Origin of the sequence: Bacillus sp. HSf4 (assembly GCF_029537375.1) — a bacterium.
GTDB classification, from domain to species: Bacteria; Bacillota; Bacilli; order Bacillales; family Bacillaceae; genus Bacillus; species Bacillus sonorensis_A.
The window spans coordinates 3,896,060-4,011,402 of record NZ_CP120679.1 but is presented as its reverse complement, the minus strand read 5'-3'; the positions used below and the strand labels follow the sequence as shown (position 1 = coordinate 4,011,402).

At 47.6% G+C, this 115,343-nt stretch carries 114 protein-coding genes (2 of these 114 running past the window's edge); 90 read left to right on the top strand and 24 right to left on the bottom strand.

Annotated features, from left to right (window positions below):
- From P3X63_RS20730 to lipL, 3 genes are all read left to right on the top strand, one after another.
- Window positions 1-1,048, top strand: partial view of an MFS transporter gene (locus P3X63_RS20730; RefSeq protein WP_026589138.1) — the 3' portion only. 323 nt of this gene lie to the left of the window's left edge; 1,048 of the gene's 1,371 nt are visible here — the last part of the coding sequence; the start codon falls outside the window, past its left edge; it ends in the stop codon at window positions 1,046-1,048.
- Between the two features lie 20 nt (window positions 1,049-1,068).
- The gene (locus tag P3X63_RS20725) at window positions 1,069-2,280 is read left to right on the top strand and encodes a 4-hydroxybenzoate 3-monooxygenase (RefSeq protein ID WP_026589137.1); all 1,212 of its coding nucleotides are present in this window, start codon (window positions 1,069-1,071) and stop codon (window positions 2,278-2,280) included.
- 92 nt (window positions 2,281-2,372) lie between these two features.
- Window positions 2,373-3,224 carry an octanoyl-[GcvH]:protein N-octanoyltransferase gene (gene lipL / locus P3X63_RS20720; protein WP_026589136.1) on the top strand — a complete coding sequence of 284 codons (852 nt, stop codon included), beginning with the start codon at window positions 2,373-2,375 and terminating at the stop codon, window positions 3,222-3,224.
- A 51-nt stretch (window positions 3,225-3,275) separates the two neighbouring features.
- Here the strand turns inward: lipL and P3X63_RS20715 are convergent, their stop codons facing one another.
- Together P3X63_RS20715 and P3X63_RS20710 are read right to left on the bottom strand one after the other, a co-directional pair.
- The gene (locus P3X63_RS20715) at window positions 3,276-3,605 is read right to left on the bottom strand and encodes a YjdJ family protein (RefSeq protein ID WP_277691855.1); all 330 of its coding nucleotides are present in this window, start codon (window positions 3,603-3,605) and stop codon (window positions 3,276-3,278) included.
- Window positions 3,606-3,713: 108 nt separating this feature from the next.
- Window positions 3,714-4,508, bottom strand: coding sequence for an RsfA family transcriptional regulator (locus P3X63_RS20710; RefSeq protein WP_142246071.1), 795 nt, complete (start codon window positions 4,506-4,508; stop codon window positions 3,714-3,716).
- Between the two features lie 215 nt (window positions 4,509-4,723).
- Between P3X63_RS20710 and P3X63_RS20705 the strand changes: the two genes are divergently transcribed.
- From P3X63_RS20705 to P3X63_RS20690, 4 genes are all read left to right on the top strand, one after another.
- Complete coding sequence (locus P3X63_RS20705) at window positions 4,724-4,948, top strand: YuzB family protein (protein WP_026589133.1); 225 nt, start codon at window positions 4,724-4,726, stop codon at window positions 4,946-4,948.
- 215 nt (window positions 4,949-5,163) lie between these two features.
- Window positions 5,164-6,462 carry an HD domain-containing protein gene (locus tag P3X63_RS20700; protein WP_077736145.1) on the top strand — a complete coding sequence of 433 codons (1,299 nt, stop codon included), beginning with the start codon at window positions 5,164-5,166 and terminating at the stop codon, window positions 6,460-6,462.
- A 30-nt stretch (window positions 6,463-6,492) separates the two neighbouring features.
- Window positions 6,493-6,993, top strand: coding sequence for a YwgA family protein (locus tag P3X63_RS20695; RefSeq protein ID WP_026589131.1), 501 nt, complete (start codon window positions 6,493-6,495; stop codon window positions 6,991-6,993).
- A gap of 185 nt (window positions 6,994-7,178) precedes the next feature.
- Window positions 7,179-7,967, top strand: a complete 789-nt coding sequence (locus P3X63_RS20690; protein ID WP_277691850.1) for a zinc-dependent metalloprotease — start codon at window positions 7,179-7,181, stop codon at window positions 7,965-7,967.
- A gap of 31 nt (window positions 7,968-7,998) precedes the next feature.
- Here the strand turns inward: P3X63_RS20690 and P3X63_RS20685 are convergent, their stop codons facing one another.
- Window positions 7,999-8,184 carry a 2-hydroxymuconate tautomerase gene (locus P3X63_RS20685; protein WP_026589130.1) on the bottom strand — a complete coding sequence of 62 codons (186 nt, stop codon included), beginning with the start codon at window positions 8,182-8,184 and terminating at the stop codon, window positions 7,999-8,001.
- A gap of 83 nt (window positions 8,185-8,267) precedes the next feature.
- Here P3X63_RS20685 and P3X63_RS20680 point away from each other — a divergent pair, with 83 nt between their 5' ends.
- Window positions 8,268-8,951: a site-2 protease family protein gene (locus P3X63_RS20680; RefSeq protein WP_035428675.1), complete on the top strand. Its 684-nt coding sequence runs from the start codon at window positions 8,268-8,270 to the stop codon at window positions 8,949-8,951.
- Window positions 8,952-8,963: 12 nt separating this feature from the next.
- Window positions 8,964-9,482 carry a YwhD family protein gene (locus P3X63_RS20675; protein WP_026589128.1) on the top strand — a complete coding sequence of 173 codons (519 nt, stop codon included), beginning with the start codon at window positions 8,964-8,966 and terminating at the stop codon, window positions 9,480-9,482.
- Window positions 9,483-9,753: 271 nt separating this feature from the next.
- On the opposite strand, the gene P3X63_RS20670 is transcribed toward P3X63_RS20675, so the two are convergent.
- Both P3X63_RS20670 and P3X63_RS20665 read right to left on the bottom strand, forming a co-directional pair.
- Entirely contained in the window at window positions 9,754-11,823 is a 2,070-nt protein-coding gene (locus tag P3X63_RS20670) for a transglycosylase domain-containing protein (protein WP_026589127.1), read from the bottom strand.
- A 132-nt stretch (window positions 11,824-11,955) separates the two neighbouring features.
- The gene (locus tag P3X63_RS20665; protein ID WP_256860286.1) at window positions 11,956-12,693 is read right to left on the bottom strand and encodes a hypothetical protein; all 738 of its coding nucleotides are present in this window, start codon (window positions 12,691-12,693) and stop codon (window positions 11,956-11,958) included.
- Window positions 12,694-12,939: 246 nt separating this feature from the next.
- Here P3X63_RS20665 and speE point away from each other — a divergent pair, with 246 nt between their 5' ends.
- From speE to argS, 4 genes are all read left to right on the top strand, one after another.
- The gene (gene speE / locus P3X63_RS20660) at window positions 12,940-13,770 is read left to right on the top strand and encodes a spermidine synthase (RefSeq protein WP_026589126.1); all 831 of its coding nucleotides are present in this window, start codon (window positions 12,940-12,942) and stop codon (window positions 13,768-13,770) included.
- A 54-nt stretch (window positions 13,771-13,824) separates the two neighbouring features.
- On the top strand, window positions 13,825-14,697 hold the full coding sequence (gene speB / locus P3X63_RS20655; protein WP_026589125.1) for an agmatinase: 873 nt from the start codon (window positions 13,825-13,827) through the stop codon (window positions 14,695-14,697).
- A 423-nt stretch (window positions 14,698-15,120) separates the two neighbouring features.
- Entirely contained in the window at window positions 15,121-15,549 is a 429-nt protein-coding gene (locus P3X63_RS20650) for a YwiB family protein (RefSeq protein ID WP_026589124.1), read from the top strand.
- Window positions 15,546-17,216 (top strand): arginine--tRNA ligase, encoded by a 1,671-nt coding sequence (gene argS, locus P3X63_RS20645; protein ID WP_277691842.1) that lies wholly within the window; start codon window positions 15,546-15,548, stop codon window positions 17,214-17,216. The genes P3X63_RS20650 and argS overlap by 4 nt, the downstream gene beginning before the upstream one ends.
- Window positions 17,217-17,277: 61 nt before the next feature.
- Here argS and P3X63_RS20640 read toward each other — a convergent pair whose 3' ends face one another.
- A complete protein-coding gene (locus tag P3X63_RS20640; RefSeq protein ID WP_026589122.1) occupies window positions 17,278-17,547 on the bottom strand; it encodes a hypothetical protein in 270 nt (89 codons plus the stop codon).
- A gap of 75 nt (window positions 17,548-17,622) precedes the next feature.
- Window positions 17,623-18,801 (bottom strand): cardiolipin synthase, encoded by a 1,179-nt coding sequence (gene cls / locus P3X63_RS20635; RefSeq protein ID WP_035428671.1) that lies wholly within the window; start codon window positions 18,799-18,801, stop codon window positions 17,623-17,625.
- A gap of 158 nt (window positions 18,802-18,959) precedes the next feature.
- Between cls (P3X63_RS20635) and P3X63_RS20630 the strand changes: the two genes are divergently transcribed.
- The 7 genes from P3X63_RS20630 (at window position 18,960) to P3X63_RS20600 (ending at window position 28,176) form a co-directional block, all read left to right on the top strand.
- Entirely contained in the window at window positions 18,960-21,074 is a 2,115-nt protein-coding gene (locus P3X63_RS20630) for a (Fe-S)-binding protein (RefSeq protein ID WP_077736027.1), read from the top strand.
- Between the two features lie 84 nt (window positions 21,075-21,158).
- Complete coding sequence (locus tag P3X63_RS20625) at window positions 21,159-22,337, top strand: acetyl-CoA C-acetyltransferase (protein WP_077736028.1); 1,179 nt, start codon at window positions 21,159-21,161, stop codon at window positions 22,335-22,337.
- 16 nt (window positions 22,338-22,353) lie between these two features.
- Window positions 22,354-23,211, top strand: a complete 858-nt coding sequence (locus P3X63_RS20620; RefSeq protein WP_026589118.1) for a 3-hydroxybutyryl-CoA dehydrogenase — start codon at window positions 22,354-22,356, stop codon at window positions 23,209-23,211.
- Window positions 23,212-23,225: 14 nt separating this feature from the next.
- Window positions 23,226-24,356, top strand: coding sequence for an acyl-CoA dehydrogenase family protein (locus tag P3X63_RS20615; protein WP_077736029.1), 1,131 nt, complete (start codon window positions 23,226-23,228; stop codon window positions 24,354-24,356).
- A 22-nt stretch (window positions 24,357-24,378) separates the two neighbouring features.
- Complete coding sequence (locus P3X63_RS20610; RefSeq protein ID WP_277691834.1) at window positions 24,379-25,518, top strand: acyl-CoA dehydrogenase; 1,140 nt, start codon at window positions 24,379-24,381, stop codon at window positions 25,516-25,518.
- A gap of 282 nt (window positions 25,519-25,800) precedes the next feature.
- The gene (rpoE, locus tag P3X63_RS20605; protein ID WP_026589115.1) at window positions 25,801-26,310 is read left to right on the top strand and encodes a DNA-directed RNA polymerase subunit delta; all 510 of its coding nucleotides are present in this window, start codon (window positions 25,801-25,803) and stop codon (window positions 26,308-26,310) included.
- A 258-nt stretch (window positions 26,311-26,568) separates the two neighbouring features.
- Window positions 26,569-28,176: a CTP synthase gene (locus P3X63_RS20600; RefSeq protein WP_026589114.1), complete on the top strand. Its 1,608-nt coding sequence runs from the start codon at window positions 26,569-26,571 to the stop codon at window positions 28,174-28,176.
- A gap of 127 nt (window positions 28,177-28,303) precedes the next feature.
- Here the strand turns inward: P3X63_RS20600 and P3X63_RS20595 are convergent, their stop codons facing one another.
- Window positions 28,304-28,834 carry a DUF2529 domain-containing protein gene (locus P3X63_RS20595; protein ID WP_026589113.1) on the bottom strand — a complete coding sequence of 177 codons (531 nt, stop codon included), beginning with the start codon at window positions 28,832-28,834 and terminating at the stop codon, window positions 28,304-28,306.
- Window positions 28,835-29,011: 177 nt separating this feature from the next.
- On the opposite strand from P3X63_RS20595, the gene P3X63_RS20590 reads away from it, so the two are divergent.
- From P3X63_RS20590 to P3X63_RS20545, 10 genes are all read left to right on the top strand, one after another.
- Window positions 29,012-29,386 (top strand): response regulator, encoded by a 375-nt coding sequence (locus tag P3X63_RS20590; protein WP_026589112.1) that lies wholly within the window; start codon window positions 29,012-29,014, stop codon window positions 29,384-29,386.
- A gap of 208 nt (window positions 29,387-29,594) precedes the next feature.
- A complete protein-coding gene (locus P3X63_RS20585) occupies window positions 29,595-30,452 on the top strand; it encodes a class II fructose-bisphosphate aldolase (protein ID WP_077736031.1) in 858 nt (285 codons plus the stop codon).
- 230 nt (window positions 30,453-30,682) lie between these two features.
- Window positions 30,683-31,318 carry a fructose-6-phosphate aldolase gene (gene fsa / locus P3X63_RS20580; RefSeq protein WP_026589109.1) on the top strand — a complete coding sequence of 212 codons (636 nt, stop codon included), beginning with the start codon at window positions 30,683-30,685 and terminating at the stop codon, window positions 31,316-31,318.
- A 244-nt stretch (window positions 31,319-31,562) separates the two neighbouring features.
- Window positions 31,563-32,852 carry a UDP-N-acetylglucosamine 1-carboxyvinyltransferase gene (locus tag P3X63_RS20575; protein ID WP_026589108.1) on the top strand — a complete coding sequence of 430 codons (1,290 nt, stop codon included), beginning with the start codon at window positions 31,563-31,565 and terminating at the stop codon, window positions 32,850-32,852.
- 66 nt (window positions 32,853-32,918) lie between these two features.
- Window positions 32,919-33,884, top strand: a complete 966-nt coding sequence (glpX, locus tag P3X63_RS20570) for a class II fructose-bisphosphatase (RefSeq protein ID WP_026589107.1) — start codon at window positions 32,919-32,921, stop codon at window positions 33,882-33,884.
- A 444-nt stretch (window positions 33,885-34,328) separates the two neighbouring features.
- Window positions 34,329-35,612 carry a transcription termination factor Rho gene (gene rho, locus P3X63_RS20565; RefSeq protein WP_026589106.1) on the top strand — a complete coding sequence of 428 codons (1,284 nt, stop codon included), beginning with the start codon at window positions 34,329-34,331 and terminating at the stop codon, window positions 35,610-35,612.
- Between the two features lie 125 nt (window positions 35,613-35,737).
- Window positions 35,738-35,938, top strand: a complete 201-nt coding sequence (rpmE, locus tag P3X63_RS20560; RefSeq protein WP_026589105.1) for a 50S ribosomal protein L31 — start codon at window positions 35,738-35,740, stop codon at window positions 35,936-35,938.
- A gap of 80 nt (window positions 35,939-36,018) precedes the next feature.
- Entirely contained in the window at window positions 36,019-36,603 is a 585-nt protein-coding gene (locus P3X63_RS20555; protein ID WP_026589104.1) for a thymidine kinase, read from the top strand.
- A 311-nt stretch (window positions 36,604-36,914) separates the two neighbouring features.
- The gene (gene malS, locus P3X63_RS20550) at window positions 36,915-38,618 is read left to right on the top strand and encodes an oxaloacetate-decarboxylating malate dehydrogenase (protein ID WP_277691827.1); all 1,704 of its coding nucleotides are present in this window, start codon (window positions 36,915-36,917) and stop codon (window positions 38,616-38,618) included.
- 159 nt (window positions 38,619-38,777) lie between these two features.
- On the top strand, window positions 38,778-39,734 hold the full coding sequence (locus P3X63_RS20545) for an AEC family transporter (RefSeq protein WP_026589102.1): 957 nt from the start codon (window positions 38,778-38,780) through the stop codon (window positions 39,732-39,734).
- Between the two features lie 49 nt (window positions 39,735-39,783).
- Here the strand turns inward: P3X63_RS20545 and racA are convergent, their stop codons facing one another.
- Window positions 39,784-40,335, bottom strand: a complete 552-nt coding sequence (gene racA / locus P3X63_RS20540; RefSeq protein WP_026589101.1) for a chromosome-anchoring protein RacA — start codon at window positions 40,333-40,335, stop codon at window positions 39,784-39,786.
- 124 nt (window positions 40,336-40,459) lie between these two features.
- Window positions 40,460-40,843, bottom strand: coding sequence for an SMU1112c/YaeR family gloxylase I-like metalloprotein (gene gloA2 / locus P3X63_RS20535; RefSeq protein ID WP_277691824.1), 384 nt, complete (start codon window positions 40,841-40,843; stop codon window positions 40,460-40,462).
- 122 nt (window positions 40,844-40,965) lie between these two features.
- On the opposite strand from gloA2, the gene prfA reads away from it, so the two are divergent.
- The 26 genes from prfA to P3X63_RS20405 all read left to right on the top strand — a co-directional run bounded on the left by prfA (window position 40,966) and on the right by P3X63_RS20405 (window position 63,695).
- Entirely contained in the window at window positions 40,966-42,036 is a 1,071-nt protein-coding gene (prfA, locus tag P3X63_RS20530; protein ID WP_026589099.1) for a peptide chain release factor 1, read from the top strand.
- Between the two features lies 1 nt (window position 42,037).
- Complete coding sequence (gene prmC, locus P3X63_RS20525; RefSeq protein ID WP_277691822.1) at window positions 42,038-42,907, top strand: peptide chain release factor N(5)-glutamine methyltransferase; 870 nt, start codon at window positions 42,038-42,040, stop codon at window positions 42,905-42,907.
- Between the two features lie 150 nt (window positions 42,908-43,057).
- On the top strand, window positions 43,058-43,705 hold the full coding sequence (spoIIR, locus tag P3X63_RS20520; RefSeq protein ID WP_026589097.1) for a stage II sporulation protein R: 648 nt from the start codon (window positions 43,058-43,060) through the stop codon (window positions 43,703-43,705).
- A 311-nt stretch (window positions 43,706-44,016) separates the two neighbouring features.
- Window positions 44,017-44,463, top strand: coding sequence for a GNAT family N-acetyltransferase (locus tag P3X63_RS20515; protein WP_026589096.1), 447 nt, complete (start codon window positions 44,017-44,019; stop codon window positions 44,461-44,463).
- Between the two features lie 154 nt (window positions 44,464-44,617).
- Window positions 44,618-45,661 (top strand): L-threonylcarbamoyladenylate synthase, encoded by a 1,044-nt coding sequence (locus tag P3X63_RS20510; protein ID WP_409444365.1) that lies wholly within the window; start codon window positions 44,618-44,620, stop codon window positions 45,659-45,661.
- A 79-nt stretch (window positions 45,662-45,740) separates the two neighbouring features.
- Window positions 45,741-46,301 carry a manganese efflux pump MntP gene (locus P3X63_RS20505; RefSeq protein WP_026589094.1) on the top strand — a complete coding sequence of 187 codons (561 nt, stop codon included), beginning with the start codon at window positions 45,741-45,743 and terminating at the stop codon, window positions 46,299-46,301.
- A 149-nt stretch (window positions 46,302-46,450) separates the two neighbouring features.
- A complete protein-coding gene (locus tag P3X63_RS20500) occupies window positions 46,451-46,903 on the top strand; it encodes a low molecular weight protein arginine phosphatase (RefSeq protein ID WP_026589093.1) in 453 nt (150 codons plus the stop codon).
- 122 nt (window positions 46,904-47,025) lie between these two features.
- Complete coding sequence (gene rpiB / locus P3X63_RS20495; RefSeq protein WP_026589092.1) at window positions 47,026-47,475, top strand: ribose 5-phosphate isomerase B; 450 nt, start codon at window positions 47,026-47,028, stop codon at window positions 47,473-47,475.
- Window positions 47,476-47,490: 15 nt separating this feature from the next.
- Complete coding sequence (locus tag P3X63_RS20490; protein WP_026589091.1) at window positions 47,491-48,033, top strand: TIGR01440 family protein; 543 nt, start codon at window positions 47,491-47,493, stop codon at window positions 48,031-48,033.
- Between the two features lie 215 nt (window positions 48,034-48,248).
- Window positions 48,249-49,496, top strand: coding sequence for a serine hydroxymethyltransferase (glyA, locus tag P3X63_RS20485; protein ID WP_026589090.1), 1,248 nt, complete (start codon window positions 48,249-48,251; stop codon window positions 49,494-49,496).
- A gap of 141 nt (window positions 49,497-49,637) precedes the next feature.
- Window positions 49,638-50,267, top strand: coding sequence for a uracil phosphoribosyltransferase (upp, locus tag P3X63_RS20480; RefSeq protein WP_026589089.1), 630 nt, complete (start codon window positions 49,638-49,640; stop codon window positions 50,265-50,267).
- A gap of 400 nt (window positions 50,268-50,667) precedes the next feature.
- Window positions 50,668-51,051, top strand: coding sequence for an ATP synthase subunit I (locus tag P3X63_RS20475; RefSeq protein WP_077736147.1), 384 nt, complete (start codon window positions 50,668-50,670; stop codon window positions 51,049-51,051).
- A gap of 7 nt (window positions 51,052-51,058) precedes the next feature.
- Window positions 51,059-51,793: a F0F1 ATP synthase subunit A gene (gene atpB / locus P3X63_RS20470; RefSeq protein ID WP_026589087.1), complete on the top strand. Its 735-nt coding sequence runs from the start codon at window positions 51,059-51,061 to the stop codon at window positions 51,791-51,793.
- A 46-nt stretch (window positions 51,794-51,839) separates the two neighbouring features.
- A complete protein-coding gene (gene atpE, locus P3X63_RS20465) occupies window positions 51,840-52,052 on the top strand; it encodes a F0F1 ATP synthase subunit C (RefSeq protein WP_003186014.1) in 213 nt (70 codons plus the stop codon).
- A gap of 169 nt (window positions 52,053-52,221) precedes the next feature.
- Window positions 52,222-52,740 (top strand): F0F1 ATP synthase subunit B, encoded by a 519-nt coding sequence (gene atpF / locus P3X63_RS20460; protein WP_026589086.1) that lies wholly within the window; start codon window positions 52,222-52,224, stop codon window positions 52,738-52,740.
- Window positions 52,737-53,291 carry a F0F1 ATP synthase subunit delta gene (locus P3X63_RS20455; protein ID WP_026589085.1) on the top strand — a complete coding sequence of 185 codons (555 nt, stop codon included), beginning with the start codon at window positions 52,737-52,739 and terminating at the stop codon, window positions 53,289-53,291. Before atpF ends, P3X63_RS20455 begins: the two co-directional genes overlap by 4 nt.
- 7 nt (window positions 53,292-53,298) lie before the next feature.
- Window positions 53,299-54,807, top strand: coding sequence for a F0F1 ATP synthase subunit alpha (gene atpA, locus P3X63_RS20450; RefSeq protein WP_026589084.1), 1,509 nt, complete (start codon window positions 53,299-53,301; stop codon window positions 54,805-54,807).
- Between the two features lie 88 nt (window positions 54,808-54,895).
- Window positions 54,896-55,750: an ATP synthase F1 subunit gamma gene (gene atpG / locus P3X63_RS20445; protein WP_026589083.1), complete on the top strand. Its 855-nt coding sequence runs from the start codon at window positions 54,896-54,898 to the stop codon at window positions 55,748-55,750.
- Window positions 55,751-55,775: 25 nt separating this feature from the next.
- The gene (gene atpD / locus P3X63_RS20440) at window positions 55,776-57,197 is read left to right on the top strand and encodes a F0F1 ATP synthase subunit beta (protein ID WP_026589082.1); all 1,422 of its coding nucleotides are present in this window, start codon (window positions 55,776-55,778) and stop codon (window positions 57,195-57,197) included.
- 23 nt (window positions 57,198-57,220) lie between these two features.
- Entirely contained in the window at window positions 57,221-57,616 is a 396-nt protein-coding gene (locus tag P3X63_RS20435; RefSeq protein ID WP_026589081.1) for a F0F1 ATP synthase subunit epsilon, read from the top strand.
- A 387-nt stretch (window positions 57,617-58,003) separates the two neighbouring features.
- Window positions 58,004-58,237: a DUF1146 family protein gene (locus P3X63_RS20430; RefSeq protein ID WP_026589080.1), complete on the top strand. Its 234-nt coding sequence runs from the start codon at window positions 58,004-58,006 to the stop codon at window positions 58,235-58,237.
- Between the two features lie 141 nt (window positions 58,238-58,378).
- Complete coding sequence (locus P3X63_RS20425) at window positions 58,379-59,119, top strand: YwmB family TATA-box binding protein (RefSeq protein WP_026589079.1); 741 nt, start codon at window positions 58,379-58,381, stop codon at window positions 59,117-59,119.
- A 32-nt stretch (window positions 59,120-59,151) separates the two neighbouring features.
- Window positions 59,152-60,462 carry a UDP-N-acetylglucosamine 1-carboxyvinyltransferase gene (gene murA, locus P3X63_RS20420; protein ID WP_277691803.1) on the top strand — a complete coding sequence of 437 codons (1,311 nt, stop codon included), beginning with the start codon at window positions 59,152-59,154 and terminating at the stop codon, window positions 60,460-60,462.
- Window positions 60,463-60,659: 197 nt separating this feature from the next.
- Window positions 60,660-61,676 (top strand): stage II sporulation protein D, encoded by a 1,017-nt coding sequence (spoIID, locus tag P3X63_RS20415; RefSeq protein WP_026589077.1) that lies wholly within the window; start codon window positions 60,660-60,662, stop codon window positions 61,674-61,676.
- A gap of 304 nt (window positions 61,677-61,980) precedes the next feature.
- On the top strand, window positions 61,981-62,661 hold the full coding sequence (locus P3X63_RS20410) for a VWA domain-containing protein (protein WP_026589076.1): 681 nt from the start codon (window positions 61,981-61,983) through the stop codon (window positions 62,659-62,661).
- Between the two features lie 341 nt (window positions 62,662-63,002).
- The gene (locus tag P3X63_RS20405; RefSeq protein WP_026589075.1) at window positions 63,003-63,695 is read left to right on the top strand and encodes a VWA domain-containing protein; all 693 of its coding nucleotides are present in this window, start codon (window positions 63,003-63,005) and stop codon (window positions 63,693-63,695) included.
- Window positions 63,696-63,744: 49 nt separating this feature from the next.
- Here the strand turns inward: P3X63_RS20405 and P3X63_RS20400 are convergent, their stop codons facing one another.
- Both P3X63_RS20400 and P3X63_RS20395 read right to left on the bottom strand, forming a co-directional pair.
- A complete protein-coding gene (locus P3X63_RS20400; protein ID WP_277691800.1) occupies window positions 63,745-66,096 on the bottom strand; it encodes an FdhF/YdeP family oxidoreductase in 2,352 nt (783 codons plus the stop codon).
- Window positions 66,097-66,130: 34 nt separating this feature from the next.
- Window positions 66,131-67,393, bottom strand: coding sequence for an L-lactate MFS transporter (locus tag P3X63_RS20395; protein ID WP_026589073.1), 1,263 nt, complete (start codon window positions 67,391-67,393; stop codon window positions 66,131-66,133).
- 243 nt (window positions 67,394-67,636) lie between these two features.
- On the opposite strand from P3X63_RS20395, the gene fdhD reads away from it, so the two are divergent.
- The 4 genes from fdhD to P3X63_RS20375 all read left to right on the top strand — a co-directional run bounded on the left by fdhD (window position 67,637) and on the right by P3X63_RS20375 (window position 71,912).
- Complete coding sequence (gene fdhD / locus P3X63_RS20390; protein WP_026589071.1) at window positions 67,637-68,428, top strand: formate dehydrogenase accessory sulfurtransferase FdhD; 792 nt, start codon at window positions 67,637-67,639, stop codon at window positions 68,426-68,428.
- A 15-nt stretch (window positions 68,429-68,443) separates the two neighbouring features.
- Window positions 68,444-69,469, top strand: coding sequence for a GTP 3',8-cyclase MoaA (gene moaA / locus P3X63_RS20385; protein WP_026589070.1), 1,026 nt, complete (start codon window positions 68,444-68,446; stop codon window positions 69,467-69,469).
- 403 nt (window positions 69,470-69,872) lie between these two features.
- Window positions 69,873-71,225 (top strand): IS1182 family transposase, encoded by a 1,353-nt coding sequence (locus P3X63_RS20380; RefSeq protein ID WP_179115646.1) that lies wholly within the window; start codon window positions 69,873-69,875, stop codon window positions 71,223-71,225.
- A gap of 207 nt (window positions 71,226-71,432) precedes the next feature.
- Entirely contained in the window at window positions 71,433-71,912 is a 480-nt protein-coding gene (locus P3X63_RS20375; RefSeq protein ID WP_026589069.1) for a hypothetical protein, read from the top strand.
- A 49-nt stretch (window positions 71,913-71,961) separates the two neighbouring features.
- Here P3X63_RS20375 and P3X63_RS20370 read toward each other — a convergent pair whose 3' ends face one another.
- Window positions 71,962-72,345: a GRAM domain-containing protein gene (locus tag P3X63_RS20370; protein ID WP_256860293.1), complete on the bottom strand. Its 384-nt coding sequence runs from the start codon at window positions 72,343-72,345 to the stop codon at window positions 71,962-71,964.
- Between the two features lie 153 nt (window positions 72,346-72,498).
- On the opposite strand from P3X63_RS20370, the gene P3X63_RS20365 reads away from it, so the two are divergent.
- Complete coding sequence (locus P3X63_RS20365) at window positions 72,499-72,900, top strand: Rrf2 family transcriptional regulator (RefSeq protein ID WP_026589067.1); 402 nt, start codon at window positions 72,499-72,501, stop codon at window positions 72,898-72,900.
- A 69-nt stretch (window positions 72,901-72,969) separates the two neighbouring features.
- On the top strand, window positions 72,970-73,611 hold the full coding sequence (locus P3X63_RS20360; protein WP_026589066.1) for an NAD(P)-dependent oxidoreductase: 642 nt from the start codon (window positions 72,970-72,972) through the stop codon (window positions 73,609-73,611).
- 30 nt (window positions 73,612-73,641) lie between these two features.
- Here P3X63_RS20360 and P3X63_RS20355 read toward each other — a convergent pair whose 3' ends face one another.
- Window positions 73,642-74,022 (bottom strand): DUF5362 family protein, encoded by a 381-nt coding sequence (locus P3X63_RS20355; RefSeq protein WP_026589065.1) that lies wholly within the window; start codon window positions 74,020-74,022, stop codon window positions 73,642-73,644.
- Between the two features lie 320 nt (window positions 74,023-74,342).
- On the opposite strand from P3X63_RS20355, the gene btr reads away from it, so the two are divergent.
- The 12 genes from btr to P3X63_RS20295 all read left to right on the top strand — a co-directional run bounded on the left by btr (window position 74,343) and on the right by P3X63_RS20295 (window position 93,549).
- Window positions 74,343-75,938, top strand: a complete 1,596-nt coding sequence (btr, locus tag P3X63_RS20350; RefSeq protein WP_026589064.1) for a bacillibactin transport transcriptional regulator Btr — start codon at window positions 74,343-74,345, stop codon at window positions 75,936-75,938.
- Window positions 75,939-76,029: 91 nt separating this feature from the next.
- Window positions 76,030-76,983 (top strand): ABC transporter substrate-binding protein, encoded by a 954-nt coding sequence (locus P3X63_RS20345; protein ID WP_277691791.1) that lies wholly within the window; start codon window positions 76,030-76,032, stop codon window positions 76,981-76,983.
- A 21-nt stretch (window positions 76,984-77,004) separates the two neighbouring features.
- Entirely contained in the window at window positions 77,005-78,012 is a 1,008-nt protein-coding gene (locus tag P3X63_RS20340; protein WP_277691789.1) for a FecCD family ABC transporter permease, read from the top strand.
- Window positions 78,005-79,024, top strand: a complete 1,020-nt coding sequence (locus tag P3X63_RS20335; protein WP_026589061.1) for a FecCD family ABC transporter permease — start codon at window positions 78,005-78,007, stop codon at window positions 79,022-79,024. The genes P3X63_RS20340 and P3X63_RS20335 overlap by 8 nt, the downstream gene beginning before the upstream one ends.
- 36 nt (window positions 79,025-79,060) lie before the next feature.
- Complete coding sequence (locus tag P3X63_RS20330) at window positions 79,061-79,909, top strand: alpha/beta hydrolase (protein WP_026589060.1); 849 nt, start codon at window positions 79,061-79,063, stop codon at window positions 79,907-79,909.
- A gap of 186 nt (window positions 79,910-80,095) precedes the next feature.
- On the top strand, window positions 80,096-80,875 hold the full coding sequence (locus P3X63_RS20325; RefSeq protein ID WP_035428669.1) for a 2,3-dihydro-2,3-dihydroxybenzoate dehydrogenase: 780 nt from the start codon (window positions 80,096-80,098) through the stop codon (window positions 80,873-80,875).
- 25 nt (window positions 80,876-80,900) lie between these two features.
- A complete protein-coding gene (gene dhbC / locus P3X63_RS20320) occupies window positions 80,901-82,100 on the top strand; it encodes an isochorismate synthase DhbC (RefSeq protein WP_026589058.1) in 1,200 nt (399 codons plus the stop codon).
- A gap of 16 nt (window positions 82,101-82,116) precedes the next feature.
- Entirely contained in the window at window positions 82,117-83,736 is a 1,620-nt protein-coding gene (locus P3X63_RS20315; protein ID WP_026589057.1) for a (2,3-dihydroxybenzoyl)adenylate synthase, read from the top strand.
- 24 nt (window positions 83,737-83,760) lie between these two features.
- The gene (locus P3X63_RS20310) at window positions 83,761-84,687 is read left to right on the top strand and encodes an isochorismatase family protein (RefSeq protein WP_277692953.1); all 927 of its coding nucleotides are present in this window, start codon (window positions 83,761-83,763) and stop codon (window positions 84,685-84,687) included.
- Between the two features lie 14 nt (window positions 84,688-84,701).
- Entirely contained in the window at window positions 84,702-91,862 is a 7,161-nt protein-coding gene (locus tag P3X63_RS20305) for an amino acid adenylation domain-containing protein (RefSeq protein WP_277691784.1), read from the top strand.
- 29 nt (window positions 91,863-91,891) lie between these two features.
- Entirely contained in the window at window positions 91,892-92,116 is a 225-nt protein-coding gene (locus tag P3X63_RS20300) for an MbtH family protein (protein WP_026589054.1), read from the top strand.
- A gap of 2 nt (window positions 92,117-92,118) precedes the next feature.
- A complete protein-coding gene (locus P3X63_RS20295; RefSeq protein ID WP_481748564.1) occupies window positions 92,119-93,549 on the top strand; it encodes a DHA2 family efflux MFS transporter permease subunit in 1,431 nt (476 codons plus the stop codon).
- A 54-nt stretch (window positions 93,550-93,603) separates the two neighbouring features.
- Here the strand turns inward: P3X63_RS20295 and cls (P3X63_RS20290) are convergent, their stop codons facing one another.
- Entirely contained in the window at window positions 93,604-95,052 is a 1,449-nt protein-coding gene (cls, locus tag P3X63_RS20290; RefSeq protein WP_026589052.1) for a cardiolipin synthase, read from the bottom strand.
- A gap of 246 nt (window positions 95,053-95,298) precedes the next feature.
- On the opposite strand from cls (P3X63_RS20290), the gene P3X63_RS20285 reads away from it, so the two are divergent.
- Window positions 95,299-95,742, top strand: coding sequence for a YwnF family protein (locus P3X63_RS20285; RefSeq protein ID WP_277691780.1), 444 nt, complete (start codon window positions 95,299-95,301; stop codon window positions 95,740-95,742).
- 41 nt (window positions 95,743-95,783) lie between these two features.
- On the opposite strand, the gene P3X63_RS20280 is transcribed toward P3X63_RS20285, so the two are convergent.
- Entirely contained in the window at window positions 95,784-96,281 is a 498-nt protein-coding gene (locus P3X63_RS20280; RefSeq protein WP_077736150.1) for a GNAT family N-acetyltransferase, read from the bottom strand.
- A gap of 202 nt (window positions 96,282-96,483) precedes the next feature.
- Here P3X63_RS20280 and spoIIQ point away from each other — a divergent pair, with 202 nt between their 5' ends.
- The 3 genes from spoIIQ (at window position 96,484) to P3X63_RS20265 (ending at window position 98,688) form a co-directional block, all read left to right on the top strand.
- Window positions 96,484-97,362, top strand: coding sequence for a stage II sporulation protein SpoIIQ (gene spoIIQ / locus P3X63_RS20275; RefSeq protein WP_026589049.1), 879 nt, complete (start codon window positions 96,484-96,486; stop codon window positions 97,360-97,362).
- A gap of 135 nt (window positions 97,363-97,497) precedes the next feature.
- Window positions 97,498-98,103 carry an RNA polymerase sigma factor gene (locus P3X63_RS20270; protein WP_026589048.1) on the top strand — a complete coding sequence of 202 codons (606 nt, stop codon included), beginning with the start codon at window positions 97,498-97,500 and terminating at the stop codon, window positions 98,101-98,103.
- A gap of 12 nt (window positions 98,104-98,115) precedes the next feature.
- Window positions 98,116-98,688 carry an ATP-dependent Clp protease proteolytic subunit gene (locus P3X63_RS20265; protein ID WP_026589047.1) on the top strand — a complete coding sequence of 191 codons (573 nt, stop codon included), beginning with the start codon at window positions 98,116-98,118 and terminating at the stop codon, window positions 98,686-98,688.
- Window positions 98,689-98,732: 44 nt separating this feature from the next.
- Here the strand turns inward: P3X63_RS20265 and P3X63_RS20260 are convergent, their stop codons facing one another.
- The 3 genes from P3X63_RS20260 to P3X63_RS20250 all read right to left on the bottom strand — a co-directional run bounded on the left by P3X63_RS20260 (window position 98,733) and on the right by P3X63_RS20250 (window position 101,762).
- Window positions 98,733-99,083 (bottom strand): P-II family nitrogen regulator, encoded by a 351-nt coding sequence (locus P3X63_RS20260; RefSeq protein WP_003185936.1) that lies wholly within the window; start codon window positions 99,081-99,083, stop codon window positions 98,733-98,735.
- 19 nt (window positions 99,084-99,102) lie between these two features.
- Complete coding sequence (locus tag P3X63_RS20255) at window positions 99,103-100,314, bottom strand: ammonium transporter (protein ID WP_026589046.1); 1,212 nt, start codon at window positions 100,312-100,314, stop codon at window positions 99,103-99,105.
- A 149-nt stretch (window positions 100,315-100,463) separates the two neighbouring features.
- Window positions 100,464-101,762 (bottom strand): hemolysin family protein, encoded by a 1,299-nt coding sequence (locus tag P3X63_RS20250; RefSeq protein ID WP_277691774.1) that lies wholly within the window; start codon window positions 101,760-101,762, stop codon window positions 100,464-100,466.
- Between the two features lie 165 nt (window positions 101,763-101,927).
- Here P3X63_RS20250 and P3X63_RS20245 point away from each other — a divergent pair, with 165 nt between their 5' ends.
- Both P3X63_RS20245 and P3X63_RS20240 read left to right on the top strand, forming a co-directional pair.
- Window positions 101,928-102,869 (top strand): magnesium transporter CorA family protein, encoded by a 942-nt coding sequence (locus P3X63_RS20245; RefSeq protein ID WP_026589044.1) that lies wholly within the window; start codon window positions 101,928-101,930, stop codon window positions 102,867-102,869.
- A gap of 65 nt (window positions 102,870-102,934) precedes the next feature.
- Window positions 102,935-103,345: a CBS domain-containing protein gene (locus tag P3X63_RS20240; RefSeq protein WP_277691772.1), complete on the top strand. Its 411-nt coding sequence runs from the start codon at window positions 102,935-102,937 to the stop codon at window positions 103,343-103,345.
- Between the two features lie 371 nt (window positions 103,346-103,716).
- Here the strand turns inward: P3X63_RS20240 and P3X63_RS20235 are convergent, their stop codons facing one another.
- The gene (locus P3X63_RS20235; protein WP_277691771.1) at window positions 103,717-104,442 is read right to left on the bottom strand and encodes a YqjF family protein; all 726 of its coding nucleotides are present in this window, start codon (window positions 104,440-104,442) and stop codon (window positions 103,717-103,719) included.
- A 135-nt stretch (window positions 104,443-104,577) separates the two neighbouring features.
- Between P3X63_RS20235 and P3X63_RS20230 the strand changes: the two genes are divergently transcribed.
- Window positions 104,578-105,399, top strand: coding sequence for a manganese catalase (locus P3X63_RS20230; RefSeq protein ID WP_077736047.1), 822 nt, complete (start codon window positions 104,578-104,580; stop codon window positions 105,397-105,399).
- Between the two features lie 132 nt (window positions 105,400-105,531).
- On the top strand, window positions 105,532-106,458 hold the full coding sequence (locus tag P3X63_RS20225) for a manganese-dependent inorganic pyrophosphatase (protein ID WP_277691767.1): 927 nt from the start codon (window positions 105,532-105,534) through the stop codon (window positions 106,456-106,458).
- A 60-nt stretch (window positions 106,459-106,518) separates the two neighbouring features.
- On the opposite strand, the gene P3X63_RS20220 is transcribed toward P3X63_RS20225, so the two are convergent.
- Window positions 106,519-107,091, bottom strand: a complete 573-nt coding sequence (locus P3X63_RS20220; RefSeq protein WP_277691765.1) for an undecaprenyl-diphosphatase — start codon at window positions 107,089-107,091, stop codon at window positions 106,519-106,521.
- 250 nt (window positions 107,092-107,341) lie between these two features.
- Here P3X63_RS20220 and P3X63_RS20215 point away from each other — a divergent pair, with 250 nt between their 5' ends.
- Window positions 107,342-107,878, top strand: a complete 537-nt coding sequence (locus tag P3X63_RS20215) for a GNAT family N-acetyltransferase (protein ID WP_026589038.1) — start codon at window positions 107,342-107,344, stop codon at window positions 107,876-107,878.
- A 50-nt stretch (window positions 107,879-107,928) separates the two neighbouring features.
- On the opposite strand, the gene P3X63_RS20210 is transcribed toward P3X63_RS20215, so the two are convergent.
- Entirely contained in the window at window positions 107,929-109,122 is a 1,194-nt protein-coding gene (locus tag P3X63_RS20210; RefSeq protein WP_026589037.1) for an MFS transporter, read from the bottom strand.
- Between the two features lie 3 nt (window positions 109,123-109,125).
- The gene (locus tag P3X63_RS20205; protein ID WP_026589036.1) at window positions 109,126-109,554 is read right to left on the bottom strand and encodes a MarR family winged helix-turn-helix transcriptional regulator; all 429 of its coding nucleotides are present in this window, start codon (window positions 109,552-109,554) and stop codon (window positions 109,126-109,128) included.
- A 337-nt stretch (window positions 109,555-109,891) separates the two neighbouring features.
- Here P3X63_RS20205 and spoIIID point away from each other — a divergent pair, with 337 nt between their 5' ends.
- The 6 genes from spoIIID (at window position 109,892) to mscL (ending at window position 114,375) form a co-directional block, all read left to right on the top strand.
- The gene (spoIIID, locus tag P3X63_RS20200) at window positions 109,892-110,167 is read left to right on the top strand and encodes a sporulation transcriptional regulator SpoIIID (RefSeq protein WP_006639358.1); all 276 of its coding nucleotides are present in this window, start codon (window positions 109,892-109,894) and stop codon (window positions 110,165-110,167) included.
- 185 nt (window positions 110,168-110,352) lie between these two features.
- A complete protein-coding gene (gene mbl, locus P3X63_RS20195) occupies window positions 110,353-111,354 on the top strand; it encodes a cell shape-determining protein Mbl (RefSeq protein WP_006639357.1) in 1,002 nt (333 codons plus the stop codon).
- 205 nt (window positions 111,355-111,559) lie between these two features.
- Window positions 111,560-112,399, top strand: coding sequence for a flagellar hook-basal body protein (locus P3X63_RS20190; protein ID WP_026589035.1), 840 nt, complete (start codon window positions 111,560-111,562; stop codon window positions 112,397-112,399).
- A 48-nt stretch (window positions 112,400-112,447) separates the two neighbouring features.
- Window positions 112,448-113,275 carry a flagellar hook-basal body protein gene (locus P3X63_RS20185; protein ID WP_277691759.1) on the top strand — a complete coding sequence of 276 codons (828 nt, stop codon included), beginning with the start codon at window positions 112,448-112,450 and terminating at the stop codon, window positions 113,273-113,275.
- A 212-nt stretch (window positions 113,276-113,487) separates the two neighbouring features.
- Window positions 113,488-113,922, top strand: coding sequence for a 3-hydroxyacyl-ACP dehydratase FabZ (gene fabZ, locus P3X63_RS20180; protein ID WP_026589033.1), 435 nt, complete (start codon window positions 113,488-113,490; stop codon window positions 113,920-113,922).
- Window positions 113,923-113,991: 69 nt separating this feature from the next.
- On the top strand, window positions 113,992-114,375 hold the full coding sequence (gene mscL, locus P3X63_RS20175) for a large conductance mechanosensitive channel protein MscL (protein ID WP_026589032.1): 384 nt from the start codon (window positions 113,992-113,994) through the stop codon (window positions 114,373-114,375).
- 43 nt (window positions 114,376-114,418) lie between these two features.
- Here the strand turns inward: mscL and P3X63_RS20170 are convergent, their stop codons facing one another.
- Window positions 114,419-114,832, bottom strand: coding sequence for a YwpF-like family protein (locus tag P3X63_RS20170; protein WP_026589031.1), 414 nt, complete (start codon window positions 114,830-114,832; stop codon window positions 114,419-114,421).
- 163 nt (window positions 114,833-114,995) lie between these two features.
- Here P3X63_RS20170 and P3X63_RS20165 point away from each other — a divergent pair, with 163 nt between their 5' ends.
- Window positions 114,996-115,343, top strand: partial view of a hypothetical protein gene (locus P3X63_RS20165; protein WP_077736055.1) — the 5' portion only. Its footprint extends 24 nt past the window's final position; 348 of the gene's 372 nt are visible here — the first part of the coding sequence; the start codon lies at window positions 114,996-114,998; the stop codon falls past the right edge of the window.

Below are 115,343 nucleotides of genomic sequence, written 5' to 3'. Positions count from 1 at the left end.
TGATGACCCCCTGCCGTTTGCAGTCATGCGTTTCATTGCGGCGCTCGGCATGGGGGGATTGATGCCCAATGCCATATCGCTGATGACCGAGTATTCACCGAAAAAAAACAGAGCGATGATTGTCGCAGCCATGTATTGCGGCTATTCCGCCGGCGGAGTGCTGGCTTCCCTCGTCGGCATGCTTGCGGTTCCGGGAGCGGGCTGGAGAGTGCTGTATTGGCTCGGCGCCATTCCTTTGATTGCGCTGCCTTTCTTTTTCAGGCAATGTCCCGAATCGCTATCATTTTACATGTTAAAAAAACAACCGAAAAAACTGGCCGGGATTCTCAACAAGGTGCATCCCGACGGACAATACAACGAACATGACGATTATCAGTTATCCGCTGCCGCAGAACAAACAAAGGGCTTTCCGGTCAAAAAATTGTTTGAACAAAAACGCGCCGCCAGCACATTTGCTTTTTGGCTGTCTGTATTCAGCTGTCTTTTAATGGTGTACGGGTTGAACACATGGCTGCCGAAAATGATGCAGGCTTCAGGTTACGGGTTGAAATCCAGCCTGTCCTTCAATCTCGCGCTGTGCATCGGACAAGCCGCCGGCGCTTTGATCGGCGGCAGCCTGGCCGATAGAGCCGGACATAAAAAAGTGCTCACCGGTATGTATGTCCTTGGAGCTGTCTGTTTTGCCGCCTTTGGACTAACAGTGAATCCGTATGTTTTGTACTTGCTGATTGCTTTGGGAGGGGCGTGCACCGTCGGTACGCAAAATATTGCGAACCCGTACATTTCCGAGTTTTATCCGAAAGAAATCAGAGCAACCGGCATCGGCTGGGCGCTTGGGATCGGCAGGATCGGCGCCATCATCGCTCCTTCCTTGTTCGGATTGATTCTCGCGGCCGGCATTGATCCGAAGCAGTCGTTTATCATCTTTGCCGTCCCAAGCCTTTTTGCCGCACTCGGCATCGTGCTCGTTCAGGAACACCATGCAAAATTTGACCTTGGATCGGCCGAAAAGCAACGGAATCAAGTGAGAAGCGAAATCAAAATCTAAACCAATGGGAGGAAAACGCATTGCGGACACAAGTGGGAATTATCGGTGCAGGTCCCGCGGGGCTTATGCTGGCACATCTGCTTCACCGCCAAGGGATCGAAGCGGCAGTCATCGAATGCCGTTCCCAGGAGGAGATCGAAAAGACCATCCGGGCGGGCGTCCTTGAACAGATGACCGTAGATTTGCTGAATGAAACAGGTGTCGGAGAAAGAATGATGAAAACGGGCATGTTTCATAAAGGAATTGAAATCCGCTTTCATGGCAAACGGCACAGAATTGATCTGCATCGCTTGACAGGCGGGAAATATATTACGATCTATCCCCAGCATGAAGTGATAAAAGATTTAATCACCGCCGGCATGAAAGCGGGCGGTGACATCCATTTTAATGTGTCTGATGTACGCCTATCCGATCTTGAGACATCCGCACCTGTCATTTCATATCGAAATGAAAACGGGGAGAGAAAAAAGCTGACCTGTGATTTTATTGCCGGATGCGACGGCTTTCACGGTCCAAGCAGACAAAGCATTCCGAAAGAGATCCGCAAAGAATATCAAAAAACATACCCTTACGGCTGGCTTGGCATTTTGGCTGAAGCGCCGCCGTCCGCTCCCGAGCTTGTCTATGCCCATCATGAAGATGGTTTTGCCCTTCTCAGCACCAGAACGCCGGATATACAGCGTCTTTATTTGCAGGTCGATCCGTCTGATTCGATCCGCGGCTGGACGGATGAGCGAATCTGGGAGAAGCTTCGTCTCAGGCTGTCGGCCGATGATGGCTGGCAGTTGATTGAAGGTAAGATTATTCAAAAAAACATTGTGTCGATGAGAAGCTTTATATGTGATCCGATGCAATACGGGCGGCTGTTTTTGGCGGGAGATGCCGCACATATCGTCCCGCCGACCGGAGCAAAGGGACTGAATCTCGCCATGGCGGATGTGCAGTTGCTTGCAAGGGCGCTGAAGGATTATTATGCCGCCGGCAATACAGAGCGGCTGACGCGATATTCAGCCGCATGTCTCCGCCGCGTTTGGAAAGCGGAGCGCTTTTCCTGGTATATGACTTCTCTGCTTCACCGCCGCCATGAAGACACGCCTTTTGATTACCAAATCCAGCTGGCGGAACTGGATCATGTGACGACATCAAAAGCGGCCGCACAAAGTCTGGCGGAAAATTATGTCGGACTGCCGCTGGAATTTGAAGAGCCGTCTAAAGGAACGCTTTTCGTATAAGAAGTTTTTGCGTGCGGAAAATGTCCGCATCGCTTTTCTCAAAATGGTATAATGGGTACTTGAGATGTATGACGAAAGGGTTTGCAATTAAAATGGCAAAGCAACTGATAGATCTACTGATCCAGCCGAAATGGAGAATCATTGACCAATCCAGTCTCGGCCCGTATTTTGACGCAAAACAATCATTTGCGATCGATGACACACTGTGCGCCTCTGTCGGAAAGGAAAAGTCTCCGGCGACGGCCCGTTCCTGGGTGCACCATGACACGATCGTGCTCGGAATTCAGGATACGAGGCTTCCGTATGTAGAGGAGGGCATTTCGTTTCTTGAGCAAGAGGGTTTCAAAGTCATCGTCCGCAATTCAGGCGGACTCGCCGTCGTTCTGGACAGCGGGGTATTAAATGTATCGCTGATTTTCCGGGACAAGAAAAACGGCATCGACATCGACCGCGGCTATGAGGCAATGTATGAGCTGATCAAAAGAATGCTGGCGCCTTACGATGCGGAAATCAAAGCCTATGAAATCGAAGGCTCCTATTGTCCGGGCAGCTATGATTTGAGCATAGGCGGAAGGAAATTCGCCGGCATTTCACAAAGGCGTTTGAGAGGCGGAGTGGCGGTGCAGATTTATCTGTGTGCCGATGGAAGCGGAAGCGAGCGCGCAGAGCTTATCAGACGCTTTTACAATATTGCTTTAAAAGAACAGCGCGGCCAGACGAAAGCCGTTTATCCGGATATCCGTCCGGAAACGATGGCGTCGCTCTCAGAGCTTCTCGCCCAAGAGGTCTCGGTACAGGACCTGATGCTTGCGCTTTTGACGGAGCTGAAAGAGCTCAGCGGAGATATTTTTCAGGCGCCGCTCTCCGCTGAAGAAGAGATCGAGTATGAGAAAAATCTGCTCCGCATGATCGAGCGGAATGAAAAGCTGGCACCGCGCTCTTAGCCGTTGAATAGAGCGGCAAGCGAACCGCTTCGGAGGGAATCCGAGGCGGTTTTATAGTGTGTGCAAAGACCTTTTTCGTTTGAAATATGTTTTGATGAGAAGATATGCTGCCAAGGCTGTGATATAAGCCAGGCTTACAGCCATTAAAATGATTGAGGCGGGCGCGTGTTTTGCCGCGTAAACGAAAAAATCAAGCTGTGAAATGTCGCTCGCGTCTTTGATCGAATCCGCTCCATGCAGCAGCTTTGTGAATCTTGCTGAATAATTCCATTCCCACCGGTCTCTTAAAAGCTCGCTGCCCTCATACCAGCTTGCCAATGCGGAAAATAAAAATAAAAGGGCTGCCGTTCCGAACTGGACGGCATATAAAACAAATCTCATCAGTCATACCGCCTTTAATGTTGGACTAGCTTTATTATGAAATTTTTCCCGGTTGAAATCAAGGTCTTAAAAAGGGAAAATCCCCCATTGAAAAGGGGGAGAATTCTGTTATTCAGCCATTTTTTCTAAATTCCCATTCCGGTCCATTTTGAATGCCGGAGCGGCGTGCTCGTCATCCTCGAATAAAACTAGTTTTCTTGCACGGTTCATGATTTTGACGAGCGTTTCGTAGTCTTCCTGGATGGTCGTTTGGTCTTTTTCCAGCTTTTTGACTTCCGCTTCAAGCTTTTCCACTTTTTTCGTCAATTCTTCATTTTCCCTTTTTAAACGCTCGTTTTCCATTTTTAATGCATCAGATTGTTCCTGGCTTCCCGTATATTGCTGCAAAAAGCGGATGACATCATCCATCGTCATCTTTGCGGGCGTTTCGGCAGGCTTGGCGGCCTGCGGCTGATTTGGCGATAGCAGGTGAGACAAACTAGCTAACTCTTCTTTAAAGCTTTCATCAACATATGGCAGATTTTCGCTTGAGATCGGAGCTTGTTCTTTGCTTGCTTCCTCCTCTTTCGGCTTCTCTTGAACAACAGCTGTTTCGGCAGCCTCAATCGCCTCTGTTTCGACAGGCGGTTTGTAGAGCAGGCGCTTCTTCGCCGGCTGGCCGTTTCCGAGGGCGCGCATTCTCTGCTTGCGCTGTTTTTTCGCCAGCTGCAAGGCTTTTTCATATTGGTGGCGGACAACCGCGTTCCATCTAAAACCGCAGGCGGCTGAAGTCCGGTTCAGTCTGTCTCCGACTTCTTCAAAGGCGTTCAGCTGTGTGCTCCCTTCTCTGACATGCCGCAAAACGGTTTCAGCCAGCAATAAATCATTTTCCTCAGACCAGGCGTCTTGTCTTTGTTTCATCACTTCTCAACTCCCAATGTAAGTATTGGTATTAGATTGTCCAATTTGGAAAATATTTATACAAGTTTGCTAAAAGAATAGGAAGTGATTTTTTTAGCGCGCTTCTTGCAGGAATGAAAGAATCCTTGTAAAATGAAGGATGGTGTCATTTTTAAAGCTCGGCAAAATTGAATGCCTTCCATAGAGACAGATGAACAAAACGAAAGGAAGCGTATGAAATGGCTAATGAATTTCGAGTGTGCGACGATTGTCAGGCCACGAATTTAAAGACGCTTTTGCCCCGCCTGAAGGAAATTGATCCGGATGCGAAAGTGGAAATCGGCTGTCAGTCTTATTGCGGGCCAGGACGGAAAAAATCGTTTGCATTTGTCAATAATCGTCCGCTGTCAGCTCCTACCGAAGATGAGCTGATCGAAAAAGTGAAAAAGAAAGTCAAAAAATAACCGCCTCCCGCATGGGTCAGGCGTTTTTGCATTTTGGAACAAATTCGCCGGCAAATTCAAGAATGTTTTCAAAAAACAGACCCGATATAATAGAAACAGACCTTAAAGAAAACAGAAGATCGGGCAATACTTCCAATATAGAGATGCAGTTTTCCGAAAAAGAGACGTATTGGCAGCAATCTGTTTGCCTCACGTTTAAAAAAAGAGGGACAAAAATGGCGTATCCAAACGGAAAATTATCAGAAGAAAAAGTGTTTAAAGACCCTGTTCACCGCTATGTCCATGTGCGGGACAAGCTGATATGGGATTTGATCGGAACCCGTGAATTTCAAAGGCTTCGCAGAATCAAGCAGCTGGGAACGACCTATTTGACATTTCACGGAGCCGAACACAGCCGCTTCAACCATTCACTCGGCGTCTATGAGATTGTCAGAAGAATGGTTGACGACGTTTTTAAAGGCAGGAAGGAGTGGGATGACAGCGAACGCGATTTGTGCCTGTGCGCTGCATTGCTGCACGATTTGGGACACGGTCCGTTTTCCCACTCGTTTGAGAAAGTGTTCCGGCTTGACCATGAAGATTTTACGAGAGCGATCATTCTAGGCGATACAGAGGTGAATAAGGTGCTGGGAAAAGTGGGCCCGGGATTTGCCAAGGACGTCGCAGAGGTCATCGCCAAAACCTATCCAAACAAACAGGTCGTCAGCCTTATTTCAAGTCAGATCGATGCTGACCGGATGGACTATCTCCAGCGCGATGCCTACTATACCGGCGTCAGCTACGGCCATTTTGATATGGAGCGGATTCTCCGCGTCATGCGTCCGCGCGAAGAGCAAATCGTCATCAAGCAGACCGGCATGCACGCTGTCGAAGATTATATTATGAGCCGCTACCAGATGTACTGGCAAGTCTACTTTCATCCGGTGACAAGAAGCGCGGAAGTCATTTTGACGAAGATCCTCCACCGCGCGAAACAGCTTCATCAGGAAGGCTATATTTTCGCGCACGCTCCTGTCCACTTCTATTCGATTTTTGAAGGAAGCGTCACACTGGAGGATTATTTGAGCCTTGATGAATCGATTATTCTCTATTACTTCCAGGCATGGGAGCATGAAGAGGATGAGATTTTGTCCGATTTGTGCCGCCGTTTTATCAACCGCAGATTGTTCCAGTATGCGGAATTTAATCCGAATGAGGAGATGGCGACCTATTTTGAACTCACCGCTTTGTTTCAAGAATCAGGAATCGATCCTGATTATTATCTTGTGGTGGATTCCTCTTCAGACCTACCGTATGACTTCTACAGGCCGGGAGAGGAAGAAGAGCGCCTCCCGATCCAATTGCTGACCCATAACGGCCAGATTAAGGAGCTGTCGCGGCAGTCCGACATTGTCGACGCGATTTCCGGCAAGCGGAGAACGGACCATAAATTGTATTTCCCGCTTGACCTGATTGAAGAGCTGCCGGACGGATTGAAAGCAAAAAGAATGAAAGAACTGCTCGGACTGACATAGATAGAAAAGGATGAAGGAGATGTCGGGGATTTGTTAAAAGAACACGCAAAACTGATGAAGGTCTTCTCAGATTCGGGAGAAATTATCGGGCGAAAAAAGCTGCAGAAAATCATTTATATTTTGAAGAAATTGGAGCTCCCCTTTTATGAGAAGTATGATTTTCATTTTTACGGGCCGTACTCAGAGGAACTGACGCTTCAGGTAGAAGAACTTTGCAATCTCGGATTTCTCCATGAAGTCAAAGAAAAAAAAGGCGGGTATTATCAATACCGTTATTCTCCAACTGAGGCGGGAAGTCAATTTCTTAAGCAATGCGAGCTGGACATGCGCGATATCAAACCGTATATAGAAGATGTCAACCGCCAATCTTCGCGGTTTCTGGAGCTGGTTTCCACCATTCTTTATTTTGAAGGATTGGACCAGAAAGAGATTAGGGAAAAAGTGTTTACGATCAAAAGCAAACAGCGGTATACAGACGAAGAATTTGATGAGGCTGTCGCCTACATAAAGAAACTTAGAGATCTTTGTTGAGAAGGCCTGTCCAAGGGACAGGTTTTTTGTTTTGCTTTTTTGTAAGAAAATTGGAATGGATAGGGGGATCGAAGGGCACGGGTAGAAAGAATATGTGTATTTTTTCCTTTTTTTGGATGAAATAAAGGGTTTTTTAGTTAACTAGAAGAATATTTATTTCGTTCATAAACAAGGAGGGGCTTCATATGAAAAAACGTTCTTTATTCTTAACTCTATTACTGTCTGCAAGTTTAATTCCCGGTGCGGCCGCCAGCGCTGTCGATAGCAGCGGCCATGAACACAGAGCAGCGGGAACGAAGGTCGAAGCATTGCCGAGAGCAAAAGGCTTCAAAGATCTAAAAGGAAGCGTTCAAATCGAAAGAACGACTAAAACTAAGATATTGGATGAAAAAGGAAATGTCACAGGGGCAAAAACCTTTAAAAAGAATACAAGTACATTTTCTACCCAAGCGAGCACAGGAACGCAAAAGATCAGCGTGCTTGCCGTGGCTGACAAGCAATACCGGAAAAAACATAAAGATTGGAAGACGAGAATCGTTCAAACCGTCGAGCAGGCCGATGTGATGTTCAATCGCGATCATCAAATTGATTTTGTTGTCGAAGCCGTCGGGCCGTGGACGTCATCAGGAAAAAACAGCGAACAGATTCTCGACAATTTGGCCGAGAAGTACAGTGATGCAGATTATCAATTCGTTGTCGGCTTTACGGACAATCAAAACTTTGAAGCCGGAGGCATCGCATTCCAATACGGCAGCAAGCCGGCTGGCCCCGCGTTCAGCGTGACCTTTGATATGGGAACCGAATATACCGCACAAGCGGCTACACACGAATTATCCCATAATTTCGGGCTGGAGCACGATCCGCAGGGGAGCGGGATCCGCTGCATTATGAACTATGATTTCGCATACACCGTCGATGTTTGGGATGAAGAGCATAATCAACAGATCGAGAGAAACAAAGCTTGGTATCAATAATTGAAAAAGGCGTCCCCAGACGCCTTTTTTATTACATGTCGCTGATTCGTTTGCCTGCGACGCCATAGTGTTCTTTTTTCATTTCTTCAATCATGACCGCGATTTTTTCCGCCGGTGCCCCTGTCGTCTCAGAGACGGCTTCCGTTACTTTTTTCACAAGGTTTCTTTTCTGCTCGTCGGTGCGGCCTTCCAGCATTTTTACGGTTACGTATGGCATGTTGGTTCCTCCTTTTAAAAAATACTTGCTCACTTTAGGATCGGTTGCTCTTATAGTATACTGAAGTTAGTAAATCTTTGTATATGAGAAAGAGGGAAATTCCAATTTTAGAACGGTTTCTAATTTATCCGCTGGACATGATTCCATATGTTGTGTTGACGCTTGCCGCTGCGTTTACGGTGCATGAGGTCGCCCATGCGTATGTGGCGTACAAATTCGGTGATGAGACGGCCAAACGCCAGGGACGGCTGACTTTGAATCCTCTCAAACACCTTGATCCGTTTGGGACGATTTTAATTTTTTTGATGGGATTTGGCTGGGCGAAGCCTGTCCCCGTCAACCGCTTTTATTTTAAAAAGCCGAGGCTTGCCGGGTTTCTCGTTTCGATAGCCGGCCCGATCAGCAACCTGATTCTTGCTTTGCTCGGTTTTATTTTGTTACTGTTATCTGCAAAGCTGTCATCAGTGCTGCCCTTGAGTTTTTATACGGGGCTGCTTCAATTCTTTACGCTTTGGGTCAATTTAAATCTGCTTTTATTTCTTTTTAATCTGATGCCGTTTCCGCCGCTTGACGGATTTCGGATCATCCAGGACGTTGTCGCGCCTGATGTCCGGGCGAAGCTGACGAAGTATGAAGCTTACGGTGCGCTCGTTTTTCTGATTATCGTCATCACGCCGCTCGGTCAATACGTATTCTGGCCTTTTCTGAATGAGGGGCGGGAATTCATCATATTGATATTCAACAGCGTTTTCCGGCCGCTGATGTAGGAGGTATTTTTGATGGAACAAGGGAAAAAGAAGAAAACAATCGGTTTCAACATCATTAAAAAAACCGATCCGACGGACGGACACGGGGGATTTGGCGCAGGGGCTTTGAGCCTTGACAACATCTCTCCGGTCATCGTCGATGTTGAGGAGAAAGAAGCATTCGTCGATATCGGTGCCATGCACGCCCGCAGCACCGTGGAAAAAGGGATTAAATTTCTCCCGAATAAAGACGAAGTGCCAAACGGAAAGCCTTACTGGCTCGTCTGGGTGACGATCGACCGCAGGGAAGAAGGCCCTTATTATGCGGGTGTGACGGCTTGTGAAATGACCGTTGACAGAAGCATCCGCCGCGGTTATAAATCGCTTCCGGAGCATGTCAATTTAATGGATAAGTCGATGAAGCGGAAGATTATCGTCGAGCATATGGATGATGGCTCAAAGCGGGTCCTGGCCGACTTTCTGAAACATCATGATCAAGCGCTGTGGGAGCGTTCCTCAGAAGAACTGAAAAAAGGATTGCTGCAGGAATAGAAGAAATCCCCCGGACATATCGGTCCGGGGGATTTCAGCGTGTCGACAAACCCTCGCATTCGTTGTCAGGCCTGCTAAGTCGGTGCTCATGCAGAAAGTAAGACGGTGGCTAACTGCTCAGGCGTCCTGCCTGAACGCCGCCGTCATCACATCCTGTGAAAGTCCGCTCCGATGCTCGGCCTTCCTAGACTGCAAGGGTTGAGGGTCACGCTGAAAAGATGACAAAATCCCAAAACTAAAAGCTGTTTTGGGATTTTTGCTTCCGCCGTCTTTATTCTACTTTTTTAAGCCACTTTTCCCACCATTTCATCCGCTTGTGGGGTTTGGCCGGCTTTTCCGGTTCTTTCTTGTCTTGATAGGTTTCCTTTCCATAGCATACCTGGTCAGGCTCGGTTCCGTCGACAAAATAAGCGACATGTTTGGCCGGACAGCCGGGAGCGGCGGCATAGCCTGTAGCCGGGTCAATATTTATGGCTGTCACACCTTCAGGCGGCATCAGCGCCGCGTGAGGCTGGCCTTCAAGCGCTTTTTCCATAAATTTGGCCCAGATTTGTTTGGCGTAGTTTTTTTCGGCCACGGCGTCAATGGTCCGCGCTTTATCGTATCCGGTCCAAACACCTGAAGCAAGGCCCGGATAAAAGCCGATCATCCAGCTGTCTGTGCTGGTCGTCCCTGATTTTCCGGCATATGTGCGCGTCAGTTGATCGGCGATCGTCCGGCCGGTAACCGATGTATAGCCGTTAAGCGACTTGTCAAACATGCCGGTCATCATGTCTGCCGTAATAAAAGCGGCTTTTGGATCGAGCGCCTGCTTGTGCCGCTTCGGTTTTTCATAAAGCACTTTGCCGCTTGGGTCCGTGATTTTCGTAATGAAAGACGGTTCGATTTTTTTCCCGCCGTTGGCAAACATCGCGTATCCGTTCACCATTTCAATCGGTTTGACGGGAGACGTTCCGAGAGCGAGTGACGGCACTTTTTGCAGCGGGCTTTTGATGCCGAACTGTTTTGCCGCATCAATTAGTTTGTCCATGCCGAGAAAGAGGTGTGTTTTCACCGCGTAAATATTGTCGGACAGGGCCAAGGCCTGCAAAAGGGTAATGGGGCCGTCAGCGTAATAGCCGTGGTAATTGCCCGGGGAATAGGCGTTTCCCTGTCCAAGCTCAAATGTCGTTTCCGCGCTCCTCAGCCGTGTTGCCGGTGTAAAGCCGTTTTGTATGGCCGAATAGTAAAGGAAAGGCTTCATCGTTGAACCCGGCTGCCGCCTTGCTTGTGTGACGCGGTTGAATGGGCTTTTTTGATAGTCGCGTCCGCCTACAAGGGCAAGAACGCTGCCGTCATAAGGGTCGACCGCGGCAAACCCGATCTGTATGCCTGACTTTGAGTCGATCGTTTTCTTGATTGTGTTTTCGGCGATTTTTTGCAGGCGGGGGTTGAGCGTCGTGTAGACCTTGAAGCCGCCGGTTTCCGCCTCCTCCGGTGTCAGGTGCAGCAGCCGAGCCATTTCTTTTACGGCTTCGTCATAAAAGTATGGGGCTTTCTTTTCCGCTTCCTGCTCCGCTTGTTTTCGATATGTCAAAGGCTCCTTTTTCAAAGTTTCCGCCTGCTTTTTCGTCAGCTTTTGTTCTTTGGCCATCATCGTCAGGATCATTTCCTGCCGCTCTTTTGCTTTTTTTTCATTCACTAAAGGAGAATAAACAGACGGCCCCTTGGGGATGCCGGCGAGCATGGCGGCTTCCGCCGTGTTTAAATCTTTGGCCCGCTTGCCGAAATACAAGCGGGAAGCGGCCTCAATCCCGTAAGCTCCGTGTCCGTAATAAATGGTATTTAAATAGCCTTCCAGGATTTCTTTTTTTGAATAGTTTTGCTCGAGGCGTATCGTATAAAAAGCTTCATTCCACTTTCTTTTCCACGTTTTATCATGGCCGAGATAAAGGTTTCTTGCGTACTGCTGGGTAATGGTGCTCGCTCCCTGAACCTTGGACATCGCTTTCAGATCGGCGATGACGGCTCCGGCCATTCGCACAAAGTCAAAACCGTGATGTCGGAAGAAATTCCGGTCTTCAACAGTAAGCGTCGCATCAATGACTGCTGGATTTATATTGTCGAGTGAAACCCAATACCGTTTTTGCCCATAATGGGTTTCGCCCATCTGTTTTCCATTTCCGTCGTAAAGCACAGTGGATCTTGGCACCTGAACGGAAGGAGCCCCTTGCCATTTAGCGGCCAGTACCACCGTCATGACGATGATTGAAAGGAAGATCAGCAACAATGCTCCCATGAACAAAAAAGCCCGTATCGTCTTGATGGTTAAACGGACCCGCTTGTCCGTCATCATGTCCATGCCTAAATCTCCTCCCGGAAAAATAAAATGTTCTTATCATTATGAGGAAAAAGAGGAGGATTTAAACAAACGAAAAAAGAAAAAACGCATGAAATACATGCGTCTCAGCGTTCCCAGGCAGAAACTACGGTTTTAGTGCACGGCCGTCCTGTTTCCGCGCGCAATGACCGCGTATAATAGGCACCACAAGATCAAAACCGCGCCTTCATTTACTGACGTGATCAAGAAAGGCGAAGCCCCGTTTGCATGGACGGACAGCAGCATGCCTTCCGCAGGCAGCAGCCCTTTGAAGGAGATGTTGAATGTAGACAGGACGATTAAGCCGATCGTCCAGATCAGCGGCAGCCATACAAAGGCTCGGCTTTTTTTGACGGCCGCTGCCGCCGCCAGTCCCAGAAAGATCAGAAAACAAAGCGACCACCAGTCAATAAACAAGCGCGCAGCAACAAATAAAGAAGGAGAGTCTGCCAGTTCAAAAAAGGGATGAATATGTTCCGGACCATATCCGTTAAATTTAAACCAGCCGATGATCACGCTCCACAGCAAGATGCTGACCATAACAAAAGCGGCGACGGCCGTTCCGAGGATGATATAAGCAAAAAAGACGCCGCGCTCAGGAAGCGCAAACCCGGATGTCGACAGCCATTGGATGGCGCCAAAACATAAAAACATCGCAGCTGAAACGGCAATCACATGGTTCAAAAAGAGAGAGCCGCTGACTTCCAGCAGCCAATCGGGCAATGACGGGGCAGCTGAATCCCGGATATAGACCGGGCGAAAAAAACAAATGCTTGCGCCGATCAGCAGAAAGGCGATGAAAAACCTTTTGCGCCGGCCGGCTATGTACTGGGTTAACATTCGATTGATCATGAAAGCAATACCTCCAAGGCGCACGCGAATATAAGCTTAGCCATTATAATAGAAATGCCGACCTATGGGAATATTTTTATCTCAGAAACGGCACTTTTAAAATGGATCGATCTGTCTTTACAATTACCCTCAATTCCTCTATACTTTTTCCTTAGGCAAAAGCCGATTTTAACGGGCAGAATAATCGTCGCAACAGGCGAGAAAAATAGATGGGAATACAGCTCATAATGAAAGGAAGATGACGCTTTGAGCGGACTTTGGTATACAGAGAAGCAAACGAAAAATTTCGGCATTACAATGAAAATCAATAAGACTTTACATACAGAGCAGACAGATTTCCAAAAACTAGAAATGGCGGAAACCGAAGAATTCGGCAACATGCTGTTTTTGGACGGCATGGTGATGACATCTGAAAAAGATGAATTCGTTTACCACGAAATGGTGGCGCACGTGCCCCTGTTTACACATCCGAATCCTGAGCGGGTGCTCGTTGTCGGCGGCGGTGACGGCGGCGTCATCAGAGAAATTTTAAAACATCCAAGCGTAAAAAAGGCGACGCTTGTCGATATCGACGGCAAGGTCATTGAATACTCCAAAAAGTATTTGCCTTCCATTGCCGGCAAGCTTGACGATCCGCGCGTCGAAGTGAAGGTTGATGACGGCTTCATGCACATCGCCAAATCGGAAAACGAATACGATGTGATCATGGTTGATTCAACAGAGCCGGTAGGGCCTGCTGTTAACCTGTTTACAAAAGGATTTTACGCGGGGATTGCAAAAGCGCTGAAAGAAGACGGCATTTTCGTCGCTCAGACGGACAACCCTTGGTTTACACCGGAGCTGATCACAAACGTTCAGCGCGATGTAAAGGAAATCTTCCCGATCACCAAGCTGTATTTGGCCAACATTCCGACATACCCAAGCGGACTGTGGACGTTTACGATCGGTTCGAAAAAATACGATCCTCTCGAAGTGGAGGAGAGCCGTTTCTTTGATATCGAGACGAAATACTATACAAAAGAGATTCATAAAGCGGCATTTGTCCTTCCGAAATTCGTCAGCGATTTAATCAAATAAAACAGTTTGGCGCAGGATGAGATTCTGCGCTTTTTTTCAGGGAGGTTTTTGAAGATGAGATTTGATGAAGCATATTCCGGAAAAGTATTTATTGCAAGCCGTCCCGACTGGGAAAAGGCGGACGCCATTCTTTACGGCATGCCGATGGATTGGACGGTCAGCTACCGCCCCGGCTCCCGCTTCGGTCCGGCAAGAATCCGCGAGGTATCCATCGGACTTGAAGAATACAGTCCATATTTGGACAGGGAACTTGACGAGGTTCATTTCTTTGACGCAGGCGACATTCCCCTGCCTTTTGGAAATCCGCAGAAGAGCCTCGATATGATTGAACAATATGTGGACGGCATTTTGGAAAAAGGAAAATTTCCGCTCGGTATGGGTGGAGAGCACCTTGTTTCCTGGCCGGTCATAAAAGCGATGTACAAAAAATATCCGGACCTGGCCATCATCCATATGGATGCGCACACAGATCTGCGCGTCGAATACGAAGGTGAGCCGCTTTCCCATTCAACTCCGATTCGCAAGGCGGCGGAATTGATCGGGCCGGAAAATGTGTTTTCATTCGGAATCCGCTCCGGGATGAAAGAGGAATTTGAATGGGCAAAAGAAAACGGCATGCACATTTCCAAGTTCGAAGTGCTTGAGCCGCTCAAAACAATCCTTCCAAAGCTCGCCGGACGTCCGGTCTATGTAACGATTGACATCGATGTGTTGGATCCGGCCCATGCGCCTGGAACGGGAACGGTGGACGCCGGAGGCATCACTTCCAAAGAGCTGCTTGCTTCGATTCACGAAATCGCCCGTTCGGATGTTAAGGTCGCCGGCGCGGACCTGGTGGAAGTGGCGCCGATCTATGACCATTCGGAGCAAACGGCCAATACGGCAAGCAAGCTGATCCGCGAAATGCTGCTCGGCTGGGTAAAATAAGGCAGGCCCAGCGCGTCGACAAACCCTCGCATTCGTTATCAGGCCTCACCAAAGGCGGAGCTTGCGAATAGAAAAAGGAACGGCGGCTAATGGCTCAGGCGTCCTGCCTGAACGCACGCCTATCACATGGAACGACGGTTAAACGCGACCGGACGTCCTGTCCGAACACCGTCGTCATCACATCCTGTGAAAGTCCGCTGCTCGGCCTTCCCAGACTGCAAGGGGGTTCGGGTCTGCTAAAGGCTGACAAAAAACTTTGTCAACAATCTGAGCTGTCCCATAATGGGACGGCTTTTTTCTTAGAAAAATTGTTTATCTTCCGTGCCGTTCTGTTAAGATGGTATAAAGGGGCTGCGGTTGAACTTTTTTCTTTGAATGATTATACTAATCAAGTCAAATCGGATCAAAAAAGGAAGTGTCGGAATGGATCAGGAGACACCCGTAGACATTCATGTGAAATCTGTAATCCGCGAAGGATCGGAAACCGAAACGATTGAATTCCGGACAACGGGATTTTATTATACGAAAAAAGATAAAATCTATCTTTCCTATCATGAAGAGCATGAGGCGGGAAAGGTGAAAACGATTGTCAAAGCAAGCGACAGCGAAGTTCTGGTCATGCGTTCCGGCGCCATTGAAATGAAGCAGCGCTTCAGGCCGGGCAGACGAACCGTCACCCATTATAAAATGCCTTTCGGAGAGCTCGAGCTGGGTGTTGACACAAAGGATATATCAGTCAATCACGAGTCCCGGGAAGGAAAGATCAGCATAGAGTACGATATGATTGTAAGAGATGATCAAAAGCATTTACATAAGATGTCGATTTCGTATAGAGGAGGACAAGAGTCATGAACATAGTCGAACAGATGAAAGATGTGCTGAAGCAGGAAATCAAAGAGGCCGTCATCAAAGCAGGGCTCGCTGAGGAAAAGGATGTTCCTGAAGTCGTTTTGGAACTGCCGAAAGATAAAGCTCACGGGGACTATTCCACTAACATGGCGATGCAGCTGGCGCGAATCGCGAAAAAGGCGCCGCGCATGATTGCCGAGGATATTGTCTCATCATTCGATAAAGGAAAAGCATCGATTGATAAACTTGATATTGCGGGCCCTGGCTTCATCAATTTTTATATGGATAATCAATATTTAACAAAGCTGATTCCCGCTGTCATTAAAGCGGGGGAGGCTTATGGCGAAACGAATACCGGCGGCGGAGAACGCGTTCAGGTCGAATTCGTCTCTGCAAACCCGACGGGGAACCTCCATCTCGGTCACGCCCGCGGTGCGGCGGTCGGCGACTCGCTTTGCAATGTGCTTGAAAAAGCCGGCTATGAAGTAAGCCGCGAATATTACATTAATGATGCCGGCAATCAAATCAACAACCTTGCCTTATCTGTCGAAGCCCGCTATTTTGAAGCGCTCGGTCAGGAAAAGCCGATGCCTGAAGATGGATACCGCGGCGAGGATATTAAAGAAATCGGCAAAAAGCTCGCCGAAGAGTACGGCGACCGTTTTATCCATGATGAAGAGAGCGAACGCCTTGCATTTTTCCGTGAGTATGGTTTGAAATACGAGCTGGGGAAACTCCGCGAGGATCTGGAAAACTTCCGTGTACCGTTTGATGTATGGTATTCGGAGACATCGCTTTATCAAAACGGCAAAATCGATCAGGCGCTTGAAACCCTCCGAGAAAAAGGGCACATCTATGAAGAGGACGGTGCGACATGGTTCCGTTCGACTGCATTCGGCGATGACAAAGACCGCGTGCTGATCAAAAAAGACGGATCATATACCTATCTTCTGCCTGATATCGCCTATCACAAAGACAAGCTTGACCGCGGCTTTGATAAATTGATCAACGTGTGGGGAGCCGATCACCACGGCTATATCCCGCGGATGAAAGCGGCCATTGAAGCGCTCGGCTATGACAAGGAAACGCTTGAGGTCGAGATCATCCAGCTCGTCCATCTTTATAAAAACGGCGAAAAAATGAAGATGAGCAAACGTACCGGAAAAGCCGTCACCATGCGCGATCTCATTGATGAGGTCGGCCTTGACGCGGTTCGCTATTTCTTTGCGATGCGCAGCGCCGACACACACATGGACTTTGACCTTGACCTTGCCGTTTCGACATCAAATGAAAACCCGGTTTACTACGCGCAATACGCCCATGCGAGAATTTGCAGCATGCTCCGCCAAGGCGAAGAAAAAGGCATGTCATTTGAAGGCAGCCTTGATCTGACGAAAATCGGATCTGAGAAAGAGTATGACCTGCTGAAAGTGATCGGCGCGTTCCCTGAAGCTGTCGCCGATGCTGCGGAGAAGCGGATTCCGCACCGCATCACAAACTATATCTTCGAGCTGGCATCCGTGCTCCACAGCTTTTACAATGCTGAGAAAGTTCTCGACCCGGCGGATGAAGAAAAAAGCCGCGCGCGTTTATCATTGATGAAGGCAACACAAATTACGCTAAATAACGCGCTGAAGCTGATCGGTGTTTCCGCCCCTGAAAAAATGTAAAAAGCAAAATCCCTCATCCAAGATGGGGGATTTTTGTTTTTTTCGGGGGAGACTGAATGGCTTATGGTTGGATATGAGTCTCCGAGAGAATCGACTTTGCTTTCTTGATCAGCGCTTGCGCTTCTTTTCCCTCGATGACAACAAGGCATTCTTTTTCTCTGTTGGCCATTCTGAACATTTCCAGTTCGATCAAATCTTTCATTGTGCACATCGTTTTTTTCGTGCAGATATAAAGCTGATGTCTTGCTGAGCGGCAGAGGCGGTACAGTTCAATCAGGTTTTTCAAGGTTAAGGACTGCGCGCTCAGTTTGATGGATTCTGCTTGATTCATATGGCATCCCCTCCGATATGTAAATATTCATTTTGATGAATTGTTACCCCAGATGTTGATCCAGTAAACGCGAATTCACAAAAAATAGGCGACCGATTTTGCCAGCCATTCCAAGGGGCGCTGGATCACAGGCCGCTTCGCGTACCGTTCCTTCGTCAGCAGCTCTGACTGTTCAATGCTTTCTTGAACAACGGAGAGAAACTGTTTGGACCATTCTTTATCATGGATGACGACACTGACTTCATCATTGAAAAACAAGCTGCGAAAATCAAAATTTGCTGTCCCGATCATGACGTGCTTGTTATCCACAATCACTGCTTTGGCATGGTAAAACCCCTTGTAATATCTGTAAATGAAGCAGCCGGCCTCCAAAAGCGCGGAAAAATGCACAAAGGCGGCTTCTTTGACCAGCGGGTGATCGGCTTTCATCGGGATGAGAATCGAAACGATCACGCCCCGTTTTCTTGCTGAGAGCACAGCCTGCTCTAAAGCGGGGCTCGGGATGTAATAAGGTGTGCAGATCATGATTCGTTCTTTTGCCTGGTCAATCAGTGACACGTAGCGTTTTTCGAGCGAAAATCCCTTGGTAGCGTGCATCGTATGGGTGACGGCTCCTTTGTGCAGGGCGGGAAATGGATTGCTTTTCAGTTTTATCAAAGGCGCATTTCTTTTTAAGTCTGTTAAAAAAATGTGCTGCAGATCAGCAACGCCTTCTCCCGTCATTCGCAAATGATAATCTTTCCACGGACCGAATTTTTCTTCCTTCCCGAGGTATTCCATTCCGATATTAAAGCCGCCCACATAACCGATTTTTCCGTCAATGATCGTGATTTTCCGGTGATTTCTCGCATTCAGCCGATAAAGGAAAAAAGGAAAAGCCGGGAGATTTGTAAAATGGACATGCGCCCCGCTTTCCTCCAGCATTCGCATCGTTTTTCTCTTCACTTTCATGGAGCCGATCCGGTCGATCAGTAAATATACGGGAACTCCTGCTTCCGCTTTATCCTTCAGCAGCCGGAAAAATTCGAGGCTGATAGCGTCGTGCTTCATCATATAAAACATGACATGGACCGATGATGCAGCTTGCCGTATATCGTGCATCAGCCGCTCGCACAGGTCTTCTCCGTTGTGAATCAGTTCAATGTCGCTTCTTTTCTCCGAAAATACAGGTTCATAAGCCCTTTTTTTCAATGCTTTTCGGCCGAAATAAAAGTCGAACACCGCCAGCAGAATGAGCAGAAACAAAATCATCATGAACGGAATCACGAAAGAGGACACTCCTTTAAGACATGTAGAGAATTAGTGTACCCTTATTTTCCGGATTTATGAAAAAACATTGACTGAACACTCATTCATTATTTAAGATAAAGGTAGTTCGGAAGGGGATTGGGACATGAAAGGGGGAGCTGCAGTTGAATGATTTGTTATGGTTGAATTTCCTTGCATTTTTAGGTGTAACCGCTTACGCCGTTTATCTGTTCATTTATCTGGTTAAAACGAGAGTCAGCTACATCAGGCTCGGGCAAAAAGAGGTTTTTGATAAAAGGATAAAGGAACGGCTTCAAAAGATATGGGTGAATGTGTTCGGCCAAAAAAAACTGCTCAAGGATAAAAAAAGCGGCATCATTCATGTGATGTTTTTTTACGGATTTATTCTCGTCCAGTTTGGCGCGATTGATTTTATTGTGAAAGGGCTTTTGCCGGACAGGGGGCTGCCGCTCGGCAAAGCGTACCCGGCGTTTACTTTCTTTCAGGAAATTGTGACGCTGTTGATTTTGATCGCGGTCGTCTGGGCTTTTTACAGACGGTATATCGAAAAGCTCGTCAGGCTGAAGCGGAATGTAAAGTCCGGGATCGTGCTCATCTTGATCGGCGGTTTAATGTTTACCGTATTGCTCGGAAACGGGATGAACATCATCTGGCACGGTCATTCGCCGTCATGGCATGAACCGATGGCGTCTGCCGCAGCCTTCATTTTCGGCTTTATCGGTGAAACCGCGGCCGCCGTTGTGTTCTATGCTGCCTGGTGGGCCCACCTTTTGATTTTGCTGACGTTTTTGGTCTATGTTCCGCAGTCCAAGCATGCCCACTTGCTGGCCGGTCCGGCGAACGTGTTTTTCAGCCGTCTGACAAATCCGGGCAAGCTTGAAAAAATCGATTTTGAAGATGAATCAAAAGAAACGTTTGGGGTCGGGCGCATTGAGGAATTCAGACAGTCCCAGCTGATCGATCTTTATGCATGTGTGGAATGCGGCCGCTGTACGAATATGTGTCCGGCGACAGGGACCGGGAAAATGCTGTCGCCGATGGATTTGATTTTGCGTCTCAGAGACCATTTGACAGAGAAGGGCGCCGCTGTCACTTCAAAAACCCCGTGGGTTCCCGCGGCGTTTTTTAAACATACAAAGGGCAATCAGCTTGCCATGGCCGCCGGCGGTGAAGGATCGCGGGAAGCCGCTGCAGCAGAGCTTTACAATCCAAGTCTGATCGGCGACATCATCACCGAAGAAGAAATCTGGGCCTGCACAACATGCCGGAACTGTGAAGACCAATGTCCGGTCATGAATGAACATGTCGACAAAATCATCGATCTCCGCCGTTATCTCGTGCTCACAGAAGGCAAGATGGATGCCGATGCCCAGCGGGCCATGACCAGTATTGAAAGGCAGGGCAACCCTTGGGGGCTGAACAGGAAAGAACGGGAAAACTGGCGCGATGCGAGAGAAGACGTTGAGATTCCGACAGTCAAGGAAATGAAGAAAAAAGGAGAGGCGTTTGAATACCTGTTTTGGGTCGGATCGATGGGGTCGTATGACAGGAGAAGCCAAAAGATCGCGCTGGCTTTCGCGCGCCTCCTCAACCAAGCGGGTGTTTCCTTTGCGATATTAGGCAATAAAGAAAAGAATTCCGGCGATACGCCGAGACGGCTCGGCAACGAGTTTTTATTTCAGGAGCTGGCCGTTAAGAATATCGAGGAATTTGCGAAAAACAATGTTCAAAAAATTGTAACCATCGACCCTCATGCATACAATGTTTTTAAAAATGAGTATCCTGATTTCGGCTTGGAAGCAAAGGTTTATCATCATACAGAATTACTCGCCACACTCATTAAGGAAGGCAGGCTCAAGCCGGAGTTCCCGGTCCATGAAACGGTCACCTTCCATGATTCCTGCTATTTGGGCCGTTACAACGAAGTATATGACCCGCCGCGGGAGATTCTGCGCTCGATCTCAGGAATCCGCCTGGTGGAAATGGAACGCAGCCGTGAAAACGGGATGTGCTGCGGAGCCGGGGGCGGCCTCATGTGGATGGAGGAGGAGACGGGCGCGAGAATCAATGTGGCCAGAACAGAGCAGGCTCTCAGCACCTCACCTTCGGTCATCAGTTCGGGATGCCCGTATTGCTTAACAATGCTCGGCGACGGGACGAAGGCAAAGGAAATCGAGGATCAAGTCGGCACATATGATGTTTGTGAGCTGCTCGAACGCGCTGTATTTGGATCAGAAGAGAAAGAACATGCTTCCTAGAAAGGTTGAATAAAAGAAGGTGTGAGCTTTATCTCCGCCTTCTTTTATCGTCAATATTCAAAAGACAAAGCGGGGGGAGTATAAATGGTCAGAACGGTTATTGCAGGCGGTGCGCGGACGCCATTTGGAAAGCTGGGGGGCGCGCTTCAGACAAAAACGGCCGCCGAACTCGGAGGTATTGCCATCAAAGAAGCGTTACAGCGGTCCGGGGTAAGACCGGAGGATATTGATGAAGTCATCATGGGGTCCGTTCTGCAGGGAGGGCAGGGACAGCTGCCGTCAAGGCAGGCGGCCCGGCATGCAGGACTTCCGTGGGAGGTTAAAACAGAAACGGTCAATAAAGTATGCGCATCCGGTTTACGAAGCGTCACCATGGCCGATCAAATCATCCGTGCCGGCGATGCGGAAGTCATTGCCGCCGGCGGGATGGAATCGATGTCAAACGCACCCTATATGCTGGACAAAGCGAGATGGGGCCTGCGGATGGGAAATGGAACTGTTCGGGATTCAATGATCACAGACGGCTTGACATGTTCATTTACGGGTGTGCACATGGGCACATACGGGAATGCCGCGGCAAAAGAATTAGAGATTACAAGGGAAGAACAGGATCGGTGGGCGCTGCGAAGCCATATGCGGGCTGTACGGGCGGCCTCATCAGGTATCTTTGGAGAAGAGATCGTTCCGGTCAGGATTCAAGAAAAGCGGGGAAGGGAAATAACGGTTGACCAGGATGAAGCTCCCCGGGCTGATACATCGCTGGAACGTCTCGGGAAGCTGTCGCCCGTCTTTGATATGGACGGCACGATCACAGCGGGCAATGCGCCAGGTGTAAATGACGGGGCCTGTTCTTTCGTCATGATGAGCGAAGAAAAAGCGAAAGCCTTGAAGCTGTCGCCCGCCGCCGTCATAACTGCGCATACATCGATTGCTGTCGAAGCCAAAGACTTTCCAAAAACGCCGGGCCTTGTCATTCAGGAGCTCTTGAAAAAAACGGGGGCTGAGCTTGCCGACATCAGCCTGTTTGAAATCAATGAGGCCTTTGCCGCGGTCGCTTTGGCCAGCGCACGGATCGCCCGCCTTGATACGGAAAAAATCAATGTCAACGGCGGCGCCATTGCCCTCGGCCATCCGATCGGTGCAAGCGGAGCCAGAATCATTTTGACGCTGATGTACGAATTAAAACGGCGCGGCGGCGGTACGGGCATTGCGGCGATTTGCAGCGGAGGCGGCCAGGGAGATGCCGTTATGATTGAAGTTTAAAAAGGGGGATTTTGATATGAGAAATGACACGGTCATGGTCATCGGCGCAGGTCAGATGGGGTCCGGAATCGCCCAGGTGTGCGCCCAGGCCGGCTACAATGTTGATATGCATGACGTATCAGAAGAACAAATTCAAAAAGGAATGAAGCGAATTTCCGACCAGCTTGTCAAACAGGCGGAAAAGGGGAAAATGCCGCACCGAGATGTGAAACAAATCTATCAGCGTTTATCCCCCGCAGCGTCGCTTGAAGATGCCGCGGACGCTTTCCTTGTCATCGAAGCCGCCGTCGAGCAAATGGACATCAAAAAAGAGATTTTCAAGCGCTTGGACGATATAACCGGAGATTCAGCGATATTGGCCAGCAATACATCGTCCCTGTCGATTACAGAGCTTGCGTCGGTCACGCAAAAACCGCAGAATGTCATCGGCATGCATTTTATGAATCCCGTGCCGATCATGCAGCTCATCGAGGTGATCAGAGGCTTGGAGACGAGTGATGAGACCTATCAAACCGTTGTCACATGCGCAAAGAAGCTGAACAAAGTGCCAATTGAAGTCCATGATTTTCCGGGGTTTATCTCCAACCGGATTTTAATGCCGATGATCAATGAAGCGGTGTTTGCCCTTTATGAGGGAATCGCGGAAAAGGAAAGCATTGACGGAATCATGAAGCTCGGCATGAACCATCCAATGGGGCCGCTGGCCCTTGCCGACCTGATCGGGCTCGACACTTGCCTATATATTATGGAGACGCTGCACAAAGGCTTCGGAGATGATAAATACAGGCCGTGCCCCCTCCTAAAGCAATATGTCAGTGCCGGACGCCTTGGCAAGAAAACGGGCAAAGGCTTTTATACGTACAGAGAAGCCTAAAGGAGGGACGGATATTGAACCTTCGTTTTACAGAGGAACAAAGCCGCATGCAGACATTCATCAGGCAGTTTGTCCAACAGGAGGTCGCTCCCTTTGTGCCGGAAATGGAAAAGGGCCGTTTCCCCGGAGAGATTTTAAGAAAAATGGCGGAACGCGGCTTGATGGGGCTTCCGGTTCCGGAAAAGTACAACGGAGCGGGCAAAGACTTTGTTTCGTACATCATGACGATTCATGAACTGTCAAAGGTAAGCGCCGTTTTGGGCGCGGTTTTATCTGTCCATACATCGATTGTCACGATTCCCATTCTTTTATACGGCACTGATGAGCAAAAAGGGCAATACGTCAAAAAGCTCGCTTCCGGGCAATATTTGGGGGCATTTTGTTTAACAGAGCCAAGCGCCGGATCTGATGCCGGAAGTTTAAAAACAAGGGCGGAAAAGCGCGGAGACACCTATGTGCTGAACGGATCAAAGGTGTTTATTACCAACGGCGGCCGGGCGGATGTGTACCTCGTATTTGCCTCAACAAATCCGGAGGCGAAAACAAAGGGTATTTCCGCCTTTATCGTAGAAAAAGGCACACCTGGCTTTCAGATCGGAAAAAATGAAGACAAAATGGGCCTGCACGGGTCGCAAACCGTCACTTTGAATTTTGATAACGCTGTCATCCCGGCCCGTCAGCTGCTTGGCGAGGAAGGCAAAGGGTTTAAAATGGCCTTGGCAAATCTGGACACCGGCAGGATCGGCATCGCCGCGCAGGCTCTTGGGATTGCCGAAGGAGCGCTTGCTTATGCCATTGACTTTTTGAAAAAGCGCTATCCGAAAGGAGAGATGCATCAAAAGCGGCAGGGAGCGGCTTTTAAGCTGGCCGATATGGCGACGAGGACGGAGGCCGCGAAGCTTCTCGTTTACCGGGCCGCTTGGCTGAAGGAACAAGGGATGAAAACCGGGCAGGCGGCGTCAATGGCCAAACTGTTCGCCTCAGAAACGGCGCTGTATGTCGCTGATGAAGCGGTGCATCTGCTCGGCGATTATGGCTATACAAAGGATTTCGACGCTGAACGGTATTTCAGAGATGCAAAAGTATGCGAAATCTACGAGGGAACGAGCGAGATTCAGAGAATCGTCATCAGCAAGCATTTATAAGGTGACAGAGGAGGAAAGAGCGATGATCTTTACGCTGTCAGAAGAGCATCAAATGATACAGAAAATGGTGCGTGACTTTGCAAAGCATGAGGTGGAGCCGACAGCAAAGGAGCGGGATGAGGAAGAAAGGTTTGACAGAGGGCTGTTTCAAAAGATGGCAGAACTGGGGCTGACAGGCATTCCGTGGCCTGAGGAATACGGGGGAATCGGCAGTGATTATTTGGCATATGTTATGGCGGTTGAAGAGCTTTCCAAAGTCTGTGCATCAACCGGCGTCACTTTGTCCGCTCATACGTCGCTTGCCGGCTGGCCTATCTATGCTTTTGGAACGGAAGAGCAAAAGCAGGCGTACTTAAAACCGATGGCGCGCGGCGAAAAGATCGGGGCATATGGATTGACGGAGCCCGGTTCAGGATCCGATGCCGGCGCGATGAAAACGACCGCCTTCAAAAACGGTGATGAATACATTTTAAACGGGACGAAGATTTTTATCACCAACGGGGGAATCGCCGACTGCTACATTGTGTTTGCTGCGCTGGATCCGGAAGCTAAGCACAAAGGGACCACCGCTTTTATCGTTGAAAAGGATTTTCCGGGTTTTTCTGTCGGGAAAAAAGAAAAGAAGCTTGGGATTCGTTCCTCTCCGACAACGGAAATTATCTTTGAGGACTGCCGCGTTCCTTTAAAAAACCGCCTCGGTGAAGAGGGAGAAGGCTTTAAAATTGCGATGATGACGCTTGACGGAGGCAGAAATGGAATCGCGGCCCAGGCCGTCGGCATTGCACAAGGTGCGTTAGAGGCGGCTAAAGCGTATGCGAAGGAACGAAAGCAGTTTGGCCGGCCGATTGCCGAACAGCAGGGCATCGCCTTTAAGCTCGCTGATATGGCGACGGCGATCGAGGCTTCGAGGCTCCTAACCTATCAGGCGGCCTGGCTGGAATCGGAAGGACTTCCTTACGGGAAAGCATCCGCGATGTCAAAGCTTTTTGCCGGGGATACGGCGATGAAAGCGGCGACGGAGGCCGTGCAGATTTTCGGCGGGTACGGATACACAAAGGATTATCCGGTTGAACGCTATATGCGGGATGCGAAAATCACGCAAATTTATGAAGGGACGCAGGAAATTCAGAGAATCGTGATTTCGAGGATGCTGATGAAATGAATCCTCTCTAAACCGTGCCGGCGGACATGCTGCCGGCATGGTTTTTTCAACGAGCTTTCGCGCTCTCGCGGCCGCCCTGTTTCCAGGCTTCGTCTCCCCGGTCTTCCTTTTCCCGCCCGTACGGTAAAAATTAATGAATTAACGGGAATAAAGGTGGCATAAAGTGTTTTCTTTTGTTTATAATGAGAGGTATGGTTTGTCGTAAAGACAGAAATTACATGCTTATTTTCTATGACAAAGATAGTAGATACATACATGAAGCTAGAAAGGGAGTGTCCTGCGATGAGTTTGAAACAATACTCAGAAGAGCAGCTAAAGGAAATGGCTTTAGTTGAAATCGCATACGAAATTTTCTCTGAACAAAAGAAACCAATGACTTTCCAGGAGCTTACAGACCAAGTGGTTTCATTGCTTGGATTGGGGAAAGAAGAACTGGAAAACCGCATTGCCCAGTTTTACACGGATTTAAATATTGACGGCCGCTTTTTGGCGCTGTCAGACCAAACGTGGGGTCTGCGCAGCTGGTATCCGTATGATCAGCTCGATGAAGAAACACAGCCGACCGTAAAAGCGAAGAAGAAAAAAGCGAAAAAAGCTGTTGAAGAGGACCTCGCTCTTGATGAATTCGAAGAAATTGACGAGGATGATATCATCCTTGACGATGTTGAAGAAGATCTTGACCTTGACGACGAGGAATACGACGATATCGATGAGGCGGATGATGACGAGCTTGATGATCTTGAAGACGAGATCTTGGATGACGATTATGATGACGAGGATGACGAAGATTAATGATATGTCTTAAACGGCATATACATTTTTAAATCGATCTTGACTTTCACAGGCGAACTATGTAGTATGTATTTTGGGCTCTTCAAAAAGAAGAGATTCAAGTGATACGAACTAACAGCTCCCTTTCAAGAAATTGAAAGGGAGCTTTCTTGTTTTTCCGCCTCCTAATCATTTAAATCATTTAGAAAAGATCTAAATGATTTTCCATAAACGGAGCATTTTAAGGAATAAGCGTTAATTGAAGAGAGGGGTACAGAAATGACAAAATATATCTTTGTAACCGGAGGAGTTGTATCCTCGCTTGGAAAAGGAATCACAGCATCTTCACTCGGGCGCCTTCTGAAAAACAGAGGCTTGAACGTCACCATTCAAAAGTTTGATCCGTATATCAACGTGGATCCCGGCACGATGAGTCCGTATCAGCACGGAGAAGTATTTGTAACCGATGACGGTGCGGAAACCGACCTTGACCTGGGACACTATGAGCGCTTCATCGACATCAATTTAAATAAATACAGCAATGTGACAACGGGAAAAATCTATTCCACAGTGCTGAAAAAGGAACGCAGAGGAGACTACCTGGGCGGCACCGTTCAGGTCATTCCCCATATCACAAATGAAATCAAGGACCGCGTGTTCCGCGCAGGGAAAGAAACGAACGCTGACGTCGTGATTACAGAAATCGGCGGCACCGTCGGGGATATCGAGTCACTCCCGTTTCTCGAAGCGATCCGCCAAATCAAGAGCGATGTCGGCCGCGATAATGTGATGTACATTCACTGTACGCTTGTTCCATATCTGAAAGCGGCGGGAGAAATGAAAACAAAACCGACACAGCACAGTGTAAAAGAACTGCGCAGCCTCGGCATTCAGCCAAACGTGATCGTCGTCAGAACGGAAATGCCGATTTCTCAAGATATGAAAGATAAAATTGCGCTGTTTTGCGACATCGATCCTAAAGCGGTGATTGAAGCCGGGGATGCCGAAACATTGTATTCCATTCCGCTTGATCTGCAAAATCAAGGGCTTGACGACCTTGTCTGCAGCCATTTGAAGCTGGAATGCAAAGAAGCTGATATGGAAGAATGGAAAGAGCTTGTCAATAGAGTGCAAAACCTTTCTAAATCGGCGACAATCGCTTTAGTCGGCAAATACGTCGAGCTGCCGGACGCCTACATTTCAGTCGTTGAATCGCTTCGCCACGCTGGATATGCGTTCGACTCCGACATTCAGATTAAATGGATCAACGCCGAAGAAGTAACGGAAGAAAACGTGGCCGGACTGGTCCATGATGTAGACGGAATTCTTGTTCCGGGCGGATTCGGGGACCGCGGTGTCGAAGGGAAAATCGCCGCCGTCAAATACGCGCGCGAGCAAAAGATTCCGTTCTTGGGAATTTGCCTCGGCATGCAAGTGGCATCGATCGAATATGCAAGAAACGTTCTCGGCCTTGAAGGTGCGCATTCGGCTGAAATTGATCCTTCTACACCACATCCGATCATCGATCTGCTTCCTGAACAAAAGGATATTGAAGATCTCGGCGGAACACTTCGCCTCGGCCTTTATCCGTGTAAGCTCCAGGAAGGTTCAAAAGCTTATGAGGCTTATCGGAATGAAGTGGTTTACGAACGCCACCGCCATCGCTACGAATTTAACAATGAGTACAGACAGCAGATGGAAGAAGCCGGATTTGTCTTCTCAGGGACAAGCCCTGACGGCCGCCTCGTAGAGATTGTCGAGCTGAAAGACCATCCGTGGTTTGTCGCGTCACAGTTCCATCCGGAATTCACTTCAAGACCGACAAGACCGCAAGCATTGTTCAGAGACTTCGTTCAAGCTTCATTAAAAGCGTCAGAAAAGCTGTAAACATCATAAAAAGCCTGTCAGCGGTTCAACTGCTGGCAGGCTTTTTTTCCTTGCGGCGAGGCCGGACCGGTATGAAATTCATAAGGCGGGCCTCATCCGCAACTTATTTCCTTCAGGCAAGCTTTTTTTATTGGTATTCCTGAAGAATTTCCTTTAATGTAAAGGACAGGGCATGATAAATATAGAGGCTGACCATAAGCGACGGAAAGCCGAATCTCGTCCCGTCATCATCGGGAAGAAGCGGCATTTTAAGCTTTGAATCAATGTGTACATCGGCCGATGCTGCAATCGGGGCGCCTTCCTTGCCGACAGGGGACACGACAACGAGATCGATTCCTTTTTCTTTCAGATTTTCCGCCATTTTCAGCTCTTCATCGTCTGAGGAATGCGCGCAGAACATCAGCACTTTGTCCGCCGGTTGAAAATCCGGCCAGTCTTCCTCATACCGCGGCAGCGGTTTGGCGGAAGGAAACGGCTCAGAACTATAGAGCGCTTCTTTCAGAATGCCCTCCAATTCATTTTTTCCATATACATAAACCGAGTGATCGCTGATAACCGCCTGGGCCAACAGACGGGCGCCGTCTTCGATCGGCTCGGATTCACCGTCCTGAATCCGGTTGAAGATTCCCGACAATTGTGTGGTAAAGATTTTAAGCAAGCTGACTCCTCCTTTTTTACTGACTATCATTATATAACAAAAGAGAATCTTGGGAAAAATCCTCTAAATATGTCGCAAACTTAAATATTTTAATTAAAGGAAAAGAGAAAATCAAAACAGAATAGATAAACTACTGCTTAATTTTGGCGAAAATTATAATTATAGAGGTGTAGAAAAATGAATGAGAAGATTTTAATCGTAGATGATCAGTACGGTATCCGGGTTTTGCTGAATGAAGTTTTCAATAAAGAAGGGTACAAAACCTTCCAGGCCGCCAACGGCATTCAAGCGCTCGACATTGTCAAAAAGGAACGGCCCGACCTTGTTTTGCTTGATATGAAAATCCCTGGAATGGATGGAATCGAAATTTTAAAAAGGATGAAAGTCATAGATGAGGAGATCCGCGTCATTATCATGACCGCCTACGGCGAACTGGACATGATCCAGGAGTCGAAGGAGCTTGGCGCCCTGACTCACTTTGCCAAGCCTTTTGATATCGATGAAATCCGCGAGGCGGTCAAAACATACCTCCCGATCAAGTCAAACGGTTAGCGGATCCAAAAAGTTTTTGATGTTGTCACAAGCGATGATGTTGCCGATTTGTCGATAAATTGTTATTCTATATAAGTAGAGAAAAGCTATCTAAAGTTTAATAAACAAAACATTTTACATATGGCAGGTTTTTCTGGTCATGCTAGGTAGGTGTGGAGAGCTTTTTTCGCAAAAGAGCAAATCAGGCTACATAAGGAGGACTTTCGACATGCCTTTAGTATCAATGACGGAAATGTTGAATAACGCAAAAGAAAACGGATATGCTGTCGGACAATTTAACTTAAACAACCTTGAGTTTACTCAAGCGATTTTACAGGCTGCTGAAGAAGAAAAATCTCCAGTGATCCTCGGTGTTTCTGAAGGTGCGGGACGCTACATGGGCGGCTTCAAAACAGTCGTTGCCATGGTAAAAGCACTGATGGAAGAATACAATGTGACAGTTCCTGTCGCCATTCACTTAGATCACGGTTCAAGCTTCGAATCTTGCGCGAAAGCGATTCATGCAGGCTTCACATCTGTGATGATCGACGCTTCCCACCATCCATTTGAAGAAAACGTCGCAACAACTTCCAAAGTTGTTGAGCTCGCTCACTTCCATGGAGTATCAGTAGAAGCAGAGCTTGGAACAGTCGGCGGACAGGAAGACGATGTTATCGCTGAAGGCGTCATCTACGCTGACCCTAAAGAGTGTCAGGAGCTTGTTGAGCGCACAGGCATCGATTGCCTTGCACCAGCACTAGGTTCTGTTCACGGCCCTTACAAAGGGGAACCAAATCTTGGCTTCAAAGAGATGGAGGAAATCGGAAAAACAACCGGTCTTCCGCTTGTTCTTCACGGCGGTACTGGTATCCCGACTGCTGACATCCAAAAAGCGATCTCTCTTGGAACAGCTAAAATCAATGTTAACACTGAAAACCAGATTTCATCTGCGAAAGCTGTTCGTGAAACATTGGCAGCCAAGCCTGATGAATACGATCCTCGTAAATACCTCGGACCTGCTCGCGAAGCGATCAAAGCAACAGTTATCGGCAAAATGCGCGAATTCGGTTCTTCAAACAAAGCTTAATGACGGTTGGAAAAACACGCCTGTTTCCCTTTCGGGGGAAATAGGATGTTTTTTCCGGCGTTTTTGGGAAGCGCTGTTCACACATGCTGTATTGGCATGAGGCTCTTTTGCTTCCCGTTCAGTCAAAAAAGCCGCCTGATAGAAGACAGGCGGTTTTATCCATATCATCTCGGAAAGCGCAAACAAGTTCCATAGTTCAGACATTTTTCATGACAGGAGGTTTTATCAATATGTTGTTTTTTATTGATACTGCAAATATAGACGAGATTAAAGAGGCTCATTCTCTGGGGGTTCTTGCGGGAGTAACGACAAATCCCAGCTTAGTTGCAAAAGAAAACATTTCGTTTCATGATCGTCTGCGCGAGATTACAGAGGTGGTTTCAGGGTCTGTCAGCGCCGAGGTTATTTCTCTAAAGGCGGAAGAGATGATTGAAGAAGGAAAAGAGCTTGCGAAAATCGCGCCAAACATCACCGTGAAAATTCCGATGACCTCTGACGGTCTGAAAGCTGTTAAAGCGCTGACTGATCTCGGTATCAAGACGAATGTCACGCTCATCTTCAACGCAAACCAGGCGCTTTTGGCAGCGAGAGCCGGAGCGACATATGTTTCCCCGTTCTTGGGACGCCTGGATGATATCGGCCATAACGGCCTGGAATTGATCAGCGAAGTGAGGCAGATTTTTGATGTTCATGGTTTGGATACGCAAATCATCGCCGCATCAATCCGCCATCCGCAGCATGTCACAGAAGCTGCTCTGAGAGGGGCTCATATCGGTACAATGCCGCTGAAAGTCATTCACCAGCTGACGAAGCACCCGCTGACTGATAAAGGCATTGAACAGTTTTTAGCAGACTGGAACAAATAAGGCGAAAAGGCTAATTGTGAGTGGCAAGTGGAGGCGCCCCCTCTGTTTGTCACCATTTTGTCTTGTGAAGAGAAATGAATGTTTTGGAAATGCCGCAGACAGCTTCGCTATTTTCTTCCTGATAAATTTTGAAATGTGTTGTATTCTTTCTCTTTTAATTGGATAGATTTTGATATGAACCGTTTATTTTGAGTTCTCTTTTTTTACGCTCCATTAGCTATCTTCTTTAAGGAAGGAGACGATCATGGAAAAGTTAAATATAGCTGGCGGCGATCCTCTCAACGGGACAGTACATATAAGCGGAGCTAAAAACAGTGCTGTCGCTTTGATACCTGCAACGATTTTGGCTGAATCGACGGTTACTCTTGAAGGTCTTCCCGATATTTCGGACATTTTGACGCTGCGCGACCTGCTGAGGGAGATCGGCGGAAATGTTCATTTTGAAAATGGAGAAATGGTCGTTGATCCTGCGCCGATGATCAGCATGCCTTTGCCGAATGGAAAAGTGAAGCAGCTCCGGGCTTCTTACTATTTAATGGGAGCCATGCTCGGCCGCTTTAAAAAAGCGGTTATTGGACTTCCAGGCGGCTGCCACCTCGGTCCGAGACCGATTGACCAGCATATCAAAGGTTTTGAAGCGCTGGGAGCCGAAGTGACAAATGAACAGGGTGCGATTTATCTGCGTGCAGAGGAATTAAAAGGGGCACGCATTTATCTTGATGTCGTCAGTGTTGGAGCAACGATCAACATTATGCTTGCCGCCGTACTCGCAAAAGGCAGAACCGTAATTGAAAACGCTGCGAAGGAACCGGAAATCATCGATGTCGCCACACTTTTAACGAGCATGGGTGCGAAAATCAAAGGCGCGGGCACTGACGTCATCCGCATCGAAGGCGTTGAGTCCCTGCACGGCTGCAGACACTCGATTATTCCAGACCGGATTGAAGCCGGAACCTTCATGATCGCAGCGGCCTCCATGGGTCAGGAAGTCCTGATCGACAACGTGATACCGACACACTTAGAATCGCTGATAGCCAAGCTGCGCGAGATGGGAATTCGGATCGAAGAAAGCAGCGACCAAATTTTGATGATCGGCGGACAGAAGGAGCTGAAGCCGGTCGACCTCAAGACGCTTGTATATCCGGGTTTTCCAACTGATCTGCAGCAGCCGATGACCTCGCTTCTCACAAAGGCAAACGGGACGAGCGTTGTCACGGACACGATCTATTCCGCCCGCTTTAAACATATCGATGAGCTGCGGCGCATGGGTGCATCGATGAAAGTCGAAGGGAGATCGGCAATCATCACCGGACCTGTTCAACTTCAAGGCGCCAAAGTGAAAGCGAGCGATTTGAGAGCGGGAGCCTGCCTCGTTGTTGCCGGGCTCATGGCGGAAGGAGTTACGGAAATTACCGGTCTTGAACATCTTGACAGAGGATACAGCAAGCTTGAAGACAAGCTCACAAACCTCGGCGCCACCGTCTGGCGTGAAAAATTGACAGACCAGGAAATGGAACAGCTGCAAAATTCCTAGTGAACAAGCTTTTCAATATCAATCATAAAACCGATTTGCAAATGGGGAGAGGAGATTAGGATAGGAATGGAAAGAAGTTTATCAATGGAACTCGTACGTGTGACAGAGGCGGCTGCGCTTAAGTCGGCACGCTGGATGGGAAGAGGAAAAAAAGACGAAGCGGATGACGCGGCGACAAGCGCTATGCGGGATGTGTTCGACACCATACCGATGAAGGGAACAGTTGTGATCGGGGAAGGTGAGATGGATGAAGCTCCGATGCTCTATATCGGAGAAAAGCTTGGAAACGGTTATGGTCCGCGGGTAGATGTGGCAGTCGATCCTCTTGAAGGTACAAACATCGTCGCAAGCGGCGGCTGGAATGCACTTGCCGTTATCGCTGTGGCGGATCACGGAAACCTGCTGAATGCGCCTGACATGTATATGGATAAAATCGCCGTCGGTCCGGAAGCTGTCGGATGCATCGATATTGAGGCGCCTGTGATCGACAACTTGAAAGCCGTGGCCAAAGCAAAAAATAAAGATGTCGAAGATGTCGTCGCAACCGTTTTGAACCGTTCCAGACATGAGCGCATCATCCACGAACTCCGGGAAGCGGGCGCAAGGATCAAGCTGATCAATGATGGTGATGTAGCCGGAGCAATCAATACAGCCTTCGACCACACAGGAGTCGATATTTTATTCGGATCAGGCGGAGCCCCGGAGGGTGTTTTGTCCGCTGTGGCGCTGAAAGCGCTTGGGGGGGAAATTCATGGCAAGCTGCTTCCGCAGAGCGAAGAAGAGTTGAAGCGCTGTGAAAAAATGGGTCTTGATACCGGGAAAGTGCTGCGGATGGAAGACCTCGTCAAAGGGGACGACGCGATTTTCGCCGCCACCGGTGTGACGGACGGAGAACTGCTTCGCGGCGTTCAATTTAAAGGTTCTGTCGGGACAACACACAGTATTGTCATGAGGGCGAAGTCCGGTACGGTCCGATTTGTTGACGGAAGACACAGCCTTAAGAAAAAACCAAACTTAGTGATTCGGCCTTAAAGGAAAGAAAAAGCGGGGATGACCCGCTTTTCCCCTGTATGTAACAGCCTTATGAATTGAACAGATGGCATGACTCTGGTACAATTGCAGACGGCTTGCTTCTCCATGACATGCTCCAGGCGCGCTTTTCAAAACAAAGTCATCTCTATCAATTTTATGTCAAATCACAAATGAAGTTGAATATGAATGTCAAATGAGGTAAAAATAAAGAGTGCTGCGAAATTTTTCAGCTCAATCCCGGTTTCTTAAAGGAGAGCCTGAATTCCTGCCGCATCCATCAGATATGCGATTATCTTCTCTTGTTAAGTCCTCGCTTCTTTCTCGACTTGCTTATAATCCTTTTCAATACGTCGATATATATTGGGTGGAAGCGTAGCCGATAAAAGCTGAATCGGCGGTACCAATCCGTTTACATTATTTGATTAGAAAAGAGTGGTGTTCTTAGTGAAAGATGTATCCATTTCATCTTTGGAAAATATGAAATTAAAAGAGCTGTATGAGCTTGCACGTCACTATAAAGTCTCGTATTACAGCAAACTGACAAAAAAGGAACTGATCTTTGCCATTCTGAAAGCGAATGCCGAACAAGAGGATCTTCTCTTTATGGAAGGTGTTTTGGAAATCATCCAGTCCGAAGGATTCGGCTTTCTTAGACCGATTAACTATTCCCCAAGTTCAGAGGATATCTATATTTCTGCTTCCCAAATCCGCCGTTTTGATTTGAGAAACGGTGATAAAGTTTCCGGAAAGGTCCGGCCTCCAAAGGAAAACGAACGGTATTACGGTCTGCTTCATGTGGAAGCAGTGAACGGAGATGACCCGGAATCGGCAAAAGAACGTGTGCACTTTCCGGCTTTAACGCCTCTTTATCCAGACCGCCAAATGGTGCTTGAAACGAAGCCAAATTACTTGTCGACACGGATCATGGACATGATGGCGCCGGTTGGCTTTGGACAGCGCGGTTTGATTGTCGCCCCTCCAAAAGCAGGTAAAACGATGCTTCTCAAAGAGATCGCCAACAGCATTACAGCCAATCACCCGGAAGCGGAGCTGATCGTCCTTCTGATCGATGAGCGTCCTGAAGAAGTGACGGACATCGAACGATCTGTAGCTGGAGACGTCGTCAGCTCGACTTTTGATGAAGTGCCTGAGAACCATATAAAAGTGGCCGAGCTTGTGCTGGAGCGGGCGATGAGGCTCGTCGAGCATAAAAAAGACGTCATCATTTTAATGGACAGCATCACAAGGCTGGCCCGCGCCTATAACCTGGTCATTCCGCCAAGCGGCAGAACATTGTCCGGAGGGATCGATCCCGGCGCATTCCACCGTCCGAAACGGTTCTTTGGAGCGGCCCGAAACATTGAAGAGGGCGGAAGTTTGACGATATTGGCAACCGCTCTTGTCGATACGGGGTCCCGCATGGACGATGTAATCTATGAAGAGTTTAAAGGAACCGGCAACATGGAGCTGCATCTTGACCGTTCTCTTGCGGAAAGAAGAATTTTTCCTGCCATTGATATTCGCCGTTCGGGTACGAGAAAAGAAGAGCTCCTTGTTCCGAAAGAACATCTTGACCGCCTCTGGTCCATCCGCAAAACAATGTCCGACACACCGGATTTTGTTGAGAAATTTATGAGAAAGATGAAGAAGACGAAAACAAATCAGGAATTCTTCGATATGTTGATCCAGGAATGGAAGCAGTCCAACGTGTCGGCTGCGAGACGGTAATTTAACTTTGGTTTGCAAAACGTCCGGATCACTGTTATAATTCTATCATGTGCGTTCCGGAGGTTTTGTCCCGGAATAATAACTCTGTTTCCGAAACGGATTCAGGGCGGAAGGAGATGACAGACATGAAAACAGGAATTCATCCTGAGTTCAAAAAAGCAACAGTCAAATGCGCTTGTGGAAACGAATTTGAAACAGGCTCAGTCAAAGAAGAGGTACGCGTTGAGATTTGCTCTGAATGCCATCCGTTCTACACTGGACGCCAAAAATTCGCTTCTGCTGATGGTCGTGTTGATCGCTTTAACAAAAAATACGGTCTTAAGTAATAATAGATATGATAAACAGGCAGGAATCGTTCTTGCCTGTTTTTTACATGCAATCAATTGCTGGAGAGGGGTTATAGATGATGTACGTCATGAAGCAAAGCGGCTGGCTTGAACTCATATGCGGGAGCATGTTTTCGGGAAAATCGGAAGAGCTGATCCGCCGGGTGAAAAGGGCGACATTCGCCAAACAGGAAGTCAAAGTGTTTAAGCCGGCCATAGATAATCGTTACAGCAATGATTCTGTCGTATCCCATAATGGGACATCCATTGTGTGCCATGCGATCACATCTCCGGCTGAAATTTATCAGTACATAAGCGTTAACACGGATGTGATCGGCGTTGATGAAGTGCAGTTTTTTGACGAAACGATCGTCCGCACGCTAACCGCTCTGGCTGATCAGGGATATCGGGTCATTGCCGCAGGGCTTGACCAGGATTTTCGCGGGGAACCGTTCGGCGTCGTTCCGGATCTGATGGCTTTAGCGGAAACGGTGACCAAGCTGCAAGCGGTATGTTCTGTCTGCGGTTCCCCGGCCAGCCGGACGCAGAGGCTGATCAACGGAAAACCGGCCTCATATGATGATCCGGTCATTTTGGTAGGCGCATCAGAAACGTATGAAGCACGCTGCCGTCATCACCATGAGGTGCCTGGAAAACCTGAATAAAATGAAGCAAAAACACTTGGTAAAAACAAGTGTTTTTTTTATTGGATTCTTTTTGTAGAAATAATTGTAATTAAAAAACTTAATTAAGGATACGAAAAAATTATCTAATTTTCATTGCTTGAATTTTGGCAAGAGCAGGCATAAAATGACTTACTGTAGTCAGAAAAAATGTAAATAGGTTTTGGGTATTGTTCAGATTTTTGTCAAAAACGCGCGTACATATTTGACAAAGTTAAAAGAAAGAAAACAATGTTTCATCATTAATCGTAATTATTTCACCTTATTAACATTTTAGAAAGAAGGTAATTAGTGTGAATAACATGAAAAAAACGAAGGAAGGATATCTGGAAACTTCTTTAAGAGGAAAAGATGTTTTATCGATTCCTGCTTTAAATAAAGGGGTGGCATTTTCTCTTGAAGAGAGAAAGAATCTCGGACTTGAAGGGCTTCTGCCGCCGACCGTTTTAAGCCTCGATCAGCAGGCAGAACGTGCATATGAACAATTTTCCGCCCAGCCTGACCGTCTTCGTCAAAACGTATATTTAAACGATCTGCAAAACAGAAACGAAGTGCTTTTTTATAAATTGCTGCAAAATCATCTTCGTGAAATGCTTCCTGTTGTTTACACGCCGACTGTCGGTGAAGCGATTCAGGAATACAGCCACGAGTACCGCAGACCGCATGGGATCTACTTATCTATTGATGATATCGCGGGAATCGAAACAGCGTTTCAAAATCTCCAGGCATCAGCAGACGACATTGATCTGATCGTTGCTACCGATTCCGAAAGCATTCTGGGAATCGGTGACTGGGGTGTCGGGGGCATCAACATCGCGATTGGAAAGCTGGCAGTTTATACGGCCGCAGCAGGCATTGACCCAAGCCGCGTGATTCCGGTTGTCCTGGATGTCGGAACAAACAATGAAAAGCTTCTGAATGATCCGCTTTACATCGGAAACCGTCATCCTCGTGTTCAAGGCGAGCGCTATGATGCATTCATCGACGCTTATGTTGAGACGGCATTGAAATATTTCCCTAAAGCGCTTCTTCACTGGGAGGATTTTGGGAATAAAAACGCCCGTAACATTATGGGTAAATATAACCATAAAATTGCAACGTTTAATGATGATATCCAAGGAACAGGAGCGATCACGCTTGCGGCGATTTTAGCAGCTGTTAAAAAGACAGGAACATCGTTAAAAGATCACCGCGTCGTTATCTTCGGCCCTGGTTCAGCGGGAATTGGCATCGCCGATCAAATCCGCGACACGATGGTTCTTGAAGGGCTGTCTGAAGAAGAAGCAAACAAAGCGTTCTGGACAGTCGATTACAGAGGTTTGCTGATGGAAGGCATGGACAATATTCTCGATTTCCAAACACCTTATCTGCGCGGTACAGAAGAAGTGAAAGACTGGAACCGCAATGAAAAAGGGGAGATTTCTTTCGAAGAAGTCGTCCGCCAAGTGAAACCTTCTATTTTAATCGGAACATCAGGTGTCTCCGGCGCCTTTACAGAAGAAATCGTCAAAGAGATGGCGGCTCACACGGAACGCCCGGTTATTTTACCGATGTCCAACCCGACTACATTAGCTGAAGCCGTCCCTGAAGACTTGTTTAAATGGACGGATGGAAAAGCCTTAGTCGCGACGGGAAGTCCGTTCGAACCTGTTGTCTACAATGGAGTAGAGCATGAAATCGGACAATCCAACAACGCTTTCGTCTTCCCGGGATTGGGACTTGGCACAATCGTTTCACAAGCAAAAGTGATCACAAACGGAATGTTTGCTGCCTCTGCAAACGCGGTTGCCGATATGGTTGACCATGATCAGCCGGGTGCAGGGCTCCTTCCGAAAATCGATGATCTTCAAGCCGTGTCTGTACAAGTCGCAATTGATGTAGTCAAAGCAGCGATTAAAGACGGTGTCGCCCGCGTTCAGCCGGATAATGTCGAAAAAGCGGTGCGTGAAGCGATGTGGCGTCCGGAATACCAAACCGTTGTCGCAAAACGCGACTAATCTTGAAGACTGGGAAAATAATAAAAAAACGTCTGTGGCCGCACTCAGAGGCGGCCGTCACTAACCGGAATTTTGGGATCGGCGGCTTGATTTGAACGATCCGTCAAAGCCGCCGTTATTATGTCCTGAAAATAGGACGACATAGAGGAGGAAACAGCTTTGAGCTTTTTAAATATTTTAATCCTCCTTGCGCCAATATTTTTTGTTATTGCGCTGGGATGGTTTGCAGGTCATTTTGGTAGTTATGATGCTAAATCAGCAAAAGGGGTAAGCACACTCGTTACAAAATACGCGCTTCCGGCTCACTTTGTGTCCAGCATCTTGTCAACACCCAAGGATAAGTTTTATAGTCAAATTCCGCTAATGGTATCGTTGATTCTCGGAATTGTAGGGTTTTACGTTATTATTTTACTTCTTTTAAGATTTTTATTTAAATACGATCTAACAAATGCATCCATGTTTTCATTAAACTCTGCACAGCCGACTTTTGCGTTTATGGGGATTCCGGTGCTCGGAAGCTTGTTCGGTGCCCAGGAAATTGCGATTCCGATTGCGATTACAGGAATCGTCGTCAATGCGATGCTCGATCCTTTGGCCATCATTGTAGGTACTGTCGGCCGCTCATCTAAAAAGGAATCCGAAAACAGCGACAGCCTGTGGAAAGTAACGGGAAAATCCATTTTACACGGCTTGTCTGAGCCGCTTGCTTTTGCGCCGCTCGCAAGTATTATCCTTGTGCTATTCGGTTTGCAAATCCCTGAACTTCCGCAGAAAATGCTTGATATGATTGGTAACACGACATCTGGAATCGCTCTTTTCGCGGTCGGGGTGACCGTCGGAATCCGCCAAATCAAATTCAGCATGCCGGCTTTAAGCATCGCCCTTCTCAAGGTTGCGGCACAGCCAGCATTAATGTTTGTGATCGCCATGGCGGTCGGCCTGTCTTCTGCCGACTTGACAATAGCGGTTCTGCTTGTTGCCTTCCCAGGCTCTGCAGTGGCGGCCATGATCGCTACGAACTTTGAAAGCCAGGAAGCGGAAACGGCGTCTGCGTTTGTCATCAGTGCGGTGCTGTCCATCGTGACACTGCCGATATTAATTGCCATCACCGCATAGAAAAAAAGCTTGCAAGTGCTCATTCGTGCACCTTGCAAGCTTTTTTCATTTAAAAAGAAAAGATCGATTTAAATTTTCTTTTCGGTTTTTCTTCCCTTCTGACCGTTGACTCTGTGTCGCTTTTTCTGCTTTCCAACTCGCTGATTTTTTGCTCAAGGTGTTTAATTTGCTGCCGTTCTTCTTCCAGTTCGCGTCTTTGCTGAAGGAGCTGGTAGGAGACGACTTCGTCCGCTTTTTGTTCGAGCTTCCTTTCCAGATCGGCAATTTTTTTCTGAAGCAGCTCGCGTTCCAGCTGTTCATGGTGCAGCAGCTGCTGCACTCTTTTCTCAATCCATGCGTTCAAATGGTCCGGCGCTTTCGGTTGAACCGTTTCGTTTTTCTTGATCACATAGGCTTTTTTCTGCCGTTCAACCGTGACCTCTTTTATAGGTGTTCCGTTTTGCAGCTGTTCCTTGACTTCTTTTAAAATGGCGAAGTCGTCATCTGTGAAAAAGTAGTGGCCGAGTTCGTTCCGGGAAGCGGGCAATTGCAGCTGCTTCACCCAGCGCTGCACCGTTTTAGTGGAGACGCCGAGCTTGTTTGCTGCATCAGTTGTATTCATTTTAGCTACCTCCTTTTAACGATTATCAGATCATGTAAAAGGGATATTCGACCCGGATCAAAAGCTTCCTTCCTGTTAGACAAAAGAAGAAGGGATTCGCCAAAGAAAGCGATATTTCTCCAGGCTATCCTTCATACAGCTCCAAAGGCAGGCCGTCGGGATCAAAGAAAAAGGTAAAGCGTTTTCCGGTGCCGGGATCGATGCGAACCGGCTCCAGCCGGATGCCTTTTTCCTGAAGCTTGCCGACGGTTTGCTCCAGGTTGTTAACTTTAAAAGCCAAATGGCGGAGGCCGGCTGCTTCCGGCCTTGTGACGCGCTTCAGCGGGTTTGGGAACGAAAACAGCTCAATGACGTAGCGGCCGTGAAGCGAGAGATCGAGTTTATACGAATCCCGGTCTTCCCTGTAGGTTTCGGAGATGATCTCAAGGCCGAGCTTGTCGACATAGAATGTTTTGGATGCTTTATAATCTGAACAGATGATCGCAATGTGGTGGATCGCTTCAAGCATGGCGGCAGACTCCTTTTTTCTTAAAAGTATACCAAAAATCGCCATCTCTCAAGTTGTTTTGACTGGGAACAGTCCCTATACTATAATTAGAATGTTACGCACAGCAAACAGAGGTGAAGACCGTGTTAGACCGTTTAAAATCGATAGAAGATCGGTACGAAAAATTAAATGAGCTTTTAAGTGATCCTGAGGTGGTCAACGATCCGAAAAAGCTCAGAGAATATTCCAAAGAGCAATCTGATATACAGGAAACAGTTGAAGTATATAGACGTTACCGGAGCGCTTCGGAGCAGTTGAATGATGCAAAGGCGATGCTGGATGAAAAGCTTGATGCCGATATGCGCGAAATGGTCAAAGAGGAGATTTCTGAACTGCAGGAAGAAATCGAGTCGCTGACAGAGCAGCTGAAGATCTTGCTGATACCAAAAGATCCGAACGACGATAAAAACGTCATTATGGAAATCCGCGGGGCTGCCGGCGGTGAAGAGGCGGCTTTGTTCGCCGGAAACCTTTACCGGATGTACAGCCGCTATGCTGAGCTGCAGGGCTGGAAAACAGAAGTGATGGAAGCCAGTACAACGGGTACGGGCGGCTATAAAGAGATCATTTTTATGATCACTGGAAACGGTGCATATTCAAGGATGAAATACGAGAACGGTGCGCACCGCGTGCAGCGCGTGCCTGAGACGGAATCAGGCGGGCGCATCCATACGTCGACGGCGACGGTCGCCTGTCTTCCTGAAGCCGAAGAAGTCGAAATCGACATCCATGAGAAAGATATTCGCGTCGATACGTTCGCCTCAAGCGGTCCGGGGGGGCAAAGCGTCAACACGACGATGTCCGCCGTACGTCTGACTCACCTTCCGACAGGTGTTGTCGTGTCATGCCAGGATGAGAAATCGCAGATTAAAAACAAAGAAAAAGCCATGAAGGTTTTGCGGGCGAGGATTTATGATAAGTTTCAGCAGGAAGCACAGGCTGAATATGATCAAAACCGGAAATCAGCCGTCGGTACAGGTGACCGCTCTGAACGAATCCGGACGTATAACTTTCCGCAAAACCGCGTGACAGATCACCGGATCGGCTTAACGATCCAAAAGCTCGACCAAATACTTGAGGGCAAGCTTGACGAGGTCATTGACGCGCTGATTGTCGAAGATCAGGCAAGCAAGCTTCAGCAGGCGGAGAGCTAAAATGAAAACGATTTTCGAAGCCCTTCACTGGGCTTCTTCTTATTTAGCCGAAGCGGGAAGAGACCGAAACGCCGCTGAAATCTTGCTGATGAACCAGCTTAAAATCGAACGGAGCAAGCTGTTGGCAAGCTTCCATGATCCGATGTCCGACACCGATTTTCAAGCATTTAAAAACTCTGTTGAGCGGCATCATTCCGGTGTTCCTGTTCAATATATCACAGGAAAAGAATGGTTTTACGGACGGGAATTTTCGGTTAATGAACATGTGCTGATTCCGCGCCCTGAAACCGAAGAAGTCGTGGAAACCGTCCTGGTCATGGCGAATGACGTCTTTCCCGGAAAGAACAGCCTTGAAGCGGTCGATGTCGGTACGGGGAGCGGAGCGATCGCCGTCACCCTTGCGCTTGAGAGTGAGCGGTTTTCCGTTACGGCCACAGATATTTCTGAACAAGCGTTGAAAACAGCGGCGAATAATGCAGACAAGCTTGGAGCGAAAGTGGATTTCATCAGCGGTGATTTGCTGAAACCGCTGATTGCGCAAAACAAAAAAGCCGATGTTATTGTTTCGAATCCTCCTTATATATCAGAAGAAGAAATGCGGACGCTGTCTGAAGTTGTCCGGCTAAACGAGCCTGTCGGCGCCTTGACGGACGGAGCTGACGGCTTGCGGTTTTATCATCGTTTTATGAAGGAGCTGCCAGAGGTGATGGCGGATAAAGCGCTGATTGTGTTCGAAATCGGCTGGTCTCAAGGGAACGCCGTCCTGGATATGTTTCATCAGTTTTTTCCGCAAGCGGAGGTTCAGGTCAAGAAGGATCTGAATGGAAAAGACCGCATCGTCTCCGCAGTTGTCGAATATGGCGGCCGGTAAGAACAGCCTTGGTTTCAGGCTGTTCTTTTTGTTTATCCGTTTAGATTAAAAGCTTAATAGATTTTTTTGCATGAATCCGTTTAAACCGTTTCGTCTTTGACCATAATGTGGCTAGAAAAGGATGAAGAACGGAGAGGAACGGTGGGAAAAATGAAGAAATCATCTATGGCTTGTTTATATATATTTCTGTTAATGATAGGCGCGATTGCCAACCTGACGACAGAGGAGACGGCTAAATCGTCCAACGGTGAGCCGGCGGTTATTCCGGATGAAGCAATTCGCTTGCGGATCTTGGCGAACAGCGACAGCGAGAGCGACCAAAACCTCAAACGGCAAATCAGAGACGAGGTCAATCAAGAAATCACAAACTGGGTGGAAGATCTGACTTCAATTCAGCAAGCGAGACAAGTGATTCGATCAAAACTCCCTGAAATTAAAGACATCGCAAACGATGTCATGAAACGGGAGAATGCCGAACAGTCCGTAGCCGTCCGTTTTGACAAAGTCTCCTTCCCGACAAAGCTTTACGGAAACATGGTGTATCCAGCTGGAGAATATGAGGCTGTGTTGATTACATTGGGAGATGGAGAGGGAGCCAATTGGTGGTGTGTTCTGTTTCCGCCGCTTTGCTTTTTGGACTTTTCGAACGGGGAAGCCGTTCAATCGCCTGAAGAAGACGAGCAGACAAAGGAAAAACCAGCTGAAACCGATGAAGTCGCTTCTTCAGACGAACAAAAAGAAGAAGACAAAGAAGTGAAATTCTTTCTCGTAGAATGGTTTACAGGACTGTTCTCATGAGCGGCCAAGCGGGTATTTGCAATGCTGCTCGTCATCCGATGTTTTAATAGGTTTGGCGGGTGGTTATTCATGTGTGTGCAATATGATATAATTTTCCAAAACGGCGGGTAGCACCATTTGTAAGACGCGACAGAAGCGTATGAACGAATGCTAGAAAAATATGAACAACAGCGGATATCTTGATGTGGATATTCCGATGGTTCTGCTAATCGAAATGGAAATAGGGGTAGCCGGGTTTCTTCCAAATCAAAAGGTATATTTTACTGTCGCCCTCATAGATTGAAGAGAGAAGCTAAAAACGGGGTGAAAAGATGTTCTACCAATTGAGGTTAGCGGAAGCAAAAGACATACATGCCATTGAAGCGTTTTTAAGAGAAGCTGGGACAAGCCATAAAGGAATTGACGAAAAGAAAAGTCAGTTTATTATGATGGAGAATCCTCCAAATAAAATCGTCGCCTGCCTTGGGATGGAGGAAATGGAAAATGAAAAAGGGCTTTTGCGTTCGCTCGTCGTATCTGACAAGCTCAATCAAGGCCATATCGTCTCTCTGTTTCAGGGCATGCAGGTGTTGTGTGAAAAACGGGGGATTCATACATTATATTTAGTCGCTAACAATCGAAAATCGATGGATTTTCTTGAAGTCATGGGATTCAAGCAAGCAGAAGTCGTCCCGGAAGAACTTTGTCAATCGGAACACATCTCAGATTCACTCAAAGTAAATGGAGCCGTTTTAATGGTGAAAACGCCGATTTCTTAATTGATTTATACACAGAGATATCCACGTTTTCAAAAGCGTTATCCACAAAATGTGGACAACGCTTGTTTTCTTTTCTCTCATCTTTTATACTTTCAACAGGATTTACATGTATTTTTAACGTTTTTAGTGTTTTGTTAAGGGAGTTTTGATGTTGATGAATACAATGTTATGGACTGTGGATGCAAAAGGGGATTTGTCCACAAACTATCCACAAATTACACAAGCTGCCCGGCTGCTCCAGCAGAATGAAACGGTCGCTTTTCCGACGGAGACCGTTTACGGGCTTGGCGCAAACGCGAAAAGCACCGAGGCTGTCGCTAAAATATATGAAGCAAAAGGGCGTCCGAGCGACAATCCCCTTATTGTCCACATTGCGGATATCCAGCAGCTTGAAGAATTTGCAGAGGTGGATTCTTCTCAGGCTTCAGCCCTTATGGAGCGTTTTTGGCCTGGTCCGCTGACGCTCGTTTTGCCATGCAAACAAGGCGTGTTATCCACAAGGGTGACAGCAGGGCTTGACACGGTGGCGGTCAGAATGCCCGATCATCCGGTGGCGCTTGCGTTGATTAAAGAAGCGGGCGTTCCTGTCGCTGCTCCGAGTGCGAATGTATCCGGCAAACCGAGTCCGACGAAAGCCGCGCATGTCATCCACGATTTGAACGGACGGATTGCGGGGATTGTCGACGGCGGGCCCACCGGTGTAGGGGTGGAATCAACCGTCGTGTCCTGTACAGGAGACATTCCGGTTATTTTAAGACCGGGCGGTGTAACAAAAGAACAGCTCGAAGCCGCGGCCGGCACCGTACTCATTGATCAGGGGATCACAGATGAAGAAAAGGCACCATTGTCTCCCGGGATGAAGTACACTCATTATGCTCCGGAAGCACCGCTTGCGATCGTAAACGGCACTCCGGAAGAGATCCAGCGGCTGATCGGGCAATATCAGAAAGACGGAATGAAGGTCGGGGTTCTCACCACAGAAGAACGGGCAGGCGCTTACCGGGCGGATGCCGTCCGCATCTGCGGCAGAAGAGACCGCTTGGAAACCGTTGCTGCCGGTCTGTATGATGCTCTCCGAAGCTTCGATGAAGAAAAACTCGATTACATTTTCGCGGAGTCTTTTCCTGAGGAAGGCGTGGGACGAGCGGTGATGAATCGACTGCTAAAAGCGGCGGGACATCGCGTGATCGAGGTGTAAGAAGCCCTTTCTAAACTGTTCTATCCCGCTTTGGACGTGCATAAGCTAGAAAAGCTGGCTTTGTCCAAGGGGGAATCTCATGAATGTAGACGTGTTGATCGGCGAAATCCTGACGCTGAGTATCATGGCCTTTGCACTTGGCATGGATGCTTTTTCAGTGGGACTTGGAATGGGGATGGCCAAGCTGAGAAGAAGTCAAATTTTCCAAATAGGCGTGATCATTGGGCTGTTTCATGTCATTATGCCGCTTGGCGGAATGATTGCAGGGCAGTTTCTGTCCGATGCGCTAGGTGTGCTTGCGGGATATATCGGCGGAGCGCTTTTATTGGTGCTCGGCATTCAGATGATTGCTGCCTCCTTTCATAAAGACGGGGGGCAGATGATGTCTCCGCAAGGTTTCGGCTTATTCATTTTTGCCGTCGGCGTCAGTCTTGACAGCTTTTCGGTCGGCCTCAGCCTCGGACTCTACGGGTCAAAACCGTTTTTAACCATTTGCTTGTTTGGGTTGTTCAGCATGGTTTTAACATGGGCGGGGCTTATGCTCGGAAAAAAAGTTCAATCATGGCTCGGTGCTTACAGCGAAGCGCTTGGCGGCGCGATTTTACTTAGTTTTGGGCTGAAACTGATCCTGCCCATTTAAGTCGGAGATGTGCAAGGTGTCTTTCGTGATGCCATAGAATAATGAAAACACGGAAAAAAAGAGGGGGTATCCCCTCTTTTTGATTTCTGAAGCGGATTTTATTATTTTTCGGGCAAATCCTTTATAATAAAAGAAAGGAGTGAACGACATTGAATATTTTATTTGTCTGTACAGGAAACACATGCCGCAGTCCGATGGCTGAAGCGCTCTTTAAATCTGCGGCTTCCCAAAAAAACCTGGACGTCTCCGTCAAATCTGCCGGACTGTTTGCTCCTGAAAACGGAAAAGCTTCTTTATATGCAGTCGAAGCCCTGTTTGAAAAGAATATCGCCCTGAACCATTCATCGGCTAGGCTGTCGCGGGAAAAGGTCGAATGGGCTGATCTTGTGCTGACGATGACAGAGCAGCATAAGCTTTTGGCAAGGCAGGAATATTCCGGGAGCAAAGATAAAATCTTTACGCTGAAGGAGTATATAAAAGGGGAAACCGGCGATATCGCCGATCCGTTTGGCGGCTCGCTCAGCGACTATCAAAAAACAAGGGATGAACTAGAGGGGTTATTGAAAAAACTGGCGGAAAAGCTGTCCGCAGGAGAACAGTAGAAAGCTGCTGAAGCGGTTGCAATCGAAGCGGCAGCGGGTACAATAGACTTAACCTGAAAAAGTAGTCAGAGATGCTATCAAAAAGACTCTTGGCGACACACAATACAAGGAGGAGTCATTCCATGAAAGTAATCATTGCTTCAGATCACGGCGGAGTCAACATCAGACAGGAAATTATCTCTTTAATGGACGAATTGAACATTGAATATGAAGATTTAGGGTGTGAATGCGGTTCAGGATCTGTGGATTATCCGGATTATGCTTTTCCGGTCGCGCAAAAAGTCGCAAACGGGGAAGCGGACAGAGGCATTCTAATTTGCGGAACCGGAATCGGCATGAGCATTTCAGCCAATAAAGTGAAAGGGATTCGCTGCGCTCTTGTGCACGATGTGTTCAGTGCGAAAATGACGAGAGAGCACAATGACGCAAATGTTTTGGCGATGGGTGAAAGGGTGATCGGACCGGGATTGGCCCGCGAGATTGCGAAGGTTTGGCTGACGACGGAGTTTTCGGCGGGGCGCCATGCCGTTCGCATCGGGAAAATCGCCGACTATGAAAACACACATGAATAAAGGAAGTCATGTATCATGAAAAATCTTGAACAGACGTGGCGTTCTATGTTGGAAGAGTTTCATCAAGAAGCGGGTTTGCATGACGGCCAAATAGTCGTCATCGGATGCAGCACAAGCGAGGTGGCCGGCAGACATATCGGCACTTCCGGAAGCGAGGACATCGCTAGGGTGATTTACAATGGCCTTGAAGAGCTAAAGAAAAAAACGGGCGCGGTGCTCGCTTTTCAGTGCTGTGAACATTTGAACAGGGCATTGGTCGTTGAAGAAGAGACCGCCGCCGCCCATCGCCTGCCGATTGTTTTTGCCGTACCTGTTCCGAAAGCGGGAGGCTCGATGGCTTCATATGCTTATAAACATATGAAGGCTCCGGTGCTCGTTGAACAAATAGAGGCTGACGCGGGGATCGATATAGGAGACACGTTCATCGGCATGCATTTAAAGCCTGTGGCCGTTCCCGTCCGCGTCTCGGAGAAGCAGCTCGGCGAGGCGCATGTGACGCTTGCGCGAACAAGGCCAAAATTGATTGGCGGAGTGCGGGCCGTGTATGAAGCAGATTAAAGGAGAAAGCCGGCAATCCGGCTTTTTCTTTTTTGAAATAATATTTTCAAAAAGTGATATATCGAATAATACGAATCGATTAATCTTTTAATATTCGGATTTGGTAAAAATAAAAAACGATTTTTAAAAATAATCCCTTACATTTGCATGAAAAACCGTGTACAATGAGATGGTATAATTAACGAAATGGAAACAGATAGGAGAGGATCTCGCTGATGAAACATTTACCTGCGCAAGATGAACAAGTTTTTCGCGCCATTCAAGATGAGCGGAAACGTCAACAGTCGAAGATTGAGCTGATTGCTTCCGAAAACTTTGTAAGCGAAGCTGTGATGGAAGCGCAAGGCTCCGTCTTAACAAATAAATATGCAGAAGGTTATCCCGGAAAACGCTACTATGGCGGCTGCGAATATGTAGATGTCGCCGAGGACATCGCAAGAGACCGTGCAAAGCAAATTTTCGGCGCAGAGCATGTGAATGTTCAGCCTCATTCCGGTGCGCAAGCGAACATGGCCGTGTATTTCACCATTTTGGAGCACGGAGACACCGTGCTGGGAATGAACCTTGCCCACGGCGGACATTTGACGCACGGAAGCCCTGTTAACTTCAGCGGTGTTCAATACAACTTTGTGGAATACGGCGTTGATAGAGAAACGCAATATATCGACTATGAAGATGTCCGCGAAAAAGCGCTTAAACATAAGCCGAAGCTCATCGTAGCCGGAGCGAGCGCATACCCGCGCACAATCGATTTTAAAAAGTTCCGTGAAATCGCTGACGAAGTCGGCGCGTATGTGATGGTCGACATGGCGCATATCGCCGGTCTTGTGGCTGCAGGTCTTCACCCGAATCCTGTTCCTTATTCTGACTTTGTGACAACGACTACCCATAAAACTCTGCGCGGACCGCGCGGCGGTATGATTCTTTGCCGTGAAGAGTTTGCGAAGAAAATCGATAAATCGATCTTCCCGGGTATTCAAGGAGGCCCGCTGATGCACGTCATCGCGGCAAAAGCTGTTTCCTTCGGTGAAGCTTTAAAAGACGAGTTCAAGACATATGCACAAAACGTGATCGACAACGCGAAACGCCTGGCTGAAACGCTGGCTAAAGAAGGCATTCAGCTTGTCTCAGGCGGAACAGACAACCACCTTGTACTTGTTGATTTGCGCTCTCTCGGCATCACTGGAAAAATCGCCGAAAATGTACTTGACGAAGTCGGAATCACCGTCAACAAAAACGCGATTCCGTATGATCCGGAAAAACCGTTCGTAACAAGCGGAATCCGCGTTGGTACAGCGGCGGTCACAAGCCGGGGCTTTGATCTGGAAGCGATCGAAGAAGTAGGAGCGATCATCGCGCTTGCTCTGAAAAACCATGAAGATCAGGCGAAGCTTGAAGAAGCGAAACAGCGCGTAGAAGCTTTGACAGACCGATTCCCTCTATATACTGAATTGGATTACTAAGATAAACCAGGCCGCTCCTCTGAAGGGAGCGGTTTTTTGTCATTAATTTGTAGCGGGATTTTTGTTGAAACCTGTTGAGATTTTATGTAGAATCAATAGAAGTGTGAAAAAAAGACCGTCTAAAAGGAGCTGAAACCGGATATGGGAAAAGTGTATGTGTTTGACCACCCTCTTATACAGCATAAGCTTACATATATCAGGGACGTAAAGACCGGAACGAAGGAGTTCAGGGAGCTTGTCGACGAGGTTGCAACGCTGATGGCTTTTGAAATCACGCGCGATCTTCCGCTTATGGAAGTCGATGTGGAAACGCCTGTTCAAATGGCGAAATCAAGCGTGATCGCCGGTAAAAAACTGGGGGTCGTTCCGATTCTCAGAGCAGGGCTTGGCATGGTGGACGGCATTTTGAAGCTGATCCCTGCGGCAAAAGTCGGCCATGTCGGACTTTACCGTGATCCTGAAACACTGAAGCCTGTTGAGTACTATGTCAAGCTGCCGTCCGATGTGGAAGAACGCGAATTTATCGTTGTCGATCCGATGCTGGCAACAGGGGGTTCGGCGGTTGAGGCGCTGAACAGCTTGAAGAAGCGCGGTGCGAGGAATATCCGTTTCATGTGCCTGATTGCCGCTCCGGAAGGCGTTGACGAAGTTCAGAAGCACCATCCGGACGTTGACATTTACATCGCAGCATTAGATGAAAAACTAAATGAAAAGGGATATATCGTTCCCGGTTTGGGTGATGCCGGTGACCGGATGTTCGGCACGAAATAATCAAAAGAAAATCCTTGAAAAGGGTTTTCTTTTTTTGTGATTTATTCCATAATTAAACATGTGCGTGTCTTAAATAAGGCATAATTGTGAACATTTTGTGAGAAGCTTCCTGATTATGAATAGTTTTTTAACTTTAAACAGATTGACACCTAAAGGGGGCTATTGTATGCTAAAATAGGCTATTATGATAAGGTTTTCATAGCGGTTATCATAATGACCAGTCCTCTGTTAAAATCCTTTGAAAACCCCATGTTGGCAGGCGAAAGACGGAAAACATCCCGCGTGTTTCGGGATGTGTGAAGTCTTGAGCAGAACACATTGTTCTGTGAACTGGTCAAGCCGCCTAGTTTACCGTAATCGTAAGATAGATTTCAAAATTTTTACATCAGGAGAGTATTTGATGACCGATGCGAGTCTTTCATTCCGTAGGCAACAAAAATATATGCTGTATATTTTAGCAGTCTGCGTGTTAGGCTACGGATTTTTGCCATATCAGGCGATTTTTTTAGGCTTGATTACCGGCACTGTGTTCAGCTATCTCAATCTCTGGCTGCTGACAAGAAGAATGCAGGCCTTTGACAAAGCGGTCGCGAAAGGCAAGATGATCCGCTCTCTCGGGACTGCCTCCAGATTGTGCAACGCCATCATCGCGGCGGCCATTGCTTATAAATTTCCTGAATATATTCATTTGGCAGGCGTCATTGTGGGGTTGATGACAATTTACCCTGTCATTATGATAGATTCCTTTATCCAACTAAAACGTTCATCAATGGAAGAGAGGTGAAGACCCTTTGAATCACGAATCTAGAATTGTAGAATTTTTAGGCCTCAATTTTGATTTAACAAGTATTCTAATGATTACTGTGACATGTGTCATCGTCTTTCTGATAGCGGTGCTGACCACAAGAACACTCGCGATCCGTCCGACGAAAGCCCAGAATTTTATGGAATGGATTGTCGATTTTGTTCGCAATATTATCGGCAGCACAATGGACCTTAAGGTTGGCAGAGATTTTCTCGCTCTTGGCGTGACGCTCTTGATGTACATATTTGTCGCAAATATGCTCGGCCTGCCGTTCTCCATTACAGTAGGCCATGAATTATGGTGGAAATCCCCGACAGCCGATCCGGCGGTTACATTAACTCTCGCCGTCATGGTTGTGGCCCTCACTCACTATTACGGAGTGAAAAGAAAAGGGTTGGGGGAGTATACCAAAGATTTCTTCAGACCGATTCCATATCTGGTGCCGCTTAAAATAATAGAAGAGTTTGCGAACACATTGACATTGGGATTGCGTCTTTACGGTAATATTTTCGCCGGCGAAATTTTGCTTGGCCTGCTTGCCGGACTGGCCACAAACTTCTATTCTCAAAATATTTTCCTGGGGCTTGTGGGAACCGTAGGTGCGATTGTGCCGATGATGGTATGGCAGGCGTTCAGCCTGTTCGTAGGTACAATCCAGGCATTCATTTTCACAATGCTGACAATGGTTTACATGTCCCACAAAGTGAGTCATGATCATTAAAAAAAGACATATCCAAATGGATAACAATTAAAGGAGGAACTTTTTCATGAGTTTAATAGCAGCTGCAATCGCAATTGGATTAGGTGCACTTGGTGCAGGTATTGGTAACGGATTGATCGTATCCCGTACGGTGGAAGGAATCGCTCGTCAGCCTGAGGCTGGAAAAGAATTGAGAACCCTTATGTTCATCGGGGTTGCGTTGGTTGAGGCCCTTCCGATTATCGCTGTTGTAATTGCGTTCTTAGCGTTCTTCAGCTAAAAGCGAATATAAAACTGGTAAATGGCGAAGATCACTGCAAGAGGCCTTCGCCATTGCTTTATGATTGCTTGAACTGTCATAATGGCCGGAAGTGCCCCCGTCTGCTTTAGAGGGAAGTGTGCTGCCGGTCCCGGATAGATAATCTGCAAGAAGGGAGTTGGCGTATTCGATGTCTTTTATTCCACAGGTTTTGGGAGCAGGAGTCGGTTTTAACGCGGGAACGATGCTGTTCCAGCTTGTTGCCATGTTGATTTTATTAGCGCTCTTGAAGAAATACGCTTTAGGACCGCTGTTAAATATAATGAAAGAACGTGAAGACTACATCACAGGGGAAATCTCCTCTGCCGAGAAAAAGAATGAAGAAGCGAAAAAGCTCATTGAAGAGCAGCAGGCGCTTTTGAAAGAAGCACGCGAAGAATCCCATTCGCTGATTGAAAATGCGAAAAAGTTGGGTGAACAGCAAAAAGAAGAAATCATCAAGGCTGCGCGTCAGGAAGCGGAACGTATGAAAGAATCTGCAAGAAGCGAGATCGTCAAGGAAAGAGATCAGGCCGTCAGCGCGCTGCGCGAGCAGGTCGCTTCACTTTCTGTCATGATCGCTTCAAAAGTGATCGAAAAAGAACTGGACGAACAAGCCCAGGAAAAATTGATCCAGGATTACCTTAAAGAAGTAGGAGAAAGCCGATGAGTGAATCAGCTGTCTCAAAACGATACGCAGCCGCTCTGTTTGACATTGCGCTTGAATCCAAGCTGGTCGATGAAATAGAAGAAGAGCTGACCGTCATCAGGAAAATCTTTATCGATCATAAAGAACTGAATGCGGTGCTGAGTCATCCGAAAGTGCCGACGGAAAAGAAAAAGCAGGTTTTAAAAGGTGCATTCGGGTCTGTCTCGACTGCAGTGCTGCATACACTTTATCTTCTGGTCGACCGGGCGCGGACGAAGATCATCCCCGAACTCGCGGATGAGTATGTTAAAATGGCAAACCGTTCACGCCAGACGGAAGATGCCATCGTGTATTCTGTAAAACCGCTCAGTGAAGAGGAGATTGCCTCTTTTTCTGAAGTGTTTGCAAAGAAAGCCGGAGCCGCTTCATTGCGCGTCAGAAATGAAGTGAACCCGGATTTGATAGGCGGAGTGAAAATCCGCATTGGAAACCGCATTTTTGACGGCAGTGTAAGCGGAAAGCTTGCCCGGATCGAGCGTCAATTAGCGGGTGAAAATCGAAAGAAGGGGTGAAACCTAAGTGAGCATCAAAGCTGAAGAAATTAGCACTCTTATTAAACAGCAAATTGAAAATTATCAGTCTGAAATAGAAGTTCACGACGTAGGTACGGTGATTCAGGTTGGTGACGGTATCGCACGCGTACACGGCCTTGATAACTGTATGGCAGGTGAGCTTGTTGAATTTTCAAACGGTGTTCTGGGCCTTGCCCAAAACCTGGAAGAATCAAACGTGGGTATCGTTATTTTAGGGCCTTTCAAAGACATCCGCGAAGGCGATGAAGTAAAAAGAACGGGCCGGATCATGGAAGTCCCCGTCGGAGAAGAGCTGCTTGGACGCGTTGTCAATCCGCTCGGCCAGCCTGTCGACGGACTCGGCCCTGTATTAACAAGCAAAACCCGTCCGATCGAAAGTCCGGCACCTGGGGTTATGGATCGTAAATCCGTTCACGAGCCGCTGCAAACGGGAATTAAACCGATCGATGCCTTGATTCCGATCGGCCGCGGCCAGCGTGAGCTGATCATCGGCGACCGTCAAACGGGGAAAACGTCGATTGCGATCGACACGATCCTGAATCAAAAAGATCAGGATATGATTTGTATTTATGTTGCGATCGGTCAGAAAGAATCAACGGTCCGCGGTGTTGTTGAGACGCTTCGCAAACACGGCGCCCTTGACTATACGATCGTTGTGACGGCTTCCGCTTCACAGCCTGCTCCTTTATTGTATCTTGCGCCATATGCAGGGGTTTCGATGGGAGAAGAATTCATGTACAACGGAAAGCACGTTTTGGTTGTATATGATGACCTTTCAAAACAGGCTACGGCATATCGTGAACTGTCCTTGCTTCTTCGCCGCCCTCCAGGCCGTGAAGCATTCCCTGGAGATGTATTCTATCTTCACTCCCGTCTGCTTGAACGCGCCGCAAAACTGAGCGACGCCAAAGGCGGAGGCTCTTTAACGGCATTGCCGTTCGTAGAAACGCAAGCGGGCGACATTTCGGCGTACATTCCGACAAACGTCATCTCGATCACGGACGGTCAAATCTTCCTGCAGTCTGATCTGTTCTTCTCAGGCGTGCGTCCGGCGGTCAACCCAGGATTGTCTGTATCCCGTGTCGGAGGATCTGCGCAGATCAAAGCGATGAAGAAAGTATCAGGTACGCTTCGTCTTGATCTGGCTTCATACCGCGAGCTGGAAGCATTCGCACAGTTCGGATCGGATTTGGATAAAGCGACACAGGCGAAGCTGAACCGCGGAGCCCGTACAGTTGAAGTTCTGAAGCAGGATCTGCATAAACCGCTTCGCGTTGAAAAGCAGGTTGCGATTCTTTATGCCCTCACGAGAGGATTCCTTGATGATATTCCTGTTGAGGACATCAGACGCTTTGAAGAAGAGTTCTTTATGTACCTTGACCAAAACCATAAAGACCTTCTCGATTCAATCGCACAGTCAGGCAACCTTCCTGCAGACGAGGACATGAAGGCTGCAATCGAAGGCTTTAAACGCACGTTTGCACCAAGCAATTAAACAATAAAAGGTGAGAAAAAGAGTGTCTTTTTCTCTCTTTTTCACGTATTTCGAAGCGAATTTGAAAACAAAAAGGTGGTGAAACCTTTTGGCCTCATTACGGGATATTAAATCCAGGATTACTTCAAATAAAAAGACGAGTCAAATCACCAAAGCCCAGCAAATGGTTTCCGCTTCAAAGCTGAACCGGGCTGAGAACAATGCAAAATCGTTCGTTCCTTACATGGAGAAAATGCAGGAAGTCGTTGCGGACATTGCGCTTGGCTACTCCGGGACGCATCCGATGATGACCAGCCGTCCTGTGAAGCGGACCGGCTATCTGGTCATTACATCTGACAGGGGCTTGGCAGGAGCTTTTAATGCAAACGTTCTTCGCAAAGTGTACCAAAGGATTCAGGAGCACCATCAGTCAAAAGATGAGTATGCCGTCATCGCCATCGGCAGGATGGGACGCGATTTCTTTAAAAAACGCGGAATCCCCGTCATCTCTGAAACGACAGGGGTCAAGGATGAAGTTACATTTCCGGAAATCAGGGATTTGGCGAACAGCACGGTACAAATGTTTATCGACGAAACCTTTGATGAACTTTATATGTTCTACAATCACTATGTCAGCGCCATCTCTCAGGAGGTAACAGAGAAGAAGCTGCTGCCTTTAACAGATATTGCGCCAAACAAGAAAAGGACGTCGTTTGAATTTGAACCGGACGAAGAAGAGATTTTGGAAGTGCTCCTTCCTCAATACGCTGAAAGCTTGATTTTTGGTGCGATTCTTGACAGTAAAGCGAGTGAGCATGCCGCAAGAATGACGGCGATGAAAAATGCGACCGACAATGCGAAGGAGCTTATCGCTGATCTTGAACTGTCATACAACCGTGCCCGTCAGGCCGCGATCACACAGGAAATCACGGAAATTGTCGGCGGTGCTGCTGCCTTAGAATAGAAAAAGTTTGTCAGGAGGGATAAAGATGAAAAAAGGACGCGTTAGCCAAGTATTGGGACCGGTCGTAGACGTTCGTTTTGAAGACGGTCACTTACCTGAGATTTATAATGCGATTAAAGTTTCACATAAAGCGCAGAACGAAAATGAAGTAGATATCGAGCTCACCCTTGAAGTTGCGCTTCATTTGGGTGATGATTCCGTTCGGACGATTGCAATGGCTTCTACAGATGGTGTGACCCGCGGGATGGAAGCCATCGATCTGGGAGAGCCGATCTCTGTTCCAGTCGGAAACGCAACACTCGGACGCGTGTTTAACGTACTCGGAGAAAAGATTGATTTGGATGAGCCGATGGCGCCTGATACTCCGAAGGATCCGATTCATAGAGAGGCTCCTAAATTTGACCAGCTGTCAACAGAAGTCGAGATTTTGGAAACGGGTATCAAAGTTGTCGACTTGCTTGCACCATATATTAAAGGCGGAAAGATCGGTCTTTTTGGAGGTGCGGGAGTTGGTAAAACCGTATTGATTCAGGAGCTTATTAACAACATCGCTCAAGAGCACGGCGGTATCTCAGTGTTCGCGGGTGTTGGAGAGCGTACGCGTGAAGGTAATGACCTTTACTATGAAATGAAAGATTCCGGTGTTATCGGGAAAACAGCGATGGTATTCGGACAGATGAACGAGCCGCCTGGCGCGCGGATGCGTGTCGCGCTGACAGGTCTTACAATGGCTGAGCATTTCCGTGATAAAGAAGGCCAGGACGTATTGTTCTTTATCGATAATATCTTCCGGTTCACTCAAGCCGGTTCTGAAGTATCCGCCCTGCTTGGCCGCATGCCGTCAGCGGTTGGTTATCAGCCGACACTGGCGACAGAAATGGGTCAGCTTCAGGAACGGATTACATCAACAAATGTCGGATCTGTTACATCGATTCAGGCGATTTACGTTCCTGCGGATGACTATACTGACCCGGCTCCGGCTACAACGTTCGCTCACTTGGATGCGACGACAAACCTCGAGCGTAAGCTGTCAGAAATGGGGATTTATCCAGCGGTTGACCCGTTGGCTTCGACTTCCCGTGCGCTTGCTCCTGAAATCGTCGGAGAAGAACATTATGAAGTGGCTCGAAGCGTACAGCAAATTTTGCAGCGCTATAAAGAGCTTCAGGATATCATCGCGATTCTCGGAATGGATGAGCTTTCAGACGAGGATAAACTTGTCGTAAGCCGTGCGCGCCGCGTACAATTCTTCCTTTCGCAAAACTTCCACGTAGCTGAACAGTTTACGGGCCAAAAAGGTTCTTACGTTCCTGTCAAGGAAACGGTAAAAGGCTTTAAAGAAATCCTTGAAGGTAAGTATGATCACCTTCCAGAGGACGCTTTCCGTCTTGTCGGCCGAATTGAAGAAGTTGTCGAAAAAGCGAAAGAAATGGGTGTAGAAGTCTAATCTGGTCCTAGGAGGGTAAAAGCATGAAGACCTTAAAAGTCAATATCGTTACTCCCGACGGCCCAGTGTACGATGCGGATATCGAAATGGTAAGCGTTCGAGCAGAGAGCGGTGAGCTTGGTATTTTGCCCGGCCATATTCCGACGGTTGCTCCGCTAAAAATTGCTGCAGTCCGTCTTAAAAAAGACGGTCAAACTGAGCTGGTTGCCGTCAGCGGAGGGATAGTGGAAGTTCGCCCTGACCATGTCACCATTCTGGCCCAGACGGCAGAAACATCTGAACACATTGATAAAGAACGTGCCTTGGCTGCAAAACGGCGTGCCGAGGAACGCTTGCAAAAACAATCTCCAGATGTTGACATTCTTCGGGCAGAGCTAGCTTTAAAACGCGCGATTAATCGGTTGGAAGTAGCAAAATAAAATCCGGACCCTTCCCATATTGAAGTGTGGGACGGGTCCTTTTTTTGCTCAGGAAGCCAGAATAAATGTTGAAAAAAGTTCACAAATTGTTCATCTTTTTGGTTCGAATCTCTCTATAATCAAAATAGTAAGCTATTTTCTCTTCCAGCAAATGAGGAAGTGAGATGCATCCACTGAATCTATTCACTCCTAAAACAAACACCTCAGGCAATAGGGGATCACTACATCTGTGGAAAAAAGTACTATGCACCACCGTATTAACATCAAACATGAAAATTGGTAAAATGATTTGAAATGATCAGCATGATTCCTTATCCTTAAGCAGAAGAGACTAGGATGTGCCGGACGATTTCACCCGGCCCTCAACACAAGGAGGCGTCACCGATAATGGAAGGGATTGGACAACAGGCTGCTGTCAGTATTTTCGTTCATCTTGTTTTTATTGCGCTGACATGGTGGGCTCTTCTTTCGGTCAACATCGATCCGCTCATCAGGAAAGGGAAAATCATTCAGGCAAGGCTGTTCATGATCCTGATTACGATAGCCATCGGCTCCACTGTCAGCAACTTTTTCTTGGATTATCTTTATTATTCCAGACAGCTGCAAAATTTATTTTCCTAATCCGAACTTTTTAGGAATGGACAAAATGCGGGCTAAACCTTGAGCCTGGTCGTCCGCAATTCGTGCGGGTTGACCTTGTTTTTCCACGTATGCTTTTCCTGCGATCCGTCAACAATGGAGAGTAGGAGAGGATGATGGAAAATGAAGAAAAAACAAACGGTTTATGCCCTCATTTTTATTATGGTTTTATTTCTGATGGTTCATGTATTTCAATCGCTTCAAGCGGCGGGGAATTCGACGCTTGAGCAGCTGGCGGAAGGTTTAAACCGCCATGACGTTGTGCTTGAAGAATGGACGCTTCACACCAAAAAACAGCTGTCTTTGACTGAAGATGATTTTTTTGCAAAAGTGAAACATTTCAAACAACAATATCGACAGTATGAATGGACTGTAACAAAAGAAAGCAACACATTAAAAGCGACAGGTATTCATACCGACAGGAAAAACCGAATCAGATCGAAAATATATTTGACGGCTACCCACACAAAACAAAGACTAGTTTCGTATTTATTATATGAGCAAAAAGGCGCGGGATCACGGGAAAACTGGAATCATACATATAAGCAGTTTGAACGGAATGCATTCGACATAATGCGAGAAAAGACCGCAATTTTTACTTGTCTAAAGGGCTATTTAAATGGTATGATGAATGTTGTTTTGCAAAAAAAAGCAAAAGAACTTGTCAATGAATTTAACGCAAAGTCAGTTGAAGATTTAATTGAACCAAATTTCGTATCTGTTTCTGCCTATACTAACGAGTGGAAAGAATCCATCCAGACAGAAAAACATCAAATGAACTTGCAAGTCTCGCTTAGAAATGCGGGAATGGGCGAAAAACTTACCGTCACGGTTGGCACACCAATCGTCACGACTGAATATTAATATAGAGAAATTGGGACGCGGAGGGGAATACCTTGGAAAAAATCATCGTCCGCGGCGGTCGAAAGTTAAACGGCACAGTCAAAGTTGAAGGAGCAAAAAATGCCGTTTTACCTGTTATCGCTGCATCTTTATTAGCCAGTGAAGAAAAAAGCGTAATATGTGATGTGCCTACGCTCTCCGATGTATATACGATTAACGAAGTGTTACGTCATCTAGGCGCAGATGTACATTTTGAGAATAATACAGTAACGGTTGATGCATCTCGCACATTGTCAACTGAGGCTCCGTTTGAATATGTCCGAAAAATGCGCGCATCTGTATTGGTGATGGGCCCGCTGCTTGCTCGTACCGGCCATTCAAGAGTAGCTCTGCCGGGAGGATGTGCGATCGGCTCGAGACCGATTGATCAGCATCTCAAAGGCTTTGAGGCAATGGGGGCAAAAATCAAGGTCGGCAACGGCTTTATTGAAGCGATTGTGGAAGGACGTCTTCAAGGAGGGAAGATTTATCTTGATTTCCCTAGTGTCGGAGCGACTGAAAACTTGATTATGGCAGCGGCTCTGGCGGAAGGTACGACAACGCTGGAAAACGTTGCGAAAGAGCCGGAAATCGTTGATTTGGCTAATTATATCAACGCAATGGGCGGTAAAATTCGGGGTGCCGGTACAGGCACCATTAAAATTGAAGGTGTTAAAACGCTTCACGGCGCCAAACATACCATTATTCCTGACCGGATTGAGGCGGGAACTTTTATGGTTGCGGCGGCGATTACCCAAGGGAACGTATTGGTGCAAGGGGCTGTTCCCGAGCATTTAACATCTTTAATTGCCAAAATGGAAGAAATGGGCGTTCAAATTTTGGAAGAAGCAGACGGTCTGCGGATTATCGGCCCTGCTAAATTAAAAGCGATCGATTTAAAAACGATGCCTCATCCAGGTTTCCCGACTGATATGCAGTCACAGATGATGGCACTTTTAATGCGCGCAAATGGAACCAGCATGATCACAGAAACCGTATTCGAAAACCGTTTCATGCATGCGGAGGAGTTTCGCCGTATGAATGGAGACATTAAAATTGAAGGGCGTTCTGTCATCATTAACGGTCCTGTGCAGCTTCAAGGCGCTGAAGTGGCCGCAACCGACCTGCGGGCTGGTGCAGCTCTGATTTTGGCTGGCCTTGTCGCAGACGGTCATACAAGGGTGACAGAATTAAAGCACTTGGATCGCGGATATGTCAACTTCCATCAAAAACTTGCAAGCCTTGGCGCTGATATCGAACGCGTAAACGATGAAGAAGCAGCCCGCCTTGAAAGCAAAGAAGTTGTATCAGATTTAAACGCATAAACGTAACGAAATCAGTATGTCATACGACATGCTGATTTTTTATTTATCAAGCATTCTATACCAAGTTGTCTTTCATATCTATCATTGTGCACAAAAACAGCTTGAAATATACTTGTGTTCTGTTAAAAAGTACAGTCATAATAGCTTGTCTGCGCCCATAAAATGAAAGGGACAAAACAGAAATGGGGGCAGCTAATTTGAAACAGCTATTGATTGTACTAGCAGGCATATGCATGCTGATTTTACTCGTACCAACCCTGCTTGTTCTTCCTTTTAAAGGAGAGTCCGGGACGCAAATCTCAGAGAGGCAGACTGAACAAAAAGAGGAAAAGAAGACAGCAATATTAAAAGAGTCTCCCGTTTCGATTCCGGTCTATAGAACGGCTGACCGGAAAGTAGAAGACATTCCGTTAGAAGAGTATGTCATGGGGGTTGTCGCCTCAGAAATGCCGGCTGATTTTAACATCGAAGCTTTAAAAGCACAGGCGCTTGCAGCCCGCACTTACATCGTCAGACAGATGGTATCGGATCAGGCTGTGCAGCCGCCTAAAGGCTCGCTTGTCGATGATAGCCAGATGTTCCAGGTGTATAAAAGCAAATCAGAGCTTCGGCAAATTTGGAAAGAGGATTATGACTGGAAGATAAAGAAGGTGACCGAAGCCGTTGCCAGCACACAAGGCAAAATTTTAACCTACAATCATAAGCCGATTGACGCATCGTTTTTTTCCACAAGCAATGGCTATACTGAAAATGCCGAAGCCTATTGGACAAGTGATATTCCGTATCTGAAAAGCGTAAAAAGTGCCTGGGACCGCAAATCCCCTAAGTTTTTAAACCATAAGACCTTTACGGTGGCGGAGTTCGAACAAAAGCTCGGTGTCCAGCTCTCGGATTCCAACAGCATCGGGGAAATCACCGGTCGGACGCCCGGAAAACGCGTGGCAAACGTCGTGATCAACGGGAAGAAAATAGAGGGAAGAGACGTTAGGGAAAAACTTGGGCTTCAGTCGGCCGATTTTGAATGGAAGCGCAAAGGGAACCAGATCATCGTGACAACGCGGGGCTATGGCCACGGAGTGGGGATGAGCCAATACGGAGCCCATTATATGGCGCAGGAAGGAAAGAAAGCGGAAGACATCGTCAAATATTATTACCAAGGCACGGCTATTTCCAACGCTGACAAGTTTTTAAATAAATACATGGCGAAAAAATAAAAGGCGCTTCCCCTGGGAGCGTTTTTTTAGTTGGCATATATGTCATCATCATGAACGCTTTTGACATGGGCAGCTTCATACAAATATTTCAAAATAATATGCCGAAGGGGCTGATAAACAGTGTCCAAAGACCGTTAATCTGCCGTCTGCTTGTGCTCAATCAGGTGTTAATAACCATTTCAAGAAATTGTTGTGTGCGGAAATGAATGACAAGGAAAAGGAGACATGCCCTATTTATTTCTGTCCAGTGTTCTTCTACGATAATAATGTGTTGACGACTTTATCATGAAAGGGGAAAGGGAGAATGAAGAAGAAACTGACAATTGGTATTTTGACAGCCATGGTGTTAAGCTTGGGAACACCTGCTTTCGCTGCGGAAAAGAAGCAGGAAGCAAGTGCTCCAAACATTGCGATCATGCTTGATGCGAGCGGCAGCATGGCGAAAAAAATCAACGGGGTTTCAAAATATGAGCTTGCCAAAAATGAAGCGTTCAGCTTCGGCTCAAAGCTTGAAAACGCAAATGTGCTCATGCGGGTTTTCGGTTCAGAGGGAAACAATAAAAACTCTGGCAAAGTGCAGTCCTGCAATGCCATCAGAGGTGTGTACGGCTTCCAAACATATGATGAGCAAAGCTTCCGCAATTCGTTAAACGGAATCGGACCAACGGGCTGGACACCGATTGCAAATGCCCTTCAAGATGCGAAAAATGCTTTTGACCAGCTGGACAATAACGGCAAAAACGTTGTTTATCTGCTGACAGATGGTGAAGAAACATGCGGCGGAAATCCGGTAAAAGTAGCAACAGAATTGCGCAAATCAGATCGTGACACAGTCGTCAATGTCATCGGCTTCGATTATGAAGGAGATTTCCATGGACAGTTGACAAGCATCGCAAAAGCTGGCGGCGGGGAGTATTTCCAAGCCAAAACCAGAAACGACATTCAAAAGATCTTTACCCAGGAAGCGGCCGAGCTTACTAAATAAAGTGGAAAAAGCTGCGGAAACAAATCCGCAGCCCGCTTTTAAAATGCCGGTGAAGCACGTTACAAATGTTAAGTTATGATGTCAGAACGATGAACCCCTCTGCGTCCTTTGGAGGGGTTATTTGCTGAGCTCTGTGTTTTATTGGGAAGATCATGCCCTTTTTAGCGGACTTTTTTGATAGGACCTAAGGGGAACTGCCGTTCTATCAGCGCACAGAATATGAATAATTTGTGAATTTGAAAGGGAGAGTCGGCCTATTTATTTCTACCATGTCTTCTTTTACGATGTTGGTGGACAGGAACAGCCGGTCCAAAAACAAGAGGGAAAGGAAAGTAATCATGATGAAAAAAAGGTTGACTTTGCTGACGACGTTCACCATGCTTCTGTCATTGACGCCGGCGGCTTTCGCAGCCGAAAACGGCAATACTCAAGATAGCGGCAAAAAGGATGTCAATGTCGCCGTGGTTCTTGATGCAAGCGGAAGTATGGCGCAAAGAATTGAGGGAGAGAAAAAATTCGACATTGCCACAGAATCAGTCACCGACTTCGCTGATCTGCTTCCGAGCGATGCGAATGTCATGCTCAATGTCTTCGGTCATAAAGGCAATAATAAAAACTCCGGAAAAGAAGTGTCATGCGGAACGACTGAAACGATCTATGACTTGCAGCCGTTCTCAGCAAACGCTTTCCAGGATTCTTTAAGCGGCATCAAACCTACCGGATGGTCTCCGATTGCCAAATCCCTTTATGATGTAAAAGCAGACCTTGCGGATAAAGACGGCAAAAATTATGTTTACATCGTGACGGATGGTGAAGAAACTTGCGGGGGAGACCCTGTAAAAGCGGCAAAAGATCTCCGTGAATCAAATATTAAAACAATCGTGAACATCGTCGGTTTAGATGTGAAAACGGTAAAAGAAAAAGAAAAGCTGAAAAATGTAGCGAAAGCCGGAGGCGGCAAACTGATTGAGGCTGAATCAGCAAATGAGTTTAAAAACGTGTGGAAAGAAGAAGGCGTCAAAATGTCCAAGTAATTCCGCATGAAATAAGAGACGGCGCTATACCCGCCGTCTCCCATCTCATTTAATCGGTCGTCATTTCAAGCTCTTCAATCCGCTTCTCTTTATAGCGGCTGTCTTTTCTTGAATGGAAGATTTCCGCCTTTTCAATCATGACCATTGTATTGTACTCCGGAATTTTGGCATTGTTTTCATAAACACCTTTCGGAATCAAGACATTTCCTTCAGGCCAGTAAACCGCTGTATTACCGCGCTTCACGTTGGCAAATTTCGCCCGCCCCTGAAAGGTTCCGAAGCGGTTGAACAGGACGATGGCTTCTCCATTCTGAATAAAGAGATCCTCTGCATCCTTTTCATTGATCATCACATCATAGCGGTCCGCGGCATTGAACGGATCTTTTTCACTATAAATCATCGAATTAAATTGTTTTCCCCGCCTTGTCGTCACTCGAAACTGCCCTTCTGTTCGCCTGTTTTCCGGAAGCTCGACAGGAATCAGCTGTCCTTTTCCGTCGGCTGTCGGACAAATGCCCCCTTCACAAAGCCATGCCCCGCCCCATTGAAAGACATCCCCGCGATGTTTCAGATGCTGTATACCGTCATATTGCCGGTTGGCTTGAGCGATTTCCTCGCGGATGGCCGCGGCGTTTGGAAAATCGATCAGTTCTTTCGCTTCAGGACGGACGCGCTTGGCAAGATCAACATAAATAGCCCATTCCGGCCGGGCTTCAGCGATACGCGGCCCTTTAATCTCAGGACTGAAATAGACCATTCGTTCTGTGCTTGTCGAGGTGCCGCCGCCAGGCTGTTCATACCTCGTCATGGCCGGAAGCACAATGACTTCCTCTTTTGCATCGACAAGTGTTGATGTATTGAAAATGATATCCTGGTGAACCCTCAGTTCGACTTCCTGCAATGCTTTCTCGATAAAATCCGGATTCGGCATCGTTTCTAAAAAATTGCCGCCGCTCGTATAAAAAACCTTTACTTTGTTTCGGCTTTCATCAGGGAGAAGCATGTTTTCAATCGTTTGGCCGATCGTGTCGCCCTGCCATTTCGGAATGTCAAAACCCCAAAGTTTCTCAAGGCGGGCCGCATTCTCTTCATCAAACTCACCGCCGGGAAGAACGAAAGGATCGGCTCCCATTTCACCGGATCCCTGCACACCGCTGTGGCCTCTAATCGGCATGACGCCGCAATGTGTTCTGCCGATGAATCCTTGCAAGAGCGCGAGATTCGCCACTTGGGAAATGTTGTCTGTCGCAAAGCGGTGCTGGGTGAGTCCCATGCTCCAAATCAAGACGCCGGTTTTGGCTTTTGCAAGCAGTACGGCAAACTCTTTCATTCTTTCCTTCGATAAGCCGGACGATGCTTCAAGCTCTTCCCATCGTTGCTTTGCGATATGCTGCTTCAGCTCTCTGAAGCCGTTTGTGTGTGTATCGATGAAGGCGCGGTCTATGGCTGAACCGGGATTTTCCCGCTCCATGTCAAACCAGTGCTTCATCACACCGTTCATAAAGGCAATATCACCGCCGATATTGACCTGATATACGTCATCAGCGATTTTCGTGCCGAAAAGTGCGCTTTCAGCTATCGATGGAATCCAATAATTTTCCATGGCCGGTTCTTTGTACGGGTTGATCATAATGATTTTCGTGCCCGCTTTTTTGGCGGCGTACATATATTTTGTCGATACAGGCTGGTTATTGGCGGCGACAGAACCCCAAAACACGAGGACATCCGTCCCGATCCAGTCGCGGTAGCTGCAGCTGGAGGCGCCGATTCCAAGCGACCTTTTTAATGCCGTTTTGCTTGGTGAGTGGCAAATCCGCGACGCATTGTCAATGTTGTTCGTACCGATAAAGCGGGCCGCTTTTCCCGCTGTGTAATAGACTTCATTCGTGATGCCCCGGGCGGTTAAGTAAAAGGCGAGCTGCCTTTTATCAATCGACTTGATTTTGTCGGCAATTCGGCTGAGCGCGTCATCCCAAGAGATTCTCGTAAATGTGGACGCGCCTTTTTTTCTTGATAATGGATAAGGGATGCGCCCAAGTTTTCTGAGTTCTGTGCTGTCCAGCTTGCGAAGCTGTTCGATATCGGCCGACAGCCATTTCCCCTCAATCTCCGGCATTGTGTTCAGGCGCAGCACATTCAGCCTCGTCGTACAGAGGTGGGGGCCTGTGAGCGTTTGGTCGCGCAAGCCTGAGACGCCGAGCGCACAGCCGTCGCAAACGCCCTCTGTCAAAATTCTGTAGGCATATGTCAAGTTGTCTTTATTATCCCAGGCGGCTTTCATCGTATCTCTGATATGCTTTGGTTTTACCTTGCCGAGACCCATCGGCGCCCAGGATGCCCAGAGTTTTGGCGCCGGTTTTTTATTTAATTTCATTGGACCTTGGTGCTTCGTTTTTCCCATTTACACCGCTCTCCTTTCCGGCTTTATAAGTGCATTATCCCTTTGCTGAACTTGAGATTTGGACCGCTGCTCTTTTTCTCAATTGCTTCATATCCGCCCTGATGAAAAACGAGAGGAGCAGTCCGATGCCGAACAGGACGGAAAAAACCGTCAGACTTTGGCTGTAGCTTCCCGTTACATCGCGAATCCAAGATGAGAACATCGGCCCCACAAGTCCGGCTGCCGCCCACGCTGTTAACATGTATCCGTGGATGGCGCCGAGCTGCTTTGTTCCGAATAAATCGCCGATATATGCCGGAATGGCGGCAAAGCCGCCTCCATAGCACGTATAGATCAGCGCCATCAAGCCAGAGAAGATGACTGGATCTGCAACAAACGGCAGCAGCGGAAAAGCAATAAGCTGAATGGCGAAAAAGACGGTATACGTATTCGGCCGTCCGATATAATCCGATGCGGAAGCCCAGCCGATGCGTCCGAAGCCGTTAAACGCACCCAAAATGCCAACGAGCGCGGCGGCTCCGGCTGCGGAAAAACCCGCGCTTTCCTGGGAGAGCGGAGATGCGATCGAAATGATGGCAATTCCGCACGTGACATTAATGAAAAGCATAAGCCATAAATAATAAAACCGTTTCGTCTTAATGGCCTCGTTTGCCGTCAGCTGCGATAAATCCAGATGACGGACCGTCCTTCCTGCTGCGGGAGAATACCCTTTCGGCACCCAGCCTTCTTCAGGAGGAGCAAGGTAAACGGAAGAGAGCATCATCACCGCAAAATAGCAGATACCGAGAATAAAGAACGTGTTGGAAATCCCGGTATGGCTGATCAAAAGCTGAATAATCGGGCTGCTGATCAAAGCCGCAAAGCCAAATCCCATGATGGCCAGCCCCGTAGCCAGGCCGCGGCGGTCCGGAAACCATTTCACAAGCGAAGAGACAGGCGTAATATAGCCGACACCGAGGCCGATGCCGCCAAAAACGCCATAAAACAAATAGAGCAGCGGAAGGGAGCCGAGCTGAACGGCGACCCCGGAAAAGGTCACACCGATACCGAAGAAAAACGCCGCGAGCATACCGGCTTTTTTGGGGCCGTGTTTTTCAACGAAATGTCCTAAAAATGCGGCTGAAAGGCCGAGAAATAAAATCGCGATGCTGAACGTCAGACTGATTTGGCTCAGGCTCCAGCCGAATTGGTCTGCAAGCGGATTTGTAAACACGCTCCATGCATACACAGACCCGATGGATAAATGGATTCCGACCGCACAAAGAGCGATGAGCCACCTGTTTTTTGTTTTTTTCATGTCAGGTCCTCCTGTGGAAATGAAAAAACTGTTTGTAAAACGGAAGCTGGTTGAGGAGTTTGGGAGCAGTGATTGGCGCATATCGATAGAAAAGTGTCTATTTTGTGAATTTTTAAAAATAATATCATATTTTCAAACTATCAACAAGATGAAGCTTCCAAATTTGACCTGGGAGTTGTGAAGTATCATGATAGACGAGTATAGTAATAAATAATGAAAGATATAAAAGGGGCTGGGTTACCAATGGGGAAAAACATCACAACAAGCCGCAGCGTTTTCCGGTATGATCATGGAGAGCTTGTGCAGCGAGAGGATCAGATGGCGACAGAGTACCCCTTGACTGTAATGGTGAACGGCGAAGAGTTCGTCACACTGGTTTGTTCGCCGGACAGCCTGGAAGAACTTGTGATTGGATTTCTGGCATCCGAAGGGGTTATCCGATTTAAAAAAGAGATTAAAAGGTTTACAATAGACGAAAGTCTTGGTTTCGCATATGTCGATCTTGTCAGCTCAAATCAGCTTCGGCTTCAAGATTACACGAAGCGGGTGATTGGGTCCTGCTGCGGGAAAGGGCGGCATTTTTATTTCCAGCAGGATGTCAAAACGGCGAAAACCGCCCTTCATTATGTAACGATCAAACCTGAAAACTGTTTGGCGCTTATGCGTGACATGCAGAAAAACAGCAAGCTTTTTCAGCATACGGGAGGCGTTCACAACGCCGCTTTGTGCACCCCAGACAAAATGATCGCGACGAGGTCTGATATTGGAAGGCACAATGCGCTGGATAAATTGTACGGATTTTGTTTATTGCATCAGGTTCCGGTCCGGGACAAGCTGATCGTATTCAGCGGCCGAATCTCGTCTGAAGTGCTGCTAAAAGCGGCAAAAATCGGCGTCTCTGCGGTCATTTCCAAGTCCGCACCGACCGAGCTTGCCATTCAGATGGCCGAGGAGCTGAATATCATGATGATTGGTTTTGCGAGGAACCAGTCATTTAATGTATATACACATCACGAGCGAATACGACTCTCGTAAAAGGAGGCAATGCTAATGACCGCCAACAAGAACCCTATTTTGGATCAGAAAGACCGGCCTCTTCGGGATTTGAGAATTTCCGTCACCGATCGCTGCAACTTCCGGTGTACGTATTGCATGCCTGCCGAAATTTTCGGAAAGGATTTTCCGTTTTTGCCGAAGAATGAGCTCCTTTCCTTTGAAGAACTTGAACGTTTGGCGAAGCTGTTTGTCCATTCGTTCGGTGTTGAAAAAATCCGGCTTACAGGCGGAGAACCGCTGATGAGAAAGGATATGCCCGAGCTGGTCGGAAAGCTGTCCCGCATACCGGGGCTTCGCGATATTGCGATGACAACGAACGGCGTCCTGTTGCCCATCTATGCCGAAAAGCTTAAACAAGCCGGTCTGAAGCGGGTCACGATCAGCCTTGATTCACTTGATGATGAACGCTTTAAAACGATAAACGGAAGAGGGGTCTCCGTCGGCAAAGTTCTTGAAGGCATTGAAGCTGCAAAACAAGCCGGGCTCGGTATCAAGATCAATATGGTCGTACAAAAAGGCGTCAATGAAAAAGATATCCTGCCGATGGCCCGCTACTTTAAAGAAAAAGGCCATATTTTGCGATTCATCGAATTTATGGATGTCGGCAATACGAATGAATGGAATCGGCAGTCGGTCGTCACCAAAGCTGATATTATCCATATTCTCAACGAAGACATGCCGATTGAACCGATCGATCCGAATTACAAAGGAGAAGTGGCGAAACGGTACCGTTATCGGGATGGCTCCGGAGAAATCGGGTTTATCTCTTCAGTCTCCGATGCTTTCTGCGCGACATGCAACAGGGCAAGGCTGTCGGCGAAAGGAGAGCTTTTTACATGCCTGTTTGCGTCAAGCGGCTATGATCTAAGAACATTGGTCAGAAGCGGACAAACCGATCAGGAGCTTATCGAGGCGATCCGGTCGGTTTGGCTCAGCCGTGCGGATCAATATTCCCTTGACCGCGCCTTATCAAAAGCGGAGCCGAGGAAAAAGGTTGAAATGTCTTATATCGGCGGGTGAAACCGGTTCAGGAGGAAGCAAACAATGTTTGCTCCTTCAGCGTGTCGACAAACCCTCGCATTCGTTGTCAGGCCTGTTAAGTCGGTGCTCACGAATAATAATAACGAGGATCGACGGCTATTGTGCAGGCGTCCTGCCTGAACGCCGCCGTCATCACATCCTGTGAAAGTCTGCTCCGATGCTCGCCCTTCCTAGACTGCAAGGGTTGAGGGTCACGCTGAAAGGATGACAAAATCGTAAAACTTTAAACCGTTTTACGATTTTGTCACAATCTGGAGGAAGCAAACAATGTTTGCTTCCCAGACTGTCGAGAAAATCTCGACAGTCTTTTATTTTTTCCTTAAATCATCCATTTCTTCATTTTATAATAAAGAAAAGGACTTAAAAGGAAGGTGTTTTGCTAATGTTCTACACCAGAAATTCTTCTCAAAACGAAGCCGAATTCGTATTGCTTGATCAACTTGTTGAAGAGGATCATCTGCTACGCAAAATTGACAAATACATAGATTTCTCGTTCATTATTGAAAAGGTTAAGCCTTACTACAGTGAGAATAATGGCCGGCCATCTCTCGATCCATTGATTTTATTCAAAATGATGTTTATCGGATACCTGTACGGTATCCGTTCAGAAAGACAGCTCGAAAAAGAAATTTACTACAATATGGCCTACAGATGGTTTTTAGGATTAAATATCAATGATCCAGTTCCTCATCATTCAACGATCAGTTGGAACCGACGCACTCGTTTCAAAGATACAACCATTTTCCAAGATATTTTTGATGAAATTGTCCTTCAAGCCATCAATCACGAAATGGTTGGCGGGCGTGTCCTTTTTACCGATTCAACCCATCTCAAAGCCAACGCCAACAAGCATAAATATACGAGGAAAACAATTGAACAGGATACACAAAACTATATAAAGGACTTGGATGAAGCCGTGCAAGAAGATCGAGAGGCGCACGGAAAAAAGTCTTTAAAAGCCAAAGAGGAGGTGAAAGCTAAAAAAGAAATTCGCCACAGTACCACCGATCCCGAAAGCGGCTATCTTTACCGTGAAAATAAACCTGAAGGTTTTTTCTATTTGGATCATCGAACAACGGATATGAAATACAATATCATCACCGATGTCTATGTAACACCTGGCAATGTCCATGATTCTGCACCTTATCTTGATCGTTTAGATCACCAAATCGGACGATTTGGTTTTCAAGTTGAAGCCGTCGCTCTGGATTCCGGCTATTTAACAACACCAATCTGTAAAGGGCTTTCCGACCGCCATATTTTTGGCGTCATTGCCCACAGACGCTTTCATCCTAAAAAAGGTTTGTTTCCTAAATGGAAGTTTCAATACGACAATGAAAAAGATCAGTACATTTGTCCAAACGGACAAACACTTTTTTACTCCACAACCGATCGAAAAGGCTACAGGTTTTATAAATCAAATCCTGAAAAATGCGCTTCATGTCCTCTGCTTGAGAGCTGTACACGATCTAAAAACCATCAGAAGGTCGTTTCAAGACACATATGGGAGGATCATAAAGAAAAGGTCAGGGAAAATCGTTTGACTGCCTCAGGAAAAAACCTCTACAAAAAAAGAAAAGAAAAAATAGAGCGAAGCTTTGCAGATTCAAAACAGCTGCATGGGCTTCGCTACTGCCGGTTGAGGGGAAAACGGAATGTGACGGAACAAGTTCTCCTCACAGCTACCTGCCAGAATATGAAGAAGATTGCCACACACCTAGCGAAGCTAGGCTAGGAGTGTGGGAGGCCTTTTTCTGTTTCTTTGTAAGAAGAAAAACATATCAAAACCTATTTAAAACAAAAAGCTTGTAGAAAAACATGGGTTTCTCTACAAGCTGGGAAGCAAACAATGTTTGCTTCCTTTTCTGTGTGTATCCCGAGGTTTAAAAAAAGAAGCGGGAGGAAAAGTTTAAAAAACATTTGCAGAAGAAAGGGTGGTTTGATGTTTGGATTTCGCGATATCATCACATTCTTTTGGTCTTTTTTGCTCGTCTTTCCCGCTGTCTCTGTCCTTCACGCCCTTGGCCACAGTTTTATGGTGCTGATTTTTGGAGGCAAGCCTGATCTGGAGGTCGGGATGGGAAAGAAGCTGATCAAGATAGGGGTGATTCAGATCAGGAGCATTTATTTTATGGATTCATTTTGCAATTACAGTGATTTAAAATATGATAACCGGTATACACATGCGCTGATTTATGCGGGAGGGGCCATATTTAATTTGGCGTCTATCTTTATTGTGAATTCGCTGATCATACATGATATTTTGGCAGAAAGTATTTTTCTCTATCAGTTTGTTTATTTTTCAACCTATTACTTAGTGTTTGCTCTGATTCCTGTGAGATATTCAGAAAATCATCTTTCAGACGGCATGGCGATTTATCAAGTGCTGAAGTATGGGGAAAAGTATGAAACCAACCATTAGCGTTGTCCAGATGGAAGCGGAAAGTCGGGGAGGAAAGCCCCCGACGGCTTTAAACGTGCATGATATGTTGGGGAAGCCGGTCCAACTTTTGTACGGCTTTGATAAACGTGTCTAAATGATCACACCCGTTAAAATATTGAAAAGCTTCCCGTTCTCCGGCGTTCATCACCACAATATGCTCTCCGCGTGTCACAAGCCCTTTCTCACGGCGGAAAGATGAAATCGCATCATAGCGGATGTCAAGGAAAAATGGCGACCCAAACAGGGAAGAGTAAAACAGCAGCCGTTTGTCCGTCGCCGCAAGAATGCCTCTGTAAGGCGAGGCATGAGCGTACATTTTCGCATTATAAGTGCAAAGAATGGATGCCTTCACTTCTTCATCCGGTTCAAGCCGGCTTTGGATGGCCGCTTTTCCTTCCTGGATATCTTTCATTGGAAAACACTCCCTTCTAGTATAGGTACGAATGGTGAGACGAATAGGTTTCAAAAGAAAATAACTGTTTATTCTAGAAAAAAGAAAGTATAAGATAGGAGTTGACAAAAAATATACCTGTAACTATAATTATTACATCGGTGGTGAAATCATATGGTAAACACCCGTCTTTCAGTGGCCATTCATATTTTGTCCTTGATCGCAGCGAATCCGCGGGAATCTTCAGAAATGATCGCAGCCAGCGTCAATACAAATCCGGTTGTGATCAGGCGCATGATCAGTCAGCTGAAAAAAGCTGATATTCTTTCGTCGCGGCCCGGAGTAGCCGGAGCAAGCTTGAAAAGAGATCCCGCAGAAATTTCGCTCCTGGATATTTATCGGGCGGTTCAACCGCAGGAAGAGCTATTTGCGATTCATGAAAAACCGAATCCAAACTGCCCGGTCGGCAAGCAAATTCAAGCAACGCTTGACCAAACATTTCACAGCGTCCAGCAGGCGATGGAGAATGAATTGGCGAGCAAGTCTCTTAAAGACGTATTAACTCATCTCTTTTAAACAAGAGATGATTTTTCACCGCTTACATGTAACAAAATAAGTTACAAAAGAAAAATGGAGGTATTTATCATGAAAATCGGTATTATCGGAGCAAGCGGCAAAGCGGGCAGCCTGATTTTAAAAGAAGCGGCGGAAAGGGGACATGACGTGACGGCAATTGTCAGAAACGCATCCAAGATCGCACAAAGCGGAGCAGCCGTCATTGAAAAAGACGTTTTTGCTCTGACACCTGACGATATCAGAGACCTTGATGTTGTCGTCAACGCATTTGGAGCGGCCCCGGGGCAGGAGCATCTACATGTTGAAGCGGGAAGAAAGCTGATCGAACTGTTTCAGCACGTTCCTGAAACGAGATTAATCGTCGTTGGAGGAGCGGGCAGCCTTTATGTCGATGAAGAAAAAACAACCCGGCTTTATGAGACGCCTGACTTCCCTAAAGAATACTGGCCAACGGCAAAAAATCAAGGTCAAAATCTTGAGGATTTAAAAGAAGCGAACGGGTTGAAATGGACATTCATCAGTCCGGCGGCCTTCTTCAATCCGGAAGGAAAACGGACGGGGGCATACAAAAAAGGCCGGGAAAACTTGATTGTCAACACCGCCGGCGAAAGCTATGTCAGTTATGCAGACTACGCCATTGCAGTTGTCGATGAAGCTGAAAAAGGCGAACATATCAATGAACGTTTCACTGTTGTCGGTGAAGCGGAATAATAAAACGGCCTGACTAAAGGCCGTTTTATCTTATAGCTGTGTCCTGAAGTGAAGCTCAGTCATGACCCCCATCACCACAAGAATCAGAAAAGCGAAAATGATCAATAGAATGATTACAATGGCTGCGATGAGGTGGAACAACTGCCACTTCAGAAACTTAGCGTAGTGCTCCAAAAAAGCTTCGCTCATTTCCGCCGCCGGTTTTTCCCTTATTTTCGCAGCGGCGTCCGCGGATTTAAACAAAAAGGTTCCCGAAACAATTAACAAAATTCCGGGGACTGAGCCGATGACATATAAAGGCAGGCCGAATAATGCAAAAAGGCCGCCGGCGATGATCATCAAGACGCCCGTCGGTTTTCCCCACTTAGCGATTGTCTGAAGATATTTTTTCATGACTTCCGAAATTTCCAATATGCTGGTTCACACCTTTCAAAAATGGATGATGAATACATTTCTTTTATACACGAGTGAAAAGATGATTGGAATGATAAATATAAATTTTTAAATATATTTTAAAGAACGCCAATGGTCTGCATATGTTATTCCACAAAAAAAAAGATTGTGTTATAGTAAATCGTAAGAAGCAAATTCAGCTATATTTGACTGTGAAAATGCACCTCGCAAACTGGTATTTTGTAGGCTTGTCCGCAACCAATTTACCATATTTTGTTCAGGGGGGCTTTTTTATTTTCAGGATGATATTTGATTGGTTTTTAGAAAGGCGGTTTTCCATGAAATCCTCGTATATCTATCGTCTCGTCCAAATCGAACATATCAAAAAAACCGGCGACCTTCCAAATGAACAGCAGCTTGCTGATTCTTTCGTCTTTATATTTCTTTTAAAGGGAGAAGGAAGAATCGACATTCAAACGGCGGGAAGTCCGCTTCACAAAGAAACGCTTTATATTTGCCCGCCTTATGAAACGTTCGGGATTACGGCTTCATCGGATGAAATCAGTATGTATCTCATCAGGCTGCAGGCGTATGTTTGTGACGAACAGCGGCAAACACTGGTGGCGGACACGAATCCCGACGTCTTTTCCGATCTGCAGATGATGAATGTTCATCCGGTCGGAAATCTTGCTTCCCGTCTTCAGGAACTTCACGCTTTATGGTCGGCCTCTTCGGGGCTTCAGGAGATGAAGTGCCAGGCTGAACTGCAGCTTCTTCTATACGACATCTACTCTGCAAAACTGGTTCATCCCGCAGATACGGCATCAGCAATCGCCAAAACAAAGGAATATATTCAAGCCCATTCAGATGCTCACATCACCCTCGACCAGCTGGCGCAAATGGCCGGAATCAGCGCGAAGCATTACAGCGAAACATTCAAAAAGCTGTACGGGCAAAGCGTGACCGAGTTCATCACGGAAATGAGGATGACCAAAGCGAAACAGCTGATGGCCAAATCCAGTTACAAACTGAGGGAAATTGCAGGTCAAACAGGCTACCAGGATGAATTTTATTTCAGCCGCACATTTAAAAAGCACACCGGTTTATCGCCGACGGTTTACATGAAAAAAAGGCGCAGGAAATTGGCCGCTTACGGACAGAACACGATCGGACAGCTCATTCCGCTCCATCTCATACCTTATGCCGCCCCGCTGCACCCGAAGTGGACATCCTATTATTATAAGCATTATGCCGCGGATATTCCGGTGCATCTCAGCGCATACCGCTACCATGAACCATGGGAGGAAAACTTGAGCACATTGTGCGAGGCCGCCCCGGAGCTGATCATCAGCATGGACAGCGTCTCAAAAGAAGAACGTGAGCAGCTGGATCAGATAACCGATGTCATCTATCTCCCCTCAGAGGAAGACTGGAGGACACATTTCATGCTGACGGCTTCACATCTGAATGAAGAAGCGGAAGCCCGCAAATGGCTGGCGTCCTATGAGCGGCAGACGGAAACGGTGAAAAAGCAGCTTGATCCGCGATGCGGGGGACAGACCTTTTTGTTTTTACGGCTTCATAAGCAGGATATTTACCTCGCTCATAACCGCTCAGTCAGTGATGTGTTCTTTGGCGACTTGGGCTTTCAGCCGGCAGTTTCATTGAAGGAGCCGACAGACCGGGTGATTTCTCTGGAAACGATTGCGGCCTGTCAGCCTGATTTCATCATGATCTTTCTTTTCAAGGAGCCGGAAACACTGGCATTTTACCAGCAGATGCAGCAGTCGGCTCAGTGGCAGGACTTGAAGGCTGTGCGCCAGCAGCAGGTCTATCAAGTAAAATCTGATCCTTGGCGTGAATATTCCGCCTGCAGCCATGGCCGGATTGTTCGCCAGGCTGCCAGCCTGTTGTCCGGAAAAAATTCATTTTAATTGCCGGATATTGTCCATGGTGTTATCGAGAAGGCTTTCCTATAATTTTAATTGATAATAGTTATCAATTAAATCAGGGGGTCTTTAGTAAATGAAAAAAATTTCGTTTTTTATATTGATTCTGCTTTTCGCTTTTGCTGCGGCAGGATGCGGGAACAGCAAAGAAAAGGCGAGCGGTGATGCAAAGAGCTCCGAATCAGCTGAGAAAAGCATCCAATACCTCGATCATACATATAAGGTGAAAGTCCCGGCTGACAAAATCGTCATTACGGGAAGTGTGGAATCGATGGAAGACGCCAAGCTGCTCGATGTTCATCCGGCCGGTGCGATTTCCTTCTCAGGGAAATTCCCGGAGCTGTTTAAAAGCATCACGGATCAAGCAACTGCCATCGGTGAAAAAACCGAACCGAATCTGGAAAAAATCCTTGAGCTGAAGCCGAATGTTATCCTCGCTTCAACAAAGTTTCCCGAAAAAGTGGTGAAAAAGCTTGATAACATCGCTACGACGATTCCTGTGACACACGTTTCATCCAACTGGAAAGACAATTTAAACCTATTGGCTGAACTGACCGGGAAAGAGGATGAAGCAAAACAGATCATTTCAGATTATGAGAAAGACCTAAAAGAAACAAAAACCGAATTTGAGAAAACCGTAAAGGATAAAAAAGTTGTCGTTGTTCGCATCAGACAAGGAAACGTATTTATCTATCCGGAAAACATGTTTTTCAACTCCACCTTATACGGTGAGCTCGGATTCACGGCTCCGGACGAAGTAAAGGCAGCCAAAGCCCAGGAACTGATTTCACTTGAAAAACTAAGCGAGATGAATCCGGATTATATGTTTGTTCAATTTTCCGATGATGAAAACGCGGATAAGCCGAATGCGCTGAAAGATCTGGAGAAAAATCCAATTTGGAAAAGTATCACGGCAGTTAAAGAAGACCATGTATTTGTCAATGCCGTAGATCCGCTCGCACAGGGAGGAACAGCGTGGAGCAAAGTACAATTTTTAAAAGCTGCATCAGAGAAATTGTCGCAAAACTAATATAGAAAAGGTTTTTCAATTATGGATTCTTCAAAGCGAATGACGCGCATCATTATGGTCGCAGCTCCGTTTGCCGCGGTACTGGCTGTTTTTCTGTCGATATGCTGCGGCGCAAAGCAGCTTCAGCCGGAAGTGATTTTTTCGGCACTTCTGCATTTTGACCCGAACAATACAGATCATCAGATCATCTGGCATTCCCGCCTGCCCCGTGCCGCCGGCGCCCTCCTGATCGGAGCGGCGCTGGCCGTATCCGGGGCGCTGATGCAGGGGATCACCCGGAACTATCTGGCTTCTCCTTCGATTATGGGGGTTTCCGATGGTTCAGCCTTCATGATCACGCTCTTGATGGTGTTGATTCCGCAATCATCGTCTCTGGAAATGATGGGATATTCATTTATCGGCTCCGCTGTCGGGGCGGGGCTTGTCTTCGGCCTGGCCGCGGTGATTCCGAACGGTTTTATGCCCGTTCAGCTTGCCATTATCGGTACGGTCACAAGCATGCTGTTGAGCAGTGTGTCAGCGGCGATGTCGATATATTTTCAAATATCCCAGGATATCAGTTTTTGGTACAGTGCAAGGCTGCATCAAATGAGTCCTGATCTTTTGAAATATGCGGTGCCTTTTTTGACGTTCGGCATCATCCTGGCTCTTTTTCTCGGCAGGAAAGTGACGGCTTTATCATTGGGGGACGATATATCCGAAAGCCTTGGACAGCAGAAGAGGGCCGTCAAGCTGGCTGCGATGGCTGCGGTTGTGGTTCTGACGGGAAGTTCCGTCGCCTTGGCCGGGAAAATCGCCTTCGTCGGCCTCGTCGTACCGCACATTACCCGTTTTCTCGTCGGTTCGGACTACAGTCGTCTCATTCCTTGTTCCTGCATCATCGGCGGAATCTTTTTGACAATGGCCGATATTGCCAGCAGGCTGATCAATTACCCATTTGAGACACCGATTGAAGTTGTCACCTCCATTATCGGCGTTCCTTTCTTCCTTTATTTGATTAAGCGAAAAGGAGGGGAGCAGCGTGCCTAAAAAAGTAGCGGCCATCTATGCCGTTTTCATTGTCCTGATTCTTGCGGTTTGTTATTTCAGCATCACAATAGGGGCGTTTTCCGTCCATCCCGTGGAGCTGTTATCGACACTTTTTCAAATCAATCCGAATGAGCAATACAGCATCCTGCTGTTTGACTTAAGGCTTCCGCGGATTGTGACGGCTGCTCTTGTCGGCCTTGGCCTCGGGATTGCCGGGTCCGTGATTCAAGCGATGACCAGAAATGGACTTGCTGACCCAGGCATCATGGGGATAAACGCCGGGGCCGGCGCGGCCATTGTCGGCTATATGCTGCTGTTTCAAGGCCAGACGGAAGCATCTAGCCTTCTGACCGCTATGGGAATGCCGTTGTTCGGCTTGATCGGCGGGATTTTGGCGGCGGTTTTCATTTTTATCTTTGCCTGGCACGGCGGAAATTTGGACTCGGGCCGGATCATTCTTGTCGGGATAGCCATCAATTCAGGTTTCAGCGCTGTCTCGCTGTACCTGTCATTGAAGATGAATCCCAATGATCATGAAATGGCGATGGTTTGGAAAAACGGCAGCATCTGGTCGGCGAACTGGACGTATATACAAGCCGCACTGCCATGGCTTCTGCTGTTGATTCCGTTTCTGATCGCAAAGAGCAACCTTCTCGATACGATTCGGTTTCATGAAGATACCGTTAAAAGCCTTGGCGTATCTGCGAACTTTGAAAAAATCGTGCTGCTTATTGCTTGTGTCGGAATTATTAGCGCGTGTGTGGCGATATCGGGCAGCATGGGTTTTGTCGGTTTAATTGCCCCGCATATTGCCCGGAGGCTGGCGGGGGTTCTGCACCGTCATTCATTGCTGTTAAGCGGACTCGTCGGCATGTTTCTCGTGCTGTGCGCCGATTTTGCCGGCAAATTGCTGTTCCAGCCGTCAGAGGTTCCTGCGGGGATTATTCTCGCCATTTTCGGTGTGCCTTATTTCTTATACTTGCTGTTTAAACAGAAAAAGACGGTTCATTAACTGTCTCTTTTCTCATAGAGGGGGAGGGGAAACCTTTTGGTCCAAGAGAAACATGATCAGACCGGCAAAGCTGCGCCGGTGACGATCCCCGGTACAGAGCAGCGTCTGATGCAGTCAATAGACGGGAAACGCACCTACCGGATTTTGATCGCTAAACCGGTTGGAGAAGCGCCTCCCGAGGGGTTTCCGGTCATCTATCTGCTTGATGCCAATTCAGTGTTCGGAACGATGGTCGAGGCGGTGCGGGTTCAAGCCCGCCGTCCCGACAAAACCGGGGTTGTGCCGGCGGTTATCGTCGGTATCGGCTATGAGACGGATGCTCCATTTGATCCGGGCCGCTATTATGATTTTACGCTGCCGGTTTCAGTGAGAGATCTGCCTCAAAGGCCTGATGGAAAGGGGTGGCCTGAGCCGGGCGGAGCCGAAGCTTTTTTGACGTTCATTGAAGAACGGGTCAAGCCTATGATCGAACACGATTTTTCCGTTGATCGGAAGAGGCAGGCGATTTTCGGCCATTCCCTTGGCGGTCTTTTTGTCCTGCAAGTTCTGTATAAAAAGCCCGATTTATTTCAGACATACATTGCCGGCAGTCCGTCCATTCATTGGAATCCGTCTTTTTTTGACGAAGATTGTGATTTTGTTTCCCGATTGGAAAAGACCGGTGTCAACGTCAATGTCCTGCTTGGAGCGGGAGAACTCGAAAAGACGCATAAAAGCGGGATGAATGACAATGCGGAACGGCTGGCTTCGCGTTTATCGGCCTTTGAAAGCCACGGGGTTCATGCGGAGTTTCATGAATTTGCGGGAGAAGGCCACATATCGGTTTTGCCGGTTCTGATCAATAGAGCATTGCGGTTTGCGTTAAGCCCTGAGGGACAGGGCTGATGCGCAAACCCGGGCGCAGAAGCTGCGCCCGGGTTTTCATCATAAGAAGAATAGACAGATTGAGAAATATACCATAGCAGCCTGCGGAAAAGGATTTGACCGTTAGCATTTACTGGTATATTATATTTTTAAACGATAATGATTATCATTATCATTTATTGCTATGATTCGGATTTCAGAAAGGGAATGATAAGTGTGAAAGGCAAGGTTGCTTTAGTCACCGGGGCTTCCCAGGGAATTGGCGAAGCGGTGGTCCGGACGCTTGCAGAACTAGGAGTCATTGTAGCGGCAGCAGATCAAAATGGGGAAGGGCTTCATGAGCTTGTGAAAGATCTGGAGAGAAAAGGTTTTCATTCTGCCGGTTTTGTCGTTGATGTGGGTGACAGCGCCGCCGTTCAACAGCTTGTGGACAAGGTGGAGCGTGATCTTGGCCCGATCGACATGCTGGTCAATGTGGCGGGAATCTTGAGAACCGGCTTGATCGCATCATTTCGTGATGAAGATTGGGAGAAGACGTTTCATGTCAATGCCACCGGCGTTTTTAACGTCTCCCGTTCAGTTGCCGGCCGTATGATTCCGCGCCGAAACGGTTCAATTGTGACCGTCGGTTCCAATGCAGCGGCTGTACCGAGAATACAGATGTCCGCGTATGCGGCATCCAAGGCGGCGGCTTTAATGTTTACGAAGTGTCTCGCGCTTGAGCTTGCCGAGTACAATATCCGCTGCAATATCGTTTCACCAGGATCGACGGATACGCCGATGCAAAGGGCGCTTTGGCCGGATGAGGACGCCGCTCAGGACGTCATTGCCGGATCGCTTCAAACATTTAAGACAGGGATTCCGCTCGGGAAGTTAGCTTATCCTTCGGATATTGCAAATGCCGTAGTTTTCTTGCTGTCTGACCGGGCTAGCCACATAACGATGCATGATTTGCGTGTTGATGGGGGAGCCACTCTGGGGGCCTGACCTGAAATTAAAGGAGGTTTTGATAATGATGGAACGTGATATTGTCTCTGAAGCGCCTGCTGAAGAGCTTTTAAAGGAATATCGGACAGGGAATTCATTCTTTTTTTCTTCTCCTGAGCGAACCATCCTTGCAGAAGGCGTGTTTGCCGCAGTTTCTGAAGCGGAGGGCTTGAACCAAATGGAAAATCTGGCTCAGCGGGCTGCGGCGCTTCTCAAACAAGCCAAACAGGCGGGACAAAGCCGCCCGCTCTTAGTCGGAGCTGTCCCTTTTGATGAAACAAAGCCTGTGCGGCTTACCGTGCCGGAGGCGGTCCGGTTTGCGGGACCGCTCAGATTTGCCGGAGATGAGCCTGAGTCTGCTGCATTGGCTTATGATTACAAGATTCAGTCTGTTCCTGAACCGGAGGAATATATGAGTGGAGTGAAGCGCGGATTAGCGGGCATAGCCGCAGGCGATTTCAGCAAAATCGTCCTTTCCCGGTCCTTGCATTTGGCATCACCGGAAAAAATCGATATCGAAGATTTGCTGTCAAGTCTTACCCGGCATAATTCCAGCGGATATACCTTTGCCGTCGATGTGTCCACACAGAATACAGAAACACCTAAAACATTGATTGGAGCCAGTCCGGAGCTGCTTGTCACAAAATCCGGCCTTCGTGTTTCTGCCAATCCTCTGGCGGGTTCGAGGCCCCGGAGCAGTGATCCGCGTGAAGATCAAAGGCGGGCAGCCGAATTGCTTTCTTCTGCAAAGGACCGGCATGAACATGCGGTTGTAGCAGAAGCGGTCGCTTCGGGGCTCAGACCGTTCTGCAAAACGCTGAATGTTCCAGAGGAGCCGTCTCTCATCACCACAGAAACGATGTGGCATCTGTCTACAGAAATAACGGGAGAGCTCAGAGACGATTCGATTTCATCGTTGACGCTAGCAGCGGCTCTTCAGCCAACACCGGCGGTCTGCGGCACACCGACAGAGGCAGCGAGAAAGGCCATTCAAGAGATTGAGCCTTTCGAACGGGGCTTTTTCACCGGGATGGTCGGCTGGTGTGATGCCGAAGGAGACGGAGAATGGGTGGTGACGATCCGCTGTGCCGAGGCGGAGGAACGCTCGCTTCGCCTGTTTGCCGGGGCCGGAATTGTCGCCGGGTCAAAGCCGGAAGACGAACTGGCCGAGACATCAGCAAAGTTTCGCACAATGCTTCGTGCAATGGGAATGAACAGTGAATGACAGGGGGAGATCAAATATGCTCAAGGGATGCCCGACATGGCCGAAAGAATTTGCAGAAAAGTACCGGAAGGAGGGGTGCTGGCGGGGCGAAACATTTGGCGGGATGCTGAGGGAGCGGGCTGACAAGCATGGCAGCCGAATCGCCATTACATGTGGTGATTCCCATCTGAGCTATAAAGAGTTGGATGAGAGAGCTGACCTTTTAGCTGCTGGTTTTTTAAAGCTTGGCATTCAAAAGGAAGACCGCGTCGTCGTACAGCTGCCGAATACACCCGAATTTTTTGAGGTTTGTTTTGCCCTCTTTCGAATCGGAGCGCTGCCCGTGTTTGCCCTTCCTTCACACCGTCAAAGTGAGATTACGTATTTTTGCGAGTTTTCAGAAGCGGCCGCATATATCATTCCGGACATTTACTCAGGATTTGACTACCGCAAGCTGGCGAGACAGGTTTCCGATAAGCTTCCCGGACTCAGCCGTGTCATTGTCGCCGGTGATGCGGAAGAATTTCAGGCGCTCAGCGATCTTTATGCAGCTCCCGCCGATCTTCCGGAGGTAAGCCCTGGCGATGTCGCTTTTCTGCAATTGTCAGGGGGAAGTACGGGGCTGTCAAAGCTGATTCCCCGAACACATGATGATTATATTTACAGTCTGAGAATCAGCGCCGATATCTGCCGGCTTGATCAAAAGAGCGTGTATCTAGCCGTGCTCCCGATGGCCCATAACTACCCGCTGAGCTCGCCGGGTGTGCTTGGAACATTATATGCGGGAGGCCGGGTCGTTTTGGCTCAAGGGCCAAGCCCTGATGAAGCCTTTCCATTGATTGAAAAGGAATGCGTCACAATAACCGCGCTTGTTCCGCCGCTGGCTTTGATCTGGCTGGAAGCCGCTTCGGCGCGCCGCCACGACTTCACAAGTCTTCAGGTCCTTCAAGTCGGCGGGGCGAAATTCAGCGCCGAAGCAGCAGGCCGTGTAAAGCCGGTGTTCGGCTGCACATTGCAGCAGGTCTATGGCATGGCAGAAGGTCTGGTCAACTATACCAGACTGGATGATCCGGACGACATCATAATCCATACACAAGGCCGGCCGATGTCGCCGTTTGATGAGATTAAGATCGTTGATGAAAACGGACGCGAAGTCGAGCCGGGGCAGACAGGAGAGCTGCTGACAAGAGGGCCGTATACGATTCGCGGCTATTACAAAGCTGAAGAACACAATGCCAAAGCTTTTACCGCCGCTGGCTTTTACCGGACGGGCGACCTGGTCAAAGTCAATTCATCAGGTTATCTGATTGTTGAAGGGCGTTCCAAAGACCAGATCAACAGAGGCGGAGAAAAGGTCGCGGCGGAAGAGGTGGAAAATCATCTTCTTGCCCATCCAGGTGTGCTTGACGCAGCGGTGGTCTCCATGCCTGATGAGTTTCTTGGGGAAAGGACGTGCGCCTACATCATTCCGCGCAGCACTCCTCCTCTTCCGGCAGAGCTTAAAGCCTTCCTGAGAGAGCGCGGCCTTGCCGCATATAAAATACCTGACCGGGTGGAAATGGTAGAGGCATTTCCACAGACGGGAGTAGGAAAAGTCAGCAAAAAAGCATTGCGCGCGGCCATTGCTGAAAAAATGATGCCAAAAGCGCGAAAATGATCAAAAAGAGAGGATGTGATGTTGATGGCCATTCCTGCCATCTTACCGTACACAATGCCAAAAGCGTCAGATTTGCCGAAGAACAAGGTGTCATGGACACCTGATCCGAAGCGCGCCGCACTTCTTATTCATGACATGCAGCAATATTTTATCGATGCTTACAATTTAGGCGAATCTCCGATGACAGAGCTTTTCGGACATATTAAAATGCTGAAGGATATATGTATTGAGCTTGGGATACCGGTCATTTACACGGCCCAGCCTGGCGGACAAACACCGGAAGAGCGGGGGCTTCTCCAAGACTTTTGGGGTCCGGGAATCGGTCCGGGGCCTGACAAGCAGAAAATCGTTGACGAGCTTGAACCGAATGAGGCCGACATCGTCTTGACGAAGTGGAGATACAACGCCTTTAGAAAAACCGATCTCTTAGGCATCCTGCAAGAGCATGGCCGCGATCAGCTGATCATCACAGGGGTTTACGCACATATCGGCTGTTTAATGACAGCGTGTGACGCCTTTATGCAAGACATTGAAACATTTTTTGTAGGCGATGCTGTCGCAGATTTTTCTTTAAAACATCATGAAATGGCTATCTCTTATGCAGCCGACCGCTGCGCTGTCGCCATCACCACGGAACATCTATTGAACGAGCTGAAAAGCGGGCAGGGTGCTGCAAACGGCAAACAAACCGGGGAGATGCTGACAAAGCAAAAGATCCGCGAACAAATCGCTGCGCTTCTTTATGAATCACCAGATGATATCACGGACAATGAGAATTTGATTTTCAGAGGGCTTGATTCGGTTAGAATGATGAGCCTTGCTGAACGCTGGCGGAGCAATGGTGCAGAGGTGACATTTGTTGAGCTTGCCGAGGAGCCGACGATTGAAAACTGGTGGAGACTGCTGTCTTCCTCTAAAGAAGCACCACTGCCAAATGCAGACTATCAATGAAGGAGGTCGACATCATGTCTGAATATCAAGAAAACCGCAGGCCGCTAACCGGAGCACAGGCCGGCATTTGGTATGCACAGCAGCTTGATCCGCAAAATCCGATCTATAATACCGCTGAATATGTAGAAATCAGCGGTCCGATTGACCAGCAGCTCTTTGAGAAAGCCCTTCGGCAAGTGATCGGAGAAGCTGATACATTGCACCTTCGATTTGGAGAAGATGAGGAAGGGCCTTGGCAGGTGATCGCTCCGCCTTCAGATTTTCACATCCACTTCATTGATGTCAGTTCAAAGCCGGATCCGCGGCAGGCCGCTCAAGAATGGATGAACAGCGACCTTGCCCGGCCGGTCGATCTGAGCAGCGGCCCGCTTTTTACAGAAGCGCTTTTTAAAGCGGCGCCGGATCTTTTTTTCTGGTATCACCGGGCACATCACATCGCAACCGATGGATTCAGTTTTGCCCTTATAGCCGAGCGGCTGTCAAAATTGTATACCGCATTGGTTCAAGGGCGACCGCTTGATCATGATCGGCCCTTCGGCTCCTTTGACTCGATTCTTAAGGAAGAGTCGGTGTATCGTTCGTCAGATCAATATCAAAAGGACCGCCGATTTTGGCTGGATCGCTTCCGTGATGAACCGGACGTACCCAGCCTTGCCGGCCGGGCGCCGAGAACATCTTCCAGTTTTCTGCGGAAATCTGTTCATCTGCCTGCAGAAAGCGCAGATCGGCTCTTGTCTGCAGCCAGCTCGCTGGGAACAAGCTGGCATGAAGCAGTCATTGCCGCGGCCGCCATTTATCTCCATCGTCTCACAGGGGCGCGTGATGTCGTGCTCGGACTGCCGATGATGTGCCGATTAGGATCGGCTTCGTTGAATATTCCCGGCATGGTCATGAATCTTTTGCCGCTTCGTATATCTGTGCAGCCGGAAATGGGAATGGCCCGCCTGATGAAGCAGATTTCTGAGGAAATCGTAAAGTTGCGCCGTCATCAGCATTATCGTCATGAAGAGCTGCGGCGCGATCTTAAACTGCTTGGGGAAAACCAGCGTCTGTTCGGTCCGCAGATTAATTTGCTGCCATTTACCGGCGGTTTGAGCTTTGCCGGACATCCCGGAGTTGTTCACAATCTTGCGACAGGGCCTGTCGACGACATTTCGATCAACATTTACGGAAGGCCTGGCGGAAGCGGCATGAAGGTAAATATGGATGCAAATCCCGCCGTATATCATGATGATGATCTGAAGCAGCATCTGAATCGTTTTCTGTCTATTCTGAAAACATTCGCCGACGCAAGACAGGACATGCCTGTTGGCAAAATAGAGTTTCTGCTGCCTGAAGAGCGCCATCAGGCGCTTAGCAAATGGAATGAAACAGATCACGCACTTCCGGATGACACTCTTCCTGAATTATTTGAGATGCAGGCGAAAGAAAATCCGAACTCGCCTGCGGTGGTCTTCCAGGATGATGTACTCAGCTATTCCGAATTGAATGAACGGGCGAACCGGCTGGCCCATCTGTTGATCGAAAGAGGAGCCGGACCGGAGCGGTTTGTTGCACTGGCGCTGCCGCGTTCAACGGAAATGGTGATCTCCATGCTTGCCGTTCTTAAGGCTGGAGCGGCATATTTGCCGATCGACCCGGAATATCCGTCTGAGCGGATCGCTTATATGCTCAGCGATGCTCAACCGATGCTTGTCTTGACGAGCAAAGAGACCGCAGCAAACATACCAGAGCATATAAAGGCCGAGAGCATGATGATTGACGACATTGACGTCATCGATGAACTCAGCCGCTATTCCGCCGCCAATCCGGCTGTTTATGATCGACACGGCACATCGCCTCAGCATCCCGCATATATGATCTATACGTCGGGTTCTACCGGAAGGCCTAAGGGTGTTATCGTATCGGTTGAAAACTTATGCAATTTTCTTCTATCGATGCGGGAGACGTTTGCACTGCAGCGGTATGACCGGCTTTTGGCGGTTACTACGATTGCTTTTGACATATCGGCGCTGGAAATTTATTTGCCCCTTATCAGCGGAGCCTGTTTCGTTATCGCGAAGAAGGAAACTGTACAAGATCCGAGCGCTTTGGGGAACGTGCTTGATAAGCAAAACATTACGATCATGCAGGCAACACCGACACTGTGGCATGCATTAGTGTCAAGCGTCCCGGAAAAGCTCCGCGGACTCAAGGTGCTTGTTGGAGGAGAGGCTCTTTCAAGCACCCTTGCTCAGCAATTGCAAGAGCTGGACTGTCAGGTTACAAACCTTTATGGTCCGACTGAGACGACGATTTGGTCAACCTCTGCCGCATTGGAAAATGGGCGGAAGGAAGCACCTTCAATCGGCCGCCCGATTTGGAACACACAAGTATATGTACTGGATGCTGCCCTCCAGCCTGTTCCAGCGGGAGTGGAAGGTGAGCTTTATGTGGCCGGTACAGGGGTGGCGCGCGGTTATTTGGGCCGACCTGATCTTACGGCTGAGCGTTTCATTGCCAATCCTTTCGGCCCGCCGGGATCCCGCATGTATCGGACAGGCGATCTCGTGCGGCAGCGCTCTGACGGTTCTTTGGACTATATCGGAAGGGTAGACCATCAAGTTAAGATCCGCGGATTCCGTATCGAAACGGGGGAAATCGATGCCGTGATCGCCAGCCATTGTGATGTTCACCAAGCTGCTGTTATCGTGCGTGAAGACCGGCCGGGCGACCCGCGCCTGACCGCATATATCGTTCCCGTACCTGGAGCGGACCCTCATCCGGCTGAACTTCGCCGCCATGTCAGTGATGCTCTTCCTGATTATATGGTGCCGTCCGCATTCGTCATTTTAGACGAGCTTCCGTTGACACCGAATGGAAAGCTGGATCGCAAGGCGCTGCCCGCTCCCGAGGTGAGCGCCCAGGGTGCAGGACGTGAGCCGCGAACGCCGCAGGAAGAGATTTTATGCGATTTGTTTGCTGAGGTACTCGGATTGTCCCACGTCAGCATAGATGACAGCTTTTTTGATCTTGGCGGACATTCGCTTCTCGCCGGCAGACTCATGAGCCGTATTCGCGATGTTCTGGGTGCCGAGCTTGGCATCGGCCGTTTATTTGATAAGCCGACTCCTGCAGGACTTGCCAGACAGCTTGATCAGGCGGCGGGCGCCCGTCCGGCTCTCAGGAAGGTTGAGCGGCGCCAAGAAATTCCGCTTTCCTTTGCCCAGAGCCGGCTATGGTTTTTACACTGTTTGGAAGGGCCGAGTCCAACATACAATATTCCGGTCGTCGTCAACTTGTCGGGCAAGCTGAATCAGGAAGCGCTTGAGAGGGCTTTATGCGATATTGCAGAACGACATGAACCGCTGAGAACGATTTTTCCGGAGAGGCAAGGAACATCGTACCAGCATATTTTAGAACCTGCTAAAGCCCGTCCTGAACTGCATGTTTCTTCCATTAACGAAAATGAGCTGGAGGAAGCGATCAATGAAGCTGTCAGATACAGCTTTAACCTTGCACAAGAGCCATCGTTCCGTACTCGGCTTTTCGTGCTTGGAGAGAACAAATATGTTCTGCTGCTGCTTCTGCACCATATGATTGGTGACGGCTGGTCTTTAACACCGCTGACCCGTGATTTGGCGGAGGCTTACAACGCCCGCTGCAAAGGGACAGCTCCGGAGTGGCAGCCGCTTGCCGTACAATATGCCGACTATTGTTTCTGGCAAAAACGTCTCCTTGGAAGCGAGGACAATTCGGAAAGTCTGATTGCAAAGCAACTGAAATTTTGGACAAATACGCTACAGAATGTGCCGGACCAGCTTGAGATTCCAGCTGATTTTCCGCGGCCGGCTGAATCAAGCTATCGCGGAGACACGATTCAGCTCAGCATTGATGAGGAGCTGCACAGCCGGCTGCTCGGCTTGGCCCGCACAAGCGGAGTCAGTCTGTTTATGATTTTGCAGGCGGGGCTTGCCACACTGCTGTCAAGAATGGGGGCTGGAAGCGATATTCCGATCGGCAGCCCGATCGCGGGAAGAAGCGATGACTCGCTCGGCGAGCTGATCGGATTATTCATCAATACGCTTGTGCTCCGGACTGACACATCTGGTGATCCAAGCTTTCGCGAGCTCCTTTCCAGGGTTCGAAAAGTAAATCTTGATGCATATGAAAATCAAGATCTTCCTTTTGAACGCCTTGTTGAAGTTCTCAATCCAGCCCGGTCACGTGCGAGACATCCGCTCTTTCAAATCATGCTGGCGTTTCAAAACACGTCTGAACCGACGCTTGACTTTTCAGACCTCGAATCTCAGCTTGAAGTCAGAAGTGTCGGCGCCGCCAAGTTTGATTTGACGATCGAGCTTCGCGAACATCGTCATTCAGACGGAACACCGGCAGGGATTGCCGGATTCCTTGAATACAGTACAGATCTGTTTAAGCGCGATACGGCTGAAGCGCTGGCTGCAAGGCTTGTCAGACTGCTCGGATCCGCCGCGGCTGACCCCGATCAGCCGGTTGGCCGCCTGGAAATCCTCCTGCCGGAAGAACGGAGAACGATGCTGGCCGCATGGAATAAAGCCCCGCTTCAGATGCATGAGGCCTGTTTACCGACACTGTTTGAGAAGCAAGCCGCTCTTCATCCTGAAGCGATTGCCGTCACCTATGAGGATCGGGTGCTCACCTATGATGAACTCAACAAGCGGGCGAACCGGCTGGCTCACTTGCTGATTGCCAAAGGGATCGGCCCTGAACAATTTGCAGCGTTGGCGCTTCCGCGGTCGCTTGAAATGGTCATCGGTCTGCTGGCTGTGCTTAAAGCAGGTGCGGCATACGTTCCCCTTGATCCGGATTATCCGGCTGAACGAATCGCTTTTATGCTAAAAAGTTCCGAACCTGCTTGTATCATTACAAATTTAGAGACTGCTTCTCATCTTGATGCAGGAGCTGTTTTACAAATCACACTCGATGATCGCCACACGATGGAGCAATTGAAAAACTGTCCTGACACGAATCCAAGTGACGCGGATCGTCTTGAGCCTTTACAGCCGCTCCACCCGGCATATGTCATTTATACATCCGGTTCAACCGGTACGCCAAAAGGAGTCGTCATTCCGCATCAGAATGTTGTCCGGCTGTTCGGAGCGACAGAGCAATGGTTCCATTTTGGTGCAGACGATGTTTGGACGATGTTCCATTCCTATGCGTTTGATTTTTCGGTTTGGGAAATGTGGGGCCCGCTGCTGCAAGGGGGGAGGCTTGTTGTCGTTCCTCACGCCATCAGCCGCTCGCCGCGTGAGTTTTTGCGCCTGCTTGTCAATGAAGGTGTAACAGTGCTCAACCAGACGCCGTCGGCATTTTATCAATTGATGCAGGCAGATCGCGACAATCCTGAGATTGGCAAGCTATTGACTTTGCGTTTTGTCATCTTCGGGGGAGAAGCACTCGAGCTGAGCCGGCTGGAAGACTGGTATGAGCGTCATCCGGAACATTTCCCTTCACTGATCAATATGTACGGAATCACGGAGACCACGGTACATGTCAGCTACATTTCCCTTGATCGGAAGCTTGCTTCTCTAAAAGCCAACAGTCTGATCGGCTGCGGGATACCCGATCTTGGCGTATATGTGCTTGATTCATGCCTTGAGCCTGTTCCGCCCGGTGTAGCCGGGGAGCTTTACGTATCGGGAAGCGGGCTCGCGCGCGGTTATTTGGGAAGACCGGACTTGACGGCTGAACGGTTTGTCGCCGATCCGTATGGGCCTCCGGGGACGCGGATGTATCGGACGGGTGATCTGGCCCGCTGGCGTCCGGATGGTTCTCTAGATTATATGGGGCGCGCGGATCAGCAGATTAAAATTCGCGGTTTCCGGATTGAACTGGGTGAAATTGAAGCTGTGCTTGTTCAGCATGATGATGTGGATCAAGCGGCTGTCGTGGTTCGGGAAGATCAGCCGGGAGACAAGCGTCTGATCGCCTATATTGTTCCTGCGTCAGATGCAGGGGCAGATCCGGCAGAACTGCGCCGGTATACCGCCGGAACACTGCCTGACTACATGGTGCCTTCAGCCTTTGTTGATATTGCTGACCTGCCACTTACCCCAAATGGCAAGCTCGACCGCAAAGCCTTGCCAGAACCTGACTTTACAGCGGCGGTCAAAGGAAGAGGACCGCGCACACCACAGGAAGAGATACTGTGCGATCTTTTTGCGGACATTTTGAATTTGCCACGGGTCGGCATCGATGACGGTTTCTTTGAGCTTGGCGGACATTCCCTGCTCGCCGTTCAGCTGATGAGCCGCATTCGCGACGCGCTCGGCGTCGAACTGGGCATCGGTGATTTGTTGGCAGCTCCTACTGTCAGCGGTCTTGCCGAACGGATTGAAGCCGGCGGCAGCCACAATGCGTTAGATGTTCTGCTTCCGCTGAGAGCGGGCGGCAGCGAGCCGCCTCTGTTCTGTGTGCACCCTGCCGGAGGATTGAGCTGGTGCTACGCCGGTTTGATGACGTCTCTAAACAAAGAATATCCGATTTACGGCCTTCAGGCCCGAGGTATTGCAAGAGAGGAAACATTGCCGCAGACATTGGATGAAATGGCTGCAGATTATATTCGTCATATTCGTACGATTCAGCCTGCCGGCCCTTACCGCCTTCTCGGCTGGTCTCTCGGAGGCAATGTTGTGCACGCCATCGCCACACAGCTTCAAAAGCAAGGAGAAACCGTTTCTCTTCTAGTCATGCTTGATGCTTATCCGAATCATTTTCTGCCGATTAAAGATGCCCCAGATGAGCAGGAAGCGCTTGTTGCTCTCTTAGCATTGGGCGGATACGATCCGGACAGTCTTGACGGGGAGCCGCTTGAGCTTTCCAGCGCGATCGACATCCTGCGCCGCGACGGCAGTGCGCTTGCCAGTCTTGATGAATCGGCGATTTTGAACCTGAAAGAAACTTATGTGAATTCGGTTCGCATTTTAAGCGAATATAAGCCGCAAACCTATCAAGGGGATCTTTTATTCTTCAGATCAACCGTTATTCCGGAATGGTTTGATCCGATTGAACCGGAATCATGGCGTCCATATCTTCAAGGTGAAATTGAACAGCATGATATTGACTGCCGGCATAAAGATTTGTGCCAGCCGGGTCCTCTTGCCGAAATTGGCCGAGTCCTTGCGGAAAAATTGGCTGCGATGATGAAATAAAGTTCGAGGATAAGAAGGGAGAGAAAAAGATGACGAATCCTTTTGAGAATGAAAACGGCGCATATGTCGTCTTAAGGAATCATGAAGGCCAGTACTCGCTCTGGCCGGCCTTTCTTGATGTGCCGGCCGGCTGGACGACGGTCTTTGGAGAAGACAGCCGAAGCGCTTGTCAGGAATACATCAGTTCGAATTGGGCCGATTTGCGCCCGAACAGTCTGAAGCCTGCTCTCGGAGTTCACGGCGGTGAGGAGTGAACATGAGACCGTTCAATCAAAGGACGGTTGTCAGTGTCGTATATGTGACGGCGATGTTTATGGCCGCAATGGATGCGAGCGTCGTCAATGTGGCGCTTCCGGCCATCATCAATGAATTCCAGACACCTCCGTCGGCAGCCGCCATCGTCAATATCGGCTATTTAATCAGCCTCGCCGTTTGCCTTCCGGTTGCCGGCTGGCTCGGCGACCGCTGGGGGACAAAACGGATATTTCTGATCGCGCTTGGTCTGTTTACGGCGTCATCTGCATTATGCGGGCTTGCCGATCATCTTGCGGCTTTAAATTTGTTTCGCGTCATCCAGGGGGCAGGTGGAGGACTGATGACGCCGGTGGGAATGGCGATCCTGTTCAGAACGTTTCCGCCGCATGAGCGGCCTAAAGTTTCCCGCCTTCTTGTTCTTCCGGTCGCCGTTGCTCCGGCACTCGGGCCGATCATCAGCGGATTTTTGACTGATCAGCTGTCATGGCGCTGGATTTTTTATATCAATATTCCGATCGGGATCATCATTTTGCTCTTCGGGATGCTGTTCCTTGACGAGCATATTGAATCAAAGGCGGAACGGTTCGATCTGCCGGGATTTCTTCTCTCAGCGCCGGGAATGGCGCTGGCGATTTTTGCTCTTAGCCAGGCCCCTGTGCGGGGATTCGCTTCACCTGCTGTACTTGCTGCCGCGATCGGAGGACTGATTCTTTTGACAGCGCTCGTATTTGTCGAACTTCAGGTTCAGCAGCCGCTTCTCAATCTGCGATTGCTGTCTGAGCGGGTGTTTGGAACGATGAGCATGATCTCGCTGTTGTCCGCCGCGGGACTGCTCGGTATGCTTTATGTGTTTCCGCTGATGTATCAGGAAGTGCTCCATTATTCGGCCTTGGATACGGCGCTGATCACATTTCCTGAAGCGCTGGGGCTGATGCTTGCTTCCCAGGTGATGCCCCGGACGCTTGCAAAATTCGGTCCGCGCCGGCTGATTTCTGCCGCATTGGTATGCGCCGCCGTGATGTTTGCGCTGATCAGCTTGACCGGCCCGGGATCAAATCCATGGTTTTTGAGGATGCTGCTGTTTTTGGCTGGATTTTTCTTGGGTCAAGCGGTCGGTGCGGTGCAGATCACTTCTTTCGCCAACATTTCATCAGCTTCAATGGGGCGGGCGACGACATTGTTTCATGTGCAAAATCGGCTCGGTTCGGCTTTGGGGGTTGCGGCCTTGAGCTGCCTGCTTGCCCTCATGAGCCGGCATTCGGGGGATTTTGCGCCGGATTTTGCGGCTTACCGGGCGGCTTTGCTCGGTGCGGCGGGGTTCCTAGCAGCCGCTTTTTGCTTCGCGCTTAGCATCCGTGATGCCGACATCGCCCCCAGCACCGGCAAACGCTCTTCGCCGGCAGCCCATGATGCCCCGGCGGCAGGAGAATAACAGACCCGGAAAAAATCCCCCTGGATACACCCAGGGGGATTTGCTTTTGCCATTCTATAAAATCGGTGACAGCAAAATGGAAATGGCCTCTTTGAAACGGACGTTTCTGCTTCGGTTTTGATATTCTTCAATCGTCAGCTCCTTCGATACTCGCAGGTCTTTTTCGAATGATAGAACAAGGCTTTTGGCAATTTCCTCGTCATATAAAAAGGCGTTGACTTCAAAGTTCAGCTTGAAGCTGCGCATGTCAATATTGGCCGTTCCGACTGATGAAATCTCTTCATCCACGATAATCGTTTTCGCATGAATAAAGCCGTTATCGTAAATGAATACTGTTGCACCTGCTTTCAGAAGCTCGCCGATATAAGAAAAAGTCGCCCAGTACACAAAAGGATGGTCGGGCTTGTTCGGGATCATGATTCTGACGTCAACTCCCGACAAACAAGCGATCCTGAGCGCGTCGAGCAGGCTTGCATCAGGGATGAAGTAAGGCGTTTGAATCAGAATGGACCGTTTGGCCGTCGAGATCATTTTAATGTAGCCGTTTTTGATCTGTTCCCATTCCGAATCCGGTCCGCTTGTGACAATCTGCATGCCGATGTTTCCGCAAGAGTCGATTTCAGGGAAGTGGTTTGGCATATAAGTAATGTCATGGTGATGTGAGGCCTGATTCCAGTCAAGGATGAACCGCGTTTGAATGGAGTGGACGGCGGTTCCTTTGATTCTGAGATGCGTATCCCGCCAATAGCCAAACTTGGGGTTCAGGCCGAGGTATTCGTCCCCGACATTAAATCCCCCGACATATCCGATGACACCGTCGATAATGACCAGCTTGCGGTGGTTGCGGTAATTCATGCGCAGGTTGATAAATTTAAACCGCGACGGGAAAAACACTTCGACATAGCCTCCAGCTTTGATCAGCTCTTTAAAAAAGCTCTTTCGCAAGCTTCTCGACCCCAATTCGTCGTACAGAACGCGGACTTCCACACCTTCTTTTGCTTTTTTGACGAGCGCATCGCGCAGCTTTTTTCCGATATCATCGCCTTTATAAATATAATATTGCAGATGAATATGGTCTTTGGCGTTTTCAATATCGCGGAGGAGGCGGTCAAATTTCTGGCGCCCGTCGGTCAGCAATTCAACGGCATTGTCTTCTGTGAAAACGGCGTGATTATTGACAATGTGCATATAAATTAAGTCTTTGCTGTCTGCCGTCGCTTTATTGCGAAATGCAAATTCGCGGCTTTTCAGCTTAGCGAGCTGCTGCTCCAATATTTTTTCCATCCCGATTCTTTTCCGGTCTTCCCATTGAAAGAGATGCTTCCGGCTTAAATTATGGCCGAATAGCAAATAAAGGCCGAATCCGAGGACGGGAATGAAGAAGAGAACGAGAAGCCAGGCCCAGGAGGCGCTTGCATCGCGGCGTTCTCTAAAAATCACAACGATTGCCAAAAGTGTATTTATTACTAATATAAAACCGAGAAATATCGATGTGATGCTAATATTTTTAATAATATCCATGTTGAACCTCGCAAGACGGATTTGTTTTTATACATTCCATTTATATCAGTTACTCCCTTTTCAAGCAACTATCTCATGATATACGGATCAAAAACAGAAAAGTTTCTTTCCGAAAAGGAAGATAAGGCAAAAAACTGTAAAACATGTTGGAACTAAGTTACGATATAAATATAGAAATCGGATTTATTACCGGAATAAGGTCTCTTAACGAATGCAGGAGGGATTTTTATGGATATTGAAACATTTAATCAAATGCCGGCCTTTATGAAGGAAGAATTGGATAATCTCAAGCGGGTCGCTGCCCCGATCTTAAAGAAGAGGCTCGTTTTTCTGTTTGTGGCCATTCCGCTGCTTTTGGCTTCGCTTATTTATCTCTCAACATTCTGGGGCCAGGTATCTTTCGGAACGGAATCGTATATTAAAATCGGCATCGCCGCCATCGGCGCCGCTTTTGGAATGGCTTTGCTCAAAGAGTCGTCCCACCAAAAAAGAAATGTCCAGGAGACGGTGATGACCTATATTTTGGACCGGATGCAAAAAAGCGAAGTGCTTCCTGACGATCGGAAAAACCGCTATGTCCGGGCGGTCAAAGAAGAGCCGTTTACTGTGATGAGAAGCTTTTTGGAGTTTTTAAATGAAGAGGAAAACAGAAGACAGAGATTAGCTGAATAATGAAGGAAAGAGCTGTATCTCAGCTCTTTTTTTGTGTCCCGTCAGCTTTCATTTAGTTCTTTTCCGAGTATTTTCAAGTCGTACCGGTTCCCGTCCATTTCAGCGATCCCGGGGAAATGCCCCCATTCGGCAAACCCGTGCTTTTCGAAAAGCCTGATGCTCGGAGTATTGTGGGCAAAAATAAAAGCCATTAAAGAACGAATTCCCAGCTTAGACGCCGCTTCAAGCGCGATTTGCAATATTTTAGAACCCATCCCTTTTCCGCGGTGGGCTTCATGGAGGTAAATGCTGACTTCGGCGGTTTTGGCATAAGCGGGCCGACCGTAAAACGATTCAAAGCTGATCCAGCCGATCGTTTCCCCCGCTTCGTTTTCGACGATGTAAAGGGGACGTGCTTCGGTGTGGTTTAAAAACCAATTCATTTTTTCTTCCGGTGACACCGGTTCGATATCTGCCGTGACCATTCGAGAAGCGATTGTGGAGTTGTAGATATCGACGATTTCGGCAAGGTCTGATTGCTTGGCGATGCGTAATTTCATGCGCTCTGTCCTTTCTTCGTTTGAATTGATCATGAACATGAAATCGGCTCGTTGTCTATATCACGCCCCAATTTCATGTTCACCTCAGCCTTCGTTTTTGCATCATCATGAGGCTTTCTGAAAATACGAATCAGAAAAAAAGTTTTTTGTAAATGTATATATTTTCTGAAAAGTGTTCAGAATGTTGCTGAGGTGATGAGTTATGAAAGAGGAAGAAAAGAATCGTACTTCCAAAATCACAAAGCTACAACAGTTTTTTCGTAAACGCTGGGTATTTCCAGCCATTTATCTGAGCAGTGCAGTCGTTGTATTAACTGCCGTTCTCTGGTATCAATCTGCATCCAATAACGATGTGAAAGACCAGCTCACAGATGATGGCAACAAATCAGCATATGATAACCGTGATGACGCGGTAGAAGTAGGAAAACCAGTAGAAAATGTCGCGATGCCGGTTGTTGATTCTGAGAATGTTTCTGTCGTTAAAAAGTTTTTTGAAACAGACGCAACTAAAGAAGAGAAAGAAGCAGCACTTGTAAACTATAATAACACGTACAGCATGAGCAAAGGTATCGACTTGGCTGAGAAAGACGGAAAAACATTCGATGTTTCCGCATCTCTCAGCGGTACGGTTATCAAAGCTGCAAAAGACCCTGTACTGGGCTACGTTGTTGAGGTGGAACATGAAGATGGTTTATCAACGGTGTATCAGTCTCTTTCTGAAGTGAGCGTCAAACAAGGCGACAAAATTGAGCAAAATCAAGTCATCGGAAAAGCAGGCAAAAACCTTTACAATGAAGAAGGCGGAAACCACGTTCATTTTGAAATCCGCAAAGACGGAGTGGCATTAAACCCGCTGAACTTCATGGACAAGCCGGTTTCAAGCATTGAAAAAGCAATCGAGAAACAGGCTTCTGAAGAAGTGAAAGAGCCTGCACAGCCTTCTGTTGAAGAAAAAGCAAAAACGGATGAAAAAGCCAAAGAGCAAAAAGATGACAAAGACGGAAAAACGAAACGTGAAGATTCTTCTGAGGGCTCAGAAACCCAAGATGAGACCCAGAAAGAAGATACAAACCAGCAGTAAACCATATGCGGTTTTAGCGCCTATCATCATGATAGGCGTTTTTTTTTGCTACAATATGTTAAAACCCCGTATCAAATCTGCGGAGTCATCCGTTTATTAAAGTAAGAGGCCTCTTTAAGGAGTGTGAATTCATTCATGAATGAGTTAAATCAAAAAGCGCTGATGAAGTACTGTATGAAAATCACCGGCGACAAATGGGATGCCGAAGATTTGGTTCAGGATACATTCCTGAAATTAATGGAAATCAATCAAACAGACGCCTCACATGCTTATCAAAAAACGGTGGCGAAGCATAAATGGATCGACAGGCTCAGAAAAAGAAAGCGGGAGTGCTTTCTCTCGCCTGAGCATCCGTTATCCGAGCCGACAGAAACGATCAAAGCGGCCGATGAGTTCGCGCATTTGCTGAAAAAGCTTTCAGATGTCCTGACTCCGAAGCAGTTAACCATTTTTTTGCTCAAGGATGTCTTTTCCTTTCAGCTGCACGAAATTGCCGAAGCGCTTAATAAACCCGAATCGTCCGTCAAATCGCTTTTATTCAGGTCACGCCAGCGGCTGAAAGGCCTTTCTAAAGATGAAATTCAAAGGGAGGCGGCAGAAGAGGATCACGAATACGGCAGGCTGCTCGTTCAGGCGGTTTTGTTCCACAACCCCGATTTTCTGCTTGAATATGCGAAAAAGACTTGGCTTTCCGGGGCTTCAGAGCCGTCTTGCCAAAGCATGCTGAGGTGTGCTGCCTAGGAGGTAAAGGCAATGAACACCATTCCTTATGTTATTGAAAAAACAGCGGCGGGAGAAAGGTCATACGATATTTTTTCAAGGCTTCTCAAGGATCGCATCATTATGATCGGCTCGGAATTTTCGGATGACCTGGCCAATCGCGTCACCGCCCAGCTGCTGTTTTTGTCAGCGGAGGATGATGAAAAGGATATTTCGATTTACATCAACAGCCCGGGAGGCTCAACATCGGCCGGCTATGCAATATTGGACACGATGGAATATGTGAAGCCGGACATCCGCACCATTTGTGTGGGAATGGCGGCTTCCATGGGAGCGATCCTCTTGGCGGGCGGAACGAAAGGGAAAAGGTATGCCCTTAAAAACAGCGAAATCATGATCCATCAGCCGCTCGGCGGTGTTAAAGGGCAGGCGACCGACATGGAGATTTCGGCAAGGCGGATCATCAAGCTGAAGGAAAAAATACAGCTGTTTTTCCATGAGCGGACGGGTCAGCCTATTGAAAAGTTAAAAGCCGACATGGAACGCGACTATTTTATGGATGCGGATGAAGCGAAGGCATACGGCATCATTGATGACATCCTGTAACACAAGCAAAGCTCCCGGGTCATGTCTCGCCCGGGAGCTTTGCTTTATAAAGCGTCAGGACCTTCTTCGCCTGTACGGATGTTGATGGTGTTTTTGATTTCGTATATGAAGATTTTGCCGTCTCCGGGCTCTCCGGTTTTCAGGACGTTTTGCGCCGTCTCGGCCACTTTTTCGACGGGCACCTTGCTGACGACGATTTCGACTTTTAACCTTTCATATACATTGCTTTCGCGTTTGACGCCGCGGTATAGCTCTGTATGTCCTTTTTGCAGACCGCAGCCGTGGACATTATAAAACGTAATTGAAGTGACTCCGATTTTGGCCAGCTCCGTTTTCAGCTTTTCAAAGTTTGTAGGACGAGTTACAATTTCCACTTTGTACATTTGACCGCTCATACCATCACTCCTTGACAAATTAATCTTGATACGCTTTTTCGCCGTGCATCGTCAGATCAAGGCCGAGCGTCTCCTCATCCTCTGAGGCACGGAGTGTAAAGATGATACCGACTACCTTAATAATAGCGTAAGTCACGATTGCGACAAACAAATATGTTGCACCAATGGCAATCAGTTGTTTCCACAGCAGGCTGACATTTCCGTAGAAAAGTCCGTCGGCTCCCGCCGGATTGACTGAAGTTGTGGCAAACAGGCCTGTCGCAATCCCGCCCCAGGTTCCGCCGATGCCATGAAGCCCGAAGGCGTCAAGTGCGTCATCATAACCGAATTTTTCTTTTAGGAAAAACACACCCCAAAAACAGACGGCTCCGCCGATCAAGCCGATGCAGACGGATGAAAAAGGCGTGACAAACCCTGCACCCGGCGTAATCGCCACAAGTCCGGCGATCGCTCCCGAAACGGCTCCGAGCATTGTCGGTTTTTTATTGATCAGCCATTCCGCCAAAACCCAGCCGATCAAGCCCGCGGCCGCCGCTGTATTGGTGTTGATAAAAGCCGTCATGGCGACCTCATCAATCGTCAATGCGCTTCCGACGTTAAAACCGAACCATCCAAACCAGATCAGCGCAGCGCCCAGCAATGTCAAAAGCAGGTTATGAGGCGCGGTGTCGCTGATATTTTTTCGTTTGCCAAGCGCGATCGCGACGATCAGGCCGGCGACACCTGATGTGATATGAACGACGTTTCCTCCGGCGAAGTCGATCGCTCCGAGCTCGGCAAGCCAGCCGCCGCCCCATACCCAATGGGCGACAGGAGAGTAGACGAACACGACCCACAGCACGGAAAAAAGGATGAAGGCCGGAAAGCGCATCCGTTCAGCGAAGCTTCCGGAAATAATCGCCGTCGTCAGAACGGCAAACGTCAACTGGAACATCATATAGAGCGTATGCGGGATCGTTTCCGAGTAATCTGGATTCGGATCAAATCCGACTCCGTGTAAACCGATCCATTCCAAGCCGCCGATCAAAGGGTTTCCCGGAGCAAAAGCGAGAGAATATCCGAATAGAATCCATATCAGTGAGACGATGGCAATCGATGATAAGCTGTGCATGACAGTGCTCAGCACATTTTTGCTTCTGACCAGGCCTCCGTAAAATAAAGCGATGCCCGGCGTCATCAGCCACACGAGCAGCGCGCAAAAGAACATAAATACTGTATCCCCCATCTGCATGTATCATTCCTCCGTAGTAGTTCAAATTCTTTTATTCTTTCATTATAGTGACTAAAGAAAGATAACATGATGACTATGTTAGATTTCCTCACATGGTTTTTAGGGAGAAAAGCAGATAGGGCGGGGGCGAATAAAATGAATCGCCGGATTCATGCCGCTTTTGTCACTTCAATCCACACGATCCGACGGCCGTCCATTTCTTTCACTTTAAAAAGGTACCCTTCACTTTCGATTTCGGTTCCGGGCCTGCTTTCGATGTTTTGTGTGAGAAACCAGCCGCCGATTGTATCGATTTCATCATCAGTTAAATGAATCCCAAGCAGATCGTTTACATCCTTGACCAGTACCTTGGCGCTCATGATGTAATAATCTTCTTTGAGTTTGCGAATATCGGATACTTCCTCTGTATCAAATTCATCACGAATATCACCGACAATTTCCTCCACAATATCCTCGATGGTCACCAGGCCTGATGTTCCGCCGTATTCATCCAAAAGAACCGCCATGTGGATTTGTTCTTTCTGCATTTTAACGAACAGCTTGTACACGGGAACAGTTTCAATGGCGTAGATGACGGAATGGATATAAGGTTTTAGCTGCTCGGCTTCCATAGTGAACTCGCCTGCAAGCTCCGCCAGAAGCAGTTCTTTTATATTGATCATTCCGACAATGTGGTCTTTGTCCTTTTGCATGATGGGGAAACGGGTATGCTTGGTTTGTTTGATCAGCCGTTTCACGTTTTGTATCCCGTCTTCCAGGGATAAGACGTTCATTTCATTTCTCGGCACCATGATTTCCTTAGCCATTCGCTCATCAAATTTGAAAATATTGTTCACATATCTCCATTCATTTTGGTTGATCTCTCCGCTTTGATAACTCTCTGACAGGAGTGTTCTCAGTTCTTCCTCCGTGTAGGCCAGCTCATGTTCTCCGGCCGGCTTCACTCCGATAATGCCGGTGATCATGCGGGCCGAATGATTGAGCAGCCATATAAACGGAAACATGATTCGATAAAACCAAGTCATTGGTTTAGAAAACAGAAGTGTCACGATCTCGGCTTTTTGAATGGCAACGGTTTTAGGCGCCAGTTCTCCAATGACGACGTTCAAGTAAGTGACGGATAAAAAAGCGAAAAGAAATGAAAGAATATGCGTCGCCGGCTCATTCAAACCGAGTGCAGTCAAAAGGGGATGCAATAAGCTTTGCATCGTCGGCTCACCAAGCCAGCCGAGACCGAGCGCCGTCACTGTGATGCCGAGCTGACAGGCTGACAAATATTCATCAAGGTGTGAGGTGACTTCTTTGGCAGCAAGCGCGCCCCTTTTTTTCTGGATGACCAATTGGTCGATCTTTGTTCGTCTGACCTTAACGATGGCAAATTCAACCGCCACGAAAAATCCCGTCAAAGCAATTAAAACGGCTACAGCGATCAGCTTCAAAACTTCCAATGCCAGGCCTTCTGAAAAAAAGAAGGCGCACACCTCCTTTTCTATGAAAACATCATACTCGCTACATTCCACCTCCTCACACATGGCAAACATGTTTATTTGTGCAAAAGGCGGGCAAAGACATATAAAGCAAATGGGCTGGATTTAAGAGGAGGGGATCAGAAGATGAGAGTATTTCAGGGAGATGGCTGGACATGGTATCAGCTTGGCCCTCACGAAAAGGCAGAGGCACAAGGGCTGATTCGATCCGATCACTGGCCGGGATGCCGGAAATGGTTTCAAGGCGTTCCTTCAACCAATATCAATTGCTTGGATCTCAATGTTGCAGCCAAAGACAGGGAAGCCCTTTACGGTTCTTATATTTATGATCAGGAACCAGAAGAGGAGCAGGACCGCTCAGCTTTTCATTTTTATTTAACAAAAAACTATTTTTTCACGATGAATTTAGATTTCTCCGTTTTCGCAGAGGTCAGCCTCCAGCGATTGCATGAACAATTGATGAGATGTCATGATGCAGCAGAAGCGTTTTTAGTGTTACTGGGGGAATTAATGAGAGTGTATTTGCATGAGCTTGAGCACTTTGAAGTGCAGCTTGAAAAATTAAGATGGGGATTTCACCATGATAATAACAAAAGCATCATTGAACTCATTCATCAGCGGCGCCATGAGCTGTTGATCATGAGAAGCTTGATTTTATCTATGAAAAAAATCGGAATGGGCATCAAAGAAGCATTTTTATCAAAGGATTTCGCTGCCATTGAACAACGCCGCACCTTTTGCAGGATCGACAGAGGCATTGATTTGATCAAAGAATATGCAAATGAAATCAATTATTTGCTTCATTCCGAAGAAGTGGTGACTTCCCATCGTGGGAATGAGATCTTTAAAGCTCTGACAATCTTTACGACGATCTTTACACCGATGACGGCATTCGGCGCTCTTTGGGGGATGAACTTTGAAGTCATGCCTGAACTATCATTAAAATACGGCTACTTGTTTTCGCTGATTCTGATTTTTTTATCGACCGTTCTTGTCTATTTATATTTGAAAAAGAAGGGCTGGACAGGTGATTTATTAAAAGACAAAAAAAGAAAGGACGGCTTTTAATATGTTTAATCTCCGTTTTTAGCGGATAAGCACATACTAAACCGCTGATAAAGGAGGAAGCCGAAATGAAACTGAAGGATATCATGACAACCGCTGTTGAATGCTGTGAACCATCTGCATCCGTAACAGAAATCGCAGGCAAAATGCGTGATCAAGAGGTTGGTTCAATCCCTGTTTGCGAAAATGAAACATTGTTGGGGATCGTTTCAGACCGTGATATTGTGATCAGATGTGTAGCAGAAAACGCCATCGATGCATCGGCCGAAGATGTGATGAGCACTGAAATGGTCACAGGCCATTCTGACATGTCGGCTGAGGAAGCCAGTGATCTGATGGCAAAACACCAAATTCGCAGACTGCCCATTGTTGAAGAGGGACGCTTGGAAGGGATTGTCGCGTTGGGCGATCTTTCCGTAACAAATGCTGCGGATGAGAAAGCCGGGAAGGCATTAAGCGACATTTCAAAGCCCGCTTGAGCCGTAAGGAAGCAGTCTAGGAAGGCCGAGCATCGGAGCAAACTTTCACAGGATGTGATGACGGCGGCGTTCAGGCAGGACGCCTGCGCAATTAGCCGCCGAACCTCGTTATCATACGTGAGCACCGACTTAGCAGGCCTGACAATGAATGCCAGGGTTTGTCGATACGCTGAAGGAAGAGTATTTTACTCTTCCTTTTGTAATAAATGCAAGATCGGCATTCATCTGGAGGTTTTTTGTTAGTCATGAATCAATAAATAATTTGCCTGTCTTCTGCGTTATTTTTTATGTAGAATTTAGTGTTTCTTTTAACCCCTCTTGATATGGAGTAGCTGGTATTTCACTATTCGGCTTTCTTTTCAATCCCATCACTAAACCCCTTGAAGCGCCCAAAATAAGACGTGCTGCTTTTTAGCGTAATGAAGGAGCGGGGCGGTATGAGGCAATACGAGATCGCTCGCTGCCGCCGCTGTATTTTGGTGAAATTCTGCTTCGGCCTCTTGAAGCGTCCATTGTGAATGGTGGATGTCTTCATAGTAGATCCGGCGATTGTGTGCAGTGTACAGCCGGTATCTTTCCGTCAGCCAGTATTCGAGCGTTCCTTTTTGGGCGCTGAAGGGATCTGACAGCGGACCATAGCTGGTGTGAAAGACCGCTTTTGCATCAGACCTTCTGCTGAAGAATCGAATCCGGCTGTCTTCTTTGTTAAAGGCAATGTCTGCGTGAAAATACGGCAAATGGAAAAAATGCCTCGCGCTCAAGGCGGCTAAGCGTGATCCGGCATCAAGACTGAAAAAATAAACGCCTGGTACACCTTGATATGTGACATATGTTCGGACATTCACCTCAGGAAATCTGCTGATGCCAGGGATGGGCGGCAAAAAGCGGGCCCGCAGATCTGTCAGCAGAAAAGGCAGAATGCCGATCCAAGCCTTTCCGTTAAACGTCTCCAGCTCCAAGGCCGCCGGTACTTTCCCGCGAATGGCCGCAGGTTCAACAGGCCAATGAGCGAACAATACATCGTTCCACGTCTGTGCCATTATCCAGGACCCTTTCGGGAGCGGAAAGGGCCGATGTGAAGTAGTTGTGATCGTCATCTAAAAAACGCTCCTTTTTCTTTTATTATGCTTAAAACATCCATCTGCAACACATTCACGGCATACTGTAACGTTTGATGATCAGCCTCTCCGGTTAAATCAAAAACAGCCGCATAAATAAGGGGAGTGATTCATTTGTTCAAACATACGAAGGTTCTGCAATACCCGGCTAAGCCTGAAAGGCCGGACCCTGTCTTTGCAAAGAAAATGCAGGAGATTCTCGGCGGCCAATACGGCGAAATTTCCGTTGCGATGCAGTATTTGTTCCAGGGCTGGAATACGAGGGGAAATGAAAAATACAAAGACTTAATCATGGATACCGCTGCTGAAGAAATCGGGCATGTCGAAATGATTGCGACGATGATTGCACGCCTGCTTGAAGATGCCCCCGTTTATGAACAGGAGGAAGCGGCCGAAGATCCTGTGATCGGTTCAATCATGAGCGGCATGAACCCGCATCATGCGATCGTTTCGGGTCTCGGGGCCATGCCGGAAAACAGCACGGGCGTTCCATGGAATGCAGGGTATATTGTGGCGAGCGGCAATCTTCTTGCCGACCTCCGTGCAAATGTCAATGCAGAATCACAAGGCCGCCTGCAGGTCGCCAGGCTCTATGAGATGACGGATGACAAGGGTGTAAAAGATATGCTCGGCTTTCTTTTGGCAAGAGATACAATGCACCAAAATCAATGGCTGGCTGCGATCAGGGAATTGGAAGAAAAAGAAGGTGTCATTGTGCCGGGCACGGTTCCAACAGAATATGAGAAGGAAGAATTTGCACACACTTTATACAATTTTTCAGATGGAGAAAAAAGCGCACAGTTTGATTGGCTGAAAGAGAATGCACCGGACGGGAGGAAATTTCAATATGAGAGCGCTCCGGTCGCTTACGGAGATCAACCGGACCTGAAACCTGCTCCAAAACAAAGCCACAATACGCCTGACTATGGAGAATAAAAGAGCCGAGGGCTCTTTTTTTATTTTTTAAAATGACAAAACACTTCGTAAATATTAAAATAAATGACAGGTTTGCAGATTTTTTTATTGTCAGGTAAGCTTACTATAAAAACAAAAGTAAGGAGTTATCAAATGAGTAAAGTACTTATTTTCGGGCACAAAAATCCGGATACGGATACGATTTGTTCAGCGATTGCATACGCGGAATTGAAAAAAGAGCTCGGCTTGGACGCAGAACCTGTCCGCCTGGGCGAAATCAACGGTGAAACCGAATATGCGCTTGAGAAATTCAATGCGGAAGTTCCCCGCCTTGTCGAAACTGTTGCAAATGAAACAGACAGTGTCATTTTGGTTGACCATAACGAACGCCAGCAGAGCGCAGATGACCTCGATAAGGTTCGCGTGCTTGAAGTCATTGACCATCACCGGATTGCCAATTTTGAAACAAGCGATCCGTTATATTATCGTGCAGAGCCTGTTGGATGTACGGCGACGATCTTGAAAAAGCTGTACAAAGAAAACGGTGTGGAGATCAAAAAGGATATTGCCGGCCTCATGCTGTCAGCGATCATTTCAGACTCCCTCTTATTTAAATCTCCGACTTGCACAGATGAAGATGTCCAAGCGGCAAAAGAACTGGCTGAAATCGCCGGCGTTGAGGCTGAAAGCTATGGACTGGACATGCTGAAAGCGGGCGCCGATCTGAGCGCCAAAACGATTCCTCAGCTTCTATCGCTTGATGCGAAGGAATTTACGATGGGAAGCCATAAAGTGGAGATTGCCCAAGTCAATACCGTCGACACAAACGATGTCCTTTCCCGTAAAGAGGAAGTGGATGCAGAGCTTTCAAAAGTGGTTGCGGAAAAAGGGCTGGATTTATTTGTATTCGTCGTGACAGACATTTTGACAAACGACTCTGTCGTCGTCGCTTCAGGACAAGCTGCACAAGCAGTAGAAAAAGCGTTTAATGTCACATTGACAGACAACACAGCGACGCTGAAAGGCGTTGTATCACGTAAAAAACAAATTGTTCCGCCGCTTACGGATGCATTGAAATAATAAAAAAAGCCCTGGCAGCCGGATCCGCAATCCGCTGCCAGGGCTTTTTGTTTTCGCACACTATCTGAAGATCGCTTTTCTTAATTGCTGCACGATCGTATTGTAGAAGGAAATGATCCAATGGAAAAGCGGATTTAAATGTTTGGAAAATTTGAGTACAATCAGTGAGACGAATATAGCTACCAATATGCTTCCTAAAACATCAAGCGGATAATGGTGCCCCACCCAGATGCGGGAGAAGCCCGTCAATAAACCAAAAGCGATCATCAAGCTCCCGATTTTACGGTGAATGAGCCAGAATGCGATCGAAATCGCCAATGCTCCCGTCGTATGGTCACTCGGGAAGGACGCATCAGCAGCGTGGTGGATCAATACGTTGACATGGTGAGCGACGAAAGGTCGCGGCTCAAAATATATCAAGGTGATCAGGTAATTGGCTGCCAAGCCTAAAACGCCTGTAAATCCCGCCTGAAGAACGCTTTTTTTATAAGCGCGGCCTCCGAAAAGCCAAATCGCCAACAGCGCCAGCGCGTACAGGTAAATCGCTTTTTCCGTAATGAAAATCATCAGATTGTCGAGAATATTGCTGTGGTGTGATAGATTATGGATTGCGTTGAATAATTCGTAGTTCACAAAATCACCTTTTTAATATTTTAGAATTCTATTTTTGTCAGACAGTAAGGGGACGAGATGACGTCTAAAAAGGTTTCATTTTCAATAAAGACTCTTTGAAAGATTTTTGTTGATATTGGATACCTGACCAAACGGAAGGTATCGTTGAAATAGCCGAGACCTATTTCTTCTATCCTTAAAAAGGACAACGCGTCATTACTAAGCATGGCAACCCTACCATGCAACCGTACTTTGAGAGGAGAATGATGTGATGGTTGAACTAAAATATTTTGAGTATTCCGATTTCAGTCAACTGATGAAATGGATTGATTCACCGGAATTTTTACTTCAATGGGGAGGACCGGCGTTTGATTATCCCTTGAATGATGCTCAACTAGGAAAATATATCGAAAATGCAAACAGTGATCACTCAGAAACATTAGCTTATAAAGTAATTGATGGTGACACCGGTGATGTGATTGGGCATATCTCTTTAGGGAAAATTGACCGAAAAAACAAATCTGCAAGGGTGGGAAAAGTATTAGTCGGTGATCAAAATGCAAGAGGCAAAGGAATAGGTCAGCAAATGATCAAGAAAATCCTTCGTATTGCATTTGATGAACTTCATTTACACAGAGTCAGTCTAGGGGTATTTGACTTCAATGTTTCAGCTATCGCCTGTTACGAAAAAGCGGGATTTATGAAAGAGGGTTTGCTAAGAGATTCAGCAAAAAATGGTGATGAATACTGGAGTGCTTGGGAAATGAGCATTTTAAAACATGAGTGGTTGAAAAAGAAAAATGAATAGGACAACAAATGTAAGAGCCGGGCTTATATGCCCGGCTAAATAATCAAGAATCAATCCGCAATGGATACATTTCTTTTTTCCTTCAGTAACGCAGGCTTTCGGCTCCAAGTATAGAGGAACAGGTTGACGAGCACGAAAACCCCCGAGAATAAATAGATGCTTGAAAATTCGGTTTGTGTAACAACAAGGCCGAACACGAAGGAGCCGACTGCGATCCCTGAATCGAAAAGGGTGAAGTATGTGGCCGTCGCATAGCCGCTTCTATGCTTCGGAGAAGCCTGGATGGCAAGCGTCTGCAGGCAGGGGGTGATGGAACCATAGCCCATGCCGATAACAGCACCGGAAACCAAAAGCATCGCACTGCTGTTTGTAAAAGCCAGCAGGCAAAGCCCGATGCTGAACATGATGATGGACGGGTAAATGACGACCCCGGGGCCGACCTTATCATACAATTTTCCGGTGAAGGGACGCGTCGCCATCATGGCCACGGCAAATACGATAAAGAAATAGCTGCTCGCTTCAATCAGCCCGAGGGATTTTGCATAAACAGAGATAAACGAGATCACGCTCGAATAGCAAAAAGAGACGAACAACCCGACCGTAGCGATCCGCAGTGCGCCTTTTTCAAACATATTGGAAAAAGACAATTTGAAAACGGCGGAGGTTCTGTCATTTCCTTTAGGAATCCGGATGAGCGCGGTACAGACGATTCCGATGGTGACGATGATTGAAAACAAAGCAAACAGTGCAGTGAAGCTTATCTTATCAAGCAGGTTCAGGGCGATAAACGGACCGATGACGACCGCCATGTTCATGGACATCGCAAAGTAGCCGAGCCCTTCCCCGCGGCGCGCCGCCGGAATCAAATCCGCCGCGATTGCACTCGTGACCGTGGTGATGATGCTGAACCAGATCCCCTGGAAAAAACGGAGTCCCAGCAATACGTAAATATCTTGAATGACGATGTAGAGGAAAGAAGAGAGCGTGAATAATATCACGCTGACAAGCGCCATTCTTTTTTTCCCGAACCGCTCGATCACCGCGCCCGAAAACGGCCTGGCAAAAATCGCTGACAGCATAAATCCGCTGATCAAGAGGCCTCCTTCCGACTCGCTGCCGCCGAGCTCCTGCATTGCATAGACGGGCAGCACTGTCATGAGTGCATAAAAATAGACAAATATAAATAAATTGATCAGGACAACCATGATGAAATCTCTCGTCCAAATCGCTTCAGTTTGTTTCACAGGCTACATCTCCTTCTTGTTTCCATCTATAAATCGCTTTAATAAACGCTGGAATGTTTCTTTATCTTGATCATCAAATACGGACAGCATATCCTCTTCGAAATCCTTCATTTTCGCTTGTATGCCATCGTATTGAATGATGGCTTCTTCCGTCATTTTGACGACTTTTTCCCTTTTATCCTCGCCCTGTAGTCTTTGCACCCAGCCGTTTTGCTCAAGGCGTTTGACGGTCCTGGTCACAGTCGGCGCCTCTACATGCAGATACGTCCATATGTCTTTTTGCGTCATCGGGCCGAAGGTATGAAGGCAATACAGTATTGACCATTGAGCGCCATAGAGGCCGCATGATTCAAGCTGTTCATTCGTTTTTTTGGAAATCATCCGTGCGCTTTGATTTAACTGGTGAATGATCATTCGATTGATATGCTCCATACGACGAATACCTCCGAAAATATTTACCTAGGTAAATAATAAACTTTATTCATTTTACTGAATGTCCGGAATGCTGTAAAGCGAAATTTTTGAAGGGCGAAATAAATTTGCCGGATAAACCCCTTGTCCTCCTTGAGTTTTTAGCATAATCCCATGTAAGTGCTAATACACTGATACAAACCTAACAAAGAGAGTGTTTGAGGTGAGGGATCGTGGGAGTATTTCAAAGTTCTACTTGGAAAAGCATAAAACGGAGAAGTTGCGCAAATAATGGTTTCTTTCAAAAAACGGATCTCATTTCACACTTCTCACATCCATTTTAGGGAGGTCGAGTGGTGTGCACGATTACATCAAAGAGCGAACAATCAAGATAGGGAAGTACATCGTGGAGACGAAAAAAACGGTTCGTGTGATAGCGAAGGAGTTTGGTGTTTCCAAAAGTACCGTTCACAAGGATTTGACAGAAAGGCTGCCTGAAATTAATCCTGATTTAGCCAATGAAGTAAAAGAAATTCTTGATTATCATAAATCAATCAGACATTTGCGGGGCGGAGAAGCGACGAAACTGAAATATAAAAAAGAGGAAATCCTTGAAAGGGAGCCTGTCCAGTAAGGAAGATTGGATCAAAAATAAGCTTTGTTTTTCAAAATTTCCCGGTATCCTCCGTAAAAAGCCACAAAAATTTTGTGAAGAATGTTAACAAGAACGCTTTTTTTTCTAATATTTATGATAAAATATATAATTAGGGCAGAATGTGGATATTGCTGTGAAACAGATTTTGAGGAGGATATAGATAGATGTTTGCAAGGGATATTGGTATTGACCTTGGTACAGCAAATGTGCTGATCCATGTCAAAGGAAAAGGGATTGTCTTAAATGAACCATCAGTCGTTGCTCTTGACAAAAACACTGGGAAAGTGCTCGCTGTCGGTGAAGAAGCAAGAAGAATGGTAGGACGTACACCTGGGAATATTGTTGCGATACGTCCATTAAAAGACGGCGTTATTGCAGATTTTGAAGTGACAGAAGCGATGCTGAAGCATTTCATTAACAAGTTGAATGTAAAAGGCCTGTTCTCAAAGCCGCGCATGCTGATTTGCTGCCCTACAAATATTACGTCTGTCGAGCAGAAGGCGATTAAAGAAGCTGCTGAAAAAAGCGGCGGAAAGCATGTGTACCTTGAGGAAGAGCCGAAGGTAGCCGCAATTGGTGCCGGGATGGATATTTTTCAGCCTAGCGGAAACATGGTAGTTGACATCGGCGGTGGAACGACGGATATCGCGGTCATCTCAATGGGCGATATTGTCACCGCCTCTTCTATTAAAATGGCCGGGGACAAGTTTGACCTTGAAATTTTAAACTACATCAAACGTGAATACAAACTGTTAATAGGTGAACGGACTGCTGAAGACATTAAGATTAAAGTCGCAACTGTTTTCCCAGACGCACGTCATGAGGAAATCTCCATTCGCGGCCGTGACATGGTTACAGGTTTACCGAGAACCATTACGGTAACGAGCAAAGAGGTTGAAGAGGCGCTTCGCGAATCTGTATCTGTCATCGTACAGGCTGCCAAGCAGGTGCTTGAAAGAACACCGCCTGAACTTTCAGCCGACATCATTGACAGAGGCGTGATCATCACCGGCGGTGGTGCATTGTTAAACGGCCTCGACCAGCTTCTGGCAGAGGAGCTTAAGGTGCCGGTTCTTGTTGCTGAGAATCCGATGGATTGCGTGGCGGTCGGTACAGGTGTCATGCTTGACAACATGGACAAGCTTCCAAAGCGCAAATTGAGCTAATCAAAGGCCTCATTCTTTTAGAATGAGGTTTTTTTATGTAAAAGCTTTAAAGACTCGGAAAGCTGCCGATAAAAAGATTAGTATACTTGAATGTTATTATAGAACAAACGTTCCTATATTGCAAATCAGACGGCCAAGCCGGCCGTTGCTTAACATATCCAGACCTTTCATTTAGAAGGCAAGACACATATCCTGAGGTGAAAAGATGTTAAAAGGGCTTTATACAGCAGCTTCTGCTATGGTCACTCAGCAGCGGCGGACGGAAATGCTGACGAATAATATAGCAAATGCGAATACACCGGGCTATAAAGAAGACCAGGGATCGATCCGCGCTTTTCCCGAAATGCTTTTGAGCCGGATGGAATCCGATTCTGTTCAAACCGGCGGCAGCTCCCGCTCATTTTCCAAACAAACGCCGATCGGCTCGATCAATACAGGTGTTTACATGCAGGAACTCAAACCCCAATTTTCGCAAGGAGATCTGCAAAGCACAAATGAGCCGACAGATATTGCGCTTAGTGAAACTGAAGTTCCTGTCAATGAAGAGACGAACGATAAAGCGGCTCTTTTTTACGCCGTCCGGCTTGAAAGCGGGGATATTCGCTATTCAAGAAGCAGCCGCTTTTCGCTGAATGAAAACAATGAACTGACGATTAACGGACATGCCGTCCTTTCCACAGACGGCCGGCCGATTACGGTGGGAAGCGAGAATTTTCAAGTGGCCGAGGATGGAACCGTCACAGAAACCGGGCGGAACCTTGGTCAAATCGATGTGAGAATCGCGCGCGATACAAGAAATTTGGCGAGGGAAGGCAATGATTTGTATCGGACTGAAAATGGAGAGGATCTGCCGAGCGCAGCCGCTAATCCTGATGTCCGGTACTCCGTCAAACAGGGCATGACGGAACGCTCAAACGTTGACATCACAAGAGCCTATACGGAAATGACCGCTGCCTATCGTTCGTTCGAGGCCAACCAAAAAGTCCTTCAGGCTTATGATAAAAGCATGGACAAAGCTGCGAACGAAATTGGCAGAATCGGCTAACACAACCAGGATGCTTCCGACGAAATAAATGGAGGATGTTAAAAAACAATGCTTAGATCCATGATAACAGCTTCAAATACAATGAATCAGCTGCAAAAACAGATTGACAGTATCAGTCATAACCTTGCAAATACTGATACGACGGGATATAAAGCGAAAAATACAAGCTTTTCCGAGCTGGTAAGACAGCAGATTGAACAAGTGGATGAGAAGAATAATGAAGTGGCGCAAAGCAGAAAGACACCGCCCGGGCTTCGGGTCGGCGTCGGGGCCGTCTTGACGGAATGGCTGACACAAAAGCAAGGGAGCTTAAAGGAGACGGGCCGCGATCTTGATATCGCGCTGACTTCCCCTTACCAATTCTTTCAGGTTGATGTCGATGGCGAAGTTCAATATACGCGGGACGGAACATTTTATTTGACGCCTGCGCCTGGAAACGCCAACCAGCTGGAACTGGTCACCAAAGAAGGGCATCCTCTGCTTGATGAGAATGGGGATGCCATACGCTTCGACCGGCGTTATCAAAACTTTCAAGTAGACGGCAGCGGAACGATAACCGTGTCAACAGGAAACCAAGCCGAAGCGCCTTTAAGCTTCAATTTAGGCATTGCCCAGGCGGTTAAGCCGCAGGCTCTTGCTGCAGAAGGAGGCAATCTTTTCTCTGTCAGAGAAGATTTGCGAGACACAGCCCTCATCAATTTAAACGGTGCGGGGCGGCAGGACATCTCGATGAAACAGGGCTTTCTCGAATCGTCCAACGTAGATATTTCAAAGGAAATGACCGATCTGATTTCCTCACAGCGGTCTTATCAAATGAATTCGCGTGCGATCTCAATGGGCGACCAAATGATGGGGCTCATCAATTCAGTGCGCTGACGTTTCAAAAAGAGCAGACTCGAGCGAATGCTGGGCAGTCTGCTCTTTTTTATATACACCATCCGGGCTCGGATTCCGCCGGCTCTTGACAAGGGGTTGTTCATATCTTTTGTTGAAAAAGATTCCGTTTCATAATATACTTCCAGTTGTACAGAATGAGGCGCTTAACATAGTTCTATACATACTTTTCAAAAAAAGGAGATGTCAAGGCGATGCTTGATGCTCAGCAAATCAAAGAAATAATTCCCCACCGTTATCCCTTTTTGCTCATAGACCGGGTGACAGAAGTAGAAGAAGGGAAACGGGCAAAAGGTTATAAAAATGTCACGGTAAACGAAGAATTTTTCAACGGTCATTTTCCGGAGTATCCGGTGATGCCGGGTGTCTTGATTGTTGAAGCGCTCGCGCAAATGGGAGCTGTTGCGCTCCTGATGAAGGAAGAAAATCGCGGAAGACTGGCGTTCTTTGCGGGGATTGACAGCTGCCGCTTTAAAAAACAAGTCAAACCGGGAGACCAGCTGCATCTTGAGCTTGAAGTGATCCGCTTCCGCGGTTCAATCGGCAAAGGAAAAGGGATCGCCACGGTTGACGGTGAAATCGTTTGTGAGGCCGAGCTGATGTTTTCGCTCGGAGAAAAGCAGGAATAATCCTTTGACAGATGGGTTTTCGATCAACCCATTTGTTTTTTTATCATAAAAAGAAAAGGTGATCCTTGTATGTGGAATGATTTTAAAAGCTTTGCGATCAGAGGAAATGTGATTGATCTCGCCATCGGGGTCATTATTGGAGGCGCCTTTGGCAAAATCGTGACATCAATTGTCAATGATATCATGATGCCCATTCTCGGCCTTCTGCTCGGAGGCTTGGATTTTTCGGCGCTTTCCTTCACATTTGGAGATGCCGAAGTGAAATACGGGCTGTTCATACAGGCGATTGTGAATTTCTTTATTATTTCGTTTTCGATCTTTCTGTTCGTCCGTTATATCTCGAAGTTAAAGAAAAAGCAGGATGAGAAAGAAGAAGAAGCCGCTCCGGATCCGCAGGAAGAGCTGCTCAAGGAAATCCGCGATCTGTTAAAAGAGCAGGCGAAGCGATCTTAAAACACTCGACACGAAAAGGCTGCCGTTTTCCGCGCAGCCTTTTCTATATATTTTGTTTGAATGCTTCAAGAAGCCGGTCACCGGAGTAGCCTTCTTTCATCAATCCTTCTAAAATCTTGTCTGAATCCTTCCTCAGCTTTGAGCTCACCATTTTGCCGTCCAATAAAACGGAAACGTGCTCGCCGAGAACCGTAATGTTTTTCACCTTTGCCAGAAGCTGTGCCGGCCGATTGCTTTTTTTGGTAATCGTCACATACGCTTTCACTTCTTTGCCTTCCTGCAGAAGATATTCAAAAAAATACCGGTATTCCTTGGAGACCAGCCCTTCGACCATCCAATGGTTTTCACCGTCTTCCTTATTGATAATAAGGCCGTCAATCAGCGGGAACTCTTCAAGCTGTTTTGACGATTCATCCTGGCGTACGATTTTCAAATCAATAAGCCTAAAGGTTTTCATCGCTATCACCTCACAAGCTTCCTTAGTTGTATAACCATTATATCACATTCAGTTTGAGAGCTCCTAAACTGCGGCTGTCCGCTTATTTTTAATTTTACAAAAAGTATTTGATAATGCTTTATTTTTATTTATACTTTAGGTGATATTGAGCAGGAGGTGACTTATGAACCATTTTTACTTAAAAGAAGTATTTGTAATCAAATACAATCCGTCTGCTGATTGTCTTCAATCCAAACCACTGATTCGTTTTCTGGGCGGCGACCATAAGTATGAGATTGATATGTACTGCCATGAAGGTATTGTGTTTCGCTATGAAACAAAGGATCAGATGGAAATATACGAATTTCAAGTAACATTCAAAGAGAAAGAATTGTCATTCCGGCTGTATGCTTGGGACGGAGGCTCATATGTCCGCTTGTATTCTGAACAATGGCTGGCATCTCCTGTGTTTCTGCAGTTTTTAAAAAATACGTACTTTGTAAATAAGAAAGAAATGATGTTCATGATTTGT

What these genes read in the sequence shown, in the direction of transcription:
- lipL (WP_026589136.1), top strand. Translation starts at nt 2,373, where the DNA reads ATGGCAAAGCAACTGATAGATCTACTGATCCAGCCGAAATGGAGAATC.
- P3X63_RS20715 (WP_277691855.1), bottom strand. Translation starts at nt 3,605, where the DNA reads ATGAGATTTGTTTTATATGCCGTCCAGTTCGGAACGGCAGCCCTTTTA.
- P3X63_RS20705 (WP_026589133.1), top strand. Translation starts at nt 4,724, where the DNA reads ATGGCTAATGAATTTCGAGTGTGCGACGATTGTCAGGCCACGAATTTA.
- P3X63_RS20700 (WP_077736145.1), top strand. Translation starts at nt 5,164, where the DNA reads ATGGCGTATCCAAACGGAAAATTATCAGAAGAAAAAGTGTTTAAAGAC.
- P3X63_RS20690 (WP_277691850.1), top strand. Translation starts at nt 7,179, where the DNA reads ATGAAAAAACGTTCTTTATTCTTAACTCTATTACTGTCTGCAAGTTTA.
- P3X63_RS20685 (WP_026589130.1), bottom strand. Translation starts at nt 8,184, where the DNA reads ATGCCATACGTAACCGTAAAAATGCTGGAAGGCCGCACCGACGAGCAG.
- P3X63_RS20680 (WP_035428675.1), top strand. Translation starts at nt 8,268, where the DNA reads ATGAGAAAGAGGGAAATTCCAATTTTAGAACGGTTTCTAATTTATCCG.
- P3X63_RS20675 (WP_026589128.1), top strand. Translation starts at nt 8,964, where the DNA reads ATGGAACAAGGGAAAAAGAAGAAAACAATCGGTTTCAACATCATTAAA.
- P3X63_RS20670 (WP_026589127.1), bottom strand. Translation starts at nt 11,823, where the DNA reads ATGGACATGATGACGGACAAGCGGGTCCGTTTAACCATCAAGACGATA.
- P3X63_RS20665 (WP_256860286.1), bottom strand. Translation starts at nt 12,693, where the DNA reads ATGATCAATCGAATGTTAACCCAGTACATAGCCGGCCGGCGCAAAAGG.
- speB (WP_026589125.1), top strand. Translation starts at nt 13,825, where the DNA reads ATGAGATTTGATGAAGCATATTCCGGAAAAGTATTTATTGCAAGCCGT.
- P3X63_RS20650 (WP_026589124.1), top strand. Translation starts at nt 15,121, where the DNA reads ATGGATCAGGAGACACCCGTAGACATTCATGTGAAATCTGTAATCCGC.
- argS (WP_277691842.1), top strand. Translation starts at nt 15,546, where the DNA reads ATGAACATAGTCGAACAGATGAAAGATGTGCTGAAGCAGGAAATCAAA.
- P3X63_RS20640 (WP_026589122.1), bottom strand. Translation starts at nt 17,547, where the DNA reads ATGAATCAAGCAGAATCCATCAAACTGAGCGCGCAGTCCTTAACCTTG.
- cls (WP_035428671.1), bottom strand. Translation starts at nt 18,801, where the DNA reads ATGATGATTTTGTTTCTGCTCATTCTGCTGGCGGTGTTCGACTTTTAT.
- P3X63_RS20625 (WP_077736028.1), top strand. Translation starts at nt 21,159, where the DNA reads ATGGTCAGAACGGTTATTGCAGGCGGTGCGCGGACGCCATTTGGAAAG.
- P3X63_RS20620 (WP_026589118.1), top strand. Translation starts at nt 22,354, where the DNA reads ATGAGAAATGACACGGTCATGGTCATCGGCGCAGGTCAGATGGGGTCC.
- P3X63_RS20610 (WP_277691834.1), top strand. Translation starts at nt 24,379, where the DNA reads ATGATCTTTACGCTGTCAGAAGAGCATCAAATGATACAGAAAATGGTG.
- rpoE (WP_026589115.1), top strand. Translation starts at nt 25,801, where the DNA reads ATGAGTTTGAAACAATACTCAGAAGAGCAGCTAAAGGAAATGGCTTTA.
- P3X63_RS20600 (WP_026589114.1), top strand. Translation starts at nt 26,569, where the DNA reads ATGACAAAATATATCTTTGTAACCGGAGGAGTTGTATCCTCGCTTGGA.
- P3X63_RS20590 (WP_026589112.1), top strand. Translation starts at nt 29,012, where the DNA reads ATGAATGAGAAGATTTTAATCGTAGATGATCAGTACGGTATCCGGGTT.
- P3X63_RS20585 (WP_077736031.1), top strand. Translation starts at nt 29,595, where the DNA reads ATGCCTTTAGTATCAATGACGGAAATGTTGAATAACGCAAAAGAAAAC.
- fsa (WP_026589109.1), top strand. Translation starts at nt 30,683, where the DNA reads ATGTTGTTTTTTATTGATACTGCAAATATAGACGAGATTAAAGAGGCT.
- P3X63_RS20575 (WP_026589108.1), top strand. Translation starts at nt 31,563, where the DNA reads ATGGAAAAGTTAAATATAGCTGGCGGCGATCCTCTCAACGGGACAGTA.
- glpX (WP_026589107.1), top strand. Translation starts at nt 32,919, where the DNA reads ATGGAAAGAAGTTTATCAATGGAACTCGTACGTGTGACAGAGGCGGCT.
- rpmE (WP_026589105.1), top strand. Translation starts at nt 35,738, where the DNA reads ATGAAAACAGGAATTCATCCTGAGTTCAAAAAAGCAACAGTCAAATGC.
- P3X63_RS20555 (WP_026589104.1), top strand. Translation starts at nt 36,019, where the DNA reads ATGTACGTCATGAAGCAAAGCGGCTGGCTTGAACTCATATGCGGGAGC.
- racA (WP_026589101.1), bottom strand. Translation starts at nt 40,335, where the DNA reads ATGAATACAACTGATGCAGCAAACAAGCTCGGCGTCTCCACTAAAACG.
- gloA2 (WP_277691824.1), bottom strand. Translation starts at nt 40,843, where the DNA reads ATGCTTGAAGCGATCCACCACATTGCGATCATCTGTTCAGATTATAAA.
- prmC (WP_277691822.1), top strand. Translation starts at nt 42,038, where the DNA reads ATGAAAACGATTTTCGAAGCCCTTCACTGGGCTTCTTCTTATTTAGCC.
- spoIIR (WP_026589097.1), top strand. Translation starts at nt 43,058, where the DNA reads ATGAAGAAATCATCTATGGCTTGTTTATATATATTTCTGTTAATGATA.
- P3X63_RS20515 (WP_026589096.1), top strand. Translation starts at nt 44,017, where the DNA reads ATGTTCTACCAATTGAGGTTAGCGGAAGCAAAAGACATACATGCCATT.
- P3X63_RS20510 (WP_409444365.1), top strand. Translation starts at nt 44,618, where the DNA reads ATGAATACAATGTTATGGACTGTGGATGCAAAAGGGGATTTGTCCACA.
- P3X63_RS20505 (WP_026589094.1), top strand. Translation starts at nt 45,741, where the DNA reads ATGAATGTAGACGTGTTGATCGGCGAAATCCTGACGCTGAGTATCATG.
- rpiB (WP_026589092.1), top strand. Translation starts at nt 47,026, where the DNA reads ATGAAAGTAATCATTGCTTCAGATCACGGCGGAGTCAACATCAGACAG.
- P3X63_RS20490 (WP_026589091.1), top strand. Translation starts at nt 47,491, where the DNA reads ATGAAAAATCTTGAACAGACGTGGCGTTCTATGTTGGAAGAGTTTCAT.
- glyA (WP_026589090.1), top strand. Translation starts at nt 48,249, where the DNA reads ATGAAACATTTACCTGCGCAAGATGAACAAGTTTTTCGCGCCATTCAA.
- upp (WP_026589089.1), top strand. Translation starts at nt 49,638, where the DNA reads ATGGGAAAAGTGTATGTGTTTGACCACCCTCTTATACAGCATAAGCTT.
- P3X63_RS20475 (WP_077736147.1), top strand. Translation starts at nt 50,668, where the DNA reads ATGACCGATGCGAGTCTTTCATTCCGTAGGCAACAAAAATATATGCTG.
- atpE (WP_003186014.1), top strand. Translation starts at nt 51,840, where the DNA reads ATGAGTTTAATAGCAGCTGCAATCGCAATTGGATTAGGTGCACTTGGT.
- atpF (WP_026589086.1), top strand. Translation starts at nt 52,222, where the DNA reads ATGTCTTTTATTCCACAGGTTTTGGGAGCAGGAGTCGGTTTTAACGCG.
- P3X63_RS20455 (WP_026589085.1), top strand. Translation starts at nt 52,737, where the DNA reads ATGAGTGAATCAGCTGTCTCAAAACGATACGCAGCCGCTCTGTTTGAC.
- atpD (WP_026589082.1), top strand. Translation starts at nt 55,776, where the DNA reads ATGAAAAAAGGACGCGTTAGCCAAGTATTGGGACCGGTCGTAGACGTT.
- P3X63_RS20435 (WP_026589081.1), top strand. Translation starts at nt 57,221, where the DNA reads ATGAAGACCTTAAAAGTCAATATCGTTACTCCCGACGGCCCAGTGTAC.
- P3X63_RS20430 (WP_026589080.1), top strand. Translation starts at nt 58,004, where the DNA reads ATGGAAGGGATTGGACAACAGGCTGCTGTCAGTATTTTCGTTCATCTT.
- P3X63_RS20425 (WP_026589079.1), top strand. Translation starts at nt 58,379, where the DNA reads ATGAAGAAAAAACAAACGGTTTATGCCCTCATTTTTATTATGGTTTTA.
- P3X63_RS20410 (WP_026589076.1), top strand. Translation starts at nt 61,981, where the DNA reads ATGAAGAAGAAACTGACAATTGGTATTTTGACAGCCATGGTGTTAAGC.
- P3X63_RS20405 (WP_026589075.1), top strand. Translation starts at nt 63,003, where the DNA reads ATGAAAAAAAGGTTGACTTTGCTGACGACGTTCACCATGCTTCTGTCA.
- P3X63_RS20400 (WP_277691800.1), bottom strand. Translation starts at nt 66,096, where the DNA reads ATGGGAAAAACGAAGCACCAAGGTCCAATGAAATTAAATAAAAAACCG.
- P3X63_RS20395 (WP_026589073.1), bottom strand. Translation starts at nt 67,393, where the DNA reads ATGAAAAAAACAAAAAACAGGTGGCTCATCGCTCTTTGTGCGGTCGGA.
- fdhD (WP_026589071.1), top strand. Translation starts at nt 67,637, where the DNA reads ATGGGGAAAAACATCACAACAAGCCGCAGCGTTTTCCGGTATGATCAT.
- moaA (WP_026589070.1), top strand. Translation starts at nt 68,444, where the DNA reads ATGACCGCCAACAAGAACCCTATTTTGGATCAGAAAGACCGGCCTCTT.
- P3X63_RS20380 (WP_179115646.1), top strand. Translation starts at nt 69,873, where the DNA reads ATGTTCTACACCAGAAATTCTTCTCAAAACGAAGCCGAATTCGTATTG.
- P3X63_RS20375 (WP_026589069.1), top strand. Translation starts at nt 71,433, where the DNA reads ATGTTTGGATTTCGCGATATCATCACATTCTTTTGGTCTTTTTTGCTC.
- P3X63_RS20370 (WP_256860293.1), bottom strand. Translation starts at nt 72,345, where the DNA reads ATGAAAGATATCCAGGAAGGAAAAGCGGCCATCCAAAGCCGGCTTGAA.
- P3X63_RS20365 (WP_026589067.1), top strand. Translation starts at nt 72,499, where the DNA reads ATGGTAAACACCCGTCTTTCAGTGGCCATTCATATTTTGTCCTTGATC.
- P3X63_RS20360 (WP_026589066.1), top strand. Translation starts at nt 72,970, where the DNA reads ATGAAAATCGGTATTATCGGAGCAAGCGGCAAAGCGGGCAGCCTGATT.
- btr (WP_026589064.1), top strand. Translation starts at nt 74,343, where the DNA reads ATGAAATCCTCGTATATCTATCGTCTCGTCCAAATCGAACATATCAAA.
- P3X63_RS20345 (WP_277691791.1), top strand. Translation starts at nt 76,030, where the DNA reads ATGAAAAAAATTTCGTTTTTTATATTGATTCTGCTTTTCGCTTTTGCT.
- P3X63_RS20340 (WP_277691789.1), top strand. Translation starts at nt 77,005, where the DNA reads ATGGATTCTTCAAAGCGAATGACGCGCATCATTATGGTCGCAGCTCCG.
- P3X63_RS20325 (WP_035428669.1), top strand. Translation starts at nt 80,096, where the DNA reads ATGATAAGTGTGAAAGGCAAGGTTGCTTTAGTCACCGGGGCTTCCCAG.
- dhbC (WP_026589058.1), top strand. Translation starts at nt 80,901, where the DNA reads ATGATGGAACGTGATATTGTCTCTGAAGCGCCTGCTGAAGAGCTTTTA.
- P3X63_RS20315 (WP_026589057.1), top strand. Translation starts at nt 82,117, where the DNA reads ATGCTCAAGGGATGCCCGACATGGCCGAAAGAATTTGCAGAAAAGTAC.
- P3X63_RS20310 (WP_277692953.1), top strand. Translation starts at nt 83,761, where the DNA reads ATGGCCATTCCTGCCATCTTACCGTACACAATGCCAAAAGCGTCAGAT.
- P3X63_RS20305 (WP_277691784.1), top strand. Translation starts at nt 84,702, where the DNA reads ATGTCTGAATATCAAGAAAACCGCAGGCCGCTAACCGGAGCACAGGCC.
- P3X63_RS20300 (WP_026589054.1), top strand. Translation starts at nt 91,892, where the DNA reads ATGACGAATCCTTTTGAGAATGAAAACGGCGCATATGTCGTCTTAAGG.
- P3X63_RS20295 (WP_481748564.1), top strand. Translation starts at nt 92,119, where the DNA reads ATGAGACCGTTCAATCAAAGGACGGTTGTCAGTGTCGTATATGTGACG.
- P3X63_RS20285 (WP_277691780.1), top strand. Translation starts at nt 95,299, where the DNA reads ATGGATATTGAAACATTTAATCAAATGCCGGCCTTTATGAAGGAAGAA.
- P3X63_RS20280 (WP_077736150.1), bottom strand. Translation starts at nt 96,281, where the DNA reads ATGAAATTACGCATCGCCAAGCAATCAGACCTTGCCGAAATCGTCGAT.
- spoIIQ (WP_026589049.1), top strand. Translation starts at nt 96,484, where the DNA reads ATGAAAGAGGAAGAAAAGAATCGTACTTCCAAAATCACAAAGCTACAA.
- P3X63_RS20270 (WP_026589048.1), top strand. Translation starts at nt 97,498, where the DNA reads ATGAATGAGTTAAATCAAAAAGCGCTGATGAAGTACTGTATGAAAATC.
- P3X63_RS20265 (WP_026589047.1), top strand. Translation starts at nt 98,116, where the DNA reads ATGAACACCATTCCTTATGTTATTGAAAAAACAGCGGCGGGAGAAAGG.
- P3X63_RS20260 (WP_003185936.1), bottom strand. Translation starts at nt 99,083, where the DNA reads ATGAGCGGTCAAATGTACAAAGTGGAAATTGTAACTCGTCCTACAAAC.
- P3X63_RS20255 (WP_026589046.1), bottom strand. Translation starts at nt 100,314, where the DNA reads ATGCAGATGGGGGATACAGTATTTATGTTCTTTTGCGCGCTGCTCGTG.
- P3X63_RS20245 (WP_026589044.1), top strand. Translation starts at nt 101,928, where the DNA reads ATGAGAGTATTTCAGGGAGATGGCTGGACATGGTATCAGCTTGGCCCT.
- P3X63_RS20240 (WP_277691772.1), top strand. Translation starts at nt 102,935, where the DNA reads ATGAAACTGAAGGATATCATGACAACCGCTGTTGAATGCTGTGAACCA.
- P3X63_RS20235 (WP_277691771.1), bottom strand. Translation starts at nt 104,442, where the DNA reads ATGACGATCACAACTACTTCACATCGGCCCTTTCCGCTCCCGAAAGGG.
- P3X63_RS20225 (WP_277691767.1), top strand. Translation starts at nt 105,532, where the DNA reads ATGAGTAAAGTACTTATTTTCGGGCACAAAAATCCGGATACGGATACG.
- P3X63_RS20215 (WP_026589038.1), top strand. Translation starts at nt 107,342, where the DNA reads ATGGTTGAACTAAAATATTTTGAGTATTCCGATTTCAGTCAACTGATG.
- P3X63_RS20205 (WP_026589036.1), bottom strand. Translation starts at nt 109,554, where the DNA reads ATGGAGCATATCAATCGAATGATCATTCACCAGTTAAATCAAAGCGCA.
- mbl (WP_006639357.1), top strand. Translation starts at nt 110,353, where the DNA reads ATGTTTGCAAGGGATATTGGTATTGACCTTGGTACAGCAAATGTGCTG.
- P3X63_RS20190 (WP_026589035.1), top strand. Translation starts at nt 111,560, where the DNA reads ATGTTAAAAGGGCTTTATACAGCAGCTTCTGCTATGGTCACTCAGCAG.
- P3X63_RS20185 (WP_277691759.1), top strand. Translation starts at nt 112,448, where the DNA reads ATGCTTAGATCCATGATAACAGCTTCAAATACAATGAATCAGCTGCAA.
- fabZ (WP_026589033.1), top strand. Translation starts at nt 113,488, where the DNA reads ATGCTTGATGCTCAGCAAATCAAAGAAATAATTCCCCACCGTTATCCC.
- mscL (WP_026589032.1), top strand. Translation starts at nt 113,992, where the DNA reads ATGTGGAATGATTTTAAAAGCTTTGCGATCAGAGGAAATGTGATTGAT.
- P3X63_RS20170 (WP_026589031.1), bottom strand. Translation starts at nt 114,832, where the DNA reads ATGAAAACCTTTAGGCTTATTGATTTGAAAATCGTACGCCAGGATGAA.